The 115343-nt window shown below is 64.9% G+C and carries 101 protein-coding genes, 1 tRNA gene and 2 pseudogenes (3 of these 104 running past the window's edge); 60 read left to right on the plus strand and 44 right to left on the minus strand.

Features of this window, described 5'->3' with window-relative positions; genetic code table 11:
- The 7 genes from H3H55_RS20135 to H3H55_RS20165 all read left to right on the plus strand — a co-directional run.
- A protein-coding gene (locus tag H3H55_RS20135; RefSeq protein ID WP_193099920.1) for a LysR family transcriptional regulator crosses the window boundary here: on the plus strand, window positions 1–257 show its 3' portion. The gene continues 673 nt to the left of window position 1, outside the view; only the last 257 of its 930 coding nucleotides appear in the window; the start codon falls outside the window, past its left edge; the stop codon is at window positions 255–257.
- Between the two features lie 289 nt (window positions 258–546).
- Window positions 547–1500 carry a choline ABC transporter substrate-binding protein gene (locus H3H55_RS20140; RefSeq protein WP_193099921.1) on the plus strand — a complete coding sequence of 318 codons (954 nt, stop codon included), beginning with the start codon at window positions 547–549 and terminating at the stop codon, window positions 1498–1500.
- 79 nt (window positions 1501–1579) lie between these two features.
- A complete protein-coding gene (locus H3H55_RS20145; RefSeq protein ID WP_129515605.1) occupies window positions 1580–2509 on the plus strand; it encodes a 3-keto-5-aminohexanoate cleavage protein in 930 nt (309 codons plus the stop codon).
- Between the two features lie 84 nt (window positions 2510–2593).
- Window positions 2594–3559: an L-carnitine dehydrogenase gene (locus H3H55_RS20150; RefSeq protein WP_129515604.1), complete on the plus strand. Its 966-nt coding sequence runs from the start codon at window positions 2594–2596 to the stop codon at window positions 3557–3559.
- A gap of 296 nt (window positions 3560–3855) precedes the next feature.
- Window positions 3856–4344, plus strand: a complete 489-nt coding sequence (locus H3H55_RS20155; protein WP_193099922.1) for a thioesterase family protein — start codon at window positions 3856–3858, stop codon at window positions 4342–4344.
- Window positions 4345–4373: 29 nt separating this feature from the next.
- Window positions 4374–5327 (plus strand): alpha/beta hydrolase, encoded by a 954-nt coding sequence (locus H3H55_RS20160; RefSeq protein WP_193099923.1) that lies wholly within the window; start codon window positions 4374–4376, stop codon window positions 5325–5327.
- A gap of 22 nt (window positions 5328–5349) precedes the next feature.
- Window positions 5350–6546, plus strand: coding sequence for a TauD/TfdA family dioxygenase (locus H3H55_RS20165; RefSeq protein ID WP_193099924.1), 1197 nt, complete (start codon window positions 5350–5352; stop codon window positions 6544–6546).
- Between the two features lie 196 nt (window positions 6547–6742).
- Here H3H55_RS20165 and H3H55_RS20170 read toward each other — a convergent pair whose 3' ends face one another.
- From H3H55_RS20170 to H3H55_RS20180, 3 genes are all read right to left on the minus strand, one after another.
- Window positions 6743–7042 (minus strand): DUF4148 domain-containing protein, encoded by a 300-nt coding sequence (locus H3H55_RS20170; protein WP_048243377.1) that lies wholly within the window; start codon window positions 7040–7042, stop codon window positions 6743–6745.
- Between the two features lie 214 nt (window positions 7043–7256).
- Entirely contained in the window at window positions 7257–8243 is a 987-nt protein-coding gene (locus H3H55_RS20175; RefSeq protein WP_193099925.1) for an oxidoreductase, read from the minus strand.
- 167 nt (window positions 8244–8410) lie between these two features.
- Complete coding sequence (locus tag H3H55_RS20180; protein ID WP_048243381.1) at window positions 8411–8701, minus strand: DUF3331 domain-containing protein; 291 nt, start codon at window positions 8699–8701, stop codon at window positions 8411–8413.
- 665 nt (window positions 8702–9366) lie between these two features.
- On the opposite strand from H3H55_RS20180, the gene H3H55_RS20185 reads away from it, so the two are divergent.
- The 9 genes from H3H55_RS20185 to H3H55_RS20225 all read left to right on the plus strand — a co-directional run bounded on the left by H3H55_RS20185 (window position 9367) and on the right by H3H55_RS20225 (window position 18589).
- Window positions 9367–10131, plus strand: a complete 765-nt coding sequence (locus tag H3H55_RS20185) for an SDR family oxidoreductase (protein WP_193099926.1) — start codon at window positions 9367–9369, stop codon at window positions 10129–10131.
- Window positions 10132–10185: 54 nt separating this feature from the next.
- Window positions 10186–11028 (plus strand): ureidoglycolate lyase, encoded by an 843-nt coding sequence (locus H3H55_RS20190; protein WP_193099927.1) that lies wholly within the window; start codon window positions 10186–10188, stop codon window positions 11026–11028.
- A 24-nt stretch (window positions 11029–11052) separates the two neighbouring features.
- Window positions 11053–12330, plus strand: a complete 1278-nt coding sequence (locus H3H55_RS20195; RefSeq protein WP_129515597.1) for an L-fuconate dehydratase — start codon at window positions 11053–11055, stop codon at window positions 12328–12330.
- Between the two features lie 67 nt (window positions 12331–12397).
- Window positions 12398–13174: an SDR family oxidoreductase gene (locus tag H3H55_RS20200; RefSeq protein ID WP_193099928.1), complete on the plus strand. Its 777-nt coding sequence runs from the start codon at window positions 12398–12400 to the stop codon at window positions 13172–13174.
- 21 nt (window positions 13175–13195) lie between these two features.
- The gene (locus H3H55_RS20205) at window positions 13196–14734 is read left to right on the plus strand and encodes a sugar ABC transporter ATP-binding protein (protein ID WP_193099929.1); all 1539 of its coding nucleotides are present in this window, start codon (window positions 13196–13198) and stop codon (window positions 14732–14734) included.
- A 19-nt stretch (window positions 14735–14753) separates the two neighbouring features.
- The gene (locus H3H55_RS20210) at window positions 14754–15791 is read left to right on the plus strand and encodes an ABC transporter permease (RefSeq protein ID WP_048243392.1); all 1038 of its coding nucleotides are present in this window, start codon (window positions 14754–14756) and stop codon (window positions 15789–15791) included.
- A gap of 80 nt (window positions 15792–15871) precedes the next feature.
- Window positions 15872–16813 carry an ABC transporter substrate-binding protein gene (locus tag H3H55_RS20215; protein WP_193099930.1) on the plus strand — a complete coding sequence of 314 codons (942 nt, stop codon included), beginning with the start codon at window positions 15872–15874 and terminating at the stop codon, window positions 16811–16813.
- Between the two features lie 55 nt (window positions 16814–16868).
- Window positions 16869–17759 (plus strand): amidohydrolase family protein, encoded by an 891-nt coding sequence (locus H3H55_RS20220; RefSeq protein WP_193099931.1) that lies wholly within the window; start codon window positions 16869–16871, stop codon window positions 17757–17759.
- A gap of 68 nt (window positions 17760–17827) precedes the next feature.
- The gene (locus tag H3H55_RS20225; protein ID WP_047902565.1) at window positions 17828–18589 is read left to right on the plus strand and encodes a FadR/GntR family transcriptional regulator; all 762 of its coding nucleotides are present in this window, start codon (window positions 17828–17830) and stop codon (window positions 18587–18589) included.
- Window positions 18590–18612: 23 nt separating this feature from the next.
- Here the strand turns inward: H3H55_RS20225 and H3H55_RS20230 are convergent, their stop codons facing one another.
- Window positions 18613–19854: an NAD(P)/FAD-dependent oxidoreductase gene (locus H3H55_RS20230; RefSeq protein ID WP_129515591.1), complete on the minus strand. Its 1242-nt coding sequence runs from the start codon at window positions 19852–19854 to the stop codon at window positions 18613–18615.
- Window positions 19855–20565: 711 nt separating this feature from the next.
- Between H3H55_RS20230 and H3H55_RS20235 the strand changes: the two genes are divergently transcribed.
- The 4 genes and pseudogenes from H3H55_RS20235 (at window position 20566) to H3H55_RS20250 (ending at window position 33086) form a co-directional block, all read left to right on the plus strand.
- A complete protein-coding gene (locus H3H55_RS20235) occupies window positions 20566–22272 on the plus strand; it encodes a ShlB/FhaC/HecB family hemolysin secretion/activation protein (RefSeq protein ID WP_226800326.1) in 1707 nt (568 codons plus the stop codon).
- Between the two features lie 81 nt (window positions 22273–22353).
- Entirely contained in the window at window positions 22354–23247 is an 894-nt protein-coding gene (locus tag H3H55_RS20240) for a hypothetical protein (RefSeq protein WP_193099932.1), read from the plus strand.
- Between the two features lie 75 nt (window positions 23248–23322).
- Window positions 23323–32121: pseudogene (locus tag H3H55_RS20245) on the plus strand (hemagglutinin repeat-containing protein); the annotation flags it as partial.
- A gap of 689 nt (window positions 32122–32810) precedes the next feature.
- Window positions 32811–33086 (plus strand): hypothetical protein, encoded by a 276-nt coding sequence (locus H3H55_RS20250; protein WP_193099934.1) that lies wholly within the window; start codon window positions 32811–32813, stop codon window positions 33084–33086.
- A gap of 729 nt (window positions 33087–33815) precedes the next feature.
- Here H3H55_RS20250 and H3H55_RS20255 read toward each other — a convergent pair.
- The gene (locus H3H55_RS20255; RefSeq protein WP_193099935.1) at window positions 33816–34112 is read right to left on the minus strand and encodes a hypothetical protein; all 297 of its coding nucleotides are present in this window, start codon (window positions 34110–34112) and stop codon (window positions 33816–33818) included.
- 40 nt (window positions 34113–34152) lie between these two features.
- Between H3H55_RS20255 and H3H55_RS20260 the strand changes: the two genes are divergently transcribed.
- Window positions 34153–34404 (plus strand): hypothetical protein, encoded by a 252-nt coding sequence (locus tag H3H55_RS20260; protein WP_193099936.1) that lies wholly within the window; start codon window positions 34153–34155, stop codon window positions 34402–34404.
- Window positions 34405–34948: 544 nt separating this feature from the next.
- On the opposite strand, the gene H3H55_RS20265 is transcribed toward H3H55_RS20260, so the two are convergent.
- Window positions 34949–35479 (minus strand): hypothetical protein, encoded by a 531-nt coding sequence (locus H3H55_RS20265; protein ID WP_193099937.1) that lies wholly within the window; start codon window positions 35477–35479, stop codon window positions 34949–34951.
- Between the two features lie 188 nt (window positions 35480–35667).
- Here H3H55_RS20265 and H3H55_RS20270 point away from each other — a divergent pair, with 188 nt between their 5' ends.
- From H3H55_RS20270 to H3H55_RS20280, 3 genes are all read left to right on the plus strand, one after another.
- Window positions 35668–36375, plus strand: a complete 708-nt coding sequence (locus H3H55_RS20270) for a YfiR family protein (protein ID WP_193099938.1) — start codon at window positions 35668–35670, stop codon at window positions 36373–36375.
- Complete coding sequence (locus tag H3H55_RS20275; protein ID WP_193099939.1) at window positions 36372–37640, plus strand: diguanylate cyclase domain-containing protein; 1269 nt, start codon at window positions 36372–36374, stop codon at window positions 37638–37640. Before H3H55_RS20270 ends, H3H55_RS20275 begins: the two co-directional genes overlap by 4 nt.
- Before the next feature lie 90 nt (window positions 37641–37730).
- Window positions 37731–38240, plus strand: a complete 510-nt coding sequence (locus H3H55_RS20280) for an OmpA family protein (protein WP_193099940.1) — start codon at window positions 37731–37733, stop codon at window positions 38238–38240.
- 146 nt (window positions 38241–38386) lie between these two features.
- Here the strand turns inward: H3H55_RS20280 and H3H55_RS20285 are convergent, their stop codons facing one another.
- Both H3H55_RS20285 and H3H55_RS20290 read right to left on the minus strand, forming a co-directional pair.
- Entirely contained in the window at window positions 38387–41008 is a 2622-nt protein-coding gene (locus tag H3H55_RS20285) for an AAA family ATPase (RefSeq protein ID WP_193099941.1), read from the minus strand.
- 39 nt (window positions 41009–41047) lie between these two features.
- Window positions 41048–43573 carry a hypothetical protein gene (locus tag H3H55_RS20290; RefSeq protein WP_193099942.1) on the minus strand — a complete coding sequence of 842 codons (2526 nt, stop codon included), beginning with the start codon at window positions 43571–43573 and terminating at the stop codon, window positions 41048–41050.
- A gap of 827 nt (window positions 43574–44400) precedes the next feature.
- Between H3H55_RS20290 and H3H55_RS20295 the strand changes: the two genes are divergently transcribed.
- Complete coding sequence (locus H3H55_RS20295) at window positions 44401–44622, plus strand: hypothetical protein (RefSeq protein WP_193099943.1); 222 nt, start codon at window positions 44401–44403, stop codon at window positions 44620–44622.
- A gap of 80 nt (window positions 44623–44702) precedes the next feature.
- Here H3H55_RS20295 and H3H55_RS20300 read toward each other — a convergent pair whose 3' ends face one another.
- Entirely contained in the window at window positions 44703–45320 is a 618-nt protein-coding gene (locus H3H55_RS20300) for a hypothetical protein (RefSeq protein ID WP_193099944.1), read from the minus strand.
- 814 nt (window positions 45321–46134) lie between these two features.
- Here H3H55_RS20300 and H3H55_RS20305 point away from each other — a divergent pair.
- The 7 genes from H3H55_RS20305 (at window position 46135) to H3H55_RS20335 (ending at window position 52345) form a co-directional block, all read left to right on the plus strand.
- On the plus strand, window positions 46135–47253 hold the full coding sequence (locus H3H55_RS20305) for a branched-chain amino acid ABC transporter substrate-binding protein (protein WP_129515573.1): 1119 nt from the start codon (window positions 46135–46137) through the stop codon (window positions 47251–47253).
- 172 nt (window positions 47254–47425) lie between these two features.
- Window positions 47426–48352 (plus strand): high-affinity branched-chain amino acid ABC transporter permease LivH, encoded by a 927-nt coding sequence (gene livH, locus H3H55_RS20310; RefSeq protein WP_048243432.1) that lies wholly within the window; start codon window positions 47426–47428, stop codon window positions 48350–48352.
- An 11-nt stretch (window positions 48353–48363) separates the two neighbouring features.
- Window positions 48364–49635, plus strand: coding sequence for a high-affinity branched-chain amino acid ABC transporter permease LivM (locus tag H3H55_RS20315; protein ID WP_048243434.1), 1272 nt, complete (start codon window positions 48364–48366; stop codon window positions 49633–49635).
- Window positions 49632–50405, plus strand: coding sequence for a high-affinity branched-chain amino acid ABC transporter ATP-binding protein LivG (gene livG / locus H3H55_RS20320; protein WP_129515572.1), 774 nt, complete (start codon window positions 49632–49634; stop codon window positions 50403–50405). The genes H3H55_RS20315 and livG overlap by 4 nt, the downstream gene beginning before the upstream one ends.
- Window positions 50405–51106 (plus strand): ABC transporter ATP-binding protein, encoded by a 702-nt coding sequence (locus H3H55_RS20325; protein WP_048243438.1) that lies wholly within the window; start codon window positions 50405–50407, stop codon window positions 51104–51106. Before livG ends, H3H55_RS20325 begins: the two co-directional genes overlap by 1 nt.
- 221 nt (window positions 51107–51327) lie before the next feature.
- Window positions 51328–51927 carry a nucleotidyltransferase domain-containing protein gene (locus tag H3H55_RS20330; protein WP_193099945.1) on the plus strand — a complete coding sequence of 200 codons (600 nt, stop codon included), beginning with the start codon at window positions 51328–51330 and terminating at the stop codon, window positions 51925–51927.
- On the plus strand, window positions 51899–52345 hold the full coding sequence (locus H3H55_RS20335) for a DNA-binding protein (RefSeq protein ID WP_193099946.1): 447 nt from the start codon (window positions 51899–51901) through the stop codon (window positions 52343–52345). The genes H3H55_RS20330 and H3H55_RS20335 overlap by 29 nt, the downstream gene beginning before the upstream one ends.
- Before the next feature lie 67 nt (window positions 52346–52412).
- Here H3H55_RS20335 and H3H55_RS20340 read toward each other — a convergent pair whose 3' ends face one another.
- On the minus strand, window positions 52413–53267 hold the full coding sequence (locus H3H55_RS20340; RefSeq protein WP_048243439.1) for a LysR substrate-binding domain-containing protein: 855 nt from the start codon (window positions 53265–53267) through the stop codon (window positions 52413–52415).
- A 134-nt stretch (window positions 53268–53401) separates the two neighbouring features.
- Here H3H55_RS20340 and H3H55_RS20345 point away from each other — a divergent pair, with 134 nt between their 5' ends.
- The 4 genes from H3H55_RS20345 (at window position 53402) to H3H55_RS20360 (ending at window position 56750) form a co-directional block, all read left to right on the plus strand.
- The gene (locus tag H3H55_RS20345) at window positions 53402–54382 is read left to right on the plus strand and encodes a hypothetical protein (protein WP_193099947.1); all 981 of its coding nucleotides are present in this window, start codon (window positions 53402–53404) and stop codon (window positions 54380–54382) included.
- A gap of 29 nt (window positions 54383–54411) precedes the next feature.
- On the plus strand, window positions 54412–55398 hold the full coding sequence (locus tag H3H55_RS20350) for a 2OG-Fe(II) oxygenase (RefSeq protein ID WP_193099948.1): 987 nt from the start codon (window positions 54412–54414) through the stop codon (window positions 55396–55398).
- Between the two features lie 12 nt (window positions 55399–55410).
- Entirely contained in the window at window positions 55411–56334 is a 924-nt protein-coding gene (locus H3H55_RS20355) for a DMT family transporter (RefSeq protein ID WP_193099949.1), read from the plus strand.
- 65 nt (window positions 56335–56399) lie between these two features.
- Entirely contained in the window at window positions 56400–56750 is a 351-nt protein-coding gene (locus H3H55_RS20360) for a VOC family protein (RefSeq protein WP_193099950.1), read from the plus strand.
- Here H3H55_RS20360 and H3H55_RS20365 read toward each other — a convergent pair.
- Window positions 56728–57723, minus strand: a complete 996-nt coding sequence (locus H3H55_RS20365; protein WP_193099951.1) for an AraC family transcriptional regulator — start codon at window positions 57721–57723, stop codon at window positions 56728–56730. The genes H3H55_RS20360 and H3H55_RS20365 overlap by 23 nt on opposite strands.
- A 41-nt stretch (window positions 57724–57764) precedes the next feature.
- On the opposite strand from H3H55_RS20365, the gene H3H55_RS20370 reads away from it, so the two are divergent.
- A complete protein-coding gene (locus H3H55_RS20370; RefSeq protein WP_193099952.1) occupies window positions 57765–58514 on the plus strand; it encodes an SDR family oxidoreductase in 750 nt (249 codons plus the stop codon).
- 102 nt (window positions 58515–58616) lie between these two features.
- Here the strand turns inward: H3H55_RS20370 and H3H55_RS20375 are convergent, their stop codons facing one another.
- A complete protein-coding gene (locus H3H55_RS20375) occupies window positions 58617–59918 on the minus strand; it encodes an aspartate aminotransferase family protein (RefSeq protein ID WP_193099953.1) in 1302 nt (433 codons plus the stop codon).
- A 76-nt stretch (window positions 59919–59994) separates the two neighbouring features.
- Between H3H55_RS20375 and H3H55_RS20380 the strand changes: the two genes are divergently transcribed.
- Entirely contained in the window at window positions 59995–60879 is an 885-nt protein-coding gene (locus H3H55_RS20380; protein WP_193099954.1) for a LysR family transcriptional regulator, read from the plus strand.
- Window positions 60880–61264: 385 nt separating this feature from the next.
- Here the strand turns inward: H3H55_RS20380 and H3H55_RS20385 are convergent, their stop codons facing one another.
- Window positions 61265–61975, minus strand: coding sequence for a response regulator (locus H3H55_RS20385; RefSeq protein ID WP_129515561.1), 711 nt, complete (start codon window positions 61973–61975; stop codon window positions 61265–61267).
- A gap of 716 nt (window positions 61976–62691) precedes the next feature.
- Between H3H55_RS20385 and H3H55_RS20390 the strand changes: the two genes are divergently transcribed.
- The 5 genes and pseudogenes from H3H55_RS20390 to H3H55_RS20410 all read left to right on the plus strand — a co-directional run bounded on the left by H3H55_RS20390 (window position 62692) and on the right by H3H55_RS20410 (window position 68958).
- Window positions 62692–64650, plus strand: a complete 1959-nt coding sequence (locus H3H55_RS20390) for a Xaa-Pro dipeptidyl-peptidase (protein ID WP_193099955.1) — start codon at window positions 62692–62694, stop codon at window positions 64648–64650.
- Window positions 64651–64809: 159 nt separating this feature from the next.
- On the plus strand, window positions 64810–66570 hold the full coding sequence (locus H3H55_RS20395; protein ID WP_193099956.1) for a S10 family serine carboxypeptidase-like protein: 1761 nt from the start codon (window positions 64810–64812) through the stop codon (window positions 66568–66570).
- A gap of 17 nt (window positions 66571–66587) precedes the next feature.
- Window positions 66588–66989 (plus strand): hypothetical protein, encoded by a 402-nt coding sequence (locus H3H55_RS20400; protein WP_193099957.1) that lies wholly within the window; start codon window positions 66588–66590, stop codon window positions 66987–66989.
- A 433-nt stretch (window positions 66990–67422) separates the two neighbouring features.
- Window positions 67423–67533 (plus strand): annotated as a pseudogene (locus H3H55_RS37755) (glyoxalase); the annotation flags it as partial.
- Window positions 67534–67974: 441 nt separating this feature from the next.
- Window positions 67975–68958 (plus strand): NADPH:quinone reductase, encoded by a 984-nt coding sequence (locus tag H3H55_RS20410; RefSeq protein WP_193099959.1) that lies wholly within the window; start codon window positions 67975–67977, stop codon window positions 68956–68958.
- A 126-nt stretch (window positions 68959–69084) separates the two neighbouring features.
- On the opposite strand, the gene H3H55_RS20415 is transcribed toward H3H55_RS20410, so the two are convergent.
- A tRNA-Leu gene (locus H3H55_RS20415) sits at window positions 69085–69169 on the minus strand.
- A 140-nt stretch (window positions 69170–69309) separates the two neighbouring features.
- Between H3H55_RS20415 and H3H55_RS20420 the strand changes: the two genes are divergently transcribed.
- Window positions 69310–70635, plus strand: coding sequence for a leucine-rich repeat-containing protein kinase family protein (locus tag H3H55_RS20420; RefSeq protein ID WP_193099960.1), 1326 nt, complete (start codon window positions 69310–69312; stop codon window positions 70633–70635).
- 15 nt (window positions 70636–70650) lie between these two features.
- Here H3H55_RS20420 and H3H55_RS20425 read toward each other — a convergent pair whose 3' ends face one another.
- The 10 genes from H3H55_RS20425 to H3H55_RS20470 all read right to left on the minus strand — a co-directional run bounded on the left by H3H55_RS20425 (window position 70651) and on the right by H3H55_RS20470 (window position 76363).
- Window positions 70651–71280, minus strand: a complete 630-nt coding sequence (locus H3H55_RS20425; RefSeq protein WP_193099961.1) for a LysE family translocator — start codon at window positions 71278–71280, stop codon at window positions 70651–70653.
- A 98-nt stretch (window positions 71281–71378) separates the two neighbouring features.
- Window positions 71379–71552 carry a hypothetical protein gene (locus tag H3H55_RS20430; protein WP_193099962.1) on the minus strand — a complete coding sequence of 58 codons (174 nt, stop codon included), beginning with the start codon at window positions 71550–71552 and terminating at the stop codon, window positions 71379–71381.
- Window positions 71553–71583: 31 nt separating this feature from the next.
- A complete protein-coding gene (locus H3H55_RS20435) occupies window positions 71584–72030 on the minus strand; it encodes a copper chaperone PCu(A)C (RefSeq protein ID WP_193099963.1) in 447 nt (148 codons plus the stop codon).
- 43 nt (window positions 72031–72073) lie between these two features.
- Window positions 72074–72439: a copper homeostasis periplasmic binding protein CopC gene (gene copC, locus H3H55_RS20440; RefSeq protein WP_129515553.1), complete on the minus strand. Its 366-nt coding sequence runs from the start codon at window positions 72437–72439 to the stop codon at window positions 72074–72076.
- The gene (locus H3H55_RS20445) at window positions 72436–72651 is read right to left on the minus strand and encodes a hypothetical protein (protein ID WP_129515552.1); all 216 of its coding nucleotides are present in this window, start codon (window positions 72649–72651) and stop codon (window positions 72436–72438) included. The genes copC and H3H55_RS20445 overlap by 4 nt, the downstream gene beginning before the upstream one ends.
- A gap of 90 nt (window positions 72652–72741) precedes the next feature.
- Window positions 72742–73119 (minus strand): DUF2946 domain-containing protein, encoded by a 378-nt coding sequence (locus H3H55_RS20450; RefSeq protein WP_129515551.1) that lies wholly within the window; start codon window positions 73117–73119, stop codon window positions 72742–72744.
- A gap of 110 nt (window positions 73120–73229) precedes the next feature.
- The gene (locus H3H55_RS20455; protein ID WP_129515550.1) at window positions 73230–73724 is read right to left on the minus strand and encodes an SRPBCC family protein; all 495 of its coding nucleotides are present in this window, start codon (window positions 73722–73724) and stop codon (window positions 73230–73232) included.
- Window positions 73725–73780: 56 nt separating this feature from the next.
- Window positions 73781–74083 carry a 2Fe-2S iron-sulfur cluster-binding protein gene (locus tag H3H55_RS20460; protein ID WP_193099964.1) on the minus strand — a complete coding sequence of 101 codons (303 nt, stop codon included), beginning with the start codon at window positions 74081–74083 and terminating at the stop codon, window positions 73781–73783.
- 82 nt (window positions 74084–74165) lie between these two features.
- Window positions 74166–76079: a sigma-54-dependent Fis family transcriptional regulator gene (locus tag H3H55_RS20465; RefSeq protein ID WP_193099965.1), complete on the minus strand. Its 1914-nt coding sequence runs from the start codon at window positions 76077–76079 to the stop codon at window positions 74166–74168.
- A gap of 80 nt (window positions 76080–76159) precedes the next feature.
- On the minus strand, window positions 76160–76363 hold the full coding sequence (locus tag H3H55_RS20470; RefSeq protein ID WP_193099966.1) for a hypothetical protein: 204 nt from the start codon (window positions 76361–76363) through the stop codon (window positions 76160–76162).
- Between the two features lie 64 nt (window positions 76364–76427).
- Here H3H55_RS20470 and H3H55_RS20475 point away from each other — a divergent pair, with 64 nt between their 5' ends.
- Together H3H55_RS20475 and H3H55_RS20480 are read left to right on the plus strand one after the other, a co-directional pair.
- Window positions 76428–76703 carry a DUF2964 family protein gene (locus H3H55_RS20475; protein ID WP_226800497.1) on the plus strand — a complete coding sequence of 92 codons (276 nt, stop codon included), beginning with the start codon at window positions 76428–76430 and terminating at the stop codon, window positions 76701–76703.
- Between the two features lie 241 nt (window positions 76704–76944).
- Window positions 76945–77232 carry a DUF1488 domain-containing protein gene (locus tag H3H55_RS20480; RefSeq protein ID WP_048243539.1) on the plus strand — a complete coding sequence of 96 codons (288 nt, stop codon included), beginning with the start codon at window positions 76945–76947 and terminating at the stop codon, window positions 77230–77232.
- A 237-nt stretch (window positions 77233–77469) separates the two neighbouring features.
- Here the strand turns inward: H3H55_RS20480 and H3H55_RS20485 are convergent, their stop codons facing one another.
- Entirely contained in the window at window positions 77470–78771 is a 1302-nt protein-coding gene (locus H3H55_RS20485; RefSeq protein ID WP_193099967.1) for an NCS2 family permease, read from the minus strand.
- A gap of 766 nt (window positions 78772–79537) precedes the next feature.
- Here H3H55_RS20485 and H3H55_RS20490 point away from each other — a divergent pair.
- Window positions 79538–79816: a hypothetical protein gene (locus H3H55_RS20490; protein ID WP_129515545.1), complete on the plus strand. Its 279-nt coding sequence runs from the start codon at window positions 79538–79540 to the stop codon at window positions 79814–79816.
- A 172-nt stretch (window positions 79817–79988) separates the two neighbouring features.
- Here the strand turns inward: H3H55_RS20490 and H3H55_RS20495 are convergent, their stop codons facing one another.
- From H3H55_RS20495 to H3H55_RS20520, 6 genes are all read right to left on the minus strand, one after another.
- Entirely contained in the window at window positions 79989–80363 is a 375-nt protein-coding gene (locus H3H55_RS20495) for a DUF2917 domain-containing protein (RefSeq protein ID WP_193099968.1), read from the minus strand.
- 264 nt (window positions 80364–80627) lie between these two features.
- On the minus strand, window positions 80628–81005 hold the full coding sequence (locus H3H55_RS20500) for a DUF2917 domain-containing protein (protein ID WP_193099969.1): 378 nt from the start codon (window positions 81003–81005) through the stop codon (window positions 80628–80630).
- 251 nt (window positions 81006–81256) lie between these two features.
- Window positions 81257–81544 carry a hypothetical protein gene (locus tag H3H55_RS20505; protein ID WP_048243557.1) on the minus strand — a complete coding sequence of 96 codons (288 nt, stop codon included), beginning with the start codon at window positions 81542–81544 and terminating at the stop codon, window positions 81257–81259.
- A 78-nt stretch (window positions 81545–81622) separates the two neighbouring features.
- Entirely contained in the window at window positions 81623–82528 is a 906-nt protein-coding gene (locus tag H3H55_RS20510) for a metal-dependent hydrolase (protein ID WP_193099970.1), read from the minus strand.
- Between the two features lie 30 nt (window positions 82529–82558).
- Window positions 82559–84346: an SDR family oxidoreductase gene (locus tag H3H55_RS20515; RefSeq protein ID WP_193099971.1), complete on the minus strand. Its 1788-nt coding sequence runs from the start codon at window positions 84344–84346 to the stop codon at window positions 82559–82561.
- Window positions 84347–84391: 45 nt separating this feature from the next.
- Window positions 84392–85288: a M24 family metallopeptidase gene (locus tag H3H55_RS20520; protein WP_193099972.1), complete on the minus strand. Its 897-nt coding sequence runs from the start codon at window positions 85286–85288 to the stop codon at window positions 84392–84394.
- Window positions 85289–85712: 424 nt separating this feature from the next.
- On the opposite strand from H3H55_RS20520, the gene H3H55_RS20525 reads away from it, so the two are divergent.
- Entirely contained in the window at window positions 85713–86990 is a 1278-nt protein-coding gene (locus H3H55_RS20525) for a haloacid dehalogenase-like hydrolase (protein WP_193099973.1), read from the plus strand.
- 65 nt (window positions 86991–87055) lie between these two features.
- Here H3H55_RS20525 and H3H55_RS20530 read toward each other — a convergent pair whose 3' ends face one another.
- From H3H55_RS20530 to H3H55_RS20540, 3 genes are all read right to left on the minus strand, one after another.
- Window positions 87056–87829 carry a slipin family protein gene (locus H3H55_RS20530; RefSeq protein ID WP_193099974.1) on the minus strand — a complete coding sequence of 258 codons (774 nt, stop codon included), beginning with the start codon at window positions 87827–87829 and terminating at the stop codon, window positions 87056–87058.
- A complete protein-coding gene (locus tag H3H55_RS20535) occupies window positions 87826–89391 on the minus strand; it encodes an NfeD family protein (RefSeq protein WP_193099975.1) in 1566 nt (521 codons plus the stop codon). The genes H3H55_RS20530 and H3H55_RS20535 overlap by 4 nt, the downstream gene beginning before the upstream one ends.
- A gap of 121 nt (window positions 89392–89512) precedes the next feature.
- Window positions 89513–90547 (minus strand): AraC family transcriptional regulator, encoded by a 1035-nt coding sequence (locus tag H3H55_RS20540; protein ID WP_193099976.1) that lies wholly within the window; start codon window positions 90545–90547, stop codon window positions 89513–89515.
- Window positions 90548–90683: 136 nt separating this feature from the next.
- Here H3H55_RS20540 and H3H55_RS20545 point away from each other — a divergent pair, with 136 nt between their 5' ends.
- From H3H55_RS20545 to H3H55_RS20570, 6 genes are all read left to right on the plus strand, one after another.
- Window positions 90684–91817 (plus strand): acyl-CoA dehydrogenase family protein, encoded by a 1134-nt coding sequence (locus H3H55_RS20545; protein ID WP_193099977.1) that lies wholly within the window; start codon window positions 90684–90686, stop codon window positions 91815–91817.
- Window positions 91818–92034: 217 nt separating this feature from the next.
- Window positions 92035–93741, plus strand: coding sequence for an AMP-binding protein (locus H3H55_RS20550; RefSeq protein WP_193099978.1), 1707 nt, complete (start codon window positions 92035–92037; stop codon window positions 93739–93741).
- Window positions 93742–93853: 112 nt separating this feature from the next.
- Window positions 93854–95383 (plus strand): CoA-acylating methylmalonate-semialdehyde dehydrogenase, encoded by a 1530-nt coding sequence (locus tag H3H55_RS20555; protein ID WP_193099979.1) that lies wholly within the window; start codon window positions 93854–93856, stop codon window positions 95381–95383.
- 17 nt (window positions 95384–95400) lie between these two features.
- Window positions 95401–96300 (plus strand): 3-hydroxyisobutyrate dehydrogenase, encoded by a 900-nt coding sequence (gene mmsB / locus H3H55_RS20560; protein ID WP_193099980.1) that lies wholly within the window; start codon window positions 95401–95403, stop codon window positions 96298–96300.
- Complete coding sequence (locus tag H3H55_RS20565) at window positions 96300–97091, plus strand: enoyl-CoA hydratase (RefSeq protein ID WP_193099981.1); 792 nt, start codon at window positions 96300–96302, stop codon at window positions 97089–97091. The genes mmsB and H3H55_RS20565 overlap by 1 nt, the downstream gene beginning before the upstream one ends.
- A complete protein-coding gene (locus tag H3H55_RS20570; protein ID WP_193099982.1) occupies window positions 97088–98227 on the plus strand; it encodes an enoyl-CoA hydratase/isomerase family protein in 1140 nt (379 codons plus the stop codon). Before H3H55_RS20565 ends, H3H55_RS20570 begins: the two co-directional genes overlap by 4 nt.
- A gap of 40 nt (window positions 98228–98267) precedes the next feature.
- Here the strand turns inward: H3H55_RS20570 and H3H55_RS20575 are convergent, their stop codons facing one another.
- Window positions 98268–99188, minus strand: a complete 921-nt coding sequence (locus H3H55_RS20575) for a LysR family transcriptional regulator (protein WP_193099983.1) — start codon at window positions 99186–99188, stop codon at window positions 98268–98270.
- A 178-nt stretch (window positions 99189–99366) separates the two neighbouring features.
- Between H3H55_RS20575 and H3H55_RS20580 the strand changes: the two genes are divergently transcribed.
- The gene (locus H3H55_RS20580) at window positions 99367–100905 is read left to right on the plus strand and encodes an MFS transporter (protein WP_193099984.1); all 1539 of its coding nucleotides are present in this window, start codon (window positions 99367–99369) and stop codon (window positions 100903–100905) included.
- Window positions 100906–100935: 30 nt separating this feature from the next.
- Here the strand turns inward: H3H55_RS20580 and H3H55_RS20585 are convergent, their stop codons facing one another.
- The 7 genes from H3H55_RS20585 to H3H55_RS20615 form a co-directional block, all read right to left on the minus strand.
- The gene (locus tag H3H55_RS20585) at window positions 100936–102309 is read right to left on the minus strand and encodes an efflux transporter outer membrane subunit (protein WP_193099985.1); all 1374 of its coding nucleotides are present in this window, start codon (window positions 102307–102309) and stop codon (window positions 100936–100938) included.
- A 12-nt stretch (window positions 102310–102321) separates the two neighbouring features.
- Window positions 102322–104346 carry a MacB family efflux pump subunit gene (locus H3H55_RS20590; protein WP_193099986.1) on the minus strand — a complete coding sequence of 675 codons (2025 nt, stop codon included), beginning with the start codon at window positions 104344–104346 and terminating at the stop codon, window positions 102322–102324.
- 2 nt (window positions 104347–104348) lie between these two features.
- Window positions 104349–105542 (minus strand): efflux RND transporter periplasmic adaptor subunit, encoded by a 1194-nt coding sequence (locus tag H3H55_RS20595; RefSeq protein ID WP_193099987.1) that lies wholly within the window; start codon window positions 105540–105542, stop codon window positions 104349–104351.
- 287 nt (window positions 105543–105829) lie between these two features.
- Window positions 105830–106558: a class I SAM-dependent methyltransferase gene (locus H3H55_RS20600; RefSeq protein ID WP_193099988.1), complete on the minus strand. Its 729-nt coding sequence runs from the start codon at window positions 106556–106558 to the stop codon at window positions 105830–105832.
- Window positions 106559–106613: 55 nt separating this feature from the next.
- The gene (locus tag H3H55_RS20605; protein WP_193099989.1) at window positions 106614–107195 is read right to left on the minus strand and encodes an HD domain-containing protein; all 582 of its coding nucleotides are present in this window, start codon (window positions 107193–107195) and stop codon (window positions 106614–106616) included.
- Window positions 107196–107274: 79 nt separating this feature from the next.
- Window positions 107275–107832, minus strand: coding sequence for a helix-turn-helix domain-containing protein (locus H3H55_RS20610; RefSeq protein WP_193099990.1), 558 nt, complete (start codon window positions 107830–107832; stop codon window positions 107275–107277).
- Between the two features lie 51 nt (window positions 107833–107883).
- Window positions 107884–108525: a hypothetical protein gene (locus H3H55_RS20615; RefSeq protein WP_193099991.1), complete on the minus strand. Its 642-nt coding sequence runs from the start codon at window positions 108523–108525 to the stop codon at window positions 107884–107886.
- A 349-nt stretch (window positions 108526–108874) separates the two neighbouring features.
- On the opposite strand from H3H55_RS20615, the gene H3H55_RS20620 reads away from it, so the two are divergent.
- The 3 genes from H3H55_RS20620 (at window position 108875) to H3H55_RS20630 (ending at window position 111929) form a co-directional block, all read left to right on the plus strand.
- Window positions 108875–110278 (plus strand): HdeD family acid-resistance protein, encoded by a 1404-nt coding sequence (locus tag H3H55_RS20620; protein ID WP_193099992.1) that lies wholly within the window; start codon window positions 108875–108877, stop codon window positions 110276–110278.
- Between the two features lie 94 nt (window positions 110279–110372).
- Window positions 110373–110951 carry a hypothetical protein gene (locus H3H55_RS20625; RefSeq protein WP_193099993.1) on the plus strand — a complete coding sequence of 193 codons (579 nt, stop codon included), beginning with the start codon at window positions 110373–110375 and terminating at the stop codon, window positions 110949–110951.
- Window positions 110952–111197: 246 nt separating this feature from the next.
- Window positions 111198–111929 carry a ribonuclease T2 gene (locus H3H55_RS20630; protein ID WP_193099994.1) on the plus strand — a complete coding sequence of 244 codons (732 nt, stop codon included), beginning with the start codon at window positions 111198–111200 and terminating at the stop codon, window positions 111927–111929.
- Window positions 111930–111995: 66 nt separating this feature from the next.
- On the opposite strand, the gene H3H55_RS20635 is transcribed toward H3H55_RS20630, so the two are convergent.
- Window positions 111996–113456: a fatty acid desaturase gene (locus tag H3H55_RS20635; RefSeq protein ID WP_193099995.1), complete on the minus strand. Its 1461-nt coding sequence runs from the start codon at window positions 113454–113456 to the stop codon at window positions 111996–111998.
- 62 nt (window positions 113457–113518) lie between these two features.
- On the opposite strand from H3H55_RS20635, the gene H3H55_RS20640 reads away from it, so the two are divergent.
- Entirely contained in the window at window positions 113519–114229 is a 711-nt protein-coding gene (locus tag H3H55_RS20640; RefSeq protein WP_193099996.1) for a hypothetical protein, read from the plus strand.
- A 9-nt stretch (window positions 114230–114238) separates the two neighbouring features.
- Window positions 114239–115343, plus strand: the 5' portion of a protein-coding gene (locus H3H55_RS20645) for a hypothetical protein (protein ID WP_193099997.1). It continues 11 nt past the right edge of the window; 1105 of the gene's 1116 nt are visible here — the first part of the coding sequence; its start codon is at window positions 114239–114241; its stop codon lies beyond the right edge, outside the window.
- Window positions 115342–115343, minus strand: a 2-nt sliver of a protein-coding gene (locus tag H3H55_RS20650) for a hypothetical protein (protein WP_193099998.1). The gene runs 898 nt beyond the window's last position; just 2 of its 900 coding nucleotides fall inside the window; its start codon lies off the right edge, out of view — the gene reads right to left on this strand; the stop codon is cut by the window's right edge — 2 of its three bases fall inside, at window positions 115342–115343. The genes H3H55_RS20645 and H3H55_RS20650 overlap by 13 nt on opposite strands.

The raw sequence follows: 115343 nt of genomic DNA on the forward strand, positions 1-115343 counted from the left end.
ACCCGGCGGCCATGCGTGAAGCAGCCATTCTCGGGCTGGGCATTGCGCTTCTGTCCGTGTCGGACGTGCTGTCGTCAATCGAACGGGGGGAACTCGTGCGATTGCTTCCGCACTGGTACGTGGACGCCGGGGCGATCTCGATCTATTACGCGACGCGAGCGCTTCTGCCGACGAAAACACGCGTGTTTGTCGACTTCGTTGTCGAAGCGTTCGAGCGTGAGCGGCTGGCCGAAAGGTTTGCAGGCGGCGCCGCATGAGTCGAATGTCGGCACATCGATTGAAGCGCACCCCCGACACCCGCGTCCCGACCGTCTGAAAGATCCACGACGCACCCGGACAATCGCGTTTTCGCCAAAACCCGTCCCAAACCCCCACCCGCCAAGCCTCTCCCAAACCCTAGTGGTTTCCACGCATAGTCGCAAATAGTCAAGAACAGGTCGCCACGGGTCTTCTCGCGGCGAATATGGCTCGTTACTTTTACTCCCACGATGCAGGCCGGCGCACACCCCGTGCAACGGCCGCGCACCAGTCCAACCGGGAGGAACCATGAAGTCGACGAAGATCGCCGCGCTTGTCGCGGCCGTGCTGGCGACAGGCGCGTTCACGAATGCGGCGCTTGCCGAAACGGAAGCCGCGACCTGCCGCACCGTGCGTTTCGCGGATATCGGCTGGACCGACATCACGTCGACCACGGCGCTCGCGTCGACCGTGTTCGAGGCGCTCGGCTACAAGCCGACGACGACGATCGCGTCGGTGCCGATCTCGTTCGCCGGCCTGAAGAGCAAGCAGCTCGACGTGTCGCTCGGTTACTGGTGGCCCGTGCAGCAGAAACAACTCCAGCCGTTCCTCGACAGCAAGTCGATCAACGTCGTCGACACGCCGAACCTGTCGGGCGCGAAGGCGACGCTCGCCGTGCCGAGCTACGAATACCAGGCCGGCCTGAAGACCTTCGACGACATCGCGAAACACCGCGCGGAACTCGACGGCAAGATCTACGGGATCGAGCCGGGCAGCAGCGCGAACGCGACGATCCAGAAGATGATCGACACGAACCAGTACGGGCTCGGCGGCTTCAAGCTCGTCGAATCGAGCGAGGCCGGGATGCTGGTGACGGTCGAGCGCGCGGTCCGCGAGAAGAAGTGGGTCGTGTTTCTGGGCTGGGAGCCGCACCCGATGAACATCCAGCTCAGCATGAACTACCTGTCCGGCGGCGACGCGTCGTTCGGGCCGAACTACGGCGAAGCGCGCGTGTACACGCTCACCGCGCCCGACTTCATCGCACGCTGCCCGAATGCCGGCAAGCTCGTCACGAACCTGCGCTTCTCGACGCAGCTCGAGAACCAGCTGATGCAGTCGGTGATGAGCAAGACGAAGCCGGCCGACGCGGCGAAGGCCTACCTGAAGAAGAACCCGCAGGTGCTCGATCCGTGGCTCGCGGGCGTGAAGACGTTCGACGGCAAGGATGGCCTGCCGGCCGTGAAGGCATATCTCGGCCTGTAATGGCTTGCGCGCCGCACGACGCGCGCACGGGCGAAACATAAGCAATGCGAAACAACAAGGATCAAGCGAGGCAAACAGCATGAATCACGAAGTCATCATTACCTGCGCCGTCACCGGCGCGGGCGATACGGTCGGCAAGCATCCGGCGATTCCGGTCACGCCGAAGGAGATCGCGGCCGCCGCGATCGAGGCCGCGAAGGCCGGTGCGACCGTCGCGCATTGCCATGTGCGCGATCCGCAGACGGGGCGCGGCAGCCGCGACCCGAACCTGTACCGCGAAGTGGTCGACCGCATCCGCTCGGCCGACGTCGACGTGATCATCAACCTGACGGCCGGCATGGGCGGCGATCTCGAGATCGGCCCGGGTGAAGACCCGATGCGCTTCGGCAAGGGCACCGATCTCGTCGGCGGCCTCACGCGCCTCGCGCACGTCGAGGAACTGCTGCCGGAGATCTGCACGCTCGACTGCGGCACGCTGAATTTCGGCGACGGCGACTACATCTACGTGTCGACGCCCGCGCAATTGCGCGCCGGCGCGAAGCGCATCCAGGAACTCGGCGTGAAGCCGGAACTGGAGATCTTCGACACCGGCCATCTGTGGTTCGCGAAGCAGTTGCTGAAGGAAGGGCTGCTCGACGATCCGCCGCTGTTCCAGCTCTGCCTCGGCATTCCGTGGGGCGCGCCGGCCGATACGGGCACGATGAAGGCGATGGTCGACAACCTGCCGCCGGGCGCGCACTGGGCCGGTTTCGGGATCGGCCGCATGCAGATGCCGATGGTCGCGCAGGCGATGCTGCTCGGCGGCCACGTGCGCGTCGGCCTCGAAGACAACATCTGGCTCGATCGCGGCGTGCATGCGACCAACGGCACGCTCGTCGAGCGCGCTCGCGAGATCATCGAACGGCTCGGCGCCCGCGTGCTGACGCCGGCCGAAGGCCGCCGCAAGCTCGGCTTGCCGGCACGCGGCGAGCGGGCGCTCGAACGCCGCGCGATCGCCGAGTTCGCGTGAGTTTTTTCGCTGACCGATACGACCGGGCGACGCGCACGAGCGCGGCCGCCCACCGATTTCCCCTGATTTGAAGGATGCGTTGACATGGCTGTGAAGACCGACATCAAGACGTTCGCCGCCATCGGCACTGGCGTGATCGGCAGCGGGTGGATCTCCCGCGCGCTCGCGCACGGTCTCGACGTGGTCGTGTGGGACCCCGCGCCGGGCGCGGAAGAGCGGCTGCGTGCAAACGTCGCGAACGCGTGGCCCGCGCTGGAGCGCGTCGGCCTCGCGCCGGGCGCCGATCCCGCGCGGCTGCGTTTCGTGGCGACGATCGAAGCGTGCGTCGCCGATGCCGATTTCATCCAGGAAAGCGCGCCCGAGCGCGAGGCATTGAAGCTCGAACTGCACGAGCAGATCAGCCGCGCGGCGAAGCCCGACGCGATCATCGCGTCGTCGACGTCGGGGCTGCTGCCGACGGATTTCTATGCACGTGCGACGCATCCGGAGCGTTGCGTCGTCGGCCATCCGTTCAATCCGGTCTACCTGCTGCCGCTCGTCGAGGTGCTCGGCGGCGAGCATACGTCGCCGGAAGCGGTCGAAGCCGCGATGGAGATCTATCGCAAGCTCGGCATGCGGCCGCTGCACGTGCGCAAGGAGGTGCCGGGCTTCATCGCGGACCGGCTGCTCGAAGCGCTGTGGCGCGAGGCGCTGCATCTGGTCAACGAAGGCGTCGCGACGACCGGCGAGATCGACGATGCGATCCGCTTCGGCGCGGGCATCCGCTGGTCGTTCATGGGCACGTTCCTGACCTACACGCTGGCCGGCGGCGACGCGGGCATGCGACACTTCATGCAGCAGTTCGGCCCCGCGCTCGAACTGCCGTGGACGAAGCTGGTCGCGCCGACGCTAACCGACGCACTGATCGACAGCGTCGTCGACGGCACGACCGAACAGCAGGGCACGCGCAGCATCAAGGAACTCGAACGCTATCGCGACGAGTGCATCACCGAGGTGCTGAAGTCGATCGCCGCGGTGAAGGCGCGGCACGGGATGCGATTCGAGGATTAGGGTCTGTTTACATATGGAACGCACATGCGAATGCCCGAAATCGCTCGTAGGGCAAGGAGTGAGGAGCGCCGTTTGGCCGAGCCAAACAAGCGACGAGCGACGCCGCCATACGGGCGATTTCGGGCATTCCCGCGGACTGGTTTTTTTTAATTTGGGGTTGCCACGAGAACGGCCGCTCGCCGTGTTGCGCTCCTTGCGAATACGTCAGTATTCGCGGCGTCGCGCGCCTCGCGAGCGGCCGTTCTCGTGGCAACGCATGCGCGTTCCATATGTAAACAGACCCTGAGGGACAGGCGATGACGGGCGATACCCCGCTGACGATTTACCGCGACGTGGTGCGGCCCGAGTGGGTCGACTACAACGGCCACCTGCGCGATGCGTTCTACCTGCTGATCTTCAGCTTCGCGACCGATGCGTTGCTGGATCGCATCGGGCTCGACGATGCCGCGCGTCGCGAGCGGGGCCGCTCGGTCTACACGCTCGAGGCGCACGTGAACTATCTGCACGAGATCAAGGAGGGCACGCCGGTGCGCGTCGATGCGCGTGTGCTCGCGCACGACGCGAAGCGGCTGCACCTGTATCTCGAACTGTTCGCGGATGGGCATGACGACGCGGTATCGGCGAGCGAGCAGATGCTGCTGCATGTCGATACACGCGACGGCGCGAAATCGGCGCCGTTCGACGACGACATTGCCGCGCGTGTGGCCGAGCTTCATGTGTTGCAGCGCGATTGTGCGGCGCCTGCGTATGCGGGCCGCGTGATCGGCCTGCCGCCGCGCCGTTAGCGTCAACCTTCAACCGCGGAGCGCACCCGATGCTCGAACCGGAAATCGCGGCGTTCGTTGCCGCCGTCGACGCGTGGTATCCGGCCGACGCGGCGGCGCGCTCGCCCGACGAGCAGCGCCGTCTCTACGATCGCTTCGCGGCCGCATGGACGCCGGCCGCGTTGCCGGCGGGCATCGTGCAGCAGGATGCCGTATGGCAAGCGCCTGACGGACGCGCGATCGCGCTGCGGCGCTACACGGCCGCGCACGGCACGTCGCGCGGCACGGTGCTGTTTTTTCATGGCGGCGGTTTCGTCGTCGGCTCGCTCGACAGTCATGCGCTGATCACCGCGCAACTGGCGGCCGACACGGGGCTCGACGTGATCGCCGTCGACTACCGGCTTGCGCCCGAACACCGCGCGCCGGCCGCGCTCGACGATTGCCTGGCCGTCACGCGTGCCGCGCGCGATGCACGCTGGCCGTTCGGGGCCTGCGTGCATCCGCTGACGCTCGCGGGCGACAGCGCGGGTGGCATGCTCGCGGCGGCCGTCGCCACCGCGCTGCGCGATGCGGGCGAAGGCGGCCTCGACGGCATCGCGCTCGTTTATCCGATGCTCGGGTTTGAACCGCAATCGCCCGCGCGTGAAACGGAAGCGCATGCGCCGATGCTGACGCTCGACGACGTTCATCGTTATCGCGCGTTGTATTGGGACGGCCCGTTGGACGGCCAGTTCGACGGCGACCCGCTGTTACACGCGTCGGTACCGCTCGCAGCGTCGCGTTTCGACGGCCTGCCGCCCGTGCTCGCGATCGGCGCGGAACACGATCCGCTGCGCGACGATGCGCGCGTGTACGTCGAACGGATTCGCGCGGCCGGCGGCACCGCGCAGTACTGGATGGGAGAGGGGCTGGTGCACGGCTGCTGGCGCGCGCTCGGGACGAGTCCGCAGGCGGCGCGACTGCACCGGATGGTCGGCGGGTTTCTGCTCGCACCACACGCGTAGCGGGCGTATCCAGGAGGCAACGATGCAGGCAGCGCAACACCGTATCGAGGACTGGCGGACGTTTTCCGCCGACGTAGCCATTGTGGAGGCAACGATCGGCGCAGAAGCGGTGGACGTCGAGTGGAGCGATACGCGACGATCGCCGTTCCATTTCGACTGGCTGCGCGACAACTGCGCATGTTCCGCGTGCGTGCATGCGATCACGCGCGAACAGGTGTTCGAGATCGCCGACGCGCGCGAGGATCTGTCGGCACTCACGGTACACGTCGAAACCGATGGCGCGCTGCATGTCGAATGGAACGACGGGCATCGCAGCGCGTGGTCGCCGGGCTGGTTGCGCGCGCATGCATACGACGACGCGTCACGCGCGGAGCGCCTGGCCGCACACGGACGGCACGTGTGGGCCGGCGACGACGCGACGGCGATCGGCGTGTTCACGTGGCGCGACGTGATGGAGGACGACGGCGCATTGCTCGCATGGCTCGACGCGTTGCAGCGCACCGGCTTGACGCTCGTCGAAGGCGTGCCGGCCGAGCGCGGCCGCGTCGACGAGATTGCACGCCGCGTCGGCCTGATTCGCGAGAGCAATTTCGGCGTGCTGTTCGACGTCGAATCGAAGCCGCGCCCGGACAGCAATGCGTATACGTCGCTCAACTTGCCGCCGCACACCGATTTGCCGACGCGCGAGTTGCAGCCGGGCGTGCAGTTCCTGCATTGCCTCGCGAACGACGCGACGGGCGGCGACAGTGTGTTCCTCGACGGCTTCGCGCTCGCGGATGCGCTGCGGCGCGAGCATCCGGCCGATTTCGCGCAACTTGCGTCGACGCCGTTCGAGTTCTGGAACAAGAGTGCGAACAGCGACTACCGCTGCTCGGCGCCGGTGATCGGGCTCGATGCGCGCGGCAACGTGACCGAGGTGCGTGTCGCGAACTTCCTGCGCGGGCCGCTCGATGCGCCGGCCGGATCGGTCGCGGCTGTCTATCGCGCGTACCGGCGGTTCCTCGCGCTCGCGCGCGAGCCACGCTTTCGCGTGCAGCGACGGCTGCGGGCGGGCGACATGTGGGCGTTCGACAACCGGCGCGTGCTGCATGCGCGCACTGAGTTCGATCCGTCGACCGGCCGCCGGCATCTGCAGGGTTGCTATGTCGATCGCGATGAACTGCTGTCGCGGTGGCGGGTGTTGTCGCGTTCGGCGCCTGCTGCAGCCACGGCGCGCTGACCGGCGCGCCTGACCACATCCCCCTACGCCTGCCTCGCAAACGAAAAAGCGCCCGGACGCAACGCGCCCGGGCGAAGCCACCCGCTGCCGGGCGGCGGAGGTATGCGTTTCATAAAAAAGGACGAGCCCCGCAAGGGGGCTCGTCCTGTTACGTCTTCATCGCGCGATGCGCGGCGCCCGCCGAGGGCGCATCGGCTTACTGGCCGAAGAAGACCGAGTCGCGTGCGTTCGACGACGTTGCAGCCGGGGCGCCCGAGTGGACGGCCGGAGCCGGTTGCGCGCCGTAGCCGCTGGTGTCGGCGCCATGAACGCGTGCTTCGGCGCTCTGGATGTCGTTCGGGTAGTACGGGCTCGACACGCCCGGCTTGTAGCCGGCTTGTTCGAGCTGAACCAGTTCGTTCTTCACTTGCGCGCGGGTCACGGTGCTTTGCGCGAATGCGCCAAACGAAGCAGACAGGGCGGCAGCGGCAACAACTGCGGAAATGAGCGATTTCATGATGACCTCCGGTGTTTTATTGAGTTCGCTCTCGACACCATGTCTTAAGCGATTGATCAAATCTTAGTCATCGGACGGTTGAGGGTAAACGCTGATTTTGACGATAAATTGTTTCCTGTTCGGTAACAGTGGCGCGCCGATCCAGTCTTTCAACCGGCTTTCTTTTCGGTTGATGTAATAAGTATGAGGAATGTTGCGGATGGCGGCGCGTGGCTCAGCGCGCCTGGGCTGCCGTATCGAACGGCCGGCCCGGCGAGCGCCCGGCCGGCGCGCCCGAGCTGAGAAAGCGCACGCCCGTCGCGGCTTCTGACGCCTCCCACAGCAGCGCCCCCGAGGCCACGTCGCGCGCCGAACGCGGCACGCTCGCGGGCGCTGGCAGCCCGCGCGATTCGAACCAGCCGGACGGCCCGATGTACGCGCCGCCCGCGAGATCGGGCGAGGTCGCCGCATGGATCGCGGGCAGCGCGCCCTGATCGGCCGGCTGCGCGAGATAACGGTTCGCGGCGCGCATCAGCGCCGCGCGGGCGGGCGAGCTGTCCATCGCGGGGCCCGCGAACTGCAGGTTGGTCGCCGCGTAACCGGGATGCGCGGCCACGCTGATCCCGGCGAACGCGGCGCGCTCGAAGCGGCGCTGCAGCTCGATCGCGAACACCAGGTTCGCGAGCTTGCTGTCGCAATAGGCGAGATAACGGTTGTAACGGTGCTCGGCGCGCAGGTCGTCGACGCGAATCCGGCCGCCTCGGTTGAAGCCGCTCGACATCGTCACGACGCGCGCCCGCCGCGCGGCGCGCAGCGCCGGCAGCAGATGGCCGGTCAGCGCGAAATGGCCGAGGTGGTTGGTGCCGAACTGCATCTCGAAGCCGTCGTGCGTATGCCGCAGCGGCAGGAACATCACGCCGGCGTTGTTGCAGAGGATGTCGACGCGGCCGTGGCGCTCGGCCACGTCGGCCGCGAAGCGTTCGATCGACGCGAGATCGGCGAGGTCGAGCGGGTCGACTTCGACGCGTGCATCGGGATGGAGCCGGCGGATCGCATCGGCCGCCTGCGCGGCGCGCGCGGCGTCGCGGCAGCCCATCACGACCGTCGCGCCTTTCGCGGCCAGCGTTTCCGCGAGCTGCCAACCGAGACCGCTGTTGGCGCCGGTCACGACCGCGACCTTGCCGCCCTGCGCCGGGACGTGGCGCGCGCTCCATGCATGCATGTCTGCCTCCAGCGGCGCGGCCGGTCGGCCGCGACACGTAATCGTTACATTGAGTGGTGTAACGATAGTGCGCGCGGGCGTGGCAGACAAGCGGGGGAATTAGACCGGCGATTCTAGGGCTGGCGCGCCGTGCGGCGCAGCGGGCCTCGGCGCGCGGCCGGCAGGATTTACCTGCCTCCGGCCAGCGCGAGCACTTCGGCGGCGGAGATCATCGCGGCCGCGTTCGCGGGCGCCGGGCGTTCGGCCGGGCGGAAGACTTCGTCGCCGCGGTGGATGACCTGGCGCGACAGCGCGCAGGTGCCGGTGCGTTGCGCGAAGCGGCGGCGCCAGCGCTGTTCACCGTAGTGACAGCGGCCGGGCTCGACCCAGCGGACGACGAGCAGCGTATCGGAACGTTCGAGAATTTCGACGTGGACGTCGGCGGGATCGAGCGCAGGCAGGGATTGGGAGGCCTTCATTTGCCGTTTCCTAAAGCTCGTGCGGATCGTCCTTGGCAGTGGATGTCACTACCCGATGGCGAATCCGTAGCGGTTTCCATGAGTGGTGCGCTAAATGTAAGCGTCTGTGACCGGAAAAAACATCCTGTCTGGCTCAAATTACCTTTTGCCGATTTAGAAACAATCCATGCTTACTTTCTTGGAATCCACGGACAAAAACGCCCCGGACCGAAAGCCCGGGGCGCGAAATCGGCCCGCGCGCCGTGTCTGCTCGCCCAGTCACGGAAGTACATCGCCGGGGGACGGAGGTGCCCGCAGGGATCGAACGCGGGCGGGGTGGCGATGCACCGGAAGCGCGGTCCGGCAATGCCATGATGGCGCGCGCTACCCGTTGAGACCCTGACGCGCACATGACGTTTTTGTCAGTTTGGCGCGGCAGCCGTGCCGGGCGCGTGCGGAAAACCCGCTGAGAGGCCCGCCGTCATTGGGTTTGCGCGAATCCTTAGGCACGCGGGCGGGGCCTGCCAAGCGCCGGACGATTGCCTGCCAGACGGATTGAGCGGCCCGGGTAAATACTGAATCGCGAATTCGTGACAAACGCGCAATCACTTCCTATCATTGGTTGGACCTTTAGTCCTTTGTGCCAATCGGCCGGCTGACGGCCTGTTTTTTCGGGAGATGTGCTCATGAGATTGCAGGGCAAGCGCGCGCTGGTCACGGCGGCCGGGCAGGGCATTGGCCGCGCGACCGCGCTGCGGTTCGCGAACGAGGGCGCCGACGTGCTGGCGACCGACATCAACGAAGCCGCGCTCGTGCGGCTCGAGGCCGACGCCGAACGCGTGGGCGGCCGGCTGACCACGCGGCGGCTCGACGTCACCGACGCGCACGACGTCGCGGCGCTCGCCGCGCAGGAACGCGCGTTCGACGTGCTGTTCAACTGCGCGGGTTATGTGCACCACGGCTCGATCCTCGATTGCGACGACGACGCGTGGGCGTTCTCGCTGAACCTGAACGTCACGTCGATGTACCGGCTGATCCGCGCACTGCTGCCGGCGATGCTCGAAGCCGGCGGCGCGTCGATCATCAACATGGCGTCGGCCGCGTCGAGCGTGAAGGGCGTGCCGAACCGCTTCGTGTACGGCACGACCAAGGCGGCCGTGATCGGGCTGACCAAGGCGGTGGCCGCCGATTTCGTCGCGCAGCACATCCGCTGCAACGCGATCTGCCCGGGCACGATCGAGTCGCCGTCGCTGGAGGAGCGCATTGCCGACCAGGCGCGCACGCGCCACGTGTCGACCGACGAGGTGCGCCAGGCGTTCGTCGCGCGCCAGCCGATCGGGCGTATCGGCAGCGCGGACGAAGTGGCCGCGCTGGCGCTGTACCTGGCCTCCGACGAAGCGTCGTTCACGACCGGCGCGATTCACCTGATCGACGGCGGCTGGTCGAACTGACCACGACGAACTGACCGCGCGTTCCCCTTCACTTTCCGATTCCGTTCAGACGCTATGAAACTGCTGAGATTTGGCGACAAACACCATGAAAAACCGGGCCTGCTCGATGCGCAGGGCCACCTCCGCGACCTGTCCGGCGTGGTCGACGACATCGCGGGCGACGCGCTGTCACCGGCGTCGCTCGCGCGGCTGCGCGATATTCCGCCGTCGTCGCTGCCGCTCGTCGAAGGCACGCCGCGGCTCGGCCCGTGCGTCGGCCGCGTCGGCAAGTTCATCTGCATCGGGCTCAACTATTCGGACCACGCGGCCGAATCGGGGATGGAGGTGCCGAAGGAGCCCGTCGTGTTCGGCAAGTGGACGAGCGCGATCTCGGGGCCGAACGACGACGTCGAGATTCCGCGCGGCTCGGAGAAGACCGACTGGGAAGTCGAGCTCGGCGTGGTGATCGGCCAGGGCGGCCGCTACATCGCGGAAGCCGACGCGCTGTCGCACGTCGCGGGCTACTGCGTCGTGAACGACGTGTCGGAGCGCGAATACCAGCTCGAACGCGGCGGCACGTGGGACAAGGGCAAGGGCAACGACACGTTCGGGCCGCTCGGCCCGTGGCTCGTGACGGCCGACGAGGTGCCCGATCCGCATGCGCTGCGGCTGTGGCTCGACGTCGACGGCCATCGCTACCAGAACGGCACGACCGCGACGATGGTGTTCCGCGTGCCGCACCTGATCAGCTACCTGAGCCGCTTCATGAGCCTGCAGCCGGGCGACGTGATCTCGACCGGCACGCCGCCGGGCGTCGGCCTCGGGCAGAAGCCGCCCGTGTATCTGCGCGCCGGGCAGGTGATCACGCTCGGCATCGACGGGCTCGGCGAGCAACGCCAGCGCACCGTGCAGGCCTGATTCCCTTTTCCCGGACGGTTCGCCATGCCTATCATTCGATCGATGCGCGTCCTCGACGTGCGCTTCCCGACCTCGCGCCAGCTCGACGGCTCCGATGCGATGAATCCGGACCCCGATTATTCGGCCGCCTACGTCGTGCTCGAAACCGACCGCGACGGGCTCGAAGGTCACGGGCTCACGTTCACCATCGGGCGCGGCAACGAAATCTGCTGCGCGGCGATCGACGCGATGCGTCACCTCGTCGTCGGCCTCGACCTCGACTGGATCCGCGAGGACATGGGCCGCTTCTGGCGGCACGTGACGTCGGACAGCCAGTTGCGCTGGATCGGCCCCGACAAGGGCGCGATCCACCTGGCGACCGGCGCGGTGGTCAATGCGGTGTGGGATCTGTGGGCGAAGGCCGTGGGCAAGCCGCTGTGGCGGCTGGTCGCCGACATGAGCCCGGAGGAACTGGTGCGTGCGATCGATTTCCGCTACCTGACCGACTGCCTGACGCCGGACGAAGCGCTCGACCTGTTGCGCCGGCAGGCGCCCGGCAAGGCCGAACGGATCGCGATTCTCGAACGCGACGGCTACCCGTGCTACACGACGTCGGCGGGCTGGCTCGGTTACAGCGACGACAAGCTGCGCCGGCTGTGCCGCGAGGCGGTGGACGCCGGTTTCGATTACGTGAAACTGAAGGTCGGTGCGAACCTCGAGGACGACATCCGCCGCGTGACGATCGCGCGCGAGGTGATCGGCCCGGACCGCAAGCTGATGATCGATGCGAACCAGGTGTGGGAAGTCGACGAGGCGATCGACTGGGTGCGCGAGCTGGCGTTCGCGCGGCCGTGGTTCATCGAGGAGCCGACGAGCCCCGACGACGTCGAAGGGCATCGCAAGATCCGCAAGGCGATCGCGCCCGTGCAGGTCGCGACCGGCGAGATGTGCCAGAACCGCGTGCTGTTCAAGCAGTTCATCGCGCGCGGCGCGATTGACGTCGTGCAGATCGACGCGTGCCGGCTCGGCGGCGTGAACGAGATTCTCGCGGTGATGCTGATGGCCGCGAAATACGGGCTGCCCGTGTGCCCGCATGCGGGCGGTGTTGGGCTGTGCGAGTACGTGCAGCACCTGTCGATGATCGACTACGTGTGCATTTCCGGCACGAAGGAAGGGCGCGTGACCGAATACGTCGATCACCTGCACGAGCATTTCGTCGAACCGTGCGTCGTGCGCGACGCGGCCTACATGCCGCCGACGGCGCCCGGTTTCTCGATCGAGATGAAGCCCGAATCGCTGGAGCAATACCGGTTCCGCGGCTGAAGCACGGCGATGCACGCGGCACACCGCACGACGTGCGCGGCGACAACATGAACGACGGAGACGCGAAGTGGATTTGAATCTGCAAGACAAGGTCGTGATCGTGACCGGCGGCGCGTCGGGCATCGGCGCCGCCATCTCGATGCGGCTCGCCGGTGAAGGCGCGATTCCGGTGGTGTTCGCGCGCCACGCGCCCGACGACGCGTTCTGGCGCGAGCTTGCGCAGAAGCAGCCGCGTGCCGCGTGCGTGTCCGTCGAGCTGCAGGACGACGCGCAGTGCCGCGACGCGGTCGCGCAAACTGTCGCGCAGTTCGGCCGCATCGACGGCCTCGTCAACAACGCGGGCATCAACGACGGCATCGGGCTCGACGCCGGGCGCGATGCATTCGTCGCGTCGCTCGAACGGAACCTGATCCACTACTACGTGATGGCGCACTACTGCGTGCCGCACCTGAAGGCGACGCGCGGCGCGATCGTCAACATCTCGTCGAAGACGGCCGTCACCGGGCAGGGCAACACGAGCGGCTATTGCGCAGCGAAGGGCGCGCAACTCGCGCTGACGCGCGAATGGGCCGTCGCGTTGCGCGACGACGGCGTGCGCGTGAACGCGGTGATCCCGGCCGAGGTGATGACGCCGCTTTACCGGAACTGGCTCGCCGGTTTCGACGATCCCGATGCGAAGCTCGCCGCGATCGCCGACAAGGTGCCGCTCGGCAAGCGCTTCACGACGGCCGAGGAAATTGCCGACACCGCGGTGTTCCTGCTGTCGGAACGCGCATCGCACACGACGGGCCAGTGGCTGTTCGTCGATGGCGGTTATACGCATCTCGATCGCGCGATCGGCTGAATGCAGCGGAGCCCCGACCCCATGCAACCCGACCCGAACCTGAACGCCGCGCCGCCGCTGATTGCATTGAGCGGCATCGGCAAGCGCTTTCCGGGCGTGCAGGCGCTCGACGATTGTCGTTTCGACCTGCGTGCCGGTGAAGTGCATGCGCTGATGGGCGAGAACGGCGCCGGCAAGTCGACGCTGATGAAGATCCTCGCGGGCGTGTACCAGCGCGACGACGGCGAGATCCGGATGGACGGCCGCGCGGTGGAGATCGCCGATCCGCGCGCCGCGCAGGCGCTCGGGATCGGCATCATCCATCAGGAACTGAACCTGATGAATCACCTGAGCGTCGCGCAGAACATCTTCATCGGTCGCGAGCCGCGCGGCCGTTTCGGCGTGTTCGTCGACGAGGACAAGCTGAACCGCGACGCGGCCGCGATCTTCGCACGGATGCGGCTCGATCTCGACCCGCGCACGCCGGTCGGCCGGCTGACGGTCGCGAAGCAGCAGATGGTCGAGATCGCGAAGGCGCTGTCGTTCGACTCGCGCGTGCTGATCATGGACGAGCCGACCGCCGCGCTCAACAACGCGGAAATCGCCGAGCTGTTCCGCATCATCGGCGACCTGCGCGCGCACGGCGTCGGCATCGTCTACATCTCGCACAAGATGGACGAATTGCGCCAGATCGCCGATCGCGTGACCGTGATGCGCGACGGCAAGTACGTCGCGACCGTGCCGATGGCCGGCACGTCGATGGACGCGATCATCGCGATGATGGTCGGCCGCCAGCTCGATACCGAATACCGCACGCCGCCCGACACATCCGCGAACGACGTCGCGCTCGAAGTGCGTGGGCTGTCGCGCGGCCGTGCGATCCGCGATGTCGGCTTCACGCTGCGGCGCGGCGAGATCCTCGGTTTCGCGGGGCTGATGGGCGCGGGCCGCACCGAGGTCGCGCGCGCGGTGTTCGGCGCGGACCCGGTCGACGCGGGCGAGATCCGCGTGCACGGCAAGACCGTGACGATCCGCACGCCGGCCGATGCGGTCGCGCACGGAATTGGCTACCTGTCCGAGGATCGCAAGCACTTCGGGCTCGCGGTCGGGATGGACGTGCAGAACAACATCGCGCTGTCGAGCATGCACCGCTTCGTGCGCCGCGGCGTGTTCCTCGACGCGCGCGAGATGCGCGACACCGCGCAGGCCTACGTACGGCAGCTGGCGATCCGCACGCCGTCGGTCGCGCAGCCCACGCGGCTGCTGTCGGGCGGCAACCAGCAGAAGATCGTGATCGCGAAGTGGCTGCTGCGCGACTGCGACATCCTGTTCTTCGACGAGCCGACGCGCGGCATCGACGTCGGCGCGAAAAGCGAGATCTACAAGCTGCTCGACGCACTCGCCGCCGACGGCAAGGCGATCGTGATGATTTCGTCGGAACTGCCCGAGGTGCTGCGCATGAGCCACCGGATTCTCGTGATGTGCGAAGGCCGCGTCACCGGCGAATTGCGCGCGGCCGACGCCACGCAGGAAAAGATCATGCAGCTCGCGACGCAGCGCGAGTCGACCGTATTGTCTTGATTCAGACGCTTACCCGATCATGCCCAACGATACGCATCCCGTCCCGCCCATGACTTCCGGCGATTCGCAGGCCGGCGCACCCGGCTTTCGCGCCCGTTTCTTCAACCCGGCCGCACGCCAGAAGCTGCTCGCGTTCGCGAGCCTCGTGCTGCTGATCGTGTTCTTCAGCATCGCATCGCCGAACTTCCTCGAAGTCGACAACCTCGTCACGATCCTGCAGGCCACCGCCGTGAACGGCGTGCTGGCCGTCGCCTGTACCTACGTGATCATCACGTCGGGCATCGACCTGTCGGTCGGCACGCTGATGACGTTCTGCGCGGTGATGGCCGGCGTCGTTCTCACGAAATGGGGAATGCCGCTGCCGCTGGGAATCCTGGCCGCGCTGTTGTTCGGCGCGCTGTCGGGCAGCGTGTCGGGTTTCGTGATCGCGAAGATGAAGGTGCCGCCGTTCATCGCGACGCTCGGCATGATGATGCTGCTCAAGGGGCTGTCGCTCGTGATCTCGGGCACGCGGCCGATCTACTTCAACGACACGCCGGGCTTCACGTCGATCGCGCAGGATTCGCTGATCGGCAACCTGATTCCCGCGCTGCCGATTCCGAACGCGGTGCTGATCCTGTTCCTCGTCGCGATCGGCGCGTCGATCGTGCTGAACCGGACGATCTTCGGCCGCTACACGTTCGCGCTCGGCAGCAACGAGGAAGCGCTGCGGCTGTCGGGTGTGAACGTCGACGCGTGGAAGATCGCCGTCTACACGTTCAGCGGCGCGGTGTGCGGGATCGCGGGGCTGTTGATCGCGTCGCGGCTGAATTCCGCGCAGCCCGCGCTCGGGCAGGGCTACGAGCTCGATGCGATCGCGGCCGTCGTGATCGGCGGCACGTCGCTGTCGGGCGGCGCGGGCAGCATCGTCGGCACCATCATCGGCGCGTTCATCATGAGCGTGCTGACCAACGGCCTGCGCATCATGTCGGTCGCGCAGGAATGGCAGACGGTCGTGACGGGCGTGATCATCATCCTGGCCGTCTACGTCGACATCCTGCGCCGGCGCCGCCGCTGAACGACGCGACCGATGCAGGAATGCGCTTCACCGCCGGTTTCGGCCGGCGTTCCATTCGATACGAAAAAAGGAGACGCGAAGTGATCAGGAGCAAGGTGTTGAACGCGATCGTCGGGCTGACGTTCGCCGTGGGCGTCACGGCCGGCGCGCACGCGCAGGAAACCTATATCCCGCTGATCTCGAAGGGCTTCCAGCATCAGTTCTGGCAGGCCGTGAAATCGGGCGCGCTGCAGGCCGCGAAGGACTACAAGGTGAAGGTGACGTTCGAAGGGCCCGAAACCGAGGCGATGGTCGACAAGCAGATCGACATGCTGTCGGCCGCGATCGCGAAGAAGCCGGCCGCGCTCGGTTTCGCGGCGCTCGACAGCAAGGCCGCGCTGCCGCTGCTGAAGAAGGCGCAGGCCGAGAAGATCCCGGTGATCGCGTTCGACTCGGGTGTCGACAGCGACATCCCGGTGACGACCGCCGCGACCAACAACAAGGCCGCCGCATCGCTCGCCGCCGACAAGCTCGCCGCGCTGATCGGCGACGAAGGCGAGGTGGCCGTGGTCGCGCACGACCAGACGAGCCGCACCGGCATCGACCGCCGCGACGGTTTTCTCGAACGGATGAAGTCGGCGCACCCGAAGGTGCAGGTCGTGACTGTGCAGTACGGCGAAGGCGACCAGCTGAAGTCGACCGAGGTGACGAAGTCGATCCTGCAGGCGTATCCGAAGCTCAAGGGGCTGTTCGGCACCAACGAAGGCTCGGCGATCGGCGTGGTCAACGGCGTGCGCGAAATGAAACGCAAGGTCGTGATCGTCGGCTACGATTCGGGCAAGCAGCAGAAGGATGCGATCCGCAGCGGGCTGATGGCCGGCGCGATCACGCAGAACCCGATCGGGATCGGCTACAAGACGGTCGAGGCGGCCGTGAAGGCGATCAAGGGCGAGAAGCTGCCGAAGGTCATCGATACCGGTTTCTACTGGTATGACAAGACCAATATCGACGATCCGAAGATCGCGGCGGTGCTGTACGACTGAACGTCGCGTCGCGGCGGCGCACGTCGCCGCCGCGACGACCGAACACGAGGACACCATGGGCGCAGTGCGCATCGATTCCCATCAGCACTTCTGGCGTTATCGCGCGGCCGACTATCCGTGGATCGGCCCAGGAATGGACGTGCTCGCGCACGACTACCTGCCCGACGCGCTGTGGCCGCTGATGCATACGCAGGCGCTCGGCGTGTCGATCGCGGTGCAGGCGCGCGCGGGGCGCGACGAGACGGCGTTCCTGCTCGATCTCGCCCGCGACGACGCGCGCATCGTGGCTGTGGTTGGCTGGGAGGATCTCGGTGCGCCGCAACTCGCGGACCGTATTGCCGAATGGGCCAGCCCGAAGCTGCGCGGCTTTCGTCACCAGATACAGGACGAAGCCGATGTCGGTGCGTTCGTCGCGGATCGCGGTTTCAATCGCGGCATTGCGTGGCTGCAGGCGCACGGCTATGTGTACGACGTGCTCGTGTTCGAGCGCCAGTTGCCGGACGTGCATGCGTTCTGCGCACGGCACGACGCGCACTGGCTCGTGCTCGATCATGTCGGCAAGCCCGCGCTCGCCGAGTTCGAGCGCGACGAAACGGCGCTCGCGCGCTGGCGCGCCGCGTTGCGCGAGCTGGGTGCGCTGCCGCATGTCGCGTGCAAGCTGTCGGGGCTCGTGACCGAGACCGACTGGCGGCGCGGGTTGCGCGGGCAGGATATCCGGCACATCGAGCAATGCCTCGATGCGGCGCTCGACGCGTTCGGGCCGCAGCGGCTGATGTTCGGGTCGGACTGGCCGGTGTGCCTGCTCGCCGCGTCGTATGACGAAGTGGCGTCGCTGGTCGAACGCTGGGCCGAATCGCGGCTGTCGGCCGCTGAACGCAACGCGCTGTGGGGCGGCACGGCCGCGCGATGCTATGCGGTGCCGGGCGATGTGAAGCGCGGCATATAAAATAGGCGCGAACGGTCAGTGCGATTCGTCAGACCGTACGCAACGAAACCGATCACCAGCATCAACGTATGTCCATCCAGCCGATTCAGAACCGCCGCCTCTACCAGCAGATCGCCGACAAGCTCAGTGCGATGATCGAGTCCGGCGATTTTCCGCCGGGCAGTTATCTGCCGCCCGAGCGCGAACTGGCCGAACAGTTCGGCGTATCGCGCACGTCGGTGCGCGAAGCGCTGATCGCGCTCGAAGTGAGCGGGCTCGTCAGCGTGCGCGTCGGCGACGGCGTGAAGGTGCGCCATCCCGAAACGGCCGCCGCACCCGAGCCCGAACCCGACGCGAAAGCCGCGCCGTTCACGATCGTCGAGATCGATCCCGAACTCGGTATCGCGCTCGACCTCGATACCGAAATCCCGCCGTTCGCGCTGTTGCAGGCGCGCCGGCTGATCGAGCCGGAAGCCGCGTCGCTCGCCGCGAAGCACGGCTCGGACGAGCAGATCGAAGGCATCCACGAAGCGTTCCTGCGCAACCAGGAAGACAACCGCAGCGGGTCGCTCACGCACCCGGGCGACCGGCTGTTCCATATCCGCATCGCGGAAGCGAGCGACAACCCCGCGTATGCGCTGATGATCAAGCAGCTGCTCGCGCACAAATACGACCTGATGTTCCAGCGGCTGCAGTCGCTCTACATGCCGAACGACATGCCGCACCGGTCGGAACTGGAGCACCGCGCGATCCTCGACGCGATTCGCGCGCGCGACCCGGAAGCCGCGCGCCGCGCGATGGCCGAGCATCTCGACGAAGTGATCCGCATCTTCGGCCGCGCGCTCGACTGAGCGCGCGTTGTCGCGTTACAGGTTCAGAAGCGGTCGGCGCGATACGGCGCCGGATCGGTGAACGGGGTTTCGCCCGTCATCATCTCGGCCAGCAGGCGGCCGCTGACGGGGCCGAGCGTCAGCCCGTGGTGGTTGTGCCCGAACGAGAACCACAGCCCGCGATGCGCGGGCGCGGGGCCGATCACCGGGCGCATGTCGGGTGTGCATGGGCGGAAGCCGAGCCACGGTTGCGGGTCGAGCCGCTCGCCGAAACCGAACACGGGGCGCGCGATGCGTTCCGCGCGTTCGAGCTGCACGCCGGTCGGCGGCAGGCCGCGCCGCGCGATCTCGACACCGGTCGTGAGCCGCAGCCCGCGCCGCATCGGCGCGATCACGTAACCGTATTCGCGATCGACGATCGGCGCCGACGGCACGCCCTGCGCGGATGGCGCGTAGTGCATGTGATAGCCGCGTTTCTCGCGCAGCGGAATCTTGTAGCCGAACTTGCCGAACACCGTGTCGGACCACGGGCCGAGCGCGACGACGACGGCCGGTGCCGCGGCCGTGCCGTCCTGCGTGTTGACCTGCCAGCCGGGCGACAGCGCGTCGAGGCTCGCGGCGTCGCCGGTCAGCAGCGTGCCGCCGTTCTGCACGAAGAGCTGCGCGTACGCTTTGACGAGCGCGGACGGATCGACGACGCTTTTCGGATCAAGCCAGTGCAGCGCGCCGCAGAAGCCGGGCGCGAGGCTCGGTTCGTGCGCGAGCAGCGCGGCGGCGTCGAGCGGCGTGATACCGAGCCCGTGGCGGCGCGCGGTGAGGCCGGCTTCGGCCACACCGCGTTCGAACGCGGCCGGCGTGCGGAACGCTTCCAGCCAGCCGTTCGCACGGATCAGCTCCCCGGCGCCGGCCCGCGCGATCAGCGCGTCGTGCTCGACGAGGCAGCGCTCGATCAGCGGCAGCATGTCGCGCGACGCCGCCGCATGACGCATCGGCGCCGATTCCCACCAGAAACGCGCGAGCCACGGCGCGAACGCGGGCAGCGACGCGCTGTGCCAGTAGAGATCGGTCGAGCGGTTCAGCGCGTAGCGCATCAGCGTGAACGGGCTGCGCGGGAACGGATACGGCTCGACCGACGAGCGCTCGATCAGCCCCGCGTTGCCGAAGCTCGTGCCCTCGCCGGGTGCGCCGCGATCGACGAGGGCGACCTTGCGGCCGCGATCCTGCAGGTGCAGCGCGGCGGAGACGCCGACGATGCCGGCGCCCAGAACGATTACGTCGAAGTCCATGAATGGTAGATGGCGGTTGGCTACGCAAGCGCGAGGTCGCATTCGCTGCGCTGCCGGTGTGGGAAGTCGTTCGAGCTACAAGCATACTCGCGCGCGCATGGCGTACCAAGAATTCGGCGGAATGAGAACGCCAACCGAGCTAGGGGCGGCGGAATGCCGGGCGGTGAGGAACGCGTGGTTCGATGTAGTCGGTCATCTGTTGTGAATGTGCGACATGACGAAATTCGTACCGATCGTATTCGACCTATTGCGATGGCTGATAAATCAATAAGACGGGTGTCAATGAAATTGAGGTTGGTTTATCGGGATAAATGATTCGTGTAATCGTGATTTATGATGGCTTGAGTTTCGGTAAGGGAAATTTGAATTTGATGGAGATGTGTTTGCGAGGATATCTGTTGCAGGTTCCATGGAAATAAAGATTTGAATTGTCGTGGCTAGATAGCCGAAGGAGGCGGGTGAGGCGGCGCTCCGGGTGGTCAAGGTGTCGAAAAATATAAACATACCAGCACCAAAAAAGCTTTCCAACCGTCAAATTCATTGTGTGGATGGCGACGGCTGCACAGGATGGTTCCGTAAAAATATAGGACGAGTTTGAAAGGCAAGGTGGAATAACAATCGGACAACGATTATTCGTATTTCAGGCAATCTGCCTGAATATGTTTCATTGAATTACGATGCGTGCGAGACCAATCATTACGCCGCCAACCCATGAAGTATCGAGAAACTTCGGCCGTGTTGATTTCGGTGTTGGCGAGTGTTTCCACGTTAGCGCAAGCCGTTCCGCCGTCTGAAATTACGCTTGGCCCGCAAATTCAGCGTTTGCAGCAGCAACAACTGGAAGCCGCCAAGGAACTGAATCCGCGCGCCAATGTGCTGACGCCGGCCGGTGAATCGTCGTCGAAGGCCGGTGTCGCGAGCCTGCCGCTCGACACGCCGTGTTTTCCGGTCACGACCATCGCGCTGGAAGGCAACACGTTCGGATGGCTCGCGCGCTTCTTGCAGCCGGTCGTCGGGCAATGCGTTGGCAAGACCGCACTCAAGCAGATTCAGGACGCCGCCAATAACGCACTGATCGGGCGCGGTTATGTCACGACCCGCGTTCTCGTGCCGACGCAATCGATGCAATCGGGGATGTTGACGCTGCGCGTCGTCCCGGGGCGCATCAGCGACGTCCGGGCAGACCCATCCGCCATCGGCTGGTTGCGCACGGCTCTGCCTGCTTCGACTGGCGCGTTGCTGAACCAGCGCGACATCGATCAGGGGCTGGAGAACCTGCGCCGCCTTCAATCGCAGTCCGACGCCACCATCGACATTGCGCCGGGCGTGAATCCCGGCGACTCGGAGGTTGTCCTGCATCCCGGAACCGGGAAGCGCTGGCACGCCGTCATCGGGTCGGACAACGCGGGCCTCGACTCGACGGGCAAGTACGAACTGTCGGGCTCGATCACGTTCGACTCGCCGTTTCACCTCTACGACCAGCTGCAGATGGCCGGTACGACCAACGCGAACTTCGGCGCATCCGACCACGGCAACCAGTCGGTGTCGGCCAACTACAGCGTGCCGATCGGTTACGCGATGCTGACGTTGAACGCGAGCCGCTCGCGCTACAAGCAGACCGTCGCGGGGTTTGACGAGCCGATCGAATACAGCGGTGTTCAGTCCCAGCTTCAGGCCGGACTATCCGGCGTGATCCATCGGAACGCCTACGCGCGGACGGAGCTGCGCGGCAACCTGTTCCGCAAGATCAGCCGCAACGCGATCGATGGCGTGGACGTTCCGGTGCAGCATCGCGACGTCATCGGCTATGAACTGGGTCTGGCGCATCGGCAAACCATCGGCAACGTCGTGCTCGACGGTTCGCTTGCGTGGCGCGCGTCGCTGCCGGGCTTGTCCGGCAACGCCGGCACGGTGGTGGGTGCGCCGGACTTCGACGGCAAGACGCAGGTCGAGCTGGCGAGCTTCAGCGCCCAAGTGCCTTTCAAGCTCGGCGGTCAGGCGTTCTCGTACCAGTTCGCGTGGAACATGCAGAACGCACGCACGCCGCTGACCCCTTCCGACTATTTCACGATCGGCACGCGTTATGCCATACGCGGTTTCGATCAACAACTGACGCTCGCCGCGGAGAGCGGCTGGGCGGTTTCCAACGAACTCGACTGGTATGTGCCGACGCCGGTCGGCACGCAGGCGCTGTATGTCGGTGTCGATGCCGGGCGTGTGCGCGGGCCGGCCGCGCAGTACCTGATCGGCGAGACGCTCGTGGGTGCCGTCGTGGGCATGCGCGGCCAGCTCGCACCGAAAAACGTGCTCGGTGCAGCGCTGAACTACGACGTCTCGCTCGGCTGGCCGTTGTCGAAACCGCCAGGCTTCAACACCGATTCGCCGACGTTGTTGTTTCAGGTCAGCACGTTGTTCTGAGCGTAGTTGGGGTGGGCCGATCGAGGTCATGGATCTTGAGTCGGCATTTCGTCAATCGTCAAGTAGAACTAAGGAGTAACCATGCAATTCGTGTATCGGAAGCGTCATATCTTGCAAGCCGCGACGGCAACGTTTGCGGTGGTGGCCGCGCTCGGTCTGAGCGCGTGTGGTGGCGGCGACGACGGTGGCAGCGGAAGCGCCGCGGCATCGACCGACGCATCCGCAGGCGGTCATGTGCCGGGCGGTGCTGCGTCGTCGATTCGCGTGGAGGGTCAGTCTCAGGCCCTGTCGAGCAGCCTCGCGACCGTGAGTGTGATGACCCCGCCCGTATCGTGGAAAGCGGACGGGTCGTTCCCGGTTGGGTCGTTCACGCTGTCGAGCAATGGCGTCGACGCATCGCAACTCAAGTCGCAAGCACCGGGTGCGTACACCACGCTGCCGCGAACCGGCGACGTGCTCAGTCTGTCGACCGGCACCGTGACCGACATCGCCGGCAATGGCGATTACGCGATCGGCCGCTGGACGGCGGGTAGCGACTCCGCTGGCCACTCGTACACCGGGAACCAAGGCCAGACCTGGGCAGTTGGCGCCCCGGTGACGGTCAGCGTGACCGATCAGACGCAGTTGAACTGCGAGCTTGCTGCCGCAACGCGTCCTACCTCGATCGACGGCAATACCGCACCGGGATCGCTTGCCGGTGCGACCGCGGTCGTGACCAGCAAGAAAGACGCATTCGGCTACCTCCAGGCGAACGCGGCCTTGACGCTGCAGTACTCGATCGGCGCGGACACGAATCAGACGTTCAGCGGCAGCACGCAGGTCGGTTCGATGTCGACGTCGGTTACGACAAAGTCGTCGCTGTTTTCCCGCTTCATGGGACCGAATGAAGCGACGCCGTATCTCGTCGTGTCGTATGGCGTTCATGCGCCGACGGTGGGTGGTGTGAACGGTCTGGCGGTGCTGAGCTGCAAGTAACGTGTGAACGCGGCCAGCGGCATCGACGCATGAGCGATGTCGCTGGCCCGACGTATTTTCAGGAAGAAATCGATCATGAATTCCGGAATCTTTCGCCTGGTGTTCAATGCCGTGCGCGGCATGCTAGTGGCCGTCGACGAACATGCATCGGCGCACGGGGGCGGCGAACGCGGTCGTGTGCGCCGAACGGTACACGATGAATCTGTGGAATCCGGAATCTCGATCTGGTTTGCCGCGCGTGCGATTGCGTTTGCGTCGCTGTGCACGTTCGGCATGCAACCGCTGGTCGCCGAAGCGCAGGCAACGCTGCCGATCACGCCCGATCGCAGCGGGCCGACGCATCCGGTCGTCGGCGTGTCGGCATCGGGCGTGCCGCTCGTCAACATTACCGCACCGAAGAACGGCGTCTCGCTGAACAGCTTCACGCAATACAACGTCGGAACGAAGGGCGCGGTGCTGGTCAACAGCAGCCGGAATTCCCAGACGCAGCTCGCAGGTTGGGTTCAGGGGAATCCGTTTCTCGGCAACAACACGGCGCGCGTGATCGTCAACCAGGTCACGTCGGGCAATCCGAGTCGATTGCTCGGGCCGACCGAGATCGCGGGCAATCGCGCGAATCTCGTGATCGCGAATCCGGCCGGCATCACCTGTGCGGGGTGCGGCTTTCTGAATGTCCCGCGCGTGACGCTGACGACCGGCGTGCCGACCTTCAATCCCGATGGCACATTGGCCGGGTTCAACGTCAAGCAGGGGCACATCGGCGTCGACGGTGCAGGGCTCGACGCCCACGGCAGTGCGATCGACCTGATCGCACGCGCGATGACGATCAACGGTCAGGTCTGGGCGGATTCGATCGACGCGGTGGCCGGCGCGAATCGCGTCGATTATGCGAGCAACACCGCGCACGCACAGTCCGGTACCGGTGCAGCGCCGGGCGTCGCGATCGACGTGCAGGCGCTGGGCAGCATGTTTGCCAACAGCGTCCGGATGATCGGGACCGAGGCCGGCGTGGGCGTGCGAGATGCCGGTTCCGTCACGTCGCTGACCGGCGATATCCACGTCTCGAACAACGGCGACGTGACGATTGCGCCGACCGCACGTCTTCAGTCGGCCGCGAACACCCGGATCGAGGGTGCGAACGTTGCGCAGCAAGGCTCGATCGTCAGCGCGCAGGCGACGGATCTGAATGCGTCCGAGGCGCTGTCGAACGCCGGAACGATTGCGTCGGGCGGCAATACGAACCTGATGGCGGCAACCTCGTTCACTAATAGCGGGCAGGCGTACGCGGGTGCGGATTCCGCAGGCGATCTCGTCGGCGGCGGCTCGATCACGGCGCGCGCGGCGAATGTGACGAGCAGCGGTACGCTGGCCGCGGGCGACAACGTCAATCTGTTCGCGAACGATGTGACGCTCGACCATGGAACCGTCAACGCGGCCAGTGCGATCAACGTGACCACGAACGGCACGCTGTCGAACGTTGGCGGAACAATGACCGGCCAGAATCTGACGCTCGATGCGGGGCAATTGGTCAACGACTCGGGCGCCATCAGTTCGCAGCACCTTGCGAACGTGACGGCGCAAGCGGTTTCGAATCGGGCCGGTACGTTGGTGGCGGATGCGCTGTCGCTGAAATCGGCGGGCGTGGTTGACAATACCCGGGGGAAATTGATTGCGCGCACGGCGCAGGTCGCTGCAACCGACTTCACGAATGCCGCGGGCGAGATCGGCACGTCGACGGGTGCGTTGGCACTGACGGCGACCGGGAGCGTATCCAACGACAACGGGAAAATCGCAGCTGGCAATGGTCTCGCGCTGACGGCGAATACGGTTTCCAACGCACAAGGCCAGATCGGCTCGGTGGCGGGCGATACCTCGCTCGACGTCACGTTATCGCTGAACAACGCAAGCGGCAAGATTGCGTCCGGTAACGACCTGTCGATTCACACGGTCCATCTCGACAACGCGGCCGGCTCGATCGCCGCAGATGCTGCACGGATCACCGCGAACGATGTCGTGAACACGGGCGGCCGGATCGGCGCCACGGGCGCGCTGACCGTGACGGCGACCAACACCGTCTCGAATCGGTCCGGTGCGATGGTCGGCGGCAATGGTCTGTCGGTGACGGCAAGCAGCATTGGCAACGCGTCGGGCACGATCGGATCGGCCGCCGGCGATACGACGCTGCGTGCGACGCAGTCCCTGACGAACACCGGCGGCACGGTGAGTTCGGCCCAGGCGCTCGTCGTTGCAAGCGACACGATCGACAACTCGAACGGGAGTATGGCCGCCGAGCGCGGTGCGCAAATCCGGACGGGGGATCTCGTCAATGCGGGCGGCCAGATCGGGTCCGCGTCGGATGCGTTGTCGCTGAACGCGACGCGTACGGTGTTGAACGACAGCGGCAAGTTGATCGGGGCAACCGGGCTATCGGCAACGGCCGCCACGCTGGGTAACCGTGCCGGCCAGATCGGCACGTCCGCCGGCGACATGACGCTGACCGTCTCACAGGCACTCGACAATACCCAGGGCAAGATTACCGCTGCTGGCGCGCTGAATACGCATGCCGGTACGTTCGACAATTCGCAAGGCACGGTTTCGGCGGATGCGGCGAAGCTCGATGTAGCGGGCGCATTGGCAAACGCAGGCGGCGCGATTGCGGCGACACGTGACATGACCGTGGCGGCGCAGACCGTTACGAACCACGGCGGCACCATCGGTTCCGTCTCGGGCGCATTGTCGGTGACGACATCGGGCACGACGGATAACGCAGGCGGCAAGCTGCTGGCGTCGGGCGATACGAACCTGACCAACGCGGGACTGCTGAACGCGGGCGGCACGATCACGGGCGCGAACGTCACGCTCGCGTCGGGGCAACATGCCATCGACAACACGCTCGGCAACGTGGCGGCAAGCCAGTCGCTGACGAGCCGTTCGGGTGCGTTCGACAACCGGTCCGGGTTGGTGCAGGCGACGGGAGCGCTCGATCTCGATACGCGCGGCCAGACGTTCGACAACGGCGTATTCGCAGGACAATCCACGGGTGGTCAGGTTCTCGGCAATGGCGTGACGCTGACAACGGGAGCGCTGAGCAACGCGGGTGGTGCAATCTCGTCGAGCGGTGCGGCGACCGTCAACGCGGCATCCGTGATCAATGATGTGGGTTCGCTCGTCGCGGACGGCGCATTGACCGTACGGAGCGCCGGCACGGTGTCGAACGTGGCGGGCCAGATCGGCGGCAACAGCGATGTGACGGTGTCCGGTACGACAGTCGACAACACGCGTGGCGCGATGCACGCCAGCAGCACGTTATCGGTGACGGGCGATACGATTCGCAACGCGCAGACTGCCAATGCGACGCTTCCGGCTACGGCAGGTGTGCCGGGTTTGGCCGCAGGGATGGAAGGCGCCAGCGTTGCTCTCAGCGCGAACCACGCAATCGACAATACAGCCGGTGCGATTCGTGCCGACAAGGATGCGAAGCTGACCGCACCCACCATCGACAATACGTCGGGCAGCATCCAGGCGAAAGGCACAGCGACGCTGGCCGCGGCGAATGCACTGATCAACAGGCAGGGCGACATCAATGGCGGTCAGAGGCTGACGATCTCGACAGGCACGCTCGGCAACGACGGCAAGCTCCAGTCGATGGGCGACGTCACCGTGACGACACAAGGCGATCTGACCAACACCGGCCAGATCGTAGCGGGCCACGATCTGACGACCACGGCCGGCGGCACGCTCGACAACAGCGGCACCCTGTCGGCGGGCAATACCGCCAACGTGACCGCCCATTCCATCCGGAACCGTGCGACCGGCGAGATCATCGGTGGCAACGCTACCAACGTTCACGCGAACCAGTCGATCACGAACGAAGGCCTGATCGATGGTGGTGCAACGACGGTGACCGCGGGCGACACCGTGACGAACGCGGGTGGTCGAATCTACGGCGATACGGTCGCGGTGCGTGCGAACACGGTCGTCAACGACCGGAATGACCACGGCGTGGGTGGCGTGATCGCATCGCGCGGCGACATCGACATCGGTGCGCAGACGCTCAAGAACCAGAACGACGCACTGATTTACGCGAGCAACGACATTCGCGTCGGCGGTACGCTGGATGCGAACCATCAGGCAACCGGCAGCGCGCAGATCGTGACGAACGACGGCGCGCAGATCGATGCCGGACGAGACGTCACGATCGGCGCAAACCGGTTCGAGAACCTGAATTCGAACTTCCGGACCTCGACGGTCACGACCGACAGCGGCAACGTGTTGTGGTTCCAGGTGCCGGGTTCGACTGAAAGGATCGATCCTTCGACGGTTTACCTGTACCAGAAGAACAGCCAGGAAATTCGTCCGGGCATGGACTACCGATGGGCACTGGACGACGACCAGAAGTTCATTCTGCTGCCGTCGACCCAGTATCCGTTCGCCGAGTATGCGAAGTACACGATGAACGGTGTCGCGGGCAGGATCGACGACACGGCGTATCCCGCGGCGAACTTCGTCAATGGCGACAAGGCGGCTCAGACCGGCGCGTATCGGACGGTGCCGGCTGACATCTGGGCGCAGTTTGGTGTCGCACCGCCGCCGGACGAGAATCCGGCGTGGACCACGCAGGGGCCGTTCCTCATGTCGATGATCGGCGGAATATTGTCCGGCAGGCGCGGCGTCGGCAACGACTGGTTCACCGTCAAGCCGCCGACGGAAGCCGACGTGACCGGTGTGAAACCGCCTCCGTTTGGTCAGCCGAGCCCGTCGTGCCTGACCTCGACACATACTGCCTGTGCTCCGTTCCAGCAGTGGTACAACGCCACCGTCGCCGCGTACCGGAACCTGAACCGGGCGCTTGCCGGGTACAACGCGGACGTGGCGGGCCGCCTCGTGCAGACCTATACCGTCTATACGGTCGACGTGAAATCGACCAAGGACGTCGTCACGGCTTCACAACCCGGCACGATCACGTCCGGCCGGCATATCACGATCAATACCGCGTCCGGTGTCAACGACAAGAGCCGGATCGTGGCCGGCGACGGCAACCACCCGAAGAACGTGCAGAACATCGGCGCGACGGGCACCGAGACGTTTTCGGGTTCGGGCAAGGCGATTTATACATGGGTCCAGTCGGCCGGCGCGTTCCGTGGTGACGAACGCGCGACCTCGCCGACCCAATACTCGCCGGCCATCCCGTCGCAAACGATCGATCTGCCGGTGGTGCTGACCGATCCGGGCAGGCCGTCCAGTCCGGTCAAGAGCGTGGCGGTGGCGACGTCCGCCGCGCAGGGCGCGAGCGGGTCCGGCGTGACGCCGGTAGCGGGCAAGGACGTGGGCGGCCAGGTACGGGTCGATACCGGCGTGTCGAGCGTGGATGTCGGCGCCGTATCGGCCGTGAAGGCCCACGTCGGCGACGTGGTCGTGCGCACGGTGACGCCGAACACGCGCTTGCCGAACAATGCGCTGTATCGAGTGACGAGCGATCCGGGCAGCCGCTTCCTGATCGAATCGGATCCGCGCTTTACCGATTACCGGAAGTGGTTGTCGAGCGACACGATGCTGGAGGCGCTCAAGGTCGATCCGAATGTGGTGCTCAAGCGCATCGGGGATGGTTTCTACGAGCAGCAACTGATTCAGCAACAGATCATCCATGCGACCGGCCAGCGTTTCATCGGCGACTACACGGACAACCAGCGCGAATACGAAGCGCTGATGGCGAATGGCGTGAAGGTGTCGCAGCAGTTCGGGCTGAACGTCGGCACGGCACTGACCGATGCACAAATGGCTGCGCTGACGAGCGACATCGTCTGGCTCGTGAATCAGACGGTGACCATGCCGGATGGCAGCCAGCAGACGGTGCTGGTGCCGCAGGTCTATCTGCGCGCGAACGCGGCCGACGTGACCGGCGAAGGCGCGATCGTCGCCGGCAAGAACGTCACCATTGAATCGGATGGCGCATACAAGAACACCGGCACGATCGCCAGCCGCAATGTCACGATCATTCACGCCGATTCGATCGACAACAGCGGTACGGTGTCGGGCGGAACCGTGCTCGCGAGTGCGAACCAGGATCTCAACAATCTTGGCGGGTTGATTCAAGGCAACACCGTGGCGCTGTCGGCCGGCCGCGACCTCAACCTGACGAGCACGACCAGTTCGGCGAAGGCGGCGAATGGCAGCGCGACAGGTATCGATCGCGTATCGACGGTCAATGCGGGCACGTTGCACGCCGTCGCCGGTCGGAACCTGAACGCCAATGCGGCCGTCATCGCGACGACCGGCGATGCGGTGCTGGCAGCAGAAAACGACGTCAATCTGAATGCGGTTCGCCAGAGCAGCCAGGACGCGGTGAAGTGGGACGCCCGCAATCACGCGGAACACTCGGCGTCGAGCGACACGGGTACGCAGATCGCGATGGGCGGCAACCTGGCGATCGTCGCCGGCCATGACGTGAACACGACGGCTGCGTATGCGAACGCGCAGGGTGCGATCGGTATCAGCGCCGGGCACGACGTCAACCTGAATGCCGGTGAACGGAGCGCGAGCGCGAAAGACGAGCACTATCGCAAGGAAAACGGCTTCCTGTCGTCGAAGTCGACGCACACGATCGATTCGAGCAGCTATACCCAGGCGGTCGGCACGACCTTGTCGGGCAATGCCGTCGTCGTGCAGGCCGGAAACGACCTCACGGCGAAGGCCGCGACGATTGCTGCCACTCACGACGTGAACCTCGTCGCAGGACACGACCTTACCGTCACGACCGCGGACACGGCCTCGAGCGAATATCACTACAAGGACGTGAAGAAGTCCGGTCTCGGTAGTGCGGGTGCCGGGATCTCGTATGGCACGAACCAGACGATCGATAGCAGCCGCGATACGGTGAAGGGTTCGCAGGGCAGCCTGATCGGCAGCACCGATGGCAGTGTCTTCATGCAGGCCGGCAACACGCTGCATGTCACGGGCTCGGATATCGTCGCGCGCAACGACGTGATCGGCATCGCGAAGGAGGTGGTGATCGATGCGTCGCGGACGGATCGTCATCACGAAGAAACCCACGAAATGAAGAGCTCGGGTTTCACGCTGGCGGTGAAGTCGCCGGTGATCGACGCGGTCCAGAACGCGAACCAGCAGGCGCAGGGCGCGGGCGGCAGCCAGGACGGACGGGCGGCAGCGCTTCACGCGATTGCGGCGGCGGGCGGCATGGCCGATCTGGTCGGCGCGACCGGCAACCTGACGAACGCGCTGAACGATCCGAAGGGCAAGGTCGAGGCGAAGGTGGAGCTGAGCTTCGGTTCATCGCATAGCAAGTCGACGTTCACCGCGGACAGTACGCGGAGCAACGGCAGCACCGTGAAGGCGGGCGGGACGGCCGCGTTCGTGGCGACCGGTGACAAGAACGCCGGACAGGGCAACGTGACGATCCAGGGTTCGGACGTCACGGCGAAGAACGTGCTGCTGGAGGCGACCAACAAGGTCAATCTGATCAACAGCACGGACACGGACAGCACGCGCAGCACGAACGAGTCGAAGAGCGCGGGCGTGGGTGTTTCGTATGGAACGGGCGGGTTCGGGGTGTCGGCGTCGATGTCGCGTGCGCATGGCGATGCGAACTCGGATGCCGCGACGCAGAACAACACGCATATCAATGCGGCCAATACCGTGACCATCGTCAGCGGCGGCGATACCAATATCGTCGGGGCGAACGTCAATGCGCACAAGGTCATCGCGGATGTCGGCGGGAACCTGAATCTTGCGTCGGTGCAGGATATGAGCCAGAGCGCCGCGCATCAGAGCAGTTCGGGCGGTGGGTTCAACGCGAGCATGGGCGGCGCGAGCGCCAGCGTCAGCATGCAGAACGGTCGCGCGAGCGGTAGCTATGCGGGCGTGCACGAGCAGACGGGCATTCAGGCGGGAGACGGTGGCTTTGACATCACGGTCAAGGGCAATACGGACCTGAAGGGCGCGTATATCGCGAGTACCGCGACGAAGGACAAGAACCAGCTGACGACCGGGACGCTGACGTTCTCGGATATCCAGAATCACTCGGCATACGACGCAAGCAGCTTCGGGGTTAGTGCGGGTGGTGGTGTCGGTAATGGCGGCAACAACTACGCGACGCACGGGCCGACGAGCGGGAAGAACACGGGTGGTGCGTTGCCGCTGTATGTGAGCGAGAGCGACAGCAGTAGCGCATCGACGAAGAGCGCGGTCAGTGCGGGCAGCATCACGATTACGGATCCCGCGAATCAGAAGCAGGATGTGGCGATGCTGGAGCGTGATACGTCGAACCTGAATGGCACGGTCGGCAAGACGCCGGATTTGCAGCAGGTGCTGGGCAATCAGGCTGATCTGATCAATGCGGCGCAGGCGGCGGCGGAGACGGTTGCGAAGCAGGTCGGATCGTATGCGGACAAGAAGCGCGATGAAGCGCTGAAGAATGCGGATGGTACGAGTGATCCGGTGCTTAAGGCTCAGTATCAGCAGGACGCGAAGGATTGGGCTGAGGGTGGTAATAGTCGGGCTGCGCTACATGTTGCTGGTGGTGCGTTGACGGGGGGCTTGACGGGTGGTGGTTTGGGCGCGGTGGGCGGGGCGGCGGGGGCGGGTATGTCGGCGAAGCTCGCGCCGGAATTGAATGAAATTGCCAAGTCGATCAAGGACGCGGGGCCGACGGGTAACGCGAACGTGGATGAGTTGCTGGGGAACCTTGCGACGAATGTGTTGGCGGGTGGTGCAGGTGCGTTGGTGGGTGGTGGGACGGGGGCGATGGCCGGGGCGGGGGTGGATCGGTTTAATCGGCAGTTGCATCCCGAGGAGAAGAAGGCGATCGCGGAGAAAGCGGGCAAGGATAAGGCAGAAGAGGAGAAGTTGACGCGCGCGGCGTGCTATGCGGTGAAGTGCTGGGCGGAGTATCCGGCGGGAAGCGAGGCCCGGACCAAGAACTTTGTGAGCGAGGTCGAGGCAGCGCAGTTGCAGCCGCAACTGGAATGGGTGAATCGGCAGAAGGAATCGGGTTTGTTTGAATACGCGCCGTTGCAGAAGGTTGGCGATGCGGTGAAGAACGATCCGGTGGGGGTAGCTAAGGATGCGGCCAAGATGGTGGTTGGGGGTGTGACGGCGAAGGCCGGGGCAGGGTTCTGTACGACTGGCTTGGGGTGTGCTGCAGGTCTACCGATCTTGGCGTTTGGTCTAAGCGGTATGGCCGAAGGCGCTGATGGTCTGTATAACCGCTACAACGGCAACATTGATCCCGGTGTGAATCCACTGCGCTACGGATTCAATCAGGTATTACCTGCGGGGTGGGGGAACGTTGCATATGATGGGTTGAACCTTGCTGCCGCGATTGGCGCTCTTTACGCGCCGGTTCCTCTGAAGATGGGTGTTGCCGACGGCTTGAATCGTCCGGGGTCAATGTTCGGCGTAACTGTGCCGCGTATTAATAACAATACGCTGATACCGTTAATTAACCAAGTGGCACCTTACGGAACAACACAAGGTATTTTGTTATTCGGTGTGGGCTCGAAGGGGGTGGCTGTTATAAATGATGTGCGTGATGCCGGAGGGCAAAAATGAACTGGAGGCGTTTGTATGCAGTTAGCCAGATTGTTGGGGTTGTTGGCGGAGCATCCATTGCGGCTTCTGGGTTTTATGCTGTTATTGTGATTGGTATATGCAGGAAGCTGATCGGATTGGGTGAAAATATTTCAGTATTTGCAATTGGGATTCCGTTCTTTATTGTTGTGTTGGCTGTATTTGTTAAATATTTGCCGCGGCACTTACGAAAGGCAGGGATGTTGAGCGACGACCCCGAGAAATTCGGTCCATGGTTCAAGTCGCGTGACTGATTGAATGGTGTAGGTGTGAAATGAGGTGGCTCCCGGTATATTTTGTGTTCAGTCTGGCGGTTTGTTGGGTGATGATTGCCGTTGCGTGGGTTTTTGGTCTGATGGTTAGCTGTGCCCTTATCGATGGGTGTTATGGAAAATTAAGGTTCATTGATTTAATTGTGTTAATAGAAATAAAAAGCATTCTGGTGCGAGGAACACTGTTATCGCTAATTTTCACGCTATTTGCTTGGGGAAAACTTCGGCGTGGCTAGTCATTGAGTGGCTAAGTGGCTAAGTGGCTAAGTGGCTAAGTGGCTAAGGTGCTGAGCAATTTTGCCTTGATGGGTTGGGTTAAGAGACGGTCTGGCTAACGGCAAGCCTGGTATGTGATGGGTCTGCTATCAATGATATGCGTCACGCAAGAGTGTAGAAATGAATTGGTGGCGTCTCTATGCGACGGCTCAAATATGGTTCAAGGTTTGTGTGGCATCAGTTTTTAGTGCAGGGTGCTATACGGTCGTTGTAATTGGTGTTTGTCGGAAGCTGATGGGGTTGAGTGATGGAGTCTCTGTATTTGATATAGGCCTTCCATTCTTTATTGTTCTTCTGGTTTTGCATATTCGATTTTTGCCGAAGCCGTTGCGAAAAGCTGGGATGTTAAGCGACGATCCTGAGAAATTCGGTCCATGGTTCAAGTCTGACCGGACGAGCTGAATGACCAAGCCCGGCGGATGCCGGACTCGGTGCTCACGCCTGCTTTGAACGAGGGCGATGTCGAGGCTGTCGTTCAGCGGCGAATTGTTCGTCGTGGTGGATGCGGTCCTGTCGCATTCTGATGAAAGGTAGTGGGCGAAGGACTTCGCGAAGTTCTATGAGGACAACCGGCAACGCAACCACTGCGGAGCCGGCGCTGGATATGTTGCCGGCGAATGGCAATCGGTTGATGGCCGCTGCGGCGAACGAGGGTGGCGTCTTGCCGCTGTATGTGAGCGAGAGCGACAGCAGTAGCGCAACGACGAAGAGCGCAGTCAGTTCCGGCAGCATCACGATCACGGATTAGGCGAATCAGAAGCAGGATGTGGCGATGCTGGAGCGTGATACGTCGAACCTGAATGGCACGGTCGGCAAGACGCCGGATTTGCAACAGGTGCTGGGCAATCAGGCGGATCTGATCAATGCGGCGCAGGCGGCGGCGGAGACGATTGTGAAGCAGGTTGGATCGTATGCGGACAAGAAGCGCGATGAAGCGTTGAGGAATGCGGATGGCACGAGTGTTCCGGTGCTTAAGGCTCAGTATCAGCAGGATGCGAAGGATTGGGGCGAGGTACGCCGGTAATGGAACGGCTGCATTCTCTGCCGTTGGTGGCGGTGTTGTGTATTCACCGGGCAATGGAATCGCGACGGTCATTGGCGTTGGTGCCGGTGCAAATCTTGGAAAGACTTCCAATCCGGCGTCGGTTGGAATGGGTTATACCGTCGATCAGGGTAAAACAGGAGTCAGGTGGTAATTATGATGAGCTTCCCGGGCCAAACACCGAAGACGCGAGCACAGAAAATTGTCTGGTGGTGTTGTTTTGCGGCGATGATGAGTTTCATTGTGTACGTGGTGTTGAAGAACGTCTTCTTTAGTTGAAACAGCAAGCCCGGCGGAAGCCGGGCTTGCTGCAAAATTAGGGGGAAGGGAAGTGATTCAACGATTGGTCTTGCTTGCGGTCCGCATGCTTTGCATATGGTCTATAGCATGCGCGGTTGCTTGGGTTGGTGGTGCATATATGTATTCGTATTTTAATGAGATTGGCTACTCGCCCGGATGGTATGACGTGAAAGCAATCGCGCGAACTTCTGCAGTGATTTCTTTAGGGTTCGTTCTCTTGGCTTGGCTAAATATGCGCAAGCAGTAGAGCCGAACCAGCGGCTGCCGTGTTCAGTTTAATAGGTAGTTGCATCCGGATGAGCGGCAGTGAGCGAAGGACAACGCAGGTAAGTTTGCGCAGTTTTACGAGGATCAAACCGGGAAGCCGATTTCGGCGGGACAGGCGCAACAAATGTTGTTGGCGAATGGCTATCGGTTGGTGGACGCTGCGGCGAGCAAGGGGCAGGGCGGCGATGCGCTGGCGATGGCCTACGTTAGTTGGAAGGTGCGCGGATTGTTCCAGAAGGATCAGTACTACATCGATTCGTTCAGGTTTGGGAGCAAGGATGGATCGCCGACGTCGGAACGATGCGACGGCGAAACCGAGCTTCGGTTCGTCGTATATCGTCAACGCGAACTGGGTGGCTGCAGATGGCCGCCCCATGCGCTGGAAATCGGCCCGGCTCTCCCAAAGAACATATGAAGGTTGGCACAGCCGGTCATCCAATCCACTGATCAATCCACCCGCGCCGACACCGGATCGACGGCTGTACTGCATTTGCAAGCACCACCTCCCACCGCACCATTCCCCATACCTTCCACCCTTTCTCGCGGGTGTATCCCACTGGTTGATGATGCGATTTTCTACCTAAGATGAAGCAATCATGTGCGTGATACGGTGCCTGCGCGCGCATGGTTGAAGGGAGAGGGTAACGCCGGGGGGCAACGCCAGCGGATGTTTCCATCATGGATGCGAGAGTGTGCGCGGCGGCTGCCAGTCTTGCGACTGCAACGACGCCAACGGACGCGGCGGCAATCGCCGCGCGGACGACGTCCAGCCGGCTCGGCCGAGCCGCGTCGCTGCGCCACGCACTGATCGCAATCGTTTGCGCGCTGGGTGCGGCACCCGGCGTGCTCGCCGGGACGCCAGCCGATGTGAACGACTCGCCTGACACCGTGCGCATCGTCGCTGCCGCGAACCCCGCAAACCCCACCGATCCCGCCGTTTCGTCACACGACTCCGCCGTGCGTCAGGTCGTGCTGGGCATCATCAGTTTCACGCGCTGGCCGACGACACCCGTCCGCCTGCATCTGTGCGTAACCGGCCGAGCCGACTACGCGCGCGGCCTGACCGACACGCTGCAGGCCGGCTCGACGCTGCTCGACGTGCAGCGCGTCCGCTTCGACGATCCGTCGCTCGGCATGGCCTGCGACGTCGTCTATCTCGGCACCCTGGGCGACGACGAGAGAGCGCGGGTGAGAACCGCGGTGGCCGGCCATCCGGTCCTGACGATCTCGGAACACGATCCGTCCTGCACCACCGGCAGCATGTTCTGTCTCAACGTCGACGGCGAACGCGTGTCGTTCGACATCAATCTCGACGCCGTCGCGCGCAGCGGCGTGCGCGTGCACCCGAACGTGCTCAATCTCGCGCGACGGCCGGGGGCACCATGACACGGCACGCGCCTCCCGTTTCCCTTTCGCGCGTGCCGCGCCCGACGCTGCAAAGCGTGTTGCGCCGTGCGCACCTGCGCCTCGCGTTCGTTGCCGTCACGATGGCGGCTGTGTCGTTGATCGTGGTCGCCGTGATCGCATTGCGTGCGTATGCCGGCAACAACCTGAACCTGTTGGCCCGCTCGCTCGGTTATACGGTCGAGGCGGCGCTCGTGTTCGGCGACCGCGTCGCGGCGAACGAGGCGATCGGCTTGATCGCCAGTGACGAGGACGTGGCGCAGGTGGAGGTCACGGACAGCAAGGGCCAGCCGTTCGCGACGTGGCAGTTGCCTGCCAGCGGCGGGCTCGCCCGGCTCGAGCGAGGCGTTGCCGACCTTGCACTGCCCGGGCCCGTGACCGTCCCGGTGATGCACGACGGCATCATCGTCGGGCAGGTCGTCGTGCGCGGCCGCGGGCACCAGTTCTTCGGCTTCCTGCTCGGCGGCGTCAGCGGCATTCTCGGCTGCCTGGCCGTCAGCGTGCTCGGCGCGTATGTCAGCTCGAAGCGTCTGCTGCACAACATCGTTTCACCGCTGCGCGCGCTGGCTGGCGTTGCCCACGCAGTGCGGCGCGAGCGCGCATTCGCACAACGGGTCGAGCCTGCCGCGATTGCCGAACTGAACGAGCTCGGCGACGACTTCAATGCATTGCTCGACGAGTTCGAAGACTGGCAGAACACGCTGCGCGACGAAAACGCGTCGCTCGAACACAAGGCGACGCACGATGCGCTCACGGGCCTGCCCAACCGCGTGCAGTTCGAGTCACGCCTCGCGCTTGCCCTTCGCGAAGCCGGGGTGACGGGGCAGCGGGTCGGCATCCTGTATCTGGATTGCGACCGCTTCAAGGAGATCAACGATTGTCTCGGCCACGACGCCGGTGACGCGGTGCTGATCGGCATCGCGGCGCGGCTGCGCACGCAGGTGCGCGAGGCCGATCTCGTCGCCCGGCTGGGCGGCGACGAATTCGCGGTGATGTTGGCGGCGGTGCGCGAAGCGGGCAGCGTCTGCCGTGTCGCCGACGAGATTTTGTCAGGCATGGTGCCGTCGATCGAGCTGTCCGACGGCCGCATGGTGGCCACCATGATGAGTGCCGGTATTGCGCTGTATCCCGATCACGCGTCGGACGCGAACGGCTTGCTGCGCGCGGCGGATGCCGCGATGTACCGCGCCAAGCGTGCGCGGCCGGGGTCGTGGCAGTTGGCTGAAGGCGTTGTCGGGTCAGCTTGAGGTTGAGCGATTTTCCCTGCGGACGAGGCCGCAGCAGAGGTTTAATGAATAAATGCGCGCGCGATGCGGGCGCATTCGAAGGGGTCGAAGATGAAAAACTCGTATCCAGTGTGCATTGGGCGGATGTGCATCGGCGGCGCGCTGCTGCTGTGTATGCTGCTGGGCGGCTGCAAGACGCCGCCGCTTCACCGTGGGCTGACGCAGACGCAGGTCACGGCGCTCAAGTCGGCCGGTTTCCAGGAGACCGGAGCGGGGTTCGAGTTCGGGTCGACCGGGCCGATTCTGTTCGACTTCGATCGGTACAACCTCAAGCCGGATGTGCGGCGGATTGTCGAAAGGATCGGGCGGACGCTCAAGTCGGCGGGGATTAATGGGGTGCGGGTTTATGGGTACTCGGATCAAGAAGGGGCGGATGACTATGACTTCGAGTTGTCCAGGAGGCGGGCTGAGGTGGTGGAGATTGAGCTTGTAGATGTGGGGCTGGATGCGAAGCGGATTGTGATTGTCGGGAAGGGGAAGAGCGATCCGGTGGGAGATAACAGGACGCCGGTGGGGAGGGCGCAGAATCGGAGGGCGGCGATTGTGGTTTCGCCGAGGTGAGGGGGAATTGTTTCCGGGGGATGGCTAAGGGGCGGTGCGCATTGTGCATTTGTACGCAGCAATTGCGCGTGGCCGCCCGTCGACAAGCAAACCGGCCACCTTATTCCAGTCAGCATGGATATAGATGCGCCGCAACAGAAATTGGTTTACTTTGTTGGACGATCAGAAAAATCCTTGATCCACTCAATCAGTTTGTCAACGTCTCGCTCGAGAACTTCGATGTCCGGACATTCGGCAGGCAACTCGCTCGACTGAGAGTGCTCGAAAACAGAGTACCGCGTCATGAAATCGTCAATCATTGCGCAGTCGTCTGGTTGTATTTTTGCAAGCTTTCCGATGACATTCTGAGTTGTGATGCTTCGTCGGAAACGAATCAGCACGCCGCTAAGCAATATTGTTTCGACACATCGTTCGACCAAAATTCGAATGTCGCTGCACAGGGTCTTTGCCCCTTGCTCGTATTCTTCAACTTTGGCTGCGGTGTGAAGCTTCTTTAGCTGCGGAATTGCCTCGTTGCGGATCTTATTGAGTGCTTTGTCGGGTTTCGCATCCCTGACGCTCATGTCAGCGATTAAACCAACGCTCTGTCCAAGACGTCGCAAGGATACGGTAGCCAGCTCGACCGGCGCTGATTGCTTCTCGAGTTCAGCCTGATCGCGTAGTTTTTTTACGGTTGATTCTACTTGTGCCAGTAATGAAAGACGATGAGTAAAAATAATGACCTGACGTTCCCGAGCCAACGCAACGAGACGTTCTACCACATGCTCTTCGAAATCTTGATCGAGCGACGAAATTGGGTCGTCGAATACGAACGGCGTGGGTTGGCCTGAGCCCGAGATGTCGGCAAGGAACGCGGCCAATGCAATGATTCGACGTTCCCCCTCGCTCAAGATTGATTCCGCTTTTACGTCGTCCCCAGCCTCTTTAACTGAGAGTGAGAAAGTAACTTTTCCTTTACCCTGCTGCTTGCTCTTTGGTTCGACAGGAAGACGAGCACCATTGAGAGATTTAAGTTCTTTGGCAAACCGATCCTGATAGCCTCCTCTCAGCTCCTGTTCGGCAAGCTCAGTGTTCTTTCTTGTCAGGGCCGTAGTCGAGGTAAGTGAGATTGCTTTGGTGAGAGACGCGACAGTGTCCAACCGTTGCGCCTCATCGCGAATCGCATCCTGCTCTCGATGCATCCATTGACGCGCAATGAGTTCCTGCACTCGGAAAGTGAGATGCTGTCGCTTTCCATCCTGCAATAGCTCTGTCAACGCTTTCTTCTCTGCAAGCAGCGCGTTCGAAACGACCGCGATAGGCGATTCCAGTGTGTCCCACTCAACAATCGGAATTTGATCGAGTTGAACGGCAGTGTTGGCAGCGCTGCGGCACGCGACCAGAACACTAAGCCAGTCAGATGCGAATTGCTCCTCGAGCTTGATTGGATTGGTGCTTGCAATCCATGTCTTAACGTCAGGGAGCACAGGCAGCGCCTTCTCTAGCTTGCTAAGTGCTCGTTCAGCGTCTGCTGCGTCCTTCTCCAACTCACCCCGGACAAATTTCTCGAACTGCATTAAACGGACCTTGGCGTCATCGCCCAGTGGCTGCTGGCAAAGGACGCATTTGGCATCACCGGTAATATTCGGGAATTCTATGTCCTTGTATGCGTGCGATACGGAAAATTCGCGGGCCTTTTCCCAAAGGTCGCGCCACGATTCTAGACCGATTCCCTCCAGTGGCGAGCCGGCGAACACCTTCTCGGCATCTTCGCTGGCTGCCTTTCGCTTCTTGATCGCGGCCCCGCGAGCGGTTATGAGGTTCGCGAGACTTTCATTGCCTAGGGCTTCTTTCCAGCCCTGGACCATCGTCCTGACGATGCTGAGCGCCGAAATCTCGCGATCGACTACCTTAAGTCTTCCAGGGATGTCTTTCTCGGCGAGCGTGACTTCTCCCGAAATGCGCTCTAGATTCATCTCATCTGTGTAACTACAGGCCGTCACGATAGCTTCGGCGGTAGTTCCGGCTTTCATCGCCGTGATGAATTTTGCGGATGGCGTATTTGCCAAATCATCCGGAAACTTCGGCAGCTTCGACTGCAACTTGCTTTTCCGATCGGTAAGTTCGTTCGAGACGAGATCGCAGATCTTAATCAGGGACGAAACGAAGCGCATACGTGAGGGTTCGTAAGTAGCTTCGTTTTTTGCACCGAAGTAGAGAGTTGCCACGCTTGAATCAAACACATGGATGTGGCGAAGTTTGGGTACTGGACCACCTGACAATTTCCAAATATCCTCTGCTTCGCTGTCACCAACGGTGACATGGATGCGGGCAGACGGTTCAGGGTGCTCCTTGCTAAAGACGTTGCCTATCAGTTCTTCTTTCGCGCGAGAACCACAGATCTGCTTGATTAGTCGGGAATATCCACTTTTTCCGGAGCCATTTGATCCATAGATGACGAAAAGACCGGCGGTGCCGAAGTCGAGTGCAGCACCATCTTTGATCGCATTGATCCCCGCGACTTCGCTAATTTTGCGAATTCGAATCATGGGGTGACCCATAGACTGAGCAAGAGAGCCGGCGGCAATGTACTCGAATTGATCGCTCTCGTGCTTTGACGCTTCCAGGATGCATAAATCAGCGAGATTGCTAACCGCTGCCGCGTCAGGCAACGCCCGTGCTTTGATCATCCGTGCCGCTGCAGTTTGGACCCATTTGTGTCGTTCGGCGAGCCACTGTTCGAAAGGATGCAGCACCACCTCTTTTTTTGCCTCGTCTTCTATCTTCATGGGAATCTCTCATTCTTAGTTTTTCTTTGGCCGACGGTGTCAACCGCCAAACCCGGAACCGTTCTGTCGACGGGGTTGCTGTTTAAAGCTCTGCCTTATTGCACTTTTCAAAACACGACTCTTCTCTAAAGTGAAGTTGGCCTCAGCTTTTGCTGAAAACATTTCGTCTTCCGGCATGCCTAGTGAGTACATTTCTCGCTCGCGAAGTTCTTCCTGCTTCATATATTCTATGAACTTCTCTACCCGTTCTAGCCGAACTTTTACGCGCTCCACACGCTCGCTTCGTGTGAAGAATTGATATTCCTTTCTTGCTGCCTCTGTTAGATAATTGCTGGTTTCCTCGTTAAAAATTCCGCAATCGGTGCATATTAAATCAAGATATGTAAAATAATATGCGAGATCGCCAAACATATATAACCCATAGTTGGTGATTTTGATGCGATCTACGGATTCTGAATATGTGTCCAGTCTGTTGTCGGCCTCAACGAAGCCATGGCGTAACAGGATGTTCAGATTTTGTTCGAAATCCTCCTGCATGCTAAAAGTCTCGGCAAAATATGCTCGCAATTCTGCGGTTGCGAAGTATGAAGGGGCCGTTGGATCTGCCCCCTTTGCAAGCTTTCGCAAAATTCGAAGCGCGGTAAAATGAGAGCCATGACGTGTCGACCGGAGTTGATAAATGTTCGGGATATCGCTCAGCGATTCCTCGTAAAAATATCGATTTGGAATCATTACTGGCTTTATGACCTGATGAACCTGAAATTTCCACGCTCGATTGGCGATCATTTCATCTACGTTTGTGTAGCCGGACAACAGAAAGCTTCGAAAGAGATCCAAGGAAAGGCGTATATCGCCGTGCGCACAAGCGGTTAAGAAATTATTGAGTGGCGAACTGTCGCTTGAAAATTCTCGGCTTAGTATTTTAAGATAAGTGCCGCTGTCTTTTATAAAATCAAGTGCAGTTTTGTCAAGCTCGTCATCCTCGTCGAGTCCGCGTTTTTCTAGAACTGATACAGTATAATCGAGACGCTTCTTGAACACTTCCGCGGGGCGGGGGGAGCTAATATGGAAACCTGAATTCTGAAAGGCGTCGAGAACTCCATGAATTTTTGAGTCAAAAAATCGCTCCTCACGCATCGATATCAAAGTCACACATTTAAGGCGTTCCGATATTTCCTGTGCGGATGAAAAACAAAAATCTTGAACTTCTGATGAGTATTGGTCCGTGTTGTCAATGACGACGATTGCGCCACGATCTTTTGTGGAGAGGTGATTAACTAATCGCTCTGCGCAGTAGGCCATATCGTGCTTCCAGATCGCAATTAGTGAATTTAGCTTTAAATTATATGCTTCAGATGCTATCGCAAGTCCTGCGAGATCCTGCTTTTGCGCAGTCGAAAAACGATCTGAAAACAGGTCGCGTGTTAATGTGTCTCGATCTGAATTAAGTAAGCTATTTTTGTCAAGTTGTTTAACTAACCCTTCCCAGATCGCGGACCTGATGACTGCGACATCCTCTGGTACTTTAAGTAAATCGATGATTGCGATAGCAGCATGGTCCCGCAGCCAGCGCGGAGCGTTGTGATGTAGAAGGCGCTTTATGAATGTGGACTTTCCAGCCCCCTTTCCACCAAACAGAACCAATACTTCGCCTTTGCGGCTTTGCTTCAGATTTTTTGTTAATCGCCCTCCGAGGCGGCCGCCTTTTCCGGTATCTTCGAGCTGCTGAACACCGAAAGATTCGAAAAACGGCGAGAGTGAGTCGTGGATTAATGATCGCATTCCGTCTGAGGTGCCCACGTATTCTCGCTGCGACACATAACATCGCTCCATGAATTCAGTGTCGTCGTCCTTAATTACACCAAAATATCTATTTACGATTGGGCGAAGCTTTACAGCAAGACGGTTTGCTGTAATTGTGTGTGAATAAGATGATATTTTCTCTTTCGGGTAATGGACGTTTCGATCTTTCGGAGGTGCGCTGCTAAGCAGTGTCGGTAGAGACGAGCGCTCAGTGATAGCAACGAAAGACAGATTGTTTATCGCCTTGGTGTACTCCTGTGCGAAGAAATCGAGGCTCCGCACAACGAACGCCTGTAGCGATTCCCATCGTTTTCCCTTTTCGAATGTTTTGAAGAAAATCCATTCCAATCCATTGGTGACGCATGCATATTCGCAACCGCTATCGAAGCAGTATGTTCTAACCTGCTGCATCGCTGATTTTATGTTTGAATTGCTTAGTAACTTGGCGATTGAGATGTAGCAGGATGTTTCGTCGGATGTGTGAGGTATCGGTAATTCAAAGAATACGCCAGCTCTTTTTGCTTCGATGAAAAGCAGGTCATCACCGTTTGTCTTTTTAAGAACGTAGTCTGCGAAGCCCGGCGCGATAAATTCCTCGACGACAACCCGGTTTTTCGGCCATGAAAGGAAGTCGTGAATAATAAAGTTGATAACTTTGTGGCGTGTTTCGGCTTCGTTTATGTCTCTCTGCAAGGCATACGCTACTACACCCGTCAGTTGCTCCAGTTTGTCGCCTGCTTTCGAAGTTTTGTTGTCTTTCATGGTGCCCCGGGAATGTTTGCTTATATTTCATGCGTGCTCCATGATCATAGCTCAGCAGATTGTTCCGGTGAAACCCTTCTTTCTCGCTGACAGACAGAACCTAAGAGGCCGAGTGCGAACTATCTGGCAGGTGTAGTGCGGATCGTACGTAAGTACTTGATTTTTCGGATAGAGGTGGTCAGGTTGGTGTGATATGCAGTCGGCGAAAATGTCTACTTCCACTGTTGGCCGGCCGAGCGAACTGGAAATAGATCGGTTGGTGCTACCTCGTAGCGACCACTTTAGGCTCTAGGTGACGGCAGATCATTGCGATCTACAAGAGATGAGAAAGCACCGTTTCCGGCGAGGAACTTCAAGTGTGCCCGAACGACGACAAAGGTTAAGTGATAGTTACATCGTATCGGCGCAGGTCCATGTGATTGAGTCCAAACAGTTTCGAATCGTCATGTTCTGATGTGTCGCGCCCTAAGGCAGTCCAACGTTCGCCCTAATTGACTTTCTTGTTCTTTCGTCATCGGCGCTTGCAATAACCCAGAGTTATGACCCAATTGCGCACCTATACCGAATGGCTAACGCGCACCCAATCCACAAACATTGAGTATCAAAGATGGTCTAATAGGTGATGTCCAACTGATGATGATCGCGTGGACATCGCGCGCGGATGGATGCACCACATACTCTGATCTGCTGTCGAAGTACCGTTGCCACCGAACCACCAACAAAGGAGGAATCCCAACCACCAACACACCGCGGTAAACGAGCGCGGGCCGCAAGTGCTACCAACACTCACGACCCGCTAACCACAGCCAACTTTCAAGGAGTTGCCCATGGCTAAGGCGAATGATAAAGCACGACCCCCGATCACGGAACGCTTCGTAACGATCCAGGAATCCTGGGGTGTACCGAAACGCATGCACATCAGGCCGGATACGTTTTATCCGTATATGAAGATCGGCGGAATGTGGCTCGTCAACGATGCGCGTTTTATCCCGGGCCGAAAGGTGCAGATCACGATTGAGCCGGGAAGGCTGGTCATCAAGCAGTTGTAACAGGCAACGCCGCAGGATGCGGCCGCGCTGCGCGAAGTCGCGCAGCGCGCCGGGCAGCGGCTACCGCCCGACGCCACGCATCACCAGGCGATATTGCAAGACGACCGCGACGTCCCCGCGCCACCCGTCGCTGTGCAATGCGTGCCCGCGCCGTTGTCGAAAAACGTACGCGTCTCCGGCTGCGGCACCGAAGGATCGAACGGATTCGGTGCACCATGCGGACCCCGCGCGGCATCGTACGGCCGCGTCGGCGCATACGAGCTACCGCTACCAGCCGACTTTGAACCATTAGCCCGCAGATATTCATTCCAGTTCTGCTCGCGCTGTTCGGTTCCGGGCAATGCGCGCCCGAGGCTATCGCTGCCGCCCGCGCCGAGCGCGACACGGTTTGGCGGCAAGTCCCAATCGGATTCATGCGCACGAGAGGGCTGCGGCTCAAGCGCATCGCCCGAAACACGCAGCGGCCGCGTATCGGGCGTATCGAACGGGCCGCGCTTGGCGGGCGCGGCGTACTGCACGCGACGATTCGCGCGTGCCGCGTGCCCATCGTCACGGGCGGCAGCACGACGCTCTGCGCGAAACACATTGGCCCCGGCCGACCGATCGGTCAGCGTATCGCGCCCCGAAGCATCGGCGGCGGAAACAGAAAGTGCACACGCAATCGCGGCGGCGGAAGACAAGCAGAAGGAATGATTCATCGCAGATCCAAATCAGGTGATGTGCATGGAAAAAAACGGCAGATCACTGGCTGGCGGCTGGGCAACGAACGGCCGTCGAAACGGCCCTGAAGCGACGACGAAGCGCGGCGGACGCGATTCGCGGGGAGGCTGGCTGGATTGCAGAGGCGAACCCATATTATTTCATATTAATAACTGTGAGCTTTCGGAACCAAGGAAACCGTCGGCAAACGGTATGTTTGAGCGCCCCCATCCAACGCACCTCAATGGTGCTCACCAAATCAATCCTCAGTCGATTAAACCGCGACGATACGGCCCTTTACCGGCCCGAAGCACGCCGAACATGACCACCTGTCAGCTGACGTCATACCCACCAAGGCACAGCGCCCGAACACCCCCACCGATAGCAACCAGATTGCACTCCCGTCAACCGCTGCCGGAGTCGAAAGGTTGCGCCGTCATTGCTACCGACTCCCACCTCATCCCTACGTGTTTTCCCTCAGTCGACCGGCATTTTTGACAGACGATTTAAAAACGCCCATATAATTTCGACTGCCTTGCCAACGGCTGTCGGACCATCCCTCCGATCAAGCGGTTTGGCAAGCGGGGCAGGCGAAACGCTTGCGCAATGCAAGACGCATCACGATGATGTCTTTCCGAACCAGACGTCCCCTTCGGGGACTGCAAGAGCCGGGCCCCGCTACGCAACATTCCGCTGGAGTTCCGTCTTCTATGTGTCTCGGGCGTGTCTCATGTCCTCGCCCCGGGTGCTGTTCGATTGCGCAAGTCATGCCGCCTTTGCCCGTATGACTAAACAACATCGAGGAGCTCCCAGATGACGCTGTCCCGTCTTACGTCCATTTCCGTCGCCGCCGTGCTGTTCGCCGCCGGCGCCGCCACCGCGCAAGCGGAAACCGTGAAGATCGCCATCGCTGGTCCGATGAGCGGCTCGGTCGCCCAATATGGCGACATGGTGAAGGCCGGCGCGCTGACCGCGATCGAACAGATCAACGCAGCAGGCGGTGCGGGCGGCAACAAGTTCGAAGTCGTGATGATGGACGACGCATGCGAACCGAAGCAGGCCGTCGCCGTCGCGAACAAGATCGTCAGCCAGAAGATCAAGTACGTGATCGGTCACGTGTGCTCGGGCTCGACGATCCCCGCATCCGACATCTACGAGAACGAAGGCATCGTGATGGTCACGCCGTCGGCCACCGCGCCGCAGCTGACCGAAGGCAAGAAGCGTCACTTCATCTTCCGCACGATCGGCCGTGACGACCAACAAGGCCCGGCCGCCGCGAAGTACATCATCAACAACGTGAAGCCGAAGAAGGTCGCGGTGCTGCACGACAAGCAGTCGTACGGCCAGGGCATCGCGTCGTCGGTGAAGAAGGACCTCGAAGCCGCGAAGATCCCGGTCGTGCTGTTCGAAGGCATCAACGCCGGCGATTCGGATTACTCGGCGATCATCACGAAGCTGAAGTCGCAAGGCGTCGATTTCGTCTACTTCGGCGGCTACCACCCGGAAATGGGCCTGCTGATGCGCCAGGCGCGCGAGCAGGGCGTGAAGGCAACGTTCATGGGGCCTGAAGGCGTGGGCAACAAGGACGTGACGGCAATCGCCGGCCCGGCTTCGGAAGGCATGCTCGTCACGCTGCCGGCCGACTTCACGGCCGATCCGGCCAACGCAGCACTGGTGAAGGCGTTCGCGGACAAGAAGCGCGATGCGAACGGCCCGTTCCAGATGCCGTCGTACGCCGCGGTGAAGATCATCGCCGACGCGATCGCTGGCGCAAAGACGACCGATCCGACCAAGGTCGCCGCGTACATGCACAAGACGACGTTCGACACGCCGATCGGCAAGGTGGCGTATGACGCGCAGGGCGACCTGAAGGCGTTCAAGTTCGTCGTCTACACGTGGCACAAGGACGCGACGAAGACCGCCGCCAACTAAAAACGGAGTACCCGCCCCGCGCACCCGCTCTGCCCGTGACCCGGGCAGGGCGCGTGCGCATTTGGCCGTTCCGCGGCTGACGGGCGGTCCGAGACGACACCGTGCGTTGCGCGCGGTCGCGCCGTGATCCGGTCGCGGCCTGCGGCACAGCGCCAACGGGAGCTTCCCGCACATGACTGACTTCTTTCCTCAATTCGCCCAGCAGCTGGTCAACGGCCTGACGCTGGGTGCGATCTATGCGCTGATCGCCATCGGCTATTCGATGGTCTACGGCATCATCGGCATGATCAACTTCGCCCACGGCGAGATCTACATGATCGGCGCGTACGTGGGCCTCGTGACCCTGACCGCGATCGGCGTCTCCGCCGGTTATCCGCTGCCGCTCGTGCTCGGCGCCGCGCTGATCGTGTCGGTGATCGTCACGGGCCTGTACGGCTTCGCGGTCGAGCGCGTCGCGTATCGGCCGCTGCGCGGCGGCCCGCGCCTCGTGCCGCTGATCTCCGCGATCGGCATGTCGATCTTCCTGCAGAACTACGTGCAGATCGGCCAGGGCGCGCGCGACGTGTCCGTGCCGGTGCTGATCTCCGGCGCGTTCGACATCCATCTCGGCGGCGACTTCGACGTGACCATCCCGTATTCGCGCCTGATGATCGTCTGCGTGACGGTGGTGCTGATGATCGCGCTCACGCTGTTCATCGGGCATTCGCGGATGGGCCGTGCGTGCCGCGCATGCGCCGAGGACATGAAGATGGCGAACCTGCTCGGCATCGACACGAACCGCGTGATCTCGTTCACGTTCGTGCTCGGCGCGATGCTGGCCGCCGTCGGCGGCGTGCTGATCGGGCTGACGATCGGCAAGCTGAATCCGTATATCGGCTTCGTCGCGGGCATCAAGGCGTTTACCGCCGCAGTGCTCGGCGGGATCGGCAGCATCCCGGGCGCGATGCTCGGCGGCGTGCTGCTCGGCCTCGCTGAAACCTTTGCCGCAGGCTACATGCCGGCCGAGTACAAGGACGTCGTCGCGTTCGGCCTGCTCGTGCTGATCCTGCTCTTCCGCCCGACCGGCCTGCTCGGCAAGTCGGACATCGAAAAGGTTTGAGGGAGACGCAGATGAGTACTGTCATTTCCGTTCGCCGCCCGGCCGCCGACGCATCGTTCGGCCAGGCGCTGAAAAATGCCGTGGCCGCCGCGTTCCTGACGGCGATCCTCACGATCCCCGTGCTCGGCCTGCAACTGCAGCTCGACGGTTATCAGGTCGTGCTGACGCCGCACTGGCGGCCGGTGTGGATCGCGGTCGCGGCCGTGTTCCTGTTCCAGTTGTTCAAGCCGTGGCTCATGCGCGCGAAATCGGCGGTGAAGCTGCCGGCAGTGCCCGCGATGGGCGCGCAGCAGCAGCGCGTGGTCGTGTGGGTGCTGCTCGCGGTCGGGCTCGTGTGGCCGTTCTTCGGTTCGCGCGGCGCGGTGGACGTCGCGACGCTCGCGCTGATCTACGTGATCCTCGGCCTCGGGCTGAACATCGTCGTCGGTTTCGCGGGGCTGCTCGATCTCGGTTATGTCGGGTTCTACGCGGTCGGCGGCTATACGTACGCGATGCTCAACCAGTATTTCGGGCTGTCGTTCTGGGAGTGCCTGCCGCTGGCCGCGATCGCGGCGGCGACGTTCGGCTTCCTGCTCGGCTTCCCGGTGCTGCGGCTGCGCGGCGACTATCTCGCGATCGTCACGCTCGGCTTCGGCGAAATCATCCGGTTGATGGCGAACAACCTGACGAGCCTCACGGGCGGCCCGGACGGCATCTCGGGCATCGCGAAGCCGACGGTGTTCGGCTTCGAGATGGCGCGCTCGGCGAGCGTCGAAGGCGCGAAGACCTTCCATGAACTGATCGGGCTGGAATACAGCGGCGAGCACATGGTGATCTTCCTGTACCTGATCGCGCTGGTGCTGGTCGGCTTCACGCTGTTCGTGACGAGCCGCCTGATCCGCATGCCGATGGGCCGTGCGTGGGAAGCGCTGCGCGACGACGAGATCGCGTGCCGTTCGCTGGGCCTGAACCCGACGCGCATCAAGCTGTCGGCGTTCACGCTCGGCGCGTCGTTCGCCGGTATCGGCGGCGCGTTCTTCGCGGCGCGTCAGGGCCTCGTGAATCCTGAATCGTTCACCTTCATCGAGTCGGCGCTGATCCTCGCGATCGTCGTGCTCGGCGGGATGGGCTCGCAGCTCGGCGTGATTCTCGCGGCGATCCTGCTGACCGTGCTGCCGGAAGTCGCGCGCGGCTTTGCCGAGTACCGGATGCTGATTTTCGGTCTCGTGATGGTGTTGATGATGATGTGGCGTCCGCAGGGCCTGCTGCCCGCGAGCCGTCCCCACGTGGAGCTCCCCCAATGAGTGCGAATGCAGAACTGTTGAAGGTCGCCGGGCTGCAGATGCGCTTCGGCGGGTTGCTCGCGGTGGACGGCATCGATTTCGACGTGCGCCGCGACGAGGTGTTCGCGATCATCGGGCCGAACGGTGCGGGCAAGACCACGGTGTTCAACTGCGTCGGCGGCTTCTACAAGCCGACTTCCGGCGCGGTTGAGCTCGACGGCCACCAGATCGCCGGGCTGCCGAGCCACAAGATCGCGCTGAAGGGCCTGGTGCGCACGTTCCAGAACATCCGCCTGTTCAAGTCGCTGACCGTCGTCGAGAACCTGCTCGTCGCGCAGCATCGCAAGGTGAAGGCAGGGCTGCTGCCCGGCCTGTTCTCGACGCCCGCGTATCGCCGCGCCGAGAAGGAAGCGCTCGAACGCGCGGCCGTGTGGCTCGAACGGATGGGGCTGAAGTCGGTCGCCAACCGGCCGGCCGGCACGCTGTCGTACGGGCATCAGCGGCGTCTGGAGATCGCGCGCTGCATGATCACCGAGCCGCGTCTCTTGATGCTCGACGAGCCGGCGGCCGGTCTCAACCCGCAGGAGAAGATCGAGCTGCAGCACCTGATCGACAAGCTGCGCCGCGAGTTCGGCGTGTCGGTGCTGCTGATCGAACACGACATGAGCCTCGTGATGGGCGTGTCGGACCGCATCCTCGTGATGGAGCACGGCCGGCCGATCGTGATCGGCACGCCGGAAGCGGTCCGCAACGACCCGCGCGTGATCAAGGCGTATCTGGGGGAAGAGTGATGCTGAAGCTGGAACAGGTCCATACGCACTACGGCGCGGTCGAAGCGCTCGCGGGCGTGTCGATCGAGGTGAACAAGGGCGAGATCGTCACGCTGATCGGCAGCAACGGCGCCGGCAAGACGACGCTGATGATGACCGTGTGCGGCACGCCGCGCGCATCGTCGGGCCGCGTGCTGTTCGAGGGCAAGGACATCACCGCGATGTCGACGCACCAGATCATGCGGCAGGGGATGGCGATCTCGCCGGAAGGGCGGCGCGTGTTTCCGAGCCTGACGGTGCTCGAGAACCTGAAGATGGGCGGGTTCTTCGCGAGCCGTCATGAGATCGACGAAGGCACCGAGCATGTGTTCAAGCTGTTTCCGCGCTTGAAGGAACGCGCGACGCAGCGGGCCGGCACGATGTCGGGCGGCGAGCAGCAGATGCTGGCGATCGGCCGCGCGCTGATGAGCAAGCCGCGTTTGTTGCTGCTCGATGAACCGACGCTCGGCCTCGCGCCGCTCGTGATCGCGCAGATCTTCGACATCATCCGGACGATCCGCGAGGAAGGCGTGACGGTGTTCCTCGTCGAGCAGAACGCGAACAAGGCGCTGGGTGTGGCCGATCGCGGGTATGTGCTCGAAACGGGGCGCGTGGTGCTCGCCGATACGGGCGCGAACCTGCTCGCGAACGACCGGATCAAGCAGGCTTATCTCGGCGGTTGATGGTTGACGCCGCCGGCCTGCAACGGGTCGGCGGCGGTGCTGATCTGATTGGCGTGGTCTTCGTCTTGTGACGCTTTGGAACACAGGTTTGCAGAGATTGTGTAGCTGATTCAGCTTCGATCGTAGCCGAATCGGCTACATTCAACTTGCCGATCCGGACCGACAAGCGCATTCGGCGTAACAACATATCGTAGCCAATTCGGCTACAATCGTAGCCAATCATGCTACGATCCATCGCCCCGACCCTATTTAGCGACTACCGGCGCCGTGTGCTGGGCCTGCTCCTGTTGCGGCCTGATCAGGCGTTGCACGTTCGCGAAATTGCCCGTTTGACGGGCACAACCCCCGGTACGCTGCACAAGGAACTGAGCAAACTGGCCGAAGCCGGCATCTTGAGCCGGGATCGACAGGGCAATCAGGTGGTTTATCGCGCCAATCGAAGCTGTCCGATCTATGAGGAGCTGGCTTCGATCATGCGAAAGACCTCGGGCATGGGTGACGTGCTGGCTGAAGCACTGCTGCCTTGCGCCGAGCAAATCGCCGTGGCGTTCGTGTTCGGCTCGGTCGCGCGCGGCCAGGAGACGGCGGACAGCGATGTCGACGTGATGGTGATCGGTTCGGTCGGGTTCGCTGCGGTGGTAGGGATGCTTTACGATGCTCAAGCGACATTGGGGCGGGATATCAATCCCCAGGTACTGTCACCCGACGAGTTTCGTGCCGGTGTCGACGGGCACGACGCATTCTTGCGGGACGTGCTTGGAAAACCCAAGATCTTCTTGATCGGTAGCGACGATGACCTTGCAGAACTTACTCGGCGTTAGCCTCGACGCGGTCCAGCCGGACCGGGAACAGGCGATGCGGCTGTTCGCCGCCGCGCAGCGAAATCTGGCGGATGCGCAACTTGCGGGATTGAGCAACGAAAACCGCTTTGACGCGGCCTATAAGGCGATCATGCAACTCGCGATGCTGGCGTTGCATGCAAACGGCTTTCGCACGATGACGAGCCGGCCGGGACATCACCAGACAGCGATCCAGACACTCCCGCAGACGATCGGTCTGCCGGTCGCTCGCATGATTGTGCTCGACGCGCTGCGCAAGCAGCGCAATCTGTCCGACTACTCCGGAGACGTGGTTCAAGCGTCCGCGGTCAATGAATGTCTTGCCAGTGCGACGGCGCTCATGACCGACGTGAAGGTGTGGGTGACGACGAACAAACCCGCGTTGCTGGACGCGCAATAAATAGCCGCTGCCGTTTTGAAGAGCCAACGCAAGACCGACTCACACAGGGCCTTTCGAGGCCCTGTTTTCATTGTCCGATCCTGAACGTGCTCTTCAGCACGTCGCGCAGATGCAGTGCGGCGCGATTGCCGTCGTCGGTCAGGATATAGATCAGGTGCGGCGGCAGATCGGGCAGCACGATCCCCGCGACGTGGCTCGTCAGGTTGCCGGACACGCGATCGTGCTCGATCAGGCCGACCGCGAGGCCGTTGGCGATACAGGCTTCGACCGCCGGCGAACTCGCGCTCTCGAGCAGCATCCGGTGCGCGATCCGCTCCTTCTTCAGCGCGTTCAGCGCAGTGTCCCGGTACGGGCATCCCTGCAATTGCACCGCGATCGGCAGTGGCGCGTCGGGGTTGAACTTGAACGTCCGCGCGGCCACCCAGACCGGATGGGTCTTGCTGAGCAGCTCGCCGTGCGGCAGTGCCTTCGGTACCACGGCGATCGTGATGTCCAACTGGCCGCGCGCGAACAGCAACTGCAGTTCCTCGCTGGAGCGCGCTTCGACGGTCAGTTCGAGCAACGGCCGGTCGGCGGCAAAGCGCGGCAGGAACTCGGCCATGAAGTGCGCCGCGTACGAATCGGGGATGCCGAGCCGCAGCTTGCCGGTCAGCATCTGCGGCGACAGCGATTCGACGAGCCGGTCGTGGCTCAACAGGAATTCCGTGGTGTCGCCGAGCAGCTTGTGGCCGTACTGCGTGAGTTCGACCGACTGGTTGTTACGCGTAAACAAGCGCTGCGCAACCATCTCTTCCAGCTTCTGGATCTGCGCGGTGACCGACGACGGACTGCGGTTCACATAGACGGCCGCGTCCTTGAAGCGGCCGAGCTTCGCGACGGCGTGGAAGGTACGTAGCAGATCGACGTCCAGGGTGCGCGGCATGATTCTGATTTTCCGAATTAGTGATTCACGTAATGTCGATTGACGGAATTATTAAGCGTCCCTATCCTCGGGTCAACAGGCAGACGAATGCAGGCAGGTCGATCAAGCGTGACACGTATCCGGGGAACGATTTCATGTCTATCAATGATTTTGTCGTAGATGCGCTGGTGCGGGACAGGAAGCTGAAGGCGGAGTCGGTGTGGACGGTCGAGAATCACGAAAAGTATTCGACGCTGGCGCGGCATGACGATGGCGCGCAGCGCAGGGAGGCAGGGCGCGAAGTCTTTTCGCTGATGCGGAACCTGAACGAACTGGGCGTGCGGAGTCCGGCGCTGTGCGCGGACCGCGACGGCAAGGGATCGTTGCGGGAAGCGATCGGCGCGTTGAGCGAACGTCTTGCGACGTTGTCGCGCGGCCGTGATGTGCACTACATCGAACTCGGGCCGGAGCCGGTCAAGACGACCGAACTGATGAAGGCCGTCAGCGGCGGCGGGCCGGACCATTTGCGCTACACGGCCGTCGACATCAACGAATCGTCGGAAGACGCGATGCGGCACGCGATCATGCCGTTCCTGAAGACACCCGGCTGCTTCAACTACATCGCCGACGATTATCGGAACGTGCAGTGGGATCACATCGACCTGGGCCAGGACGTGACCTTGATCACGATGCTCGGTTTCCAGGAGGGCAATGAATTGCCCGTGACGATCGGCCGGCTGATTCGCAATCTCGGCGGCAAGTCGACCTACGTCGTGTCGGAGATGCAACTGCTCGTCGATGGCCGCGAAGAGCCGATCTACAACTTCTACCGGAACGAGAACATGGTGCGGTTCTCCGAGATCGTCAGCCGGCAGCAGGGCTTCGAGCCGCTCGGCGAGCATCATGTTTCGATCGTCCGGCTCAACCTGCTCGGCGACCAGTTCCATGTCGCGGTCACGTTGCAGCCGGTGTCGAAAGCCGGCGCCGACGGGCATCTGATCACCAACATCTGCCTGAAATACACGCCGGAGCAATTTCGCCACGTGCGTGCCAGTCACGGCAATTGCCGCGTGATCGACGAGCTGCGCAGCGGGGATGGCAGCGTCGTGTACCAGATCGCCCAGTTCAAGGGCTGAACGCCGCAACGGCGAAAGCGAGGCACGCGATGAACAAGGGGAATGCATTGCCGGTGTTTGCGCGCGGGTTCGACCGGGTGAGGCTTGCGTTGCAGACGTCGCTCGCCGGCGGCGCGAATGTCGACGGCACGCTGGACGCGTCGACGGAACCGATGCGCTGGACGAGCGATTGCCTGCGCGACGGCTACGAGTTGCGATATCGCCGCAACCTCGACGATCTCGGCTACGGCGACGAGCCGATGCGCGGCACGCGCACGAGCGCGCTCAATGCGGTGTGCAGCCTGCGCGGGCTGTTCACCGACGACGCGATCGCCGCGTTGCGCGAGATCGGCCGGGCGCTGGAAGGCAGCGCGTCGAGCAGCAATTGGATCATCTCGAAGCGGGTACGCGCGGTGACGAACCGCTCGCGGTTCATCGACGACATGATGCACGACCGCGCGTTCCTGTTGAGGCTGTCGCGTCTCGCCGGCGCGCCGCTGATCCCGTATCCGATGGTCAATGCGCGGTCGCAGTTCAACTATTACTATCCGACGGCGCAGCACGACGGCAAGGAACAGTTGGGCATGTGGCACACGGACGGCACCAGCTTCGTGCTGAATATCGTGCTGTCGGATCGATCCGACTATGCCGGCGGCAATTTTCTGTTCTACGAATCGACCGCCGAGACATTCGACCGGCATGACCCGGCGCGCACGCATGTGAAGACGGCGAACCTGGACAAGGCGGGCGATGCGCTGCTCATCTACGGCAGCAAGCTGTTCCATGGCGTCGAGCCGGTAACGGCGGGGCGTCGCATGTCGCTGGTGCTGTCGTTCCATTGCCCGTACACGCGCGAGGACGATAACGGCTTCTGGCATCTCGCGTCGGACGACGGCATTCCGCGCACCATCGTCAACTGGCTGGCCCTGCGGCGCAGCCTCAGGGACGACGCCGAGATGCAGTACCACCGCCTCGGGCTCGCACCGATCCGGGTCGAGGACCTGAAAGACACCCGCTTGTCCATGGCAACATCCTGAGCGCCTTCGCCCATGCAGCTATTCCTGATCCAGCTTGTTTTCGTGTTGTCGTGGAGTTCGGGCTTCATCGGCGCGAAGCTCGGCGCGGAGACGGCCGGCGCGTTCAACCTGCTGTTCTGGCGTTTCCTGCTCGTGACGCTGTGCCTGGCGATCGTCCTCAACCGGCAGCTCGGGCGTCTGACGCTGGAAAAAATCCGCTATCACGCGGTGATCGGCTTCCTGTCGCAGTTCCTGTATCTGAGCTGCGTTTACGTGGCCATTCAGCATGGTCTGCCGCCGGGCATCGCGGCGGTCATCGCCGCATTGCAACCGCTCATCACGGCAGCGATAACGACGCTGGAGGGCAGCGAGCGCAGCGGGGTGCGGCAGTGGGTCGGGCTCGTCGCCGGATTCGTCGGCGTGGGCATCGTGATCAGCGGGCAATACGCGTTGCCGACCGGGTCGGTCAGCATCGTCATGTACATCCTGCCGCTGGTTTCCGCGCTGGGGCTGTCGGTCGCGACGATCTATCAGCGGCGGCGCGCGCTGACGGCCGCGCGCAGCAACGAGGACGGGCTGTTTCTGCCGCTGTTCGTGCAGGGGGGCGTCAGCCTCGTCCTGTTCGCGGTGTGCGGGATCGTCACGGGCGACCTGCACGTGCCGACCCAGCCGAATGTCTGGGTGTCCGTCGTGTGGTTGACGGTGTTCTCGACCTTCATGGCGTACCTGACGTTGTGGGCACTGCTCAAGCGCATGCCCGCGACGCGCGTGGCGACCCTCGTTTATCTCGAACCGCCCGTGACGCTGACCTGGGCCGCGTGGATGTTCGGTGACAGCATCCAGCTGTCGACTTACCTCGGCATCGTTGTCGTCGCGATCGGCGTGTGGCTGGCCAGCAAGCCGGGCGAGCGGGCCACGCGAGCCCGGCGCGCGGAGATGGAGGCGGCCGGGCGCTGAGCCGCTGGTTGCGCGGGCGGTTCCGGTGTAGCTTCGCGATACGGCCCGGCTCGCGGAGGAACCCGATGAAAGTCAAACGGATCGTCGCCAATATCGACACACGCTCGGTCGACGACGCGAAGCGCTTCTATCAGCAGATCTTCGGCCTCGACCTGCTGATGGACCACGGCTGGATCGCGACCTACGGCAATGCCGAGCAGATGGACGTGCAGATCAGCTTTGCGTCGCAAGGCGGGTCGGGCACGCCGACGCCCGACCTGTCGATCGAGGTCGACGATCTCGACGAAGCGCTCGTGCGTGTGCATGAGGCGGGCATTTCCGTCGAATATGGCCCGGTCGACGAGCCGTGGGGCGTGCGGCGCTTTTATGTGCGCGATCCGTTCGGCAAGCTCGTCAACGTGCTGGTGCATCGCTGACCTCGTTCACCACCACCTGTTCATCACGCGCGTACCGCGCCGGCGGCCGCCCGACATGCCGCGTGAACGCGACACTGAACGTGCTCGCGGAACTGTAGCCGACGCGCCCCGCGATCTCGGCGATGCGGCCTTCGTTGCGGCGGAGCAGATCCTTCGCGAGCGCCATGCGCCACGTGAGCAGGTATTCCATCGGCGCGACGCCGACCGCGCGGCTGAAGCGTTCGAAGAACGTCGAGCGCGACAGCGCCGCTTCCTTCGCCAGCTCGACGATCGTCCACGGATGCGCGGGGCGTTCGTGCATCCGGCGGATCGCGGCCGCGAGGCGGCTGTCGGCGAGTCCGCGCACGAGGCCGGGCGACGCATTCGTGCCGGCCGTGAACCGCAACGCCTCGATCAGCAGCACTTCCAGCAGGCGCGACAGCACGATCTCGCGTGCGGGCCGCTGCGCACGCGATTCGTCGCGCACCAGTTGCACGAGCGTGGTCAGCCTCGGTTCGCCGCGCACGTGCACGAATTGCGGCAGCAGCGACACCAGCAGCGCCGCGTCGGGCGAGCCGAAGCTGCAGTGGCCTACCATCATGCGCGTGTCGACCGGGTTGCCCGGATCGCCGACCCGGTGTTCGCCGCTGTCGAGCATGAGCGGCGGGCCCGTTTTGACGCCCGGCGGCAGCGACGCGAGGCTCGACATCGCGATGCCGTAGGCCGCCGGGATCAGGATGAAATCGCCGGGCACCAGTTCGATCGGCGCGTGCCCGTCGATCGCGATCCGGCACCCGCCGTCGAGGATCGCGCAATAGAACGGCTCGCCGGCGACCGCGCGGTTGACGGACCAGGGGCTCGCGCATTGAACGGACTTGGAGTGCCGCGCGCCCGGTTGCAGCAGCGTCACGACTTCGGTCAGCGGATCGATCATCGCCGGACTCTCGCAAAAGAAAAGCGGATTTTCAATTGTAGCGAATACGGATCTGGCCATCTATCGTACGGACACATGCCCCACACATCCCAGGAGTTCGCATGAAGACCGTACTGATCACCGGCTGTTCCTCCGGCTTCGGCCTCGAAATCGCCCGTCATTTCCTGGCCCGCGACTGGCAGGTCGTCGCGACGATGCGCACGCCGCGCGAGGACGTGCTGCCGCCGTCCGAACGCCTGCGCGTGCTGGCGCTCGACGTGACGAACTCGGACAGCATCCGCGCGGCGATCGACGCAGCCGGCCCGATCGACGTGCTCGTCAACAACGCGGGTTTCGGCGCGGCCGCGCCGGCCGAACTCACGCCGCTCGATACGGTGCGCGCGCTGTTCGAGACCAACACGATCGGCACGATCGCGGTCACGCAGGCGGTGCTGCCGCAGTTTCGCCGGCGCGGAGCCGGGGTGGTCGTGAACGTCACGTCGAGCGTCACGCTGAAGGCACTGCCGCTGGTCAGCGCGTATCGGGCCAGCAAGGCGGCGGTCAACGCGTTCACCGAATCGATGGCGGTCGAACTCGAACCGTTCGGCGTGCGCACGCATCTCGTGCTGCCGGGCCGCGCGCCCGACACGCGTTTCGGCGACAACGCGCGGGCGCACATGCACGGCTTCGAACACGAGGCGTATGCGGAGTTTGTCGGGCAGGCGGTCGCGCGCATGCTCGATCCGTCGGGACCGGTCACTCATGCGCAGGATGTCGCGGAAGCGGTGTGGCGCGCGGCGACCGATCCGTCGAGCCCGATGCGCATTCCGGCCGGCGCGGATGCGGAGGCGTGGGCGGCTGGCGTGCGCTGATCGGGCGGGAATCCGGACGACACGTTTGCGTTTCCGTCGCGCCGGTCGGTCGAACCGGCGCGACGGATCGCTTCATGCGGGGAAGGGTGTTACCGCGCGCCGTTACAGTGCGCGTGCGATCGCCTGTTCCAGCAGCGACAGGCCGAGGTCGATCTCTTCGTCGCTGACGGTCAGCGGCGGCGCGATGCGGAACACGCCACCCATGCCGGGCAACTGCACGATGTTCATGCTGAGGCCGAGGTTCATGCACTCGCGCGTGATCTTCGCGCCGAGGCCGTCGGCCGGTTCCTTCGTCCGGCGATCCTTGACGATCTCGACGCCGAGCAGCAGCCCGCGTCCGCGCACGTCGCCGATGCAGTCGAATCGTTCCATCAGGTCGAGCAGGCCGCGCCGGAGCCGGTCGCCCATCACGTTGGCCCGCGCGACGAGCCCGTCGCGCTGCACCACGTCCAGCACACGCAGGCCGACGGCTGCGGGCAGCGGATCCGATACGTGCGTCGTGTAGAACAGGTAGCCGAGTTCGTGCGCGCGTTCCTCGATCGCCGCGGATGTCACGATGGCCGCGAGCGGCAGCCCGGCGCCCAGCGTCTTCGACAGCGTCAGGATGTCGGGTGTCACGCCGTCGCGCTGGCACGCGAACATCGTGCCGGTGCGTCCGACGCCGGTCTGCGCTTCGTCGAGGATCAGCAGCATGCCGCGCTCCTCGCACTTGCGCTTGAGCGCCGCCATATAGCCTTCCGGCAACTCGATGATCCCGCCCGAGCTGAGGATCGGCTCCGCGATGAACGCGGCGAGGTTGCCGCTCGACTGGCGATCGATCAGGTCGAACGCGTAGTCGAGTTCGGCGAGAAAGTCGTAGGTGCCGTTGTGTTCGAAGCGCGGCCGGTACGTGAACGGTGCGGGAATCGCGAACGAGCCGACGGCGGCCGGGCCGACGCCCTTGCGGCCGGCGCTGTAGGTGGCCGATGCGGCCGCGCCCGTCATCCCGTGCCACGACTGCGCGAAGCCGACGATCTCGTACTTGCCGGTGACGAGCTTCGCCATCCGGATCGCTGCTTCGTTCGATTCCGCGCCGGTGCTGAGCAGCAGCGCGCGATCGAGCCCGTCGGGCGTGATGTCGGCGAGGCGTGTCGCGAGGTCGACGACCGGCCGCGACAGCATCCCGCTGAACAGGTGGTCGAGCTTGCCCGCGTATTCGCTGATGACGGAGACGATGTCCGGATGGCTGTGGCCGAGCACCGCGCTCATCTGCCCCGACGTGAAATCGAGGATCGCACGGCCGTCCGCGTCGTAGACGAAGCTGCCTTTCGCGCGCTCGATGATCATCGGCTCGAACGTGCCGCCGTAGCGGACCAGGTGCTGCCTGGCGTTGTGCCAGAAGGTTGCGTCGTCGTTCAGGGACATCGGGCTTCTCCGGGCAAGGGCAGGGATCGCTTGCAGTCTAGGCGCGCGTCTGGTTTGATGGAAACGAATAGTTCTTATGCGAGCTAGAAAAGGGGCTAATACCTTGGGGCTTTCGCTTGAAATCGACCTGCTGCGTTCGTTCGTCGTGATCGCCGAGGTGCGCACGCTCAGCCGCGCGGCCGCGCGCGTCGGGCGCACGCAGTCCGCGCTCAGCCAGCAGATGAAGCGGCTCGAGGATATCGTCGACCAGCCGTTGGTCCAGCGCACCGGCCGCGGCGTGGTGCTGACCCACCCGGGCGAGCGGCTGCTCGTGCATGCACAGCGGATCCTGCGGCTGCACGACGAGGCGATGGCTGACCTGTGCGGCACGGGGTTGTCGGGCACCATCCGGTTCGGCTGCCCGGACGATTACGCCGAGGTGTTTCTGCCATCGCTGCTCCGGCAGTTTTCGAGCCAGCATCCGCAGGCGATCGTGGAAATCGTGTGCGGGCCGACGCCGCGGCTGCTCGAACACCTGGAGAAGCGCGCGGTCGATCTCGCGATGATTTCATTGCCGGACGATGGGGTGAACGACGACATCATTCGCCGCGAGCAACTGGTCTGGATCGGCTATCCGGGGCTGGAGCCCGCGCATTTCGATCCGCTGCCGCTCGCGCTGTCCGATCGCGATACGCTCGATCACATCGCGGCGTGCGAAGCGTTGAATCGCGCCGGTCGCGATTACCGGGTCGCGTATGCGAGCAGCAGTCTCGCGGGGCTGATCGCGCTGGTGCGCTCGGGGCAGGCGTTCGCGGTGATGACGCAGACGGCGGTGCCGGCCGACCTGGCGATCGTCAACGGCGATCCGCGGTTGCCGCCGTTACCGGCTGTAGGAATCACGCTGAAATTTGACCGGAAACGGCCGTCGCATCTGACGGCTGCATTCGCCGAGCATATCCGGCTCACGCTGCCGCTGCTGTGAGGGGCTCGGCCGCCGCGGGGAGCGTCGGCGGGCCGAACGTCGGACTATTGTGTATTGGATGGCGTGGCGCGGCCGGACTGCGACGAGCCGCTCATTGTGCCGGGCCGTTGCCCGTGTTCGGGTTGTCCCAGGCCGCCACTCGCGCCTGGGCTTAAATCACTTGATTATGCGGTGCGCGCGGCGGCTCATGCATTCTCCACCAGCCCGCGAGAGTTTGCAGTACCCCCCCAGGCCGGTGCGTTGTATGAGCACAGGGCAGAGGAAGGCTGGCCGGCGGCGCGAAAGGGGCAGCACACGCGCAACAGCCGGTGGACAGCCGATCGATGCGTGCAGCCGTGCGCTGCACCGGTGGTACGCGACGCAACGCGTCAGCACGTATTCGGCGTTATTCCCACGCGTGTTTGCTGAACTGATAGCCCTTGCAGCGGATCGTCTTGATTCGCGTCGGTTCGAGCGCGTCATCACGCAGTTTGCGGCGCAGCTTCGAGATGTAACAGTCGATCGAGCGATCGAGGCCATCGAACTCGATGCGGCGCAACAGCCGCGTCAGGTCCTCCCGGCTGACCACCTCGCCGGCGCGGCTGGCGAGGGCCCACAACAGGTCGAATTCGGTTGAGGTCAGGCGAGGCGCGCTGCCGTCAGGAAGGTGAACCTTGCGATCCGTCCGGTCGATCGAGAATTTGCCGAACACCAATCGCTGGGACGCTTCGGGCGCGCAGCTGTCCGGATGCATTCGTAGCCGTCGAAATTGCGCCTTGATCCGCGCGAGCAGAATGCGTGGTTCGATCGGCTTATAGAGAAAGTCGTCTGCGCCGAGTTCCAGGCCGAGCAACTCGTCGAACTTTTCGTCGCGTGCCGTCACCATGATGATGGTGCCGTCATAGTGCGTGCGTACCTCGCGGCAAATATCGAAGCCGTCCTTGCCCGGCAGGTTGATGTCGAGAAGCACCAGGTCGGGGCAACTCGCGACGATCGTGGCGACGGCGTCGGCGCCGCCGAACAGCGTGTCCACCTCGTACTGATGCTTGCGCAGATAGTCCACGATCAGCGCGGATAAACGGACGTCATCTTCGACAAGCAGGATTCGGATGGGCATCGGTCAACGAGGGGCAATACATGAAAATGGCGCGCGGTTAGGCCCAGTCCGAGCGCGTGGTAGCCGAAGCGAAGTGGATAATACTGCGCAACATTCCGGCGGAATGTGACGAAATTTGCACCATCCATTGCACATATCTGCACGAAAATCATCGCCGACTAGCGGAAAAGCGAACGGATGACAGTGTGGAATCGTGTCGTCGACGATCGGCTCGATGTTCGGGTGAAATGGTTCAGAGCGATATCCGGCGCGTCGCCGGCGGGGATCTCTGACGAGGCGTCGTTCGCGCGAGAACGTTGGCGGAAAGCCGCTGGTGCGAACGTCACTTGCGCTGACCCATCCGAAATCCGGTAAAGATTACTCGACATATTATTACAAAATATTACCGACGTTGCGGAATTGGGCTCCCTACAATCTTCTCAACCCACGGACGGGCATGCCGCACCGCGGTTTCCGCTCTGTCGTCGATGGGCCTGCAGCGACGAAGGCGGTGACCGATATACGCAGCTGCCCACATTCAGCGCGCCACTGCCGGCATGCAGGAGACCGATATCCGGATCTCCACCGTCGCACGGGAAACGTTGGTGGCACGCATGCCGACGCTGGTTGCGTCGTACGAATGTGATGCCGTTTCATTCCGCTTGAAATGCTTCAGATTCTCACATTGCCTCTAGCGATGTTGTTTAACAGTCCTTATAAACACATTAAACAAAAATATGGAAAAAACACAGCGGGCGGGAATTCATCCATCTTTCATGCGCGGCATCCGGCTTCTGATTTTGCTCGTACCGGTAGCAGTCCAGCTGGCGGGATGTGGTGATGACGAGACCTCGTCGCCGCGCACGTTGAGCGGCGTCAATCAGCCAAGCATGCCGAGCCAGACGACACAGCCCGGTACGGTGACGACGGCACCCGCGCCGGCACCCTTTGCGCCACCTACGCCGGTGGCAGACGTCGGCGCGCAATATGAACGCTCGCCGACCGGGCTACCCTATCCGAAGCTGGCCACGCTGTATCCGGGACACGACGGGCCCACCGTCGACGACGGCATGATTTTGCCCTGGCTGTCGATGCGCCCGCCGCTCAAGCTGAACGTGATGGTGCAAACGCCGTTTGACACGGATCAGGATGGCAAGCCGGACCGGATCGCGTTACGCATCGTGCAGCCCGCCGAGGTGGCAGAGGGGCTCAAGACCCCTGTCATTGTGCGGCCGTCGGTGTATTACGCCGATCCGGATTACGCGACGAAACAGCGTGCACCATTCCTCGGCGAAGCGGAATACTTGCGGATGGGTTTCACGATCGTCTACGCGGATTCGATCGGCACCAACCAATCGGATGGCTGCTGGTCAGTGATGGATCGCACCGAGCGCGAGGCGATGGCGAGCGTCGTGCGCTGGTTGACCGGCGATCCCGTTGCACCGGGCTATGACGCGCAAGGCCAACCCGTCGCGGCGTCCTGGTCGACCGGGCACGTCGCGATGGAGGGGATCTCCTATGGCGGCACGTTGCCGACGATGGTGGCTGCTACCGGTGTGCCGGGGCTCGAGGCAATCGTACCGGTGGACGGCATCAGCAGCGGCTACGACTATTTCCGTTATAACGGCGTCAAGGGGGACATGATTCAGCTGGGTCCCTACATGCAGCTGCAACAGTCGACCGCGCGCGCGTCGATCTGCGAACCCGCGCGACTCAAGGCGGTGACCGATTCCGACGACCGCACTTACGCGTACAACGACTTCTGGAAATCGCGCAACACGTTGTCGCTCGTCGACCAGATCCAGGCGGCGACGCTGATCGCGCAGGGGCAAGCCGACAATAACGTGAAGACGAAGAACGCGATGCAGTTGTACGACGCGCTCTATCGTGCCAGGAAGCCGGTTCAGCTTTGGCTGCATAGCCGCGATCATAACGATCCCGCGTGGCAGAAGGAGTGGCAAAAGCAGATCTTGATGTGGTATTCGCGCTATCTGTTCGGCGTGAACAACGGCGTCGAGAAGCAACCCACCTACGTGCGTGAAACACCGGCTGGCGACATCCCGTCCGGCACGACACTGAATCCCCAACCAGGCGACACAAGCAATTCACTGATTGGGCACTGTTACAACCCGGATCACAGCACGAGGGATTGCATTCCGACGGGCGAACTCTTCATCAAGGAAGACGCATGGCCCAAGACGGTCGATACGTCCTACTACCTGCACGACAACGGCCGCGTAGGCGGATTGCTGACGCCGAGCACGACGGACGGCACGCAGGCTGTATCGGTCGATTTCAGCAAGGCAGCGGCCGTGACTTATGAGACGAAACCCCTCGCGAACGCGACCCGCTACGCGGGTGCGATCCGGGTGGTGATGCGCGGTCGCTTCACACCCGCGGTGACCAACATCAAGGCAACGCTGTCGGTGGACGGGCATGACGTCACCTATGGCTGGGCGAACCCGCGTTTCTACAAGGGCCTGGACGTCGCGCAAACAATCGCGCCGAACACCGACTACAGCTTCTCATTGGAGATGATGCCGCGAGATTTCACGGTGATGCCGGGCAGCAAGGTCAAGTTGAAGCTGGAGGGCTATCAGGGCACAGCACTCGTTACGCTCGATCTGTCGAACACGACGCTCGAGATGCCGGTTGTGCCGAAGGCGCACGTTGCGGCAGTCATGGTGGCGAAGTAGCGGAAGATTCGGTGGCGTTACCGGCAGCAGGCTCAGGGGAAACCGAATCGGGCACGCTCGAATCGGTGGGGTTCGTGGTGAAGGTCTTTGAGGAGGATTCTTATAGTTTGGAGTGCTGATCATATTTCAACTAAATCGAATCATTGTGGAGATCAACGAATGACTAAAAGAATGCCGGCATGGAGCGTGATCGCAACGCTTGCAGCCGCAACACTGGTCGCATGCGGTGGCGATGACACATCGTCTACGACCCTGGGCAGCATGACCACGCTGCCTGTCGCTCCGTCATCACCGACGACTGCGCTGCCGAGCCCGACCACCGCGTCAGTGGAATCCGAGCTGGCTGTATTTGCGAAGGTCGCACCTGCCGACAAGGTGCTGGACGATGCCAACATCTACGATACGAAAAAAGACGGTTCGATCGCGCTATCCGCGATCAACGAGGACGCGTCGGTCAAGCGGCACACCATTACGATCAACGGCAAGGTCCTGCCGTATGTCGCCCGCGCTGGACACTTGATCGCCTATCACGGAAACGGAACTGCCAGGAAAGCTGAAGCCGCGATCTTTTATACGGCGTACACGCGGGACGCGTTGCCCAAGGAGAATCGCCCGGTCACGTTTCTATGGAACGGCGGGCCCGGATCGGCCTCGATCTGGCTGCACATGGGCTCGTGGGGACCGAAACGGCTGAAGTCTGACGCGCCAAACATGGCCGACCCGACAAAGCAACCCGACAGTTTCCCGTTTGAGGACAATGCGATTTCCCTGCTCGATCAGTCGGATATCGTTTTCGTCGATCCGCCGGGTACCGGTCTTTCCACGGCGATCGGCCCACTCAAGAACGGTGACCTGTGGGGTACCGACATCGATGCACAGGTGGTCGCAGATTTCATCACCAGTTATACGAACAAATACAATCGGCAGAGTTCGCCAAAGTATTTGTACGGCGAATCCTATGGTGGCATCCGCACGCCAATCGTCGCCAACCTGCTGGAGCAGGCGGGTACCAGCGGTTATGCTCCCGACCCATCCGGTAAGCCAGCCAAAGTCCTGGCGGGATTCATCCTCAACTCGCCGCTCGTTGACTACAATTCCAATTGCGACATGACGGGCGGAAGGGTGACCTGTGAGGGATACATCCCGTCCTACGCGATGGCGGCCGATTACTTCAAAAAATCCGTGAAGCGTGCGGGACAGACCCAGGAGCAGTATCTCAACGAGTTGCGCGCGCTGGCGAAAACAACGTTCCAGGCTACCTTCAAAACGTACTTCAATTCGAACGGCAAGCCGAACAGCAATTGGAATGCGTACGCGGCAAGTCCTGCGGGCCAGGCGGTCCTGAATCGAATTGCGGACTATACCGGCATTCCCGCATCGACCTGGAGCAGCAGCTTCAACTACACGCCGGGGCCGTTTAGGGGAACGCTGGTTTCGGGCTATACCCTCGGCCGCTATGATGCCCGCATGAAGGTGCCGAAAGGGAACAGCTTCGAGGCGGACGACTACATTAACGTAGCCTTCCTCAACGAACTCAAGACGTACTTCCCTGACTTCGTCAACTATAAGACCAAGTCAAGCTACCAACCGCTAAACAACGCAACGATCCGCAACTGGACATGGCAGCGGACGGGAAGCAAATCTTTTTATCCGCAGAGCATTACCGACATTCAGGCGGTGCTGACCGCCAACCCGGACGCCAAGCTGCTGATTCTCCACGGCTACGAGGATATTGCGACGCCGGGCTTCCAAACCGAGCTTGACCTCGAAGGGGTCAATCTGGCTGACCGAATCCCCGTCAAGTGGTTCGAAGGCGGGCATATGATTTACAACACGGAGATGTCGCGCGTGCCACTGAAACAAGCGATTGACAACTATTACCAGTCGCCGGCGCGTATCGCAGACGGCTCCCTACTGTAAGCGAAGCGAGGATAGCTATGAAAATCGTGACTTTCCTTGTTTCCGGCACGGCGGCTACTGTCGTCGCAATGTCGAGCATCGGCGTGGCATTTGCCTATGACGATTTGCCGAAACCGCCGCCCCCGCCAGAAGACTGGGTCCAGCCGCCCAAACAATCGGAAAACTCCGTTACGCAGGACGTGGAGAGCCAAATCGCGCAACGATTCACCGCCGCGACCAACGGCAATCCCAACGGGCTCTTGTCGCGGCAGCAAGCCAAGGCTGCTGGCTGGGGCTTGGTCAGCGACCATTTTTCGGAGATCGATCGTGCTGGAACCGGATACGTCCGACTCGACGACGTATTGCGATTCATGTCGGAACGGACCCCTCAACGGATCATGCGCATGAAAAACGTGACGAAACAGGACCAGCGACAGTAACGTGGATTTTTGATCATAAGCGGTTGCCCTGGTTCCGGCACTTATCCTCCCCGGATTGTCCGGAACTCCTTCGCCGGCCCCGAAACGGGCCGGTTTTTTTTTGAAGCCCGAGGTCAACAACTTGCCGCGAAAGCCGGCAGCCGTACCGGGCCGCTCGTTACCCGATTAAACCTATAGATAATGGCCGGCACGCCTGCCGCGCCATACGATGGGTACAAGCGTCCGGACCCGCATCGATGCGGGTCCGGCTGGCGGAACAGGGGGCGTCGCTTCTGAGACGGCGCAAGGTGCGGAGCAGCATAAGCGAGTGCGAATCATGTACACGTTCGGGCGAGTGACGGTTTCCCTTGAGTGCCGCGAAGTCTGCGTCGACGGGGAGCCCCGGTGTATCGGCGCGCGGGCATTCGAGATTCTCGAACTGTTGGTGAAGGTGGCCGGTGCCACCGTGCTCGTACCGCCGTTCGCGTCCGACGGTCGTAACGCGGCAATCGTCCAGTTCCCGGGCGGCTTTGTTGCCGAGTTCCACGCAAGCGTCGCGAAGTGAAGCCTGGCGACACGATGCTTTCCGCGTGGTGGTGATCGGCGCCGGCATGCTGGCGCCTGAAACGTATCGTCGCCGCACGTGATGCGGCGCGCGTTTTCGTCAAAAATATCTCGTTATCCGAAATTATTTGACGTGAGCTGGACCGTCGCGATGCGCGGTCAGGCACCGCCCCGCGCAGCCTGCAAAACCTTTTCCCACTGACATCAAACCGCGACGCGATCCGAACGCGCACGTGACGCAGTTCGTCGAACCGGCGCGCGAGGCCATGCGCAATCTTGGTACAGTGGCGTAGTCGGCGAGTCTGGAGCGGATCGCTGGTATCGTCACTTTTCTACAAGCGCGTCCACGAGCAAAGGATCACGCAGTGCGCTCAATATTGCATTGAGCCGCAAGGCAGGGATGCGACTGCGCTTCACCGAACCGGCTTGGAGGTCGATCGATATGAAGGCTGCCCACTATTCGTCAAAAGGCCCGGCTCACGACGTTCTTGTCGTCGGCGACGAACCGGATCCCACCCCTGAAGCGGGCGAAGTCCTCGTCCGCATTGCGCACTCGGGCGTGAATCCTTCCGACGTCAAATCGCGATCGGGTGTGACAAGCCCTGCGATGGAGTTTCCGCGCGTCATTCCTCACAGTGACGGCGCGGGCATTGTCGAGGCGGTGGGGGCCGGCGTCCCGGAACAGTGGATCGGACGGCGCGTCTGGACGATCAATGGCCAGTGGCGCCGGCCGTTCGGCACGGCAGCGGAGCTGATCGCGTTGCCCGAAGACCAGGTTGCGCCGTTGCCCGACAACGTTTCGACCGAGACGGGCGCGTCGCTGGGCATTCCGCTGCTGACGGCCTGGTATGCGGTGTACGCGTGCGGCGGGCTGCTCGGCAAGACGGTGCTGGTCTACGGTGCGACCGGCGCGGTAGGTGGCTATGCGACCCAGTTGGCCGCGTTTTCGGGTGCGCGGGTCATTGGCGTAGTCGGCAGCGACGAGAAGTGCAGGCTCGCGTCCCGGCTCGGTGCCGAGTGGGTCATCAATCGCAACGTGCAGGATGTGACTGCCACGGTGCGCGAGATGACGTCCGGCAAAGGCGTGGACGTCATCATCGAGGTCGACGCCGCGGCAAATGCCGGGAAATATGGCGAGCTGTTGAAGTTTGGCGGCGAGGTGATCATTTACGGCTCGGGCGCCGGCGTGATCGAGGTTCCGTTCAGGCCGATGATCGTCGGTTTCGCGAATCTGCGATTCTTTATCGTCTACAACCTGCCGGTCGCCGTCAGGCAGGCGGCCATCGACGCGCTCACCCCGTTGCTGGAGCGAGGGGTGCTGCAACACCCGCAGGTCGAGATTTTTCCGCTGTCGGAGATCGCGAAGGCCCACGAGCGCGTCGAGTCCGGCGCGAACGCAAAGATCCTCGTCGATATGCAGCGGTAAGCGCGAATTGCAGCGCTACGCCGGATTGCAACGACATCGTATCGAACGCGACGACAACAAAAAACCCGCGAAGCCATGCGCTGTCGCGGGTCTTTGAATAGGTGCGAAACACGGTAAAACCGCGTCTGGTGCCGACGGCGAGACTCGAACTCGCACAGCTTTCGCCACTACCCCCTCAAGATAGCGTGTCTACCAATTTCACCACGTCGGCACTGCAAGGGGCGCAATTCTAGCGCCACACTGCGTGTTTGTGAAGGGGGTGTGACACGATTGCGGTGTACGCGAGAGCGATCCCGGTAAAATTCGTGCGATCGGTCCGACGACCATCGCAATCGCCACCCGCTTTCCATCGTGACATCTACCCTCGAACAACTGCAGGCCGGACAACTGTCGGGCGCACGGCAACTCAAGCTCGCATGCGGGCTGACCGAATTTCCGCGCGAGATCTTCGACCTCGCCGACACGCTCGAAGTGCTCGACCTGACCGGCAATGCGCTGTCCGCGCTGCCGGACGACCTGCCGCGGCTGCATCGCCTGCGCGTGCTGTTCGCGTCCGGCAACCGCTTCACCGCATTCCCCGACGTGCTCGGCGCGTGCCCGCAACTCGACATGATCGGCTTCAAGGCGAACCGGATCCTCACGGTACCGCGTGGCGCGCTGCCGCATGCGCTGCGCTGGCTGATTCTGACCGACAACGAAATTGATGCGCTGCCCGTCGACATCGGCGACTGTTCGCGCTTGCAGAAGCTCATGCTCGCCGGCAACCGGCTGCGCGCGCTGCCAGCTGAAATGGCCGCGTGCCGTGCGCTCGAACTGGTGCGCCTGTCGGCGAACCGGCTGGACGACTTGCCGGACTGGTTGCTGCGCCTGCCGCGACTCGCATGGCTTGCCGCTGCTGGCAATCCGTTCGGCGCGGCACCGGAGGCCGCGGCGTCCGCCGGGCCGGACGTGGCGGACGTCGACTGGGCGTCGCTCGCGTGCGGGCAGAAACTCGGCGAAGGCGCGTCGGGCGTGATTTACCGCGCGCAATGGACGGCGCAAGGTGGCGCGCCGCGGGCGGTCGCGGTCAAGCTGTTCAAGGGCGCGGTGACGAGCGACGGGCTGCCCGATTGCGAAATGGCAGCGTGCCTGCACGCGGGCCGCCACCCAAACATGATCCCGGTGATCGGCAAGGTGCGCGGGCACCCGGACGGCACGCACGGCCTCGTGATGGAACTGGTCGATCCCGCGCTCACGAACCTCGCCGGGCCGCCGAGCTTCGCGACCTGCACGCGCGACGTGTATGCGGCCGACGCGAGATTCGACCCGGCGGCAGCGGTGCGGATCGCGCACGGCATCGCGTCGGTAGCGGGCCATCTGCACGCACGCGGCATCATGCATGGCGACCTGTATGCACACAACATCCTGCACGACGGCGAAGGCGGCGCGCTGCTCGGGGATTTCGGCGCGGCGTCGCTCTACGACGTGAATGACCGCATGCGCGGCGCCCGGTTCGAGCGGCTCGAGGTAAGGGCGTTCGGTTATCTGCTCGGCGAGGTGCTCGAGCGCTGCGAACCGCGTGCGTGGGCCGGCAGGTACGTGCTCGATGCGCTGGCGGCGGCCTGCCTGAACGAGGACGTCGACGCCCGGCCGTCGTTCGACGACATCACGGCCGCACTGGCCGCGCACCGGCCCTGACGGAATCGCGACCGCTTACGCCTGCCGTGCAGTCAGCAGCTTGATCCCGAGCCCGACGAACAGCAGCCCGCTGGCCCGCTTGAGCACACGCACCGCGCGGCTCATGCCGAAGCCGCGATGGAGCCGGCGCACGCCGGCCGAATAGATGCTGTGAACCACGACGACGGTGCACGCGATCGTCGCGTACATCACAACGAACTGCAGCGCGAGCGGGCGATCGTGCACGACGAACTGCGGCATGAACGCCGACAGGAAGATCATCGTCTTCGGATTGCTGCCCGACACGAACAGCGCTTCGCGGAACAGCTTCCGGCGGTCGGGCACGGCGCGTTCCGTTTCGCGGTTCGACGTGGCGGTCTTCCGGTCGCCGCGCAGCTGCCGGACACCGAGAAACATCAGATACGCGGCGCCCACGACCTTCATCGCGACGAACAGCGGCGGCATCGCGGCCAGCACCGCGCCGACGCCGAGCGCGACGAGCAGCACGACCACGCCTTGCGCAACGAGATTGCCCGCGATCGTCGCGGCGGTGCCGTGCGTGCCGTAGCGCACCGTGTTGCGGATGACGAGCAGCACGTTGGGCCCCGGCGACAGCGTCGTGGCGAGATACGCTGCGGCAAACAGCATCCAGGTCTGAATCGACATGCATCGCTCCGAGAGGCGGTTCCGGCGGGCAGGATGAACCGATGATGCCACGCCAATAATGGCGCGGGCCGCCGCCGGAACCGTGCCGTCTCGGCGCGTCAGCTTGCGTCGCGCATGCAGTACGCGGGGATCGACGGCGGCGTATCGATCGCGGCCGGCCGCGTCATCCACGCGATCCACGCGGCCCATAACCCGCACGCGATCAGCACGGCGATATTGAGCGGCGTCCGGTAACGGACGATCAGGTCGGCCAGCGGCAGGCGGTTCTTCATGTTCGTCTCCATCGGTCGTGGCGGATGCGGCCTATTGGCCGCTATACGAAGGCGCCTTGGCGTCGCAGGTCACGGACACCATCGAACCGTCGGCGAAATGCAGCCGGAGCGGCACCTTCGCGCCGGGCGCGACGGCCTGGCGCGGCTGCTCCAGCATCACGTGATAGCTCTTCGGCTTGAACGTCACCGTGCCGTGCGCGGGGACCGCGACCGCGTCGACGTGAACCATCTTCGCGGTGCTGCCGTTCGTTTGCGTTTCATGCACCATCGCCATCCCGTACGCGGGCGAGTCGATGCCCGTCAGCGTGGCGGGCGCGTCGCCGTCGTTCTTCAGCGTGAAGTAGCCGGATGACGGCACCGTCGCCGGCATCGCGCGGATCCAGCACGCGTCGGCCTGCACGGCCGGCGCGGCGAACGTGACGGGCGCTTGCAGCGCCAGCAGCGTGACGAGCAGGCTGGTCGGAATCGAACGTTTCATGGTTGGTTCTCCTTATGGGTGGATACAGGGGGGATCGCGTGCATCACTTCAGCGTGAACGTGTAGTGGCCTTGCGTGCGATGGCCGTCGCTGGCCACCGCGATCCACGCGACCGTGTACGCGCCGGCCGTCAGGTTGGCCAGCGCGACGCGCATCCGCTTGCGGTTGACGGCGTCGACGGCCGATTTCCCGTCGGCGACCGACTGCCCGTGGCTGTCGGTGACGGCGATCGAACTGAAGGCCGGTTCGAGCGCTTCGCTGAAATCGATCGTGACCGCGTGCGGTGCGCTCGAGAGCGTGGCGTTGGCGGCCGGTTCCTGCGTCTTCGGATGCGCGTGGGCATGGGCGGCCTGGATGACGACGAAGCCGAGTGCGGCGAGTGCGCCGCGAACGAACGGGGTGGTTTTCATGGCTGGATCTGCGAGTGGCGAATCGGATGGAGAAAGACGGATTCGACGGACGCATGCTCGAGCGGCATCGCAACGGCAGCGATGCCGGCTGCCGTCGGCACGGACGTGCGCTGCCGGACGTTCGCCCGCGAGCGAATGTCGGCGCGGTGGTACGAACCGGAAGCGGCCAACCGCACGCACGGCACGACGCCGCGCGCAACACGGTGAGACATGATCGTCCTTCGAAACGTGACACGTCACGCACGCCGGCGGCGTGCGCGGACCGCGCGATGCACTAGGGCATCACGCGTGATGACGACGGTTCAGGACGAGAAAGGAGGGGCGCGCGGTAACGCGGCCGTGAGCGGCAGCGCACGGCGCAGGCTTTCGAAGCGGGTGGCTTCGCGGTGCTGGATGACGTGCACGTTGGCCGCGAACGTCAGTTCGGGCGCGGGCAGTGCGGGGGTATGGGCAAGCAGGCTGCAATAGCCGCATGCCTGGAGATGGGCCTGCAGGCTTTTCGACGACGCATCGATTGCGTGACCGGCGGCGGCCGGTGCGGCCGTGCAGTAGCCGGCCAGCAGCGCGTCGACGCGCCCTTGCGTCGTCAGCGCCTGCGAGATCGTTGGCGCGAGCGCCGTCATCAGGATGGCGAGCATCCCGATCAGACTGCCGATCTTCCGGAGACGACGACTCAGCATGCGATACGCGGCGGCGTGTGGGCGACGATGGAGCGGATTATGCCATGCAGGTCGCAGCAAGGGCATGCGCGCATGCGCATGACGGGGAGAACCCGTGGTGTGGCGGCACGCTATGCGTGCTTCGCCAGATATTTCGTGATCAGCGTCATCTGCGCGGCCCAGCCCTGATCGTTCATGTCGCGCGCCTTCGCGCGGCGCGCCGCGATCAACTGGTCGAAACCCGTTTCGGTGACCGTCAGCAGTGTGCCGCCGGCCTGGGCGGCGAGCGTGAACGTGACGAGCGTCATCGGCTCGGACGTGTAGTCGACATTCGGGTCGATCGCGAACGGATGCCAGCGAAACGAGAACAGTTGCTTGGGCTCAATACGATCGACGACGATTTCGAACACGGTGCCCGCATAGGGCTCCTGTGCCTTGGCGACATCGTCGTCGACGCGTGTCGGCGTGATGCGGCCGAACAGCGGCTGATCGGCCGCAAACGGCCCGTCGAACGTAACGCCGAACCAGATGCCGAATTCGCCGGAATTGCTGACGGCTTCCCAGACGCGCTCCGGGCTTGCCGCGAGCAGCGCCTGTTTTTCGATGCGATCGGTTTGCTGGGTCATGACGTTCTCCACGCAGGATCAACCGTTGCAGGACGGCGCGCACGACCGCGCCGCGTCTAGTCGAGCATGACCGCGTCGGGTACGTCGAGCACGATGTCCGACGTCGCGACGGCCACGCATGGCAGCGTATAACCGTCGGCTTTTTCCTCGCGGCTCAGCCCCGGCCATTCGATCGTGTAGCGTACGCTGCCGCTGACGATCCGGCAAAGGCAACTGCGGCACGTGCCGTTGCGGCACGAGCGCGGCAGCGACACGCGCGCGAATGCGGCGGCTTCGAGCAGCGTCAGCGAATCGGGCGCGTCGAAGGTCGCGCCGAGCGGCTCGATGCGCACGAGGGGCGGGTGGTCTGGATCGGTCATGAGTGAAGCGGGCGGCGGTTCGGCGGATACGCGCCAAGCATACCCGAACCCGCATGCGGCCGGCGCCCGCCGGCCGCGGGCGTCAATGGCGGCGCAGGTACCGGTACACGGTATTGCGTGCGAGACCGAGCTCGCGCGCGGCCGCCGACACGTTGCCGCCGTGCCGCGCGAGCACCGCATCGATGACCGCGGCCTGATGGCTTTGCAGCGTTGTCCCTTCGCGCGTGTCGGCCGATGCGGCGGGGGTTGCCGACGTCGGCGCGGTCGATGCGGCCGGTGCGTCGGCGCAGTCGAGCCAGAAATCGTCGGGCAAATGCGCGAGCGTGATTTCGGCTTCGTCTTCGGCGAGCATGCCGGCCGTGCGCAGCACGTTGGTCATCTGCCGCAGGTTGCCGGGCCAGCGGTGGCGCGCGAACGCGTCGAGCACGTCGGGTGCGAGGCGGCGCGGCATCGGTTCGCTGCGGGCGAGCCGCGCGAGAATCCGGTCGACGAGCGCGGGCAGGTCGGTGCGCGCGGCGAGCACCGGCAGCGTGACCGCGAGCCCGTTGATCCGGTAGAACAGGTCTTCGCGGAACGTGCCTTCCGCGATCATCGCGCGCAGGTCGCGATGGGTCGCGCAGACCACGCGCACGTCGACCGGTACCGCGCGCGCGCCGCCGAGCGGCATCACCGCGCGTTCCTGCAGCACGCGCATCAGCCTGACCTGCTGCGCGAGCGGCATGTCGCCGATCTCGTCGAGAAACAGCGTGCCGCCATCGGCCTGCACGATCTTGCCGGGGCTGCCGCGCTTGCGCGCGCCCGTGAACGCGCCGTCCTCGTAACCGAACAGTTCGGCCTCGATCAGCGAATCGGGCAGCGCCGCGCAGTTGACAGCGACGAACGGGCCGTCCGCGCGCGGCGATGCCTGGTGCAGCGCGCGTGCGAGCCATTCCTTGCCGGTACCGGTCTGCCCGAGGATCAGCAGCGGCAGGTCGCGCCCGCGGATCTTCGCGACGCGTTCGAGCACGGCGGCCATCCGCGCATCGCCGGTGTCGAGCGTCGCGAACGTGATCGCGTCGGGGTCCGGCGCGCGAACGCGTGCGGCCGGTGCGGGCGGTGTGACCGCGATGGCCGTCCGGTGCGCTTCCGCGAACTCGCAGCGCGCGAGCACGCGTACGCCGGTCGGCAGCGTGAGGCGGAACGTCGCGCCGGGTGCGCGCGCCGCCTGCTGTGCGAGCTGGCCGAAGCGCATGCCGAACAGCGCGTCGCTGCCTTGATGCTGCAGTGCATCGAACGGTGCGCCGAGCTGGAATTGTGCGCTGCGGTTCGCGGCGATCAGCCCGCCGTCGGGGCCGAACGCGACGAGCCCGGCGAACAGCGAGTCGACGCATTCCTCGTGTGCATGAAAACGCAGCCGCAATGCATCCGCGCACTGGTTCGCGAACAGATGGTTCTCGATCAGTTGCGCGGACATCCGCACGAGCGCGAGCGTATGCGGGCTGGAGCCGCGCGGGTCGCCGCTGACGTCGAGCGTGCCGAGCGTGCGGCCGAACGGATCGAAGATCGGCGCGCACGAGCAGGTGAGGATGTGGTTGGCGCGCAGGAAGTGTTCGGAACCATGCACGGCGACGGCCTGGCCTGATGCGAGCGCGGTGCCGATCGCGTTGGTGCCGCGCGCGCCTTCGGCCCACGACACACCGGTGCACAGTGCGACGCGGTTGGCTTTCTCGATGAAGTCCGCGTCGCCGATGCTGTGCAGGATCACGCCGTCGGCGTCGGTCAGCAGCACGAGGCTTTGCGTATCGGCGATTTGCGCGTGGAGATTCTCCATGACCGGGCGCGCGTGCGAGAACAGCGCGTGATTCGTGTCGAGCAGTTCACGCAGCGCGATGCGCGACAGCGGCGAGAAATCGGGGCGTTCGTGCGCGCGCAGGCCGACCGCGGTCGAACGCGCATGCGCCTGCGCGAGCAGGTCGGTGCGACCCGCGGTGGCGGGCAGCACGAAGGGTTGCGGCATGACTTGTCTCCTGTCGACCCCAGTTAGCGCTTTAGCGCTTACTGGGGTCCCATGCTTCGCGGTCGATCCGAGTTGGCGCTTCAGCGCTTACTGGGACCCCATGCTTCGCGGTCGGCCTCGGTCAGCGCTTCAGCGCTTACTCGGACCCCAAGCTTCTCGATCGGCCCATCCAGCGCGTCGCCACGTGCCGAAGCGCTTGCACCGAAACCGTCTGCGGAATCCACGTTCCGCTTGCGGCGCACCATCGGTGCACGCAGGCCGACCATCCGGGTACGCATCATCATACAAGCGCCACGTGCGATATGCGACCGCGAACAAAATCCCCTTGCTTTTAAGCGCCCGCCTGCAATGATGGAAATGGAGCACGCACGCGCCGTGTTCCGCATTGCAACATGCATGCGACGCGACATGCATCCGTTCGGGAGACGCATCATGGTTCGGACGGAACTGAGAGTCGTGCTGGCGGCCATCGCCACATTCATCATGCTGGGCGGCATTGCCGTGGCGATCCACGGGTTGCTGTTCGATTTGACCGATGCGGTGCGATACGGGGCAGCCGCGATTGCGGTGGGCGTCACGACGGCCGCGGTCGCGCTCAACGTCTGGCCGACCGATCCGCACTGACGCCCGTTTCCGAAAGGGTGCCGGATGCCGCGCTGATCAGACGAAATGCGCGTCGGAACGACGCACACCGGAATATTTGTCTCCTGCGCGAAACCGTCTAAAGTGGAAGTCAACCGGCATGCATTGTCCGCGCCAACACCCCGTGGACGGTGCCTCCGCTGGCGAGCCCGCGTCCATTTCGTCCGGCCGGTAGGGGACGACGGATGCGGTCATTCGTTTTCTACCGGTTGAGGCGGCTTCCATGCAGATCCATTTCACGAACGAGAAGCCCGAGTATTCGGGGCGCGACCTGATGCTTGCGTTCACGGCGATGGTCAATGGCGAGCGCGTCCAATGTCAGATCACCGCCGAGGCGCTGGAAGATCACTTCGGCGCGGCATCGCCGCGTTTCGAGGACATGGTCGGTGCATTCGACCAGCACCGCGATCGCATCGAGGCAGCCGCACGGCGCCTGCTGTCGGAAACGCGCGCGCAATGCGTGACGCTGCGCAGCGGTTACGTGCGCTTCTACGAGGCCAACTGGCGCTGACGAAACGACACTCGACTTGCGGCGCGCGTCGCGGACAATGCACGCGCGGAGACGTTGCCGTCCATGCAATGCCGTTCGGCGGAACCGGGCGGCATTTTCGTATGCGGGCCGCGCCGGTTGCTCGTGCGTCGGCATGATCGGACTCGCCGGTTCGTGAGGATCGCGTAAGAAATCACGCGGCAACAAAAAAACGCCACCCGAGGGTGGCGTTTTCCGTCGTGCGCCGCCGCGCTTCGATCACTCGCTGCCGAGATAGAAGAAGCGGAACAGGAACACGGCCGCGATGACCCACACGATCGGCTTGACCGTGCGGGCCTGGCCCGTCAGCAGCTTGAGGCCGCCGTACGAGATGAAGCCGAACGCGACACCGTTCGCGATCGAGTACGTGAACGGCATCAGCAGTGCGGTCAGCGCGGCCGGCACGGCTTCCGTTGCGTCGTCCCACGGTACCTCGACCATCTCGCGCAGCATCAGGCACGACACGTACAGCAGCGCGGGCGCGGTTGCGTACGCCGGCACGACGCCGGCGAGCGGCGCGATGAACAGGCACGCGAGGAACAGCACCGCGACGGTCAGCGCGGTCATGCCCGTGCGGCCGCCTGCCTGCACGCCCGATGCGCTTTCGATATACGCGGTGGTCGACGACGTGCCGAGCACCGAGCCCGCGACGATCGCCGTGCTGTCGGCGAGCAGCGCCTTGTTCAGGCGGTTCATCTTGCCTTCGACGAGCAGGCCCGCGCGGTTCGCGACGCCCATCAGCGTGCCCGTCGCGTCGAACAGCTCGACGAGGAAGAACACGAGGATCACGTTGATGATGCCGGTCGACAGCGCGGCGCGGATGTCGAGCTTGAACAGCGTCGCGTCGATTGACGGCGGTGCGGAGAACACGCCGTGGAACTGGTTGTCGCCGAAGAAGAACGACAGGATCGTGACGCCGATGATGCCGATCAGGATCGCGCCGCGCACGCGCAGGTGGTCGAGCGTGACGATCGTGAAGAAGCCGACGATCGCGAGGATCGTGTCGTGCTTGTGCAGGTCGCCGAGCGTGACGAGCGTGGCCGGGTTGCCGACGATCACGCCGGACGTCTTCAGCGAGATGATGCCGAGGAACAGGCCGATACCCGCGGTGATGGAAATCCGCAGCGATTTCGGAATGCCGTTGACGATCGCCTCGCGCACGCGGAACAGCGTGACAAGCAGGAACAGGCAGCCCGAGATGAACACGGCGCCGAGCGCGGCCTGCCACGTGAAGCCCATCCCCTTGACCACCGTGTACGCGAAATACGCGTTCAGGCCCATGCCGGGCGCGCAGGCGATCGGGTAGTTCGCGTACAGCCCCATGATGATCGACGCCAGCGCCGCGACGAGGCAGGTCGCGACGAACACGGATTCCTTCGGCATGCCGGCGTCGCCGAGGATCGCGGGGTTGACGAAGATGATGTAGGCCATCGTCAGGAACGTGGTGACGCCCGCGAGTATTTCAGTGCGGAAGTCGGTGCCGGCTTCAGCGAAGCCGAAATACCGCTTGATGGATTCCATGAAGGCGTTTCTCCGGTCGGGTTGTCGTGTTGCTTGTTGTGCCGAATTGTTGTAAAGGCAGCGCGCGGCCGGCTAACTGTAACCAGCCACTATTGCCCGGCTATCGGCGGATTGTAATAGCGCGGATAGCTCGGACGATATAGTTGGGGGCATGATCGGCTGCCTGCGCGCGGACGGTCTGGCAGCCCGGCCGCGCGGCGAAGGCGCGCATTTTACCGGTTCGGACGGAACGGGCCGTCGGAAACGGTAGAAACGGCGGGAAGGGGAGCGGGAAGAAAGGGTGAAGCAGGCCGATGCGTGCGCAACGGCGCGCCGGCCGCATCGTGCGTGGCGGGCGATGACATCGGACTGAAACGGAGCGCCCGCATGCTGGACGAACGCGGTGCAGGAATCGCGTGCGGGCGAATGCGCATGCGTGGCCGGTGCGGATGCACGGCGCCGTGCAGCGGCCATTCGTCAGTCCAGGCGGTTTCAGATATCGGGCTATCGTGCGCCGAAGCCGTCCCGTCCGCAACTGTCATATCGCGATGCGGGGGCGACTGTGGTTTCTGTGTAAAAGATTGCAAGACCCCATCGCGTAAACCGGCAAGTCTTTCTAGGATAGATACACCGCGCATGCACACGCCGGCCGGTAATTGCCGACGCGGGGGAGTCGCAGTCCGTGCAGGCCTGGCGGTGAATGGCGGTCAAGGCCGTTGCGCGTTCGGGCAGGCACGGCCGATTGCGATTGCCCGATGCGGGTTCGTCCGTAATCACGGAGGTCAGCATGTTGAACTGGATCAGCCGTTGGGCGATGCGACACGCCCCCACGCCGGAAAAAACCGCTGCGTCGATGCTCGTGACGGCGCGCATGGAACTGTTCTCAGCCGAACAGCGCGTCATCGATGCGAAATTACAGGCGGATTACTGGCGCACACGTGTGTCATTCCTCGAAGAGGTGCAGAAGCAGGGCATCGATCCGTGGGTGACCTCGCAGGCTTCGCAACGACCCGAGCTCGATTCAACTCCCCGAAGCACGGGCCCGCGTCTCGCCGCCAGCACCTGATGCACCTGCTGTATCCGGTGGCTGCGCACGGCGCGCGATCGCTCGCGGCACGCACCGGCGTGCCGCGTCATTCGATGCGCACCTGCGGCGCGTTGCGCCGCGGGTGCGTCCATTTCCGGTCACGGCCGTTCCGCGTCTCGCGTGCGTGACGGCGCGTCGCTTTTCCACGTGCTTATCCACTTCTTCGCCATACCCCGACGAGCAAACGTTGCACTTGCGCGAGCGTGCGTCTGAACCGCTCGCCACGCCGTACGTAGGCGGTCGTGATCGACGCTTCGGCCGGTCCGTCGCCATCGGTGCCGAGCCAGATGCGGTCGCCGCGTGCGATGCGCAGCACGTCGCCGGGCCGCACCCAGTAATCGTCGACGCTCGGCGGACGCGTGATCCACAGCGCCGCGTCGTGCGCGCGAATCTCCGCGTCTTGCGGCGCGCGCCAGGTCATCGTCGTGCGCGGTGCGACCGCGAAACGGATCACGACAGTCGGTAACGCGATCGTGCCGGCGCGGCGCCGATCGGGACGGTCAAACAACGAGCTTGCCTGGTCCATCGTCTTCTCCATTGATTGAGCCGGAGGACGGATGGCGCGCACCAGAACAAAAAGGCCTCATCCGTTTCCGGTGAGGCCTTGTGTGACATGCGGTACTGCCCGGATGCTAACGCACAAGCGCCTCCCGTGACCCATTCTTTCGAATGTTCACCGGGCAATGATTCGCGATGGCGATGAGCTTGTACGTAGGCATGCGAACGAGTTTGTCGCCGCGGTGCGGCGTTGTCAATGACAATTTTCGAGATATGCGCGGAGAGTCGTTCGTCATGCGCGACTTCGACATCGTCCGCGCAGCATGCCCCGCGTCCATTCAAGCGCACGCTGACGCCACGCGTCGCGGTTCATCGCGTACGCGGTCGTGATCGACGCCTCGGCCGGCCGGTCGTCGTCGGTGCTCATCCAGATGCGATCGCCGCGCCGCACGCGCAGGACGTCGCCGGTGCGTATCCAGTAATCGTCGACGCTGCCGACACGCGTGATCCACAGCGTCGCATCATGCACACGGATCTCGGCGTCGCGCTGCGCGCGCCACGTCAGTACCTTGCGCGGCGCGACCGTGAAATGCATCGTGACGCGCGGCAACGCGATCGCATCGGTGCGGTATCGATCGGGGCAAACGATCAGGCGGCTTGCTTGGTCCATCGTCATCTCCATCCGTTGAGCCGGGCAGGATGACGCGCACCAAAACAAAAAGGCCTCATCCGTTTCCGGCGAGGCCTTGTGACATGCGTGTCTGAATCTCGATGCTAACGCACAAGCGCCCCCGGTGATCGCCCCGCATGGGCGTTCACTGGTGTTTTATGCGCGATGGCGACGGGCTTGAGCATAGGCATGCGAACGAGTGTGTCGTGGCAGCGCTACGATGTCAACGGCAATTTCGAGATACGTGGCGGTTACGCGTCGCGCTGCGCGAGCCCGTTCACGAGCAGTTCGGACAGCAGGCCCGTCATCCCGTCCGGATGCGTTGCGGCACGCGCCTTCAGCTGTTCGACGAGCTCGGCGTTGAGCTTGCATGCGAACGGCACGAGCCCCTGTTCCTGGTCGAGCTTGCGCTGCGCACGGCGGTCGAGCTTTGCCGCGTCCTCGGCGCCCTTGCCGAAACGGGCGGCGCCCGACTGCTTCATCGCTTGCGTCAGCTTGAGCGCCTTGTTCTTTTCGAGATCGGTTTTCTTCATGGCCATCGCGGCACCTCCGGGAAATGAAGCCGCGATTGTACGCATTTCGGCGGGCGTCGCCCGCCGCGCCCCCAAGAAACCCGGTTACGCCCCCTTCGTCGTGCCCCAGTTGCCGCCGTGCGCGGCCGCCTGCGCGGCCGGCGAGCGCGCGAGGTAGGCGAGCGCCTGTTCGGTCGAGCCCTCGTGGTGCGGCGTATAACTCGGCTTGTAATAACGCAGCGCCGCGCCGATCACCTTCCAGAACGACGGCAGGTGCCCGCGCCGCGAACCCTGCCACCACGCGCGCACGAAGCCCGGATAACGGCCGGCCGCCGGGTCGCGCTGGTACATGAACTTCGCGCCGGTCGTGATGTAGTAGAGCAGCAGCAGGATCACGAACGTCATGTGCACGCAGCGCTCCACATAGTTGCCGCCCAGGTGCCGGTAGATGTCGAACGCGACGGTGCGGTGCTCGACTTCCTCGGCGCCGTGCCAGCGCAGCAGGTCGACCATCGTCGGGTCGGCTTTCCCTTCGTCGAGCCCGTGCGCGTTGAGCACCCAGTTGCCGAGATAACCGAAGAAATGCTCGAGCGACGCGATCACCGCGAGTTGCTGCCGCAGCCAGAAACGCGTATGGCCGATCTTCAGCCCGAGCGGCTGTTCGCCGAGCACGCGCGTGAACAGCCGGTTGAGCTTCTGCGTGAACGGCTTCGTGTCGATCCCGTGCCGGTCGTAGTAGTGCTTGAGCACGCCGCCGTGCGAACGCGAATGCACGGCTTCCTGCCGCAGGAAGCCTTCGGCCTCGTCGCGCAGGCGTGCATCGGTGATCAGCGGCAGCGCCTTGTTGTACACGCGGCAGAACCACAGCTCGCCTTCCGGGAACAGCAGGTTCAGCGTGTTGATGATGTGCGTGCTGCCCGGGTCGTTCGGCACCCAGGTGATCGGCGTGTCGCTGAAGTCGAACTTCACGTGCCGGGCCTTGATCTTGTGGTAGTCGGCGGTTGCGGTCATCTGTGTCTCCCTGTGCGGCGTCGTGCGCCGTCAATGCGATGCCATGCTGACGCGGGCAATCATCCGGCCGAGCCACGGCATGAATCGACCGACGAAGCGCATCGCGTGCGCTTCGCCGCCGACCGCGACGACGGGGCGGTTGCGCAGCACGCCGTCGACCATCGCCTGCGCGACGGTTTCGGGCTTCAGGCCACGCATCTGGTACAGCTTCGTCGCGCGCTTGCGCAGCCGCGCTTCGTCCTGCGCATTGGCGCCCGCGTATTGCGTCGACGCCATGATTCCGGTCTCCGCGAAGCCGGGGCACACGGCCGTCACGCCGATCCCTTGCTCCGCGAGTTCCGCGCGCATGCATTCGCTGAGCATCAGCACGGCGGCCTTCGTCGTCGCATAGGCGGGCAGGTCGCGCGACGGCCCGAATGCGGCGGCCGACGCGGTGTTGACGATGTGGCCGCCGCTGCCGCGCGCGGCCATCTGCTGCGCGAACAGCCGCGAGCCGTGGATCACGCCCCACAGGTTCACGTGCAGGATGCGCTCCCAGTGCCGCGTGCTCGTGTCGAGGATGCCGCCGGCCATGCCGATGCCCGCGTTGTTGATCACGACGTCCGCGCCGCCGAGTTCGCTGCCGACCCACGTCGCGAGCGCTTCCATCTCGTCGGCGGCGCCGACGTCGACGCGTTTCGCGTGGGCTTGCGCGCCGGTCAGCCCGATCAGCAGCGCGGTGCGCTCGGCGCTCGCGAGATCGATGTCGCACGCGACGATCGTCGCGCCTTCGCGTGCGAACGCGAGGGCCGCGCAACGGCCGATGCCGCTGCCCGCGCCGGTGACGACCGCGACCTTGCCGCTGAAGCGCCCGCTCGTCGCGCGGCGGCGCGCGTTCGCGAGCGCGGGCGGTTCGGTGCCCGATTCGACCGCGTCGATCAGTTGTTCGGCGAGGCCCGCGAAGCGCGCGGGATCGGCGAGCGGCAGCCAGTGGCCGGCCGCGACCTCGCGCCGGTAGTACTGCGGCACCCAGCGCGACAGGTTCTCGGACAGCGCGGGGCTCACGTACTTGTCGCCGAGCGGCACGATCGTCTGCACGGGTGCATGCGCGTAGCGTTCGCGCGGCGCGAACAGGCAGCGGATGAAGTTCGCGCGATAGAGGCGCACGCCGCGCGCGCCGTCGTCGGCCTGCGTCGGGCGCGACGCGACGCGCGTTTTCTCGATCCGGCGCAGCAGGCCCGGCCATGCGCGGCCGAGCCACAGCCGCCAGCCGAGCTCGGGGATGAACGGCAGGTGGAACAGGTACACGTACCACGACCGCACGAGCTGGCCGCCGAGCTTGGCCAGCGACGCGGGCGTCGGGCGCAGCACGCGTTCGCGCAGCCAGAAGCCGACGTGGTCGAGGCAGGGCCCCGAGCACGACGTGTACGACGCGATGCGGCCGGCCAGGCGCGGATCGGTGACGAATTCCCAGCCCTGGATCGAGCCCCAGTCGTGCGCGATCAGGTGCACCGCGCGGCCGGGGCAGAGCGCGTCGATCACCGCGATGAAATCGTCGGTCAGCTTCGCGAGATGGTAGTCGGCCGTGCGTTTCGGCACGCCGGACAGGCCCGCGCCGCGCACGTCGTATGCGATCACGTAGTGCTTGCGCGCGAGCAGCGGCGCGACCTGCTGCCAGACGCTGCTGTCGTCGGGATAGCCGTGCACGAGCACGACCGGCGAGCGGACCGGGTCGCCCCAGGTCCTGACCGCGAGCGTCAGGTCGCCGGAGGCGACCGCCGTCTCGCTATGAACCGATTCGAACAGGGCCAGCGGCGCTTCGTCGGAAAGAGGCTGCATCGTGAGTCCGTCGTTCAGGGATTCGGGAGGAAACGCGCGGGCGTGTCAGGCGGCGGCCGACACGGTCGCGGCGGCCTGCGTGCGCTCGGCCTGGCGGCGCTGCCAGCGGCGCACGTGCGGCAGGTCGTCGTCGAGCCAGTACGCGTCGTCGTCGGTGATCACGAGCAGCTCTTCGAATTTCGCGCCGACGCCGGCGAAACCGAGATGCGGCTCGACGGCCCACAGGCCCGGCACGGGCGCATGCTCGGAGCGGCGGTCGATCGACCACAGCGGCGACCAGCCCTGCTGTTTCGCCGCGCGGCCCTGGTCGAGCAGCAGGTTGCGCGTCGCGTTCAGCCCGAAGCGCGCGACGAAGCGCGGCGTCGACAGCTTGTGGATCTTCGCGACGCGATGCGCGAGCACCTTGAACGGATAGGCCTTGTGGCGCGGCTCGACGCCCTGGCGGCGGCACAGCGCATCGACTGCCTGCGCGACCTCGGCCATCGACCGGCGCTCCTTCACGAGCCGCACGATCATGTCGCGATGGTCCATCAGGTCGTCCTGCAGCTGTTCGAGGATCGGGTTGTCGCCGAGGCAGTGCGCGTAGCCGACGTCCGCGACGATGCCGTCGAGCACGGGCGCGACGTCGAGGATCACCGGCATGTCGGTCTCGAGCTGCCGGTTGCTCGGGAAGAACGCGAGATTGAAGCCGCCCATGTGCTTGAGGCCCGAGAAGCCCTCGAACGCGGTGCGGTCGCCGAACCACGCGAATGGCTTGTGCAGCCAGTCGTGCACGCCGTTGTCCTGCAGCCATTCGGTCAGCAGGCGCGCGGCTTCCTTCTCGGTGATGCCGGGGTAGAGCATCGCGCCGACGGTTTCGACACAGCGGTAGGCAAGCTGCTGGACCGCGCGGAATTGCGGCAGCTCGTCGAGGTGGACTTCCGGCAGCGGGTGGTCGGCCATGATGCGTCTCCAATCGGGCGCTGTCCGGAACGCACCCTCGGCGTCGCCGTCGCGGGTTATTCAGTCAGCATTTAATGTGTCATTGAGTGATGTAACGATCATAGCCGGTTCGGCGTGGCGCGCCATCCCCCACGGGTGAGGATTTGTCCTAATGCAGGGCCGAAATGGAGGGGAGCCTCTAGGTTTCCAGGGATTGGGGCCGGATGGCCGCGCGCGCGGCCGCGTTGTGGCGACCCGGCATGTCGCGCCGGATCAAGTCCCCGTCGCGTCGCAATGTGACGTTGTCAAATTGACGAAATAATTTCGTCACATCATTCGCCCCCAATTCGAAGCCGCCCCGGCTTCGCGGCGGCGCCGAGCCGCCGGTGCGTCGCACGGGGTGGCGACCGAAGCCGATTCGACATTATTTCCACGGAGAGAGACCATGCAACGCCGCAAGTTCATGAATACCCTTGCCGCGGCGACCGCTGCGACGTCGCTGATGTTCAAGGCCGGCACGGCCGACGCGAAGAGCGCAACCGCGCCGGATGCGCTGGACCCGGGCCGCTGGTCGCCGTTCAACGCCGCGCGCCTGCAGGCGGTGCTCGACCAGCATGGCGTCGCGAGTGCGCGCTACGACGAAAAGCGCCGCCCGTACGCGGTGTTCGACTGGGACAACACGTGCATCATGAACGACTGCGAAGAGGCGTTGCTGATGTACCAGATCAACCATCTGCAATACAAGCTGACGCCGGACGAATTCGTCGACGTGATGTGGAAGGACGTGCCGAAGGGCGCGTTCATGAAGGACTACACGACGACCGACGGCAAGCCGGTGACGATGGAAAACCTCGCCGCCGACGTCGAATCCGACTATCGCTGGCTGTACGCGAACTACACGGGCTTCGGCGGCAGCAAGAGCCTCGACGAGATTCGCGAGACCGACCAGTTCAAGGATTTCCGCGCGAAGCTGTACTTCATGTACGACGCGATCTGCGACACGCATCCGCTCGAGGTCGGCTACAAGTGGATCATCTATTTCTACAAGAACATGACGACCGCCGAGCTGCAGGCGATGGCGGAAGCGTCGGACAACTACGGCATCGGCGACGCGCTGCGCAAGGTCCGCTACGAAAGCCCGAAGGCGCTGCCGGGCAAGGCCGGTGTGGTGGCCGACACGCATTTCCACGGCATTCGCATTCATGAGGAAATCCGCGCGGTGATGCACACGCTGCGCGCGAACGGCATCGACGTGTACGTGAGCACCGCGTCGCTCGACGATGTCGTGCGCGTGTTTGCCGGCAATCCGAACTATGGCTACGGCGTGCCGCCCGAAAACGTGATCGGCTTGCGTCTCGACATGCGCGACGGCAAGTACACGAGCACGTACCCGGCCGGCTGGCATTTCAACTGGGGGCCCGGCAAGACGGTGGGGATCCGCAACGTGCTCGAATCGAAGAAGGGCTATGGCCCGCTGCTGGTGTTCGGCGACAGCGACGGCGATGCGTGGATGCTGCGCGACTTCAAGGACACCGCGGCCGGCGTGATCGTCAACCGGATGAAGAAGGGCGAGATCGGCGCGGACAGCAAGCTCGCGGCCGAGCAGATCGGCAAGTCGGACGCGCGTTTCCTGCTGCAGGGCCGCGACGAGCACACGGGCCTGATGATCCCGGACGAGAAGTCGATCAAGTACGGCAAGACCGAGCGCAAGCTGCTGGCCTGACGTGTGTGGGGCGCCGGGCCGTCGTGGCCTGGCGTCCAGCGGGATAGATGGCGGCGCCGCGCGTCTCAGTGTTCGCGCGGCTTACCCAACCGATCCAGCAACGCCCCCAGCAGATCGATCGGCAGCGGAAACACGATCGTCGAATTCTTGTCCGCCGCGATCGTCGTCAGCGTCTGCAGGTAGCGCAGCTGCATCGCCTGCGGCTCCTGCGCGAGCTTTTGCGCGGCCTGCAGCAGCTTCTCGGACGCCTGCAGTTCGCCTTCCGCATGAATCACCTTCGCGCGCCGTTCGCGCTCGGCCTCGGCTTGCCGCGCGATCGCGCGCACCATCGTCTCGTTCAGGTCGACGTGCTTGATCTCGACCGTCGACACCTTGATCCCCCACGCGTCGGTCTGCGCGTCGAGCGTCTTCTGGATGTCGGCGTTGAGCTGTTCGCGCTCGGCCAGCAGCGCATCGAGCTCGTGCTTGCCGAGCACCGATCGCAGCGTCGTCTGCGACAGCTGGCTCGTCGCGTCGAAGAAGCGCGCGACCTGGATCACGGCCTTCTCCGGATCGACGACGCGGAAATACACGACCGCATTGACCTTCACCGACACGTTGTCGCGCGTGATCACGTCCTGCGGCGGCACGTCGAACACGACGGTGCGCAGGTCGATCCGCACGACCTGCTGGACGATCGGGATGATCAGCACGAGCCCCGGCCCCTTCACTTTCCAGAACCGGCCGAGCATGAACACGACGCCGCGCTCGTACTCGCGGAAGATGCGGATCGACGACGCGATGAGCACCACGACGAAGACGATCAGGACGCTGCTGAAGCCGAAGGTGTAGCCCATCATGTTGATGCTCCCTGGTGTTGTTGTTCTGGCGCGGGCACGTCGTAGAGCGGCGCGACGGTGAGCAGCAGGCCGTGGCGGCCGGTGACGCGTACGCGGCAGCCCGCGGCGAGCGGCACGCTGCTCGCGACGCGCCAGCGCTCGCCATGCACGCGCGCCCAGCCCGCGGCCGATGGCGCGGGGCCGGCCGCGCCGTATGGCTGGTCGGCGAGCAAACCGTCGTCGAGCACTTCGCCGATGCTGCCGACCATCGCTTCGGCGCCGGTCACGACCGGGCGCCGCCGCGCGCGCAGCGCGACGCTCGACACGCCGGCGACGAGCAGCCCGCCGCCGAGCGCAAGGCTCGCGATCACGGGCCACGGAATGCCGTAGCCGGGCACGTCGGTGTCGATCAGCATCAGCGCGCCGATCGTGAACGACACGATCCCGCCGAAACCGAGCACGCCGAAGGTCGGCAGGAACGCCTCGGCGACAAGGCAGCCGAGACCGAGCAGCACGAGGCCGAGGCCCGCATAGCTGATCGGCAGCAACTGCATCGCGAACAGCCCGACCAGCAGGCAGATCGTGCCGACGACGCCCGGCAGCACGAAGCCGGGGTTCGCGAATTCGAAGAACAGCCCGTAGATGCCGATCGTCAGCAGGATCAGCGCGACATTCGGATCGGTGATGATCGACAGGAAGCGGCTGCGCCAGTCGGGTTCGACCACGACGAGCGGCGCATGCGCGGTCGCGAGCCGCAGCGTGCCGGCGGTGGTCGTCGCGCTATGGCCGTCGAGCTGGCGCGCGAGGTCGGCCGGGTCCAGCGCGATCAGGTCGACGACGTGCTGCGCGCGCGCCTCGTTCGCCGACAGGCTGACGGCTTCGCGCACCGCGCGCTCAGCCCATTCGGCATTGCGCCCGCGCAACTGCGCGAGGCCGCGGATGTACGCGGCGGCGTCCTGGGTCGCCTTGCGGATTTCGGTCGACTGCGTGTCGTTCGGCAGTGCGACCGGCGTGGCGGGCGTAGCGGAAGGGTTCGATGCGCCCGAAGCGCCCGGCGGCCGCGGCGTAGCCGGGTTCGCGCCCGGCGCGCCGCCGCCGCCGATGCCGAACTGCACGGGTGACGCCGCGCCGAGATTGGTGCCGGGCGCCATTGCCGCGAAGTGGCTGGCATAGACGATGTAGGTGCCGGCGCTGGCGGCCCGCGCGCCGCCGGGCGCGACGAACGCGGCGACCGGCACCGGCGAGCCGAGGATGGCCTTGATGATCTGCCGCATCGACGTGTCGAGGCCGCCGGGCGTGTCGAGCTGCAGGATCGCGAGCGGCGCATGCTCGCGTGCCGCGCGTTCCAGCGAGCGAACGATGAAATCGGCGCTGGCCGGCCCGATCGCGCCGTTGATCGGAATCACGACGACGGGGGACGCGCCTGCCGGGGCAGCGGCGGGCGGCGGCGCGGCGACGGCCGCGCATACGACGAGCAGCGCCGCGAACAGCGCGGCGCGTGCGACCCGCGCGGACAGCGGGTGACGGGGGCGGCCGCCGGGCGCGGCAAGCGCCGGCGGCGGCTCATGACGGTGAAAGCGCATCGGGGCGTCCGGGCGGCGCGCGGCCGCGCGCCGCCTGGCTCGCGGAAAGGGCGTTGGCCCGATGCTTAAAGATTAGGCGGTTTCGGCGCAAAGCGCGAAACCCGGGCCGCCGCGGCCGATTTCAGACCGCGCCGCCGCCCCGTGCGAGCACCTCGTCGCGATAGTCGGCCGGACTGCGCCCGCTCCATTTGCGAAACGCGCGGTAGAACGCGCTCGGCTCCGCGAAACCGGTTGCAGCCGCGACGTCGGCGATCGTGCGCGCGGGGTCGGCCAGCGCCTCGAACGCGAGATCGCGCCGCAGCGTGTCCTTGATCGACTGGTACGCGTGGCCTTCCTGGTGCAGCTTGCGGCGCAGCGTGGCCTCGGCCACGTGCAGCCGCGCGGCCATCCCGCCCGCGCCCGGCCACGCGGCGGGCGGCATCCCGCGCAGCACCGCGCGCACGCGCTGCGCGAGCGCGTTCGGGTTGCGGTACTTGACGATGAAGCTCGCCGGCGCGTTGCGCAGGAACGTCTTCAGCGTCTTCGTGTTCTGCACGACCGGCAGCGTCGCGAATTCGGGTTCGAAATCGACATACGAATCGGGTTCGTTGAAGCGCATGTCGTCGCAGAACATCGACGGGTATTCGTGGTCGGCCGGCGGCGTGTCGCAGCGGAAGCTCGCATGCAGCAGCGGGATGCGCCGCCCGATCAGCCAGCAGGTGAGCCCGTAGACGATGATGAAATAGGTCGCGTACGTGAACATCGCGGGCGTCGTGCCGGTGTTGCGGTGCACGAAGCGCAGCCGCACGCGCTGCGGGTTCGCGTCGAGCTCCGCGTGCAGGTCGTCGAGCACGCAGTGCATGAAATTCACCGCGCGCGCCATCGCATGCAGCCCGTCGCGCGCGGACAGCGCGGCCTGGCTCATCGCGATGAAGCTGCCGCTGCGCATCGGGTGGCGATCCTGCCCGAAAAACTCGTCGTCGAGCGCGCGCGCGATCGCGTTCCACAGCGCGCCGTATTGCTGCGCGGACACGCGTGCGCGCGGCTGCCCGAGCAGCGCGGGCGCGATGCCGGCCTGCGCGAGCAGCGGCTCGGCCGCGACGCCGCGCCGGGTGGCGAGCGCGACGCTGTAAGCGACGAGGCTGATCGCGACGGTTCCCTTGTCTTCCTGCTTCATCGTGCCGCCGGTGTGGCAAAAACGCTCAGTGTAAATGAGCGACGCGAGCATCGAACAGTCGCGCGCGCTTGCCTACACTTGTTGCATCGAAACGCAAGGACGGTCGCGCCCGGCGGCCGCGGGAGACAGCAGCACCATGGACGAGCTTTACACCGAAGACCAGCGAATGATCCGCGACGCCGCGCGCGCTTTTGCCACCGAGGTGCTGGCGCCGAACGCCGCGCAGTGGGACCACGACGCGCAGCTGCCCGACGCCGTCGTCGCGCAGCTCGGCGAGCTCGGCCTGCTCGGGATGATCGTGCCGCAGGAGCTGGGCGGCTCGTATACCGACTACGTCGCGTATGCGCTGGCGATGGAGGAGATCGCCGCCGGCGACGCCGCGTGCGCGACGCTGATGAGCGTGCACAACTCGGTCGGCTGCGGGCCGATCCTCGGTTTCGGCACGCCGGCGCAGAAGGATCGCTGGCTGGCCGACATGGCGTGCGGCCGCGTGATCGGCGCGTTCTGCCTGACCGAGCCGCAGGCCGGCTCCGAGGCGAACAACCTGCGCACGCGCGCGGAGCTGCGCGACGGGAAATGGGTGCTGAACGGCGCGAAACAGTTCGTGACCAACGGCCAGCGTGCGGGTATCGCGATCGTTTTTGCCATGACCGACCCGGAGGCCGGCAAGCGCGGCATTTCCGCGTTCCTGGTGCCGACCGACACGCCAGGCTTCATCGTTGGCAAACCCGAGAAGAAGATGGGCATCCGCGCGTCGGATACGTGCCCGATCACGTTCGAGAATTGTGCGATTCCGGAAGAGAACCTGCTCGGCAATCGCGGCGAAGGGCTGAAGATTGCTTTGTCGAATCTCGAGGGCGGGCGCATCGGCATCGCCGCGCAGGCGCTCGGCATCGCGCGCGCGGCGTTCGACAAGGCGCGTCGTTATGCGGGCGAGCGCGTGCAGTTCGGCAAGCCGATCGCCGAGCATCAGGCAATCCAGCAGAAGCTCGCCGACATGGCCACGCAGATCAACGCCGCGCGCCTGCTCGTGCATCACGCGGCGAAGCTGCGCACGGCCGGGCTGCCGTGCCTGTCGGAGGCGTCGCAGGCGAAGCTGTTCGCGTCCGAGATGGCCGAGCGCGTGTGCACCGACGCGATCCAGATCCACGGCGGCTACGGCTACCTGGTCGATTACGAAGTCGAGCGCCACTATCGCGACGCGCGCATCACGCAGATTTACGAGGGCACCAGCGAAGTGCAGCGGATGGTGATCGCGCGGCAGCTGTGAGCCGTGCCGGCCGTTCCGGCGTCAGTATCACGAAGGGCACGAGGGCAGGGCGGTGAACGGCGGCACGCAACGACGTGACCGTGCGCCGCGCAAGAGGGAAGAATCGGGCATGTGCTGCAGCGCGTGCGCCGGTTGACCGCGAGGCATGGAGAATTGCCAGGGCATGGGACGAGAGTAAGCGCTAAAGCGCCAACTCTCGTCGACAGGAGACGACACGATGACGGTACAGGCATTCCTGGACGCACGCGACTTTCTGCTGCGCCATCGCACCGACTACGAAACCGCCTACCGCGATTTCGAGTGGCCGGTGCTCGATGCGTTCAACTGGGCGCTCGACTACTTCGACCCGATGGCGCGCGGCAATGATCAGCCCGCGCTGTGGATCGTCGACGCGGCGACCGGCACGGGTGATCCGTACTCGTTCGCGCAGATGTCCGAGCGCTCGTCGCGGATCGCGAACTGGTTGCGCTCGATCGGCGTCGTGCGCGGCGACCGGATCCTGCTGATGCTGCCGAACCGTGTCGAGCTGTGGGACGCGATGCTCGCCGCGATGAAGCTCGGCGCGATCGTGCTGCCCGCGACCACGCAACTGTCGCCCGACGACGTGCGCGACCGCGTGCAGATCGGCGGCGCGAAATACGCGATCGTCGACGAGAACGAAACCGCGAAATTCGAACAACCCGACCTCGGCCTCGCGCAGAAGATCGTCGCCGGCGCGCCGCGCGCGGGCTGGCTCGCGATGAACGACGGCTACGCGGCGAGCGCCGCGTTCGAGCCGGACGCCGTCACGCACGCGGGCGATCCGATGCTGCTGTACTTCACGTCGGGCACGACGTCGAAACCGAAGCTCGTCGAGCATACGCACCGCACCTATCCGGTCGGCCATCTGTCGACGATGTACTGGGTCGGCCTGCAGCCGGGCGACATCCACTGGAACATCAGCTCGCCGGGCTGGGCGAAGCACGCGTGGAGCTGCTTCTTCGCGCCGTGGAATGCGCAGGCATGCGTGTTCGCCTTCAACTACGCGCGCTTCGAGCCGAAGGTCGTGCTCGACGCGCTCGTCAAATACCAGGTGACGACGCTGTGCGCGCCGCCGACGGTGTGGCGCATGCTCGTCCAGCAGCCGCTCGCGTCGTTCGACGTGAAGCTGCGCGAGATCGTCGGCGCGGGCGAGCCGCTGAATCCCGAGATCATCGAACGCGTGAAGAAGGCGTGGGGCATCGCGATCCGCGACGGCTACGGCCAGACCGAGACGACCTGCCTGATCGGCAACTCGCCGGGCCAGCCGGTCGTCGCGGGCTCGATGGGCCGGCCGCTGCCCGGTTACCGCATCACACTGCTCGACCCGGATGGCGCGCCCGTCGAAGAGGGCGAGGTCGCGCTGCCGATCGGCGCCGACGTCACGCGCCCGGTCGGGCTGATGACCGGCTACGCGAACAATCCCGACGCGACGGCCTACGCGATGCGCGACGGCCACTACCGCACGTCGGACATCGCGATGCGCCGCGACGACGGTTATTACGTGTACATCGGCCGCGCGGACGACGTGTTCAAGTCGTCCGACTACCGGCTGAGCCCGTTCGAACTCGAGAGCGTGCTGATCGAGCATCCGGCGATCGCCGAGGCGGCCGTCGTGCCGAGCCCCGACCCCGTGCGGCTGTCGGTGCCGAAGACCTTCATCACGTTGCGGCAGGGCTACGAGGAAAGCCCGGCGCTCGCGCTGGAGATCTTCCGTTTCTCGCGGGAGAAACTCGCGCCGTACAAGCGCATCCGCCGCCTGCAGTTCGCGGAACTGCCGAAGACGATCTCGGGGAAGATCCGCCGCGTCGAGCTGCGCCGCCGCGAGATCGAGCGCGGCGACGACGTAACCGCGCGGATGCCCGGCGAATACTGGGAAGAGGATTTCGCCGCCGAATTGAAATGACCGACCGCGGGCCGCGCGCCGCATGCCGCGGCCGTCGCCGGCAGTCGAATTGAACCGAACCGGCCGCCGCGCGGGATTCCGCATCGCGGCCTTCTGCAAGGAGATGGGATCGATGAACGCGAATCCGACGCCCCGTACGGGGCAAGACGTGCCGACGGTCAAGCTGCTGATCGACGGTGCCTTCGTCGAGTCCGCCACGAGCGAGTGGCGCGACATCGTCAACCCGGCGACGCAGCAGGTGCTCGCGCGCGTGCCGTTCGCGACCGTCGCCGAAGTCGACGCGGCCGTGCAGGCCGCGCACGCCGCCTATGCGACGTGGAAGAACACGCCGATCGCCGCGCGCATGCGCATCATGCTGAAGTTCCAGGATCTCGTGCGCACGAACCAGCAGCGCATCGCGAAGACGCTGACGGCCGAGCAGGGCAAGACGATTCCCGATGCCGAAGGCGACATCTTCCGCGGCCTCGAAGTGGTCGAGCACGCGTGCTCGATCGGCTCGCTGCAGCTCGGCGAATTCGCGGAGAACGTCGCGGGCGGCGTCGACACCTACACGCTGCGCCAGCCGCTCGGCGTGTGCGCCGGCATCACGCCGTTCAACTTCCCCGCAATGATTCCGCTGTGGATGTTCCCGATGGCGATCGTGTGCGGCAACACGTTCGTGCTGAAGCCGTCGGAGCAGGACCCGATGTCGACGATGGAGCTCGTCGAGCTCGCGATCGAGGCCGGCGTACCCAAAGGTGTGCTGAACGTCGTGCACGGCGGCAAGGAAGTCGTCGACGCGATCTGCACGCATCCGCTCGTGAAGGCGATCTCGTTCGTCGGCTCGACCGCCGTCGGCACGCACGTGTACAACCTCGGCAGCGCGCACGGCAAGCGCGTGCAGTCGATGATGGGCGCAAAGAATCACGCGGTGGTGCTGCCCGATGCGAACCGCGAGCAGACGATCAATGCGCTCGTCGGTGCCGGCTTCGGTGCGGCAGGGCAGCGCTGCATGGCGACGTCGGTGGCGGTGCTGGTCGGCGAAGCGCGCGACTGGCTGCCCGATCTCGTCGCGAAGGCGAAGCTTCTGAAGGTGAATGCGGGCGCGGAAGCCGGTACCGACGTCGGCCCGGTCGTATCGAAGACCGCGAAGGAACGCATCCTGTCGCTGATCGAAGCGGGTGTGAAGGAAGGCGCGAAGCTCGATCTCGATGGCCGCGGCGTGGCGGTGCCCGGCTACGAGCATGGCAATTTCATCGGCCCGACGATCTTCTCCGGCGTGAATACCGACATGTCGGTCTACACGCATGAAATCTTCGGCCCGGTGCTGGTCGTGCTCGAAGCCGACACGCTCGACGACGCGATCGCGCTCGTCAACGCGAACCCGTTCGGCAACGGCGTGGGGCTGTTCACGCAGAGCGGCGCGGCCGCGCGCAAGTTCCAGAGCGAGATCGACATCGGCCAGGTCGGCATCAACATCCCGATTCCGGTGCCCGTGCCGTTCTTCAGCTTCACCGGTTCGCGCGGCTCGAAGCTCGGCGATCTCGGCCCGTACGGCAAGCAGGTCGTGCAGTTCTACACGCAGACGAAGACGGTCACCGCGCGCTGGTTCGACGACGACACGACGGCCGGCCCGGTGAACACGACGATCCGGCTGCATTGAGCCGGGAGGACACGAAAATGAAAATCGGTTTTATCGGCCTCGGCCACATGGGCGCGCCGATGGCGCTGAACCTGCTGAAAGCGGGCCATGAAGTGCACGCGTTCGACCTCAGCGCGGACGCATTGCGCGCGTTGCAGGACGCCGGCGCGCAGGTGGCGGCGTCGCCGCGCGACGCGGCAGCGGGCGCGACGTTCGTGATCACGATGCTGCCGGCCGCGCCGCATGTGCGTTCGGTGCTGTCCGGCGAGAACGGCGTGCTGGCCGGCCTTGGCGCGGGCGCGACCGTGATCGATTCGAGCACGATCGACCCGGCGAGCGCGCAGGCGTTCGGTGCGCTGGTGCGCGAGCACGGCGGCGCGTTCGTCGATGCGCCGGTATCGGGCGGCACCGGTGGTGCGGCGGCCGGCACGCTGACCTTCATGGTCGGCGGCAGCGATGCCGATTTCGAGCGCGTGAAGCCCGTGCTCGCGGGCATGGGCAAGAACATCGTCCATTGCGGCGCGACCGGCATGGGGCAGGTCGCGAAGGTCTGCAACAACCTCGTGCTCGGCATCTCGATGGCGGCCGTGTCGGAAGCGATGTCGCTCGGCGTTGCGCTCGGCATCGATCCGAAGGTGCTGGCCGGCATCGTCAACACGTCGACGGGCCGCTGCTGGAGCTCGGACACCTACAACCCGTATCCGGGCGTGATCGACACCGCGCCGTCGTCGCGCGGCTACTCGGGCGGTTTCGGCACCGACCTGATGCTGAAGGATCTCGGCCTCGCGAACGACGCCGCGAAGCAGGCGCGCCAGCCCGTCTATCTCGGCGCGCTCGCGCAGCAGCTGTACCAGACGATGAGCAGCCGCGGCGACGGGCAGCTCGATTTCTCGGCGGTGATCCGCCTGTACCAACCGGCAACGAAGAAGGACGCGTGATGATCGAACTGGACTACGTCGACGACGGCGCGATCGCGTGCGCGACGCTCAAGCGTCCGCCCGCGAATGCCTTTACCGCCGACGGCCTGCAGCAACTGCAGGAAACCGTCGCCGAACTGAATGCGAACCCGCGCGTGCGCGCGCTGGTGATCACTGGCGACGGCCCGAAGTTCTTCAGCGCGGGCGCCGATCTCAACACGTTCGCCGACGGCGATCGCGCGGTCGCGCGTGCGATGGCGTCGCGCTTCGGCGCGGCGTTCGAGGCGCTGCCCGATGCGCGCGTCGTGACGATCGCGGCGATCAACGGTTATGCGATGGGTGGCGGCCTCGAATGCGCGCTCGCGTGCGACCTGCGGATCGCCGAGACGCATGCGCAGATGGCGCTGCCCGAGCCGTCGGTCGGCCTGCTGCCGTGCGGGCTCGGCACGCAGACGCTGCCCTGGCTTGTCGGCGAAGGCTGGGCGAAGAAGATCATCCTGACCGGCGCGCGCGTCGACGCGGCGACGGCGCTCCGGATCGGCCTCGTCGAGGACGTGGTCGACAGCGGCACGGCGCGCGACGCGGCGCTGGCTCTGGCGCGCAACGTCGCGCGACAGAGCCCGCACGCGGTCGCATACAGCAAGGAGCTGATCGGCCTCGCACGCCGCGGTGTGCCGCGCGGCGCGGCGCTCGCGGTCGAGCGCGAACGCTTCGTCGACCTGTTCGACACGAACGATCCGCGCGAAGGCGTGGCCGCGTTTCTCGGCAAGCGCGCGCCGCAGTGGCACACCGACGGAGAACCGCAACGATGAGTACGCCGGTCACGACTCACGTCACCGTCACGGAACCCGCATCCGACGTGCTGTTCCGCGTGGTGAACCGCGTGGCGCTGATCACGCTGAACCGGCCGGCCGCGCTCAACGCGCTGTCGTACGCGATGATCGGCGAGCTGGCCGCGCTCCTCGAGCGCTGCCGTCACGACGACCAGATCGTCGCGGTCGTGCTGCGCGGCGCGGGCGAGAAGGGCTTCTGCGCGGGCGGCGACGTGCGCGCGCTATACCGGATGGTCGCGCAGCGCGAGACCTGGCTGCCGTTCTTCGTCGACGAATACCGGCTCGACTACGCGATCCACACGTTCCCGAAGCCGGTGGTCGCGCTGATGGACGGCGTGACGATGGGCGGCGGCATGGGGCTCGCGCAGGGCGCGGCGCTGCGGGTCGCGACCGAGCGCAGCAAGATCGCGATGCCCGAGACGCGCATCGGTCTCGTGCCGGATGTCGGCGCGACGCATTTCCTGTCGCGCATGCCGGTCGAGCTCGAGCTGTACGTGGGGCTGACCGGCGCGATGCTGTCGGGTGCCGACGCGCTGAGCGCGAAGCTCGCGGACTTGTGCGTGCCGTCTGCGTGGCTCGACACGTTCGAGACGCGCATCGAGTCCGTCAAGTGGGACGGCGATGCGTTGCCGGCGCTGCGCAAGGTGTTCGAGCCGCCGTGCAACGTCGTGCCGCATGCGGCGCTCGATAGCCAGATGCCGTGGATCGTCCGTCACTTCGACAAGCGCTCGACCGTCGAGCGGATCGTCGCGACGCTGACGCAGGATCTCGCACGCGACGAGCTGACGCGCGAGCACCGTCAATGGCTGCAGGCGACGCTCGATGCGCTGTCCGGCCATTCGCCGACGATGTTGTCCGTCACGCGCGAGGCGCTGCTGCGCGGCCGCCAGATGACGCTGGCCGAATCGTTCCGGATGGAGCTCGGCATCGTCGCGCGCGCGATCGAGGAAGGCGACTTCTGCGAGGGCGTGCGCGCGCATCTCGTCGACAAGGATCGCAAGCCGCGCTGGGCGCCCGCGTCGCTCGTCGAGGTGCGCGCCGAACGCGTGCGGCATTTCCTGACGTCGCCGTGGAAGTTGTTCGCGCATCCGCTCGTCGATCTCGGCGGGGCGTGATGGCCCGACGCGCCGTGCGGCGCGTCGGTTTCATCTCCTCTCATTTCACTTCTTCGCGGCGCTCGATCATCGGCGGCACCGCCTGCGCGAGCGCGTCGATCACGCAGCGCGTCTTGCGCGGCAGGTAGCGCGTCTTCGGCCAGATCGCGTGGATGTCGCCTTCGCAGACGAAGCAGCGGTCGAGCACGACCGCCATCTCGCCGCGCTGCACGTAGTGGTCGAGCAGCCAGCTCGGCAGCCATGCGATCCCGAACCCCGACGCGCCGGCCGCCGCGATCGCCTGTACGTCGTCGAAACTCAGCTGATGCTGCATGTCGACGCGCACCGTCGAGCCGTCCGGCGCGCGCAGGTCCCACGGCTGCGGCACGCCCGAGCGTGAATACGCGATCGTCCGGTGGTTCTTCAGATCGTCGAGCGACTTCGGCATCCCGTAGCGGGCGAGATACGACGGTGCCGCGCCGAGGCTGCCGTATTGGGTGCCGAGCCGCCGCACCGCGAGGCTCGTGCTGTCCGCGAGCGTACCGATCCGCACCGCGAGATCGATGCCTTCCTCGACGAGATCGACGAAGCGGTCGGTGATCGACACGTCGATCCGCAGGTGTGGATAGGTGCGTGCGAGGTCGAGCACGATGGGCGTCACGCAGTGGTGCCCGAACGCGAGCGGCACACTCAGCCGCAGCTTGCCGCGCGCCTCGTTGCGGCCGCAGTCGAGATCGGCTTCGGCCGCTTCCAGTTCCGACAGCGCGCGCACGCAGCGGTCGTAATACGCCTGGCCGTCGTCGGTCAGGCTCTGGCTGCGCGTCGTGCGCTGCAGCAGCCGCGCGCCGAGGCGTTTCTCGAGCCGCGCGATCGCCTTGCCGACCGCCGAACGCGTCATGTCGAGCCGCTCCGCGGCGAGCGCGAAGCTGCCCGATTCCACCACCTGGACGAAGGTCGTCACGCCGTCGAGTCTGTCGGTCATCGCAAGTCTGTGCTGATTGGGTCCTGTGATTCCTCAGTTCCGAGAAATGCGTGCGTCAATGGGGAGGGAAATTCTCACTATAGTACCGATTCCCGTTCAGCGTGCGTTGCCGGCCGCACGCAGCGAACCCCTCTCACTGGAGGCGCGCGGCCTGTCGCCGGGCCGCGGCGCAATACGCATGACGCTATCCGACTCCCGCAGGAATGCGGTCGCACTCGCGGCCGTCTGTCTCACGTCGCTGATGTTCGGCCTCGAAATCTCGAGCGTGCCGGTGATCCTGCCGACGCTCGAACACGTGCTGCACGGCGATTTCAACGGCATGCAGTGGATCATGAATGCGTACACGATCGCGTGCACGACGGTGCTGATGGCGGCCGGCACGCTCGCGGACCGGTTCGGCCGCAAGCGCGTGTACGTGATCGGCACCGTGCTGTTCGGCGCGACGTCGCTGCTGTGCGGGCTCGCGCCGAACGTGCCGGTGCTCGTCGCAGGCCGGCTGCTGCAGGGCGCCAGCGGCGGCGCGATGCTGATCTGCCAGATTGCCGTGCTGTCGCACCAGTTCCGCGAGGGCCGCGAGCGCGGCCGTGCGTTCGGGATCTGGGGGATCGTGTTCGGGATCGGGCTCGGCTTCGGGCCGATCGTCGGCGGCGCGATCGTCGCGCTGGCAAGCTGGCCGTGGGTGTTCCTCGTCCATGCGCCGCTCGCGGCGATCGCGCTCGCGCTGATCGGCGGCGCGGTGCAGGAATCGCGCGATCCGCATGCGGGCACGCTCGACGTCGCGGGCATCGTCACGCTGTCGCTCGCGGTGCTCGGCCTCGCGTTCTACATCACGCAGAGCGCGGCGCTCGGGCTGACGAGCGCGGCCGGCCTCGGCGTGCTTGGCGCGACCGTGCTGGCGCTCGTGGGCTTCTTCGTCGCGGAACGCGCGAGCGCGCGGCCGATGTTCGACTTCTCCGTGTTCCGGATCCGCGCGTTCACCGGCGCGATCTTCGGTTCGATGGGGATGAACTTCAGCTTCTGGCCGTTCATGATCTACCTGCCGATCTGGTTCCAGGTCGCGCTCGGCTACGACAGCGTGACGGCTGGCCTCGCGCTGCTCGCGTACACGCTGCCGACGCTGGTCGCGCCGCCGTTCGGCGAGCGGCTCGCGCTGCGCTACGGGCCGGGCGTCGTGATCCCGGGCGGGCTGTTCACGATCGCGGCCGGCTTCGCGCTGATGCGGCTCGGCAGCGCGGCCGATCACGCCAGCTGGCTCACGATGCTGCCCGGCTGCGTGATCGCCGGCATCGGGCTCGGGCTTACGAATACGCCCGTCACCAACACGACGACGGGTGCGGTACCGAGTTCGCGGGCTGGAATGGCATCGGGTATCGACATGAGCGCGCGGATGATCTCGCTCGCGCTGAATATCGCGGCGATGGGCTTCGTGCTGGTCGCGGGGATCGTCGCGAGCCTGAAGGCCGGTGTCGCGGGCACGATCGGCGACGCGGCGTTGCGCCGGCTCGCGCAGGAGATCGCGTCGGGCCGCACCGACGGGCTGCAGCAGATCGCACCGGCGCTCGCGCAGGCCGACCCGACCGGCGCGGCGCTGCACGCGGCGCTCGTGCACGGGTTCGGCTGGGTGATGGTGTACGGCGCGGTGGGCGTGGCCGTGCTCGCGACCGCGAGCGCGGTGGCGTTTGCGCCGGCGCGGCGTGGGGCGACCGTGTGCGAATGAGGTGCCCTGACCGGCGCGCTTGCCCGCCGGTCAGGACGTTCCGCCGCCGAGCGCGCGATAGAGCGTCATCTGGTTGTTGAGCCGGTTCAGACGCGTCAGTTCGTCGGCACTCTGCGCGTTCCTCAGTACCTGCTGCTGGTCGAGCCACGGCTGCACGGCGGTCGCGCCGGCCGCGAACCGCGCGGCGGCCAGCTGCTCCGCGCGCTGCGCCTGCGCCAGCGACAGCGCGCGCTGCTCGGCCTCGCGTTCGAGCTGTACGCGCGCCGACAACGCATTCTCGACTTCCGCAAGCGCGGTGTAGAGCCGCTGGCGGAACCCGACCACCGCTTCCTCGTATTGCGACTTCGACACCTTGATCTGCAGCTGCATCGTGTTCCACTGGATGAACGGCAAAACGAGGCCGAGCCCGAGCGTGCCGACCGGATTTGCGAGCACGCGCTCGAGGCTCGTGCTCGACGTGCCGGCGCTGCCGGTGAGCGTGAAGGTCGGGTAGAAGCTCGTGCGCGTCGCGTCGACCTGCGCGAGCGATTCGCGCAGCCGGAATTCCGCCGCACGCAGGTCGGGGCGCCGGCCGAGCAGGCTGGCCGGCAGCCCGGCCGCCACTTCCGGCGGCGGCGCGTCGGGCAGCGCCGACGGTTCGGCGGCGAGCTGCTGCGGCGGCCGGTCGAACAGGATCGCGAGCGCGTGGCGGTTCTCGGTGCGCTGCTGGATCAGTTGCGTCTGCGCGGCGCGTTGCGCGGACAGGCTCTGTTCGGCCTGCGCGAGATCGAGCCCCGACACGGCGCCGGCCGTGTGCCGCGACCGGACGATCGCGAGCGTGCGTGCCGCATACGCGATGTTCGCGTCGCCGAGCGCGATCTGCCGGTTCAGATAGCCGATCTGCCAGTACAGCGATGCCGTCGTGCCGATCAGCGACAGCCGCGCGGCCTCGAGATCGGCGGCCGTCGCGTCGGCTTCCCAGCGCGCGGCGTCGCGCAGCGCGGCCAGCCGGCCCCACAGGTCGATTTCATAGCTCAGCGAACCGGTGACGCCGCTCGACCGGCTCATCTGGCGCGTATCGAGCGTGCGCGACACGGCGCCGTTCGCACCGAGCGACACGGTGGGCGTCAGGTTCGTATCGACGAGCCCGGCCTGCAGTTGCGCGCGATACACGCGGATCGCCGCGATCGAGAGGTCGTTGTTGGCGCGCAGCGCGTCGTCGATCAGCCGGTCGAGTTGCGGATCGCCGAAGCTGCGCCACCAGTCGCGCGTCGTGGCCGGCGCGTCGGCCGCGACCGGCGCCGCCCAGTTCGCGGGCATCGCGACGGCGGGCAGCGGTGCGTGGCGGGTGCCCGTGCAGCCGGCCAGCAGCGCGGCGGCACATACGAATGCGCTCAGGCGACGAAGCGGTGAGGAAAACGTCATGGCAGGGCTCCGTCAGTCGCGCGCGAGCGCATCGATCGGATCGAGCCGCGACGCGTTGCGTGCGGGCATGAAGCCGAATATCACACCGGTGAGCGTCGAGCAGACGAACGCCGTCACGATCGCGCCGGCGGAGAACACCATCTTCCATTGCGCGACGAACATCGAGAACACGGCGCCGAGCCCGAACGACAACGCGATGCCGATCGTGCCGCCGAGCAGGCAGACGAGCACGGCCTCGACGAGGAACTGCTGCAGGATGTCGGACTGGCGCGCGCCGACCGCCATCCGGATGCCGATTTCGCGCGTGCGCTCGGTGACCGACACGAGCATGATGTTCATCACGCCGATCCCGCCGACGACGAGCGAGATCACGGCGATCAGCGACAGCAGCAGCGTCAGCGACTGGCCGGTTTTCTCGACGGTCTTGACCACGCTGTCCATGTTGTACGTGAAGAAGTCCTTGCGGCCGTGGCGCTGCGTCATCAGTTTCTCGAGGCTTTTCTCGGCGGCGGCGCTCGGTTGCCCGTCGCGTACGCGCACGGTGATGCTGTCGAGATAGCGCTGGCCGAACAGGCGCCCGCTCGCGGTCGTGTACGGCACCCACACGTTCAGGCTCTTCACGCTGCCGAACGCGCTTTTCTTGTCGGCCGTGACGCCGATCACGACGCAAGGCACGTTGTCGACCAGGATCACTTCGCCGACCGGATTGCGCGTCGCGCCGAACAGCTTGCGGCGCGTGTTCTGGTCGATCACGGCGACCTGCGCCTGGCGGCGCACGGAATCTGCGTCGAACGCGACGCCCAGCGCGAAACGCATTCCGCGCGCCTGGAAGAAACGGTCGCCGACGCCGCTCACGAGCGCGTTGACGTCGATGTTGCGGTAGCGCAGCAGCAGCGTGCGCGACGTTTCGGGCGTCGCGCTGTCGACGTACGGCTGCTCGGTGAGCGCGGCGACGTCGGCGGGCACGAGCGTCTGGATCGTGTCGGCGCGGCTGTCGCCCCAGTCGGTGCCCGGATAGATGTTGATCGTGTTCGTGCCGATGCTGCCGATCTCGTCGAGCATGTAGCGCTTCGCGCCTTCGCCGATCGCGACGATCGACACGACCGACGTGATGCCGATGATGATGCCGAGCATCGTCAGCAGCGTGCGCAGCCGGTGCGACACGAGCGCGATCCACGCCATCCGGCAGGCTTCGGCGAAACGGCCGGTGCCGGCCGCGAAGCGGCGCGTGCGCGTGCCGGTTTCGGCGTCGGCGGGCGGTGGCGTGTCGTGGCTTTCGCCTGCGGACGGCGTGCCGTCCGTCGCATCGTCCGCGCCGCTGCCGGCTTCAGCGAGGGCTTCCGCATAGTGGCGATTCGGCCGGTCGGCGACGATCTCGCCGTCGCTGATCTCGATGATGCGCCGCGCGTGGCGTGCAACGTCCTTGTCGTGCGTGACGATGACGATCGTATGGCCGAGCGCGTTCAGCTCGTGCAGGATGCGGATCACGTCCTGGCCGCTTTTCGTGTCGAGCGCGCCGGTCGGTTCGTCGGCGAGGATCACCTGGCCGCCGTTCATCAGCGCGCGCGCAATGCTCACGCGCTGCTGCTGGCCGCCGGACAGTTGCCCGGGCCGGTGGTGCGCGCGATCCGCGAGCCCGAGGCGCGCGAGCAGCTCGCGTGCGCGTTCGTGCCGCGCCGAGCGCGTGGTGCCCGCATAGATCGCGGGCATTTCGAGGTTCGCGACCGCGTCGACGTGCGGCAGCAGGTGATAGCGCTGGAACACGAAGCCGAAGTGCTCGCGGCGCAGTTGCGCGAGCTCGTCGCTGTCGAGCATGTGCGTGTCGCGTCCGCCGACGGTGTAGGTGCCTTCGCTCGGATGATCGAGGCAGCCGAGGATGTTCATCAGCGTCGACTTGCCGGAACCGGACGCGCCGACGATCGCGACGATCTCGCCCGCGTGGATCGACAGGTTGACGTTGTTCAGGACGACGACGTCCTTGTCGCCGGCCGGAAAGCGCCGCGTGACGCTCGAGAGTTTCAGCAGGGGCTGGCTCATCGTCACACCACGTCCGCCAGCGGTGCGTGTTCGTCCGTGGCGGTTTCGCCGATCACGACACGCTCGCTGTCCTTCAGGCCGGCCAGCACTTCGACGCGCACGTTGTTGTTGATGCCGATGCGAACGTTGCGCGTTTCCGTGCTGCCGTCGGCGCGCAGCACGCGTACCGCATAGGTGCCGTCCTTGTGCTTCTCGCCGAGCGCGGCGGCCGGGATGCTGAGCGCATTGCGTGCGTTGCCGAGCACGATGCTGATCTGCGCGGTCATCGAGATGCGCAGCCGATGCTCGGGATTCGGCACTTCGAACAGCGCGTTGTAGAACACGGCGGCGTTCGGCTTCGAGCCGCCGCCCGCGCCGCCGCCGAGCGCGCTCTGCGCGTCGGCGAAGTTCTGCGGCGCCGGCTCGATCGCGCGCAGCTTGCCGTAGTGGCGCTTGTCCGGTTCGCCGAGGATCGTGAAATACGCGGTCTGGCCGGCACTCACGCGGATCACGTCGGCTTCCGACACTTGCGCCTTCACGGTCATCGTGTCGAGATCCGCGAGCTTCAGGATCACCGGCGCCTGCTGCTGCGCGATCACGGTCTGGCCTTCCTGCGTGACGATCGCGACGACTTCGCCGTCGATCGGCGCGACGATGCGCGTGTAGCCGAGGTTGGCCTGCGCGGTTTCGATCTGGATGCGGGCCGAGCGGATCTGCGCGGCGAGCGACGAGAGGGTCGCGCGCTGAACGTCGAGCGTCGCGCGCGCGGCCTCGAACGATTCGCGCGACGTCGCATCGTCGGGCAGCATCGCCTGCTGGCGCCGGAATGCGAGTTCCGCCTGCGTCAGTTGCGCGGCGGTCGATTGCTGCTGCGCGCGCAGGCTTTCTTCGCTGGCGCGCGCCTGGCGCAGCGCGTTTTCCGAGATCACCGGATCGATTTCGGCGAGCCACTGGCCCTTCGCGACCTTGTCACCAAGCTTCACCTTCAGCGTCTTCAACTGCCCCGATACCTGCGCGCCGACGTCGACCTGTTTGAACGCCTGCAGCGCGCCGGTCGCGAGCACCGCGTTCTCGAGATCGCCGCGCGTGACGGGCGCGGACAGGTACTGCGGATGCTTGTCGGGTGCGCAGGCTTTCAGCGTGACACCGACGGCGATCGCGACGACGGCGAGGGAAGCCAGCACGATGCGCCGGCGGCGATGGGTCTTCTGGATCATGAGAGCGCAGCGAGGATGAAGCGGGCGCCGGCGATGCGTGCGGCCGACCGGGACGATCCGGTCGGCGTCGCATGTCGAGCGCGTTGCCCGCGACGGAATCCGCGTACGCATCGCGCGGGCGTGCCGATTCGAATCAGGCGCTCATGGTAAGCGAGGAATTCACGACAAATCGTGTAGAAATTGTGCTGAATTGTGCGAATGCCGTGCCGGCGCGGGGAGGCGACGGCGTCATTGTTGCGATCGGTGAAGTCTGCGGACGAGGGCCCGCGCGTGTGCCGCGCTCCGCGTTACCGCTGCGCGGCAACGATCGCCATCATTGGCCGGTCGCGTTCCTCGTCGAGCGTGGGCATCGCTGCGACCTGTTCCGGCGTCGGCCCCCATTCGTCCAGGTGCGTGAGCGTGAAGCCGTTGCCGATCAGCAGGTTCACGAGCGTGCCGAGCGTGCGGTGCTGCTTGACGACGCCCGGCGCGAGCCAGTCGGTCACACGTTCGCCTTCGCGCTGGTAGCCGTCGAGCGGCCAGCACCGGTTGCCCTGCGCATCGACGACGAAGCCGGGCCGGCGCGGCGCCGTGTAGACCGGATGCTCGATCGAGAACACGAGCCGTCCGCCCGGCACGAGCGCGCGATGGATCGTGCGCAGCAGCGTGTCGAGGTGTGCGATGTAGTGGAACGCGAGCGAGCTGTACGCGAGATCGAACGCGGCATCCGGCAGCGCGAGCGTTTCGAGGTCGGCGCGGCGGTACGTGATCGCCGGGTGCGATGCGATCGACGCCGCGCGTTCGAGCATGCGTTCGGACACGTCGACGCCGAGCACGCTCGCCGCGCCCTGGTCGGCTGCCCAGCGGCTGAACCACCCGTAGCCGCAACCGAGATCGAGGACGTTGCGGCCACGCAGGTCCGGCAGCAGCGCACGCAGCGCGGGCCATTCGGGCGCGCCGTCGAGGCCGTGGACCGAGCGGTTCAGGCGGCTGTAGCCTTCGAAGAAGGCCGGGTCATCGTAGATATTTTGCGTCATGCGGAAGGCCTCGGGCGAGCAGGGCGCGCGGTGCCGCGCGCCCGACATCGCGAGCTTACGCGGGGTGCCTGTCTGCGTCGATCCTGCGTTGCGTATCGGCGTCGACGATATCGCGGATCGCACTGAACAGCGGCGCGGCGTCGGTATAGCGCCGGCCGTAGCCGAGATTGAACGCGTAGTCGAAATCGGGCGGATTGCTGCCCTGGTTGTGCTGCAGAATCGTTTCCAGCTTGTCGAGCGCCTTCGCCGCGCGCGCTTCCGGCGACGCGGCCGCCTCGTATTCGTCCCACAGCGCGACGATCTCGTCGCGCAGCACGCGATCGAGCGGCGCCGTCAGCGTCAGCAGATCATCGCGTTCTTGCGCGCTTTTGTCGGGGTGCGCGGCCTGCTCGATCGCGGGGATGTCGCCGTGCAGCGCTTCGCCGAGATCGTGGACGACGCACAGCTTCAGCAGCTTCAGCGTGTCGATGCCGGGCAGTGCGTCGGCGAACACGAGTGCCATCAGGCATAGCCGCCAGCTGTGCTCGGCCGTGCTTTCCGCGCGTCCGGCCGACGTGTGGCCGCTGCGCAGCACATCCTTCAGGCGTTCGGCTTCGCGCAGGAAAGCGAGCCGCGCGTGGATCGTATCGGGGTTCATGATCGGCGTCCTTGCGATGAGCAGGCAAGCGTAAGCCGGCCGCGCGCAATGCGTCCACGCATGAAATATGCGCGGCGCGCTACAGCGTTTCGACGAGCCGCGCGGCCGAACCATCCGACAGCGTCATCCGCGTCCAGCGGCACAGGCTGCCGCGGATCGGCACGACGCGCGACGCATTCGCGCCGGTGTCGAACTCGACGCTCGGCGGCCCCGCGCGGTCGTGCCAGCCGAGCGTGTCGAGCGCGGCTTCCATGCGAACGATCTCCGGCGTCGCGTAGCGCCACAGCGACGTGCCTAGCAGCATCGGCAACGGCTGCGAGAACTCGGCCGCGCGCGCGGGGGAAGACGCGAGCAGGCGGTGCGTGAGGTCGCACACGAGGTGCATGCGGCCCGCGCTGCCCGCGATGAGCCGCGCAAGCGCGTGGTCGCCCGCGGAGTCGAGGCGTGCGGCGAGCAGCCGCTCGGCCGTCGCGCGCTCGTCGGGCGACATCTGCTGGATGCCGGCCTCCCAGCGCGAGATCGTCGATTGCGCGACGCCGAACAACTCGGCGGCGTGGCTCTGCTTCACGCGGTGCAGCAGGCGCCAGCGCTTCAGTTGCGGGCCGAGCGGGGGCGTGTGAAGCGGTGATGCGGTCATGGCGATGCTCCGTTCGATACGGCCGTCGCGCTGACGTGCGCGTTCCGCCGGCTACGGATGGAAGTGGAACCCGCCTTGCGCTTCGAGCACGACGAGCGCGACGGGAACCAGGACGACGCCGCCCAGCACGAGCACGCCGTCGGCGGCCACCGTGACCGGCGTGGCGAGAATCCGCAGCCCCATGCCGAGGGCGGACGGCGATTGCTTGACGTAAATCGAGTATGGCCGGTTGAACGGCTGCGTGGCCGCCTTGTCCTGCGCGGCGAAGCCTTCCGTCGAATAGCGCTTGCCGCCGATGTCGCCTTCGAGCACGAGCCCGGCCGGCGCACTGGTGAATCCGTCGGCGGCAGCGGCCTGTCGATCGTCGTCCGATGCATCCTTCGGCAAGACGATCCGGTAGTGGCCGGTGACGCTGCCGCCGCTCGCATGAAAGCCGATAAACGTCGTGCGCAGCGATGTCCGATAGCCGGACTGCAGCACCGGCCGCAATTGGGCCGGCAGGTCGAAGATGTAGTGGTAGCGCGTGCCCAGGACGACCAGCTTTTTGCCGTCCTTGGTAATCATGAATCCGGACACGTCCTCGCTGTACGCGTCGTCCTCGTACAGCTTCGGCGTGAAACAGCCCGACAGCGCGACGCAACTCGCGGCCAAACCGGCGGCCAGCAGGCGCCGGCGTGTGATCGATACGTTCATGTTTGTTGTAGTCCCGTCTGGTGCGGTTCAGAGGCTTTCGCCCTCGGAAGCCGGATTCTCGCGTATCCGCCGTGCATTGTCGAACGGGAAATCTGCCACGGCAGCATTACCGATTGCACCGTATCAGGCGCCGCAGGCCCGCCGAAAACGTTTTCTTCAGGCTTTCAACCGGCTCCGCCATATCTTATTATTCGGCGAGAGCGGCACACGCCGGCCGCCATCGGTCATGTGGATGGCATGACGCGCCGGCCCGTATTGCCGCCTGCCGGCCGATGCGTGGCACGACGCGCGGTCGACACGACAGGAAACGCGAGGCCGCACGTTTCCCGAAAAATGACACGAGGGCGCGATGGTACGACTGATCCTGCTGCTGCTGGGCATCGAATATCTGCGCACCCGCTGGCGCGGGCTGACCGTGCTCGGCTGGCTGTGGGTCGTCGCCGGCGTCGTCATCTTCGTCGACGCGCTTGACGGCGCGCTGCATTTCCCGATCGACCTGTTTGCATGGCTGTTCCTGATCGAGGGGCTCGCGACGCTCGCGGTGGCCGGCAGCGGCGTCGGCGGGCAGCGCATCCTGCGCTACGTGAAGGGGATCGTGGTCGTGGTGGCCGCGGGGCTCGTGTTCGCGGGGCATCACCACGGCCACTTCCTGCTGTCGATGATCTTCGGCACGCTGTTCCTCGTCGACGGGCTGCTGCAGTGCACATCCGCATGGATGGTGCGCTATCGCCGCTGGAACGTCGCGTTCGCGTGGGGTGTGGTCGAGATCCTGCTGGCCGTGTTCTTCTTCCAGCCGTACCCGACGCACTACGTGGGTACCGTGCCGTACTGCCTCGGACTGCTGCTGATATTCGGCGGGATGCACATGCTGAGTCTCGCCGCGCGCGTGCGGCGGCTCACGCGCAATCCCGCATTCGCGACGTCGCCCGCGCCGGCGCTCGCGCCCGACCTCGACGATGCGCGCGACCGGCCGCGTTTCGCGCAATCGGAATGGGACGGCCCGCCGGCCGACGGCGAGCACGCGCTCACCGTGCACGTGTGGACGCCGGCGGGCACGTCGAAGGCCGAAGCGCAGCGCTATCCGGTGATCGACCGCTACATCGCGGCGGTGGACGTCAACGGCGTGATCTCGACCGGACATGCGGCGCTCGAGTCGCCGGAGGGCATCTACATCAGCCTGTATCCGGGTGTCGAGATCGATCGTTCTCCGGACGAATTCACACGTATCCTGCGCGCAACCCGTGAAAACGACGTGCCGGGCCTGTTCCAGCCCGACTACGCGACCGAGTCGAACGCGTGGTGCCCGTCCACCGTGCGCGTGCGCATCCGCAACTACGATCCGGCGAAGCTGGACGCATTCTGGTCGTCGTACCGGCAGAACGTGACGTACAACCTCACGTACCGCAACTGCTCGAGCACCGTGTCGAACGCGCTCGAAGCGGCGCTCGACGGCGCGGTGTGGCGGCTCAAGGGCAAGGGTGCCGGATGGGGCGCGTTCGTGCGGCTGCTGCTCACGCCCGAGCTGTGGGTTGCCGCGCAGATCCGCAAGCGCGCGGTGACGATGGCATGGACGCCCGGGCTCACGCTCGACTATGCGCGCGCGCTCAGCATGCTCGCCGACCCGCGGCCGTTCGCGTGGTGGAAGGTTGCACGCTCGGCGGTGAAGGCGATCATGGCGTCACGCCGCGCGTGGCGCGAGCAGGACAGCGCGGCGCTGTCGTCCGGCGGATCGGAGGCGGCGTCGATGAAGTGATCGCGTGGCGCCGGACGAGGGCCCGGCGCCGCAGGGCTAGCCACTTTACAGCCCGGCGATGTTGCCCGTTATAAAAACCCACAGACGAATAAAAATGAACAAGACGAGCGCTTTCCGCATCCTGATTCCCGTTTCGCTGGCGCTGGCGAGCGCCGGCCTCGCGCATGCGGCCGAGGACGAAGTGCCGCGCATGAGCAACGACGTGTACCGGACTTCGGTGTCGTTTTGCTCGAACGTCACGGCCGACGAGAAGATCGAGTGCCAGGGCGACATGATCGCCGCGGGCAGCCGGATCGTCGCGGCGATCGGCGGCCTGCCGCCGGCGGCCGCCACGTCGATCGACGAAGGCGCGCGCGACAAGCTGCCTGCGGCGGAGCGCAAGGGGCTCGTGCCCGTCGAGCCGGCTGCGATCGACAAGGACGACGACCTCGCGGGCCTGGCCGGCATGGTGCGCCTGTGCGACGTCTACGAATCCGAGCCGGCGTCGCGCGCTCGGCATCACGCGGCGCTGAAGCAGAAGGCACCCGACGCGGCGCCGCGCGTCGAGGCGTTGCTGGCCGATGCGTCGCCGGCGGCGCGCCAGCGCGTCAGCGTCGGCGTATGGCAGATCCTCGCGCTCGAAGGCCCCGAATCGTCCGCGCGTGCGTGCACGCAACTGGGCGCCGGATCGTGAGCGGCGGCGTGCTGCCCGAACGGCGGCACGCGTCAACGGTGTGCCGTATCGGGCAGGACGCGGAATCGGTTCCCGCGCCCGCGTTCCGCTCGGGTATCGAGCGGCGCACCAGCATGTGGCCGCGCCACCGCACATAATTCGGCCACCTTCACATTCGTGCCACGTTGCGGTTGCAACAATCGCGGGCAGACATTCGACAATCTTGCGGCGCATCCCGCGACCGCAAGCCTTTTCCGAGGAAACGCCATGCTCAAGACGCTCGCCCGCGCCGCTGCCGCACTCGCCGTCGCATCCGCCTCGCTGCACGCCACCGCGCAGTCCAGCTACGACTACCTGCTGCTCGCCGCGTCGTGGGAGCCCGGCTTCTGCGCGTCGCACGACACGCCCGAATGCACGAACCTCGCCGGCACGTATGCGGCGACGAGCCTGTCGCTGCACGGGCTGTGGCCGAACCGCTATGACGGCAACCAGCCGTTCTACTGCGGCGTGCCGCAGAGCGACATCGACCTCGACAACGCGCACCAGTGGTGCAGCATGGATGCGTACCCGATCAGCAGCGCGACCCGCAACACGCTGTCGACGTACATGCCGGGCGTCGCGTCGTGCCTCGACAAGCACGAATGGTTCAAGCACGGCACCTGTTCGGACTCGGCGTCGCCCGATGCGTACTGGAACCAGGCGGCCGGCATGATCAGCCGGCTCGGCAACACGTCGTTCAACGCGTACCTGCAGGCGAACGCGGGCAAGACGGTGACGCGCAACCAGTTGCTGTCCGCGTTCGAAGGCGCGTTCGGCAGCAATACGCGCAGCGCGGTGTCGCTGAAGTGCACGAAGACGAATGGCGTCAGCTACTTCACCGAAGCGTGGATCGCGGTGAAGACGAGCGCGACCACGCAGTTCCCGAGCGCCGCGTCGCTCGTGACGGACGGCAATACGCAGGGCACGTGCCCGACGTCGGGCGTGTATATCGCGAAGTAACGGGGAGGGTGGTCGGCGCCCTTGAACGGGCTTCGGCGTGCGCGACATCGCGCACGTCGTCGCTAGTCACCGCTTCGGCGGAATGCCCGACCACAGCAGCCCGGCCAGTTCCGGCGCGTCGAGCTGATGCTCGTCGCCCGCGACCGTGTCGGGCAACGCATGCCAAGGCACCGCCGGGTTGCGGTGATGCTGCAGATGCAGGTTGATGTGATACGGCCACACGAACACGCGGCCGATCCATCCCGTTCGCCATGAATACGTCCAGTCGGCCCAGCCCGGCGTCGCATGCGGGCCGCCGCTGTGCTCGGCCATGCTGCGGATCTTCTGCAATAGCACCGACAGCGTGAGCAGCGGCGCGAACCACAGCGCCGCGACCAGCAGGATCGTCCGCGCGGAACAGGCCCACACGAGCAGCGCGACGATCGCCACCCAACCGGCCGCGGCCACCTGAAACGGCCGGCCGAGCCGCGTGTTCTGGCCGCCCGAGCGCCGGAACTCAGCCATGTTGCGCACCATGTTCAGCACGAACAGATCGCCGAGGAACTGCCGCGCGAGCGGCCATGCATCGAGCGGCCGGAACCGCCACGGTTGGTCGTGATAGAGGAACTGGCGCTCGGGATCCTGCGCGGTGCCGAGATGACGGTGATGCGCGAGATGCAGCGGCCGATAGAACTCGACGGGCACGAGCCCCGGCACGCCGATCGCCAGGTTGATCAGGAAGTCGTTGACACCGCGGCGGCGCGTGACGTGATAGTGGGCCGCGTCGTGATACAGGATGAACAGCGCGTGCTGCCGCGTCGCGACGACGAGCACGGCAAGCGCATACAGGGACCACGCGCCGAGCACGACGGCCACGCGGATCGCAACGACGATGCACGCCCATTCGAGCAGCACGGCCGCCATCGTGCGCAGGTCGGCGTTCGCGCGCAGCAACGCGAGCGTCGCCGCGCCGGCCGCGATGCCGACCGCGCCGCCCCATGCGACATCCACGGCGCGATGCTGGCCGGTGGTCAGCACCGTCACCATCAGCAGCGCGCTCCATGCGACGTACAGCACGGCGGTTCGCCGTCGCCGCGCCAGCAGCACGATTGCGATCGCGACCGGCAGCGCGACGTGCCCGCTCGGCGACGCGGCAAGCGGCGTGTCGAGCCGTTGCAGCCACGCGATCCAGCTGCTATCCGCGGCCGGCCATGCGACGGCGGTCGGATGCAACAGGTGGGATACGAGGCAAAGGCCCGCAGCGAGCGCGCCCGCGAAGAACGCCGGCAGCAGCCATGCGCGGCCGCGCCCGAACCATACCAGCACGGGCATCACGAAGAGGTAGCTCAGGTAGAGCGGTACGGTGCCGGGCAGCAGCGGAATCGCGCGATCGAATGCGCTCGCCGAAATTGCCGTAACCGGGCCGAGCGGCATGTGCGTGACGAAGCGGTAGAGCGCACCCGTCACGACGAGATAGACGACGAGCAGCAGCCATGGCCGGGCGATCGGCGTGTCGTTCGCATCCTGGCGGGAAAGGACCTGGGACATGGCGGGAGCGGGCGGGTAACGGGCTATCATAGCAAGGTGTTCAGTCTTGCAGGAGTGCCCCGATGGAGTTGCGTGCCACTGCCGTCGAACGTGCGGCCTTGGGCCCGGACGACATCGACCGGATGTTCTCGTTGTATGCGGCGTCCTATTGCGACACGGCGCGTGCGCAGTTCGACCGCGACCTCGGCGACAAGACGCACTGCATCGTGCTGCGCGACAGCGGCGGCGCGATCCAGGGCTTCTCGACGCTCAAGCAGTACGAGACGCACTGGCGCGACGCATCGATCCGCGTGATCTTTTCCGGCGATACGATCATCGATCCCGCTCACTGGGGCACGCAGCATCTCGCATTTGCGTGGATCCGCCACGCGGGCGACGTGTGGCGGCAAGCACCCGCCGTGCCGCTGTACTGGTTCCTGATCTGCAAGGGGCATCGCACCTATCGCTACCTGCGCGCGTTCGCGCGCGACTACGCGCCGCGTGCCGACAACCTGACCGCATCGGCGACGCAGGACCTGATGGATCACCTGGCCGCCAGCCGCTACGGGCACGCATACGATCCGGCCACCGGCCTCCTGTCGTTCGACACGCCGCAGGGCCGGCTGACACCCACGCTCGCGGAGGTGCCGGTTGCGCACCGGCGGCTCACCGACGTCGACTACTTCCTTGCCCGCAACCCCGGCTATGCGCAGGGCGACGAGCTCGTGTGCCTGTGCGAACTGTCCGCGTCGAACCTGCGGCCGCTCGCGCGCCGGCTGTTCGACGGCGCGTGAACCGCACGCATGCGGATCCGTCTCGCGCAACCGGTCGACAACGCGCGCATCCTCGATTTCCAGGCCCGCCATGCGATGCAGGGCAGCCTGCCGCTGCGCTTCGACCGCGCACCCGACTACTTCGCGCTGCATCGCTGCCACGCGCCGCATCATGAGGTATGGCTTGCGGAGGGTGAGCAGGCGGCGCTGAAGGGGCTCGCGAGCCTCGTCGTGCGTGACGGTTATCTCGGCGAACGCGCGCAGCCGGTCGCCTATCTCGGCGATCTGCGCCTGATGCCCGACCGGCGCCTGTCGCGCGAGTGGACCGACTCGGTGCGCGACCGTTTCGCGACGCTGCGCGCCGAAGCCGGGGTGCAGCACGCGTACTGTTGCATGATTCGCGACAACCGGCTCGCGGTGCAGTCGCTTGCGCGGTCGCGGCGCGAGAACCGGCTGCGCTTTTCTCATTGGCACGGCTACGAGAATGTGTCGGTCTATGCGCAGCGCGGGTTGTCGTCCGCGCCGCGCAACGCGCCCGGCGTCCGGATCGTCGACGCGCAGCCGCATCACGCGGACGCGCTGCGCGCGTTTCTCGATACCGAATCGCGCCGCCAGCCGTTCGGCAGCGTGTTTTCCGCGGACGAGTTCGCGCGCCGGCTCGACACGTGGCCGGCGTTCGGCATCGGTTCGTTCCTGCTGGCGCTCGACGCGCGCGGCAATGTGCTCGGCTGCGTCGCGCCGTGGGACGCCGGCGACATCAAGCGGATCGTGCTCGAACGGCTGCCGTTGCCGCTGCAGGCGATCCGCGTCGCATTCAACGCGCTTGCGCCCGCGTTGCGCCGCCCGCGCATCGCGGCAGCCGGCGAGCCGCTGCGCGATGTCTACCTGACGCACCTGCAGGTGCGCGATCGCGATCCGTCCGTGTTCGCGGCGCTGCTCGATGCCGCGTGGCTGCGCGTGCGCAACGGTCATGCGCTGATGCAGCTGTGCCTGTACGACGGCGATCCGCTATGGCCGGCGCTCGCGCGCTATCGCGCCGCGCGTACGCCGATGGATCTCTATACGCTGTCGACCGGCGAGCCGGCCGAGCCGATCGATGGTCTGCTGGCCGGCCGCGTGCCGGGCTTCGAGATCT

This window comes from Burkholderia sp. Z1, from assembly GCF_014893795.1.
Classification (GTDB): Bacteria; Pseudomonadota; Gammaproteobacteria; order Burkholderiales; family Burkholderiaceae; genus Burkholderia; species Burkholderia theae.

Coding starts and splice junctions, on each gene's coding strand:
- H3H55_RS20195 (WP_129515597.1), top strand. CDS start 11,053: ATGCCTATCATTCGATCGATGCGCGTCCTCGACGTGCGCTTCCCGACC.
- H3H55_RS20540 (WP_193099976.1), bottom strand. CDS start 90,547: ATGAAGCAGGAAGACAAGGGAACCGTCGCGATCAGCCTCGTCGCTTAC.
- H3H55_RS20270 (WP_193099938.1), top strand. CDS start 35,668: ATGGATGCGAGAGTGTGCGCGGCGGCTGCCAGTCTTGCGACTGCAACG.
- H3H55_RS20550 (WP_193099978.1), top strand. CDS start 92,035: ATGACGGTACAGGCATTCCTGGACGCACGCGACTTTCTGCTGCGCCAT.
- H3H55_RS20280 (WP_193099940.1), top strand. CDS start 37,731: ATGAAAAACTCGTATCCAGTGTGCATTGGGCGGATGTGCATCGGCGGC.
- H3H55_RS20170 (WP_048243377.1), bottom strand. CDS start 7,042: ATGAAATCGCTCATTTCCGCAGTTGTTGCCGCTGCCGCCCTGTCTGCT.
- H3H55_RS20480 (WP_048243539.1), top strand. CDS start 76,945: ATGCAGATCCATTTCACGAACGAGAAGCCCGAGTATTCGGGGCGCGAC.
- H3H55_RS20150 (WP_129515604.1), top strand. CDS start 2,594: ATGGCTGTGAAGACCGACATCAAGACGTTCGCCGCCATCGGCACTGGC.
- H3H55_RS20380 (WP_193099954.1), top strand. CDS start 59,995: ATGCGAGCTAGAAAAGGGGCTAATACCTTGGGGCTTTCGCTTGAAATC.
- H3H55_RS20555 (WP_193099979.1), top strand. CDS start 93,854: ATGAACGCGAATCCGACGCCCCGTACGGGGCAAGACGTGCCGACGGTC.
- H3H55_RS20205 (WP_193099929.1), top strand. CDS start 13,196: ATGCAACCCGACCCGAACCTGAACGCCGCGCCGCCGCTGATTGCATTG.
- mmsB (WP_193099980.1), top strand. CDS start 95,401: ATGAAAATCGGTTTTATCGGCCTCGGCCACATGGGCGCGCCGATGGCG.
- H3H55_RS20595 (WP_193099987.1), bottom strand. CDS start 105,542: ATGATCCAGAAGACCCATCGCCGCCGGCGCATCGTGCTGGCTTCCCTC.
- H3H55_RS20430 (WP_193099962.1), bottom strand. CDS start 71,552: ATGAAGAACCGCCTGCCGCTGGCCGACCTGATCGTCCGTTACCGGACG.
- H3H55_RS20590 (WP_193099986.1), bottom strand. CDS start 104,346: ATGAGCCAGCCCCTGCTGAAACTCTCGAGCGTCACGCGGCGCTTTCCG.
- H3H55_RS20335 (WP_193099946.1), top strand. CDS start 51,899: ATGACCTTGCAGAACTTACTCGGCGTTAGCCTCGACGCGGTCCAGCCG.
- H3H55_RS20300 (WP_193099944.1), bottom strand. CDS start 45,320: ATGAATCATTCCTTCTGCTTGTCTTCCGCCGCCGCGATTGCGTGTGCA.
- H3H55_RS20265 (WP_193099937.1), bottom strand. CDS start 35,479: ATGCAGTACAGCCGTCGATCCGGTGTCGGCGCGGGTGGATTGATCAGT.
- H3H55_RS20630 (WP_193099994.1), top strand. CDS start 111,198: ATGCTCAAGACGCTCGCCCGCGCCGCTGCCGCACTCGCCGTCGCATCC.
- H3H55_RS20370 (WP_193099952.1), top strand. CDS start 57,765: ATGAAGACCGTACTGATCACCGGCTGTTCCTCCGGCTTCGGCCTCGAA.
- H3H55_RS20610 (WP_193099990.1), bottom strand. CDS start 107,832: ATGACCGCATCACCGCTTCACACGCCCCCGCTCGGCCCGCAACTGAAG.
- H3H55_RS20530 (WP_193099974.1), bottom strand. CDS start 87,829: ATGATGGGCTACACCTTCGGCTTCAGCAGCGTCCTGATCGTCTTCGTC.
- H3H55_RS20410 (WP_193099959.1), top strand. CDS start 67,975: ATGAAGGCTGCCCACTATTCGTCAAAAGGCCCGGCTCACGACGTTCTT.
- H3H55_RS20475 (WP_226800497.1), top strand. CDS start 76,428: ATGATGGAAATGGAGCACGCACGCGCCGTGTTCCGCATTGCAACATGC.
- H3H55_RS20490 (WP_129515545.1), top strand. CDS start 79,538: ATGTTGAACTGGATCAGCCGTTGGGCGATGCGACACGCCCCCACGCCG.
- H3H55_RS20450 (WP_129515551.1), bottom strand. CDS start 73,119: ATGCTGAGTCGTCGTCTCCGGAAGATCGGCAGTCTGATCGGGATGCTC.
- H3H55_RS20605 (WP_193099989.1), bottom strand. CDS start 107,195: ATGAACCCCGATACGATCCACGCGCGGCTCGCTTTCCTGCGCGAAGCC.
- H3H55_RS20145 (WP_129515605.1), top strand. CDS start 1,580: ATGAATCACGAAGTCATCATTACCTGCGCCGTCACCGGCGCGGGCGAT.
- H3H55_RS20275 (WP_193099939.1), top strand. CDS start 36,372: ATGACACGGCACGCGCCTCCCGTTTCCCTTTCGCGCGTGCCGCGCCCG.
- H3H55_RS20615 (WP_193099991.1), bottom strand. CDS start 108,525: ATGAACGTATCGATCACACGCCGGCGCCTGCTGGCCGCCGGTTTGGCC.
- H3H55_RS20390 (WP_193099955.1), top strand. CDS start 62,692: ATGGAAAAAACACAGCGGGCGGGAATTCATCCATCTTTCATGCGCGGC.
- H3H55_RS20325 (WP_048243438.1), top strand. CDS start 50,405: ATGCTGAAGCTGGAACAGGTCCATACGCACTACGGCGCGGTCGAAGCG.
- H3H55_RS20525 (WP_193099973.1), top strand. CDS start 85,713: ATGCAACGCCGCAAGTTCATGAATACCCTTGCCGCGGCGACCGCTGCG.
- H3H55_RS20435 (WP_193099963.1), bottom strand. CDS start 72,030: ATGAAACGTTCGATTCCGACCAGCCTGCTCGTCACGCTGCTGGCGCTG.
- H3H55_RS20505 (WP_048243557.1), bottom strand. CDS start 81,544: ATGGCCATGAAGAAAACCGATCTCGAAAAGAACAAGGCGCTCAAGCTG.
- H3H55_RS20565 (WP_193099981.1), top strand. CDS start 96,300: ATGATCGAACTGGACTACGTCGACGACGGCGCGATCGCGTGCGCGACG.
- copC (WP_129515553.1), bottom strand. CDS start 72,439: ATGAAAACCACCCCGTTCGTTCGCGGCGCACTCGCCGCACTCGGCTTC.
- H3H55_RS20485 (WP_193099967.1), bottom strand. CDS start 78,771: ATGGAATCCATCAAGCGGTATTTCGGCTTCGCTGAAGCCGGCACCGAC.
- H3H55_RS20160 (WP_193099923.1), top strand. CDS start 4,374: ATGCTCGAACCGGAAATCGCGGCGTTCGTTGCCGCCGTCGACGCGTGG.
- H3H55_RS20425 (WP_193099961.1), bottom strand. CDS start 71,280: ATGTCGATTCAGACCTGGATGCTGTTTGCCGCAGCGTATCTCGCCACG.
- H3H55_RS20345 (WP_193099947.1), top strand. CDS start 53,402: ATGTCTATCAATGATTTTGTCGTAGATGCGCTGGTGCGGGACAGGAAG.
- H3H55_RS20180 (WP_048243381.1), bottom strand. CDS start 8,701: ATGAAGGCCTCCCAATCCCTGCCTGCGCTCGATCCCGCCGACGTCCAC.
- H3H55_RS20165 (WP_193099924.1), top strand. CDS start 5,350: ATGCAGGCAGCGCAACACCGTATCGAGGACTGGCGGACGTTTTCCGCC.
- H3H55_RS20340 (WP_048243439.1), bottom strand. CDS start 53,267: ATGCCGCGCACCCTGGACGTCGATCTGCTACGTACCTTCCACGCCGTC.
- H3H55_RS20230 (WP_129515591.1), bottom strand. CDS start 19,854: ATGGACTTCGACGTAATCGTTCTGGGCGCCGGCATCGTCGGCGTCTCC.
- H3H55_RS20465 (WP_193099965.1), bottom strand. CDS start 76,079: ATGCCGCAACCCTTCGTGCTGCCCGCCACCGCGGGTCGCACCGACCTG.
- H3H55_RS20545 (WP_193099977.1), top strand. CDS start 90,684: ATGGACGAGCTTTACACCGAAGACCAGCGAATGATCCGCGACGCCGCG.
- H3H55_RS20140 (WP_193099921.1), top strand. CDS start 547: ATGAAGTCGACGAAGATCGCCGCGCTTGTCGCGGCCGTGCTGGCGACA.
- H3H55_RS20395 (WP_193099956.1), top strand. CDS start 64,810: ATGACTAAAAGAATGCCGGCATGGAGCGTGATCGCAACGCTTGCAGCC.
- H3H55_RS20585 (WP_193099985.1), bottom strand. CDS start 102,309: ATGACGTTTTCCTCACCGCTTCGTCGCCTGAGCGCATTCGTATGTGCC.
- H3H55_RS20470 (WP_193099966.1), bottom strand. CDS start 76,363: ATGATGATGCGTACCCGGATGGTCGGCCTGCGTGCACCGATGGTGCGC.
- H3H55_RS20235 (WP_226800326.1), top strand. CDS start 20,566: ATGAAGTATCGAGAAACTTCGGCCGTGTTGATTTCGGTGTTGGCGAGT.
- H3H55_RS20185 (WP_193099926.1), top strand. CDS start 9,367: ATGAGATTGCAGGGCAAGCGCGCGCTGGTCACGGCGGCCGGGCAGGGC.
- H3H55_RS20460 (WP_193099964.1), bottom strand. CDS start 74,083: ATGACCGATCCAGACCACCCGCCCCTCGTGCGCATCGAGCCGCTCGGC.
- H3H55_RS20445 (WP_129515552.1), bottom strand. CDS start 72,651: ATGTCTCACCGTGTTGCGCGCGGCGTCGTGCCGTGCGTGCGGTTGGCC.
- H3H55_RS20285 (WP_193099941.1), bottom strand. CDS start 41,008: ATGAAGATAGAAGACGAGGCAAAAAAAGAGGTGGTGCTGCATCCTTTC.
- H3H55_RS20635 (WP_193099995.1), bottom strand. CDS start 113,456: ATGTCCCAGGTCCTTTCCCGCCAGGATGCGAACGACACGCCGATCGCC.
- H3H55_RS20575 (WP_193099983.1), bottom strand. CDS start 99,188: ATGACCGACAGACTCGACGGCGTGACGACCTTCGTCCAGGTGGTGGAA.
- livH (WP_048243432.1), top strand. CDS start 47,426: ATGACTGACTTCTTTCCTCAATTCGCCCAGCAGCTGGTCAACGGCCTG.
- H3H55_RS20360 (WP_193099950.1), top strand. CDS start 56,400: ATGAAAGTCAAACGGATCGTCGCCAATATCGACACACGCTCGGTCGAC.
- H3H55_RS20305 (WP_129515573.1), top strand. CDS start 46,135: ATGACGCTGTCCCGTCTTACGTCCATTTCCGTCGCCGCCGTGCTGTTC.
- H3H55_RS20155 (WP_193099922.1), top strand. CDS start 3,856: ATGACGGGCGATACCCCGCTGACGATTTACCGCGACGTGGTGCGGCCC.
- livG (WP_129515572.1), top strand. CDS start 49,632: ATGAGTGCGAATGCAGAACTGTTGAAGGTCGCCGGGCTGCAGATGCGC.
- H3H55_RS20375 (WP_193099953.1), bottom strand. CDS start 59,918: ATGTCCCTGAACGACGACGCAACCTTCTGGCACAACGCCAGGCAGCAC.
- H3H55_RS20495 (WP_193099968.1), bottom strand. CDS start 80,363: ATGGACCAGGCAAGCTCGTTGTTTGACCGTCCCGATCGGCGCCGCGCC.
- H3H55_RS20250 (WP_193099934.1), top strand. CDS start 32,811: ATGAACTGGAGGCGTTTGTATGCAGTTAGCCAGATTGTTGGGGTTGTT.
- H3H55_RS20625 (WP_193099993.1), top strand. CDS start 110,373: ATGAACAAGACGAGCGCTTTCCGCATCCTGATTCCCGTTTCGCTGGCG.
- H3H55_RS20315 (WP_048243434.1), top strand. CDS start 48,364: ATGAGTACTGTCATTTCCGTTCGCCGCCCGGCCGCCGACGCATCGTTC.
- H3H55_RS20570 (WP_193099982.1), top strand. CDS start 97,088: ATGAGTACGCCGGTCACGACTCACGTCACCGTCACGGAACCCGCATCC.
- H3H55_RS20220 (WP_193099931.1), top strand. CDS start 16,869: ATGGGCGCAGTGCGCATCGATTCCCATCAGCACTTCTGGCGTTATCGC.
- H3H55_RS20365 (WP_193099951.1), bottom strand. CDS start 57,723: ATGGCCAGATCCGTATTCGCTACAATTGAAAATCCGCTTTTCTTTTGC.
- H3H55_RS20355 (WP_193099949.1), top strand. CDS start 55,411: ATGCAGCTATTCCTGATCCAGCTTGTTTTCGTGTTGTCGTGGAGTTCG.
- H3H55_RS20260 (WP_193099936.1), top strand. CDS start 34,153: ATGCTGGAGCGTGATACGTCGAACCTGAATGGCACGGTCGGCAAGACG.
- H3H55_RS20580 (WP_193099984.1), top strand. CDS start 99,367: ATGACGCTATCCGACTCCCGCAGGAATGCGGTCGCACTCGCGGCCGTC.
- H3H55_RS20190 (WP_193099927.1), top strand. CDS start 10,186: ATGAAACTGCTGAGATTTGGCGACAAACACCATGAAAAACCGGGCCTG.
- H3H55_RS20510 (WP_193099970.1), bottom strand. CDS start 82,528: ATGACCGCAACCGCCGACTACCACAAGATCAAGGCCCGGCACGTGAAG.
- H3H55_RS20515 (WP_193099971.1), bottom strand. CDS start 84,346: ATGCAGCCTCTTTCCGACGAAGCGCCGCTGGCCCTGTTCGAATCGGTT.
- H3H55_RS20255 (WP_193099935.1), bottom strand. CDS start 34,112: ATGCTGCCGGAACTGACTGCGCTCTTCGTCGTTGCGCTACTGCTGTCG.
- H3H55_RS20620 (WP_193099992.1), top strand. CDS start 108,875: ATGGTACGACTGATCCTGCTGCTGCTGGGCATCGAATATCTGCGCACC.
- H3H55_RS20385 (WP_129515561.1), bottom strand. CDS start 61,975: ATGCCCATCCGAATCCTGCTTGTCGAAGATGACGTCCGTTTATCCGCG.
- H3H55_RS20535 (WP_193099975.1), bottom strand. CDS start 89,391: ATGCGCTTTCACCGTCATGAGCCGCCGCCGGCGCTTGCCGCGCCCGGC.
- H3H55_RS20640 (WP_193099996.1), top strand. CDS start 113,519: ATGGAGTTGCGTGCCACTGCCGTCGAACGTGCGGCCTTGGGCCCGGAC.
- H3H55_RS20400 (WP_193099957.1), top strand. CDS start 66,588: ATGAAAATCGTGACTTTCCTTGTTTCCGGCACGGCGGCTACTGTCGTC.
- H3H55_RS20520 (WP_193099972.1), bottom strand. CDS start 85,288: ATGGCCGACCACCCGCTGCCGGAAGTCCACCTCGACGAGCTGCCGCAA.
- H3H55_RS20210 (WP_048243392.1), top strand. CDS start 14,754: ATGCCCAACGATACGCATCCCGTCCCGCCCATGACTTCCGGCGATTCG.
- H3H55_RS20175 (WP_193099925.1), bottom strand. CDS start 8,243: ATGCATGCATGGAGCGCGCGCCACGTCCCGGCGCAGGGCGGCAAGGTC.
- H3H55_RS20240 (WP_193099932.1), top strand. CDS start 22,354: ATGCAATTCGTGTATCGGAAGCGTCATATCTTGCAAGCCGCGACGGCA.
- H3H55_RS20290 (WP_193099942.1), bottom strand. CDS start 43,573: ATGAAAGACAACAAAACTTCGAAAGCAGGCGACAAACTGGAGCAACTG.
- H3H55_RS20295 (WP_193099943.1), top strand. CDS start 44,401: ATGGCTAAGGCGAATGATAAAGCACGACCCCCGATCACGGAACGCTTC.
- H3H55_RS20600 (WP_193099988.1), bottom strand. CDS start 106,558: ATGACGCAAAATATCTACGATGACCCGGCCTTCTTCGAAGGCTACAGC.
- H3H55_RS20330 (WP_193099945.1), top strand. CDS start 51,328: ATGCTACGATCCATCGCCCCGACCCTATTTAGCGACTACCGGCGCCGT.
- H3H55_RS20225 (WP_047902565.1), top strand. CDS start 17,828: ATGTCCATCCAGCCGATTCAGAACCGCCGCCTCTACCAGCAGATCGCC.
- H3H55_RS20350 (WP_193099948.1), top strand. CDS start 54,412: ATGAACAAGGGGAATGCATTGCCGGTGTTTGCGCGCGGGTTCGACCGG.
- H3H55_RS20455 (WP_129515550.1), bottom strand. CDS start 73,724: ATGACCCAGCAAACCGATCGCATCGAAAAACAGGCGCTGCTCGCGGCA.
- H3H55_RS20500 (WP_193099969.1), bottom strand. CDS start 81,005: ATGGACCAAGCAAGCCGCCTGATCGTTTGCCCCGATCGATACCGCACC.